Here is a 113,437-nt window from a genome sequence, read left to right as displayed (position 1 = left end):
ACCGGCGAATCGCTGGACGACAAGCTCGGCACGGCGATCTCGGCCGACGGCGTCGGCTCGATGCTGTCCACCGCGGTCGGCGGCCCGCCCAACACCACGTACTCCGAGAACATCGGCGTGATGGCGGCGACCCGCGTCTACTCCACGGCCGCCTACTGGGCCGCCGCCGGCTTCGCCCTGCTCTTCGGCGTCTGCCCGAAGTTCGGCGCGGTCGTCGCGGCGATCCCGGGCGGGGTGCTCGGCGGCATCACCGTCATCCTGTACGGCATGATCGGCCTGCTCGGCGCCCAGATCTGGCTCAACGCCCGGGTGGATCTGCGCAATCCGCTGAATCTGGTCCCGGCCGCTGCGGGCATCATCATCGGCGTCGGCAACGTCACCATGAAGTTCACGGACACCTTCTCGCTGAGCGGCATCGCCCTCGGCACGATCGTCGTCATCACCGGCTACCACGCCCTGCGGGCCTTCGCCCCGGCCCATCTGAAGACGCAGTCGCCGCTGCTGGACGAGGGCACCTCGGCCTACGACGAGGGCAAGCCGTAGCGCCCTGCGGCGGGGCGAGGTCGTAGTGCGTCCTACGGGGAGGCCAGCTCGTACGCGTACGACGCCGTGAACGTCCCCGGCCTGCCCTTGCAGCCGTCCGATTCCCCGGGCAGCTTCACCCACAGGTAGGCGTCGATCCGGGCCTCGCCGGTGCCGAGGGTCGGGGTCCGGCCGAGCTTGCGGCCGGACGGATCGCACCACTCCCCGTCGGCCGGGGCGCCGTTGCCGTTGCGGCTGGTGTCGATGACGGCGCCCAGGCTCGCCGGGCCGCCGAGGGCGTCCAGGACCCGCCGGTCGTAGGCGACCTCGTCGGCCGTGGTGTGGAAGTTGGAGACGTTGCTGAAGATCCCGTCGGAGGACTCGGGCGAGGCGGCACCGGCCTGCCGTAGCCATGCCGCCTGCCTGCCGGGCGCGTTCCAGCCCGAGTGTCCCGCGTCGAAGTAGACGCGTGCCCGGGGGTTGGCGGCCTTCAGGACACGGCCGGCCCGGGCCAGTGAGGCGAAGCGGTCCGCGCGGTCGCCGGCGGAGAGGCACTCGGTCTGGGCGACCGAGTCCGGCTCCAGGACGACGATGACCTCGCCGGAGCCCAGCCCTGCCGCGAACCGGTCGATCCAGTCGTCGTACGCGTCCAGGTCGGGCGCCCCGCCCTGGGAGTGGCCTCCGCAGTCCCGGCCCGGTATCGCGTACGGCACGACGACGGGCACCCGGCCCTGCACCGCGCCGCCGGACGTCACCGCGGCGACCCGGGCGGTGAGCGTGTCCGGGGAGTAGTCGGCGAACCAGACGGCGGCCGGCCGCTCGGCTATCCGGGAGGCTATGACCGCGTGGCGCGGATCGCCGTCGTGGGCCCGGATCCAGTCGAGCACCTGGGAGTCGGGGTGGCGGTAGAGCCGACCGGTCACGGCACCGGCCGCCTTCTGCTTCTTGGTTTCCGTCCTCGGGGATGAGGGCGCGGGGGCGGCGCTCTTCGTCGAGGACGGTGCGGGCGAGGCGGAGCCGGAGACCGACGGGGACGCGGACGGCACCGCGGGCAGGGGCGCGAAGCGGGGCGAGGCGGAGACCTCGGGAGTCCGGGCCTCGTCCGAGGACCGCCGGTCGTCGACCGCGGAGAGCGCCCCGGCGACCACGCCGGCCGCGACCACGACGGAGGCCGCCACGACCATGGCGCCGCGCCGGGCGGCGCGCCTGCGCTCGGCCCTGCGGGCGGCCAGGCGCTGGGCACGTAAGCCTGACACGGTGCTGCTCCCCCTCCCCCTGCGGCGGGCGGCGTTCCCCCGTTTCGGGGAAGCGCCGGGCCAGCCGGTACTCCCGCCAGCCTAGAGCTGGGACTCTGCCCGCATGCCGCAATGCGAACAAGTCCCCTCAGCCGTGGACACTCCGGTCGACGGAGTCATCTCCCGGATGCGCGCCCTCGATGCGGCCCTGCACCCCCGGGACGGGGTGGCGGTCTTCAACCGCGTCTACCTCGCCGTGACGGAGGCGGTGGACCGGTGCATCGACACGGGGCGGTTCGCGGACCCGCATGCCGCGATCACGCTGGACGTACGGTTCGCGGAGCGGTACCTGGAGGCCGTCGAGGCGGCGGCCGGAGACCGGCGTCCGCCCGCCTGCTGGCGGCCGTTGTTCCAGTTCCGCCGCCATCCCGGGGTACGGCCCTTGCAGTTCGCCCTCGCGGGCATCAACGCGCACATCGGGCACGATCTCGCGCTGGCCGTCGTGGACACCTGCCGTACGCTCGACTGCGCACCCGCCGAGCTGGAGGACGAGTTCGACACGGTGGGCGATCTCCTCGTCTCGCTGGAGGAGCGCATCCGCGAAGATCTGATGCCGGGCCCCGATCTCCTCCAGATCGCGGACCCGCTGACCCATCTGCTCGGCTCCTGGAGCCTGGACCGCGCCCGGGACGCCACCTGGACGGCGGCCCGGGCCCTGTGGGCACTGCGCGGACTCCCCGACGTGGCCCAGGAGTTCACCGAGCACCTGGACGCGGCGGCGGGCCTCGCGGGACGCATGCTGCTCACGCCCCTGCCCGAGTACCCCTAGTCCTCCGGCAGTTCGACGGGCGCGATCTCGTCATAGACGTCGCCGGGCCCCGGGTTGGTCGGGTCGGTCGTGCCGCCGAAGTGGTGCATGACGCCCCAGACCGCGTTGAGGGCGGTCTGGACGGCTCCCTCGGCCCAGCCGGCCGTCCAGGAGATGTCGTCGCCGGCGAGGAAGATGCCGCGCTTGTCCTCGGGCAGCTCCTCCTGCATGAAGTGCGTGAACAGGCGCCGCTGGTAGCGGTAGTGGCCGGGCAGGTTGGCCTTGAACGCGCCCATGAAGTAGGGCTCGTTCTCCCAGGAGACGGTCACCGGGTTGCCGATGATGTGCTTGCGGATGTCGACCTTGGGATAGATCTCGCCCAGCGACTTCAGCATGACCTCCATCCGCTCGTTCGCGGACAGCGGCAGCCACTTCAGGCTGTCGTCGCACCAGGTGTAGGAGAGGCAGATGACGGCGGGCTTGTCCGGGCCGTCGTCGAGCAGGTAGGTGCCGCGCGTCATACGGTCGGTGAGCGTCATCGACATGACGTCCCGGCCGGTCTCCTCGTCCTTGTCCAGCCAGAAGGGCCGGTCCACGGGCACGAAGAGCTTGGAGCTCTCCATGTAGTGGGTCCGCTCGATGGCCGTCCAGTGGTCGATCGGGAAGAGCGAGTCGTCGCAGTCGATCTTCGACAGCAGCATCCAGGACTGGGCGGTGAAGATCGCCGTCCGGTAGGTGCGGATGTCGCCGCGCGCGTCGGTCACCGTGATGCGGTTGCCGGCCGTGCGGTGCAGCCGGGTCACCGCCGGGCGGGGCTCGCCGCCCTCGTGCAGGCTCGCGAGCGAGGTCCCCTGCGCCCAGTGGACGATCTTCGCGGGCTCGCGGTCCCAGAGGCGCAGCGGCAGCTGCTGGGAGCCGCCGACGATGCCGCGGTGGTGGTCGTCGGCCTCGGTGTAGACGACGCGCAGGATCTCCAGGATGGAGTTGGGGAAGTCGGTGTCCCAGCCGCCCGTGCCGAAGCCGACCTGGCCGAAGATCTCGCGGTGCCGGAAGGACTTGAAGGCCTCGGAGTCGCAGAGGAAGCCGTAGAAGGTCTGGTTGTCGAGCTTCTCGACGAGGCGCGACCAGATCTCACGGATGCGCGGGACGTCCCGCTCGCGCAGGGCCCGGTTCATGTCGGAGAAGTCGGCGCCCTCCTCCAGGCACCGGTTCCACGCCTCGGCGACGTCCCGGTAGACCTGGGGCAGGTCGGCGACCGTCTCGGCGTAGTGCGACTCGCCCTTGAGGTCGACGACGGTCGACGGGGTCGCCTCCGCGAGGGGGTTGGGGAAGGACTGGGTCTGCAGGCCGACCAGGTCGATGTAGTGCTGGAGCGCCGTGGACGACGGCGGGAAGCGCATCGCGCCCATCTCGGCGGTGAGGGAGTCGTCGCACCCTTCGAAGCCCACCGTCCGCAGCCGGCCGCCGATCTGGTCCGCCTCGTACACGACCGGCTTGAGGCCCATCTTCATCAGCTCGTACGCGGCGACGATGCCGGACAGACCGCCGCCGATGACCGCGACCTCCGTGCCGTGCTCGGTCGCGGGTATCTGCCCGAGACCCGCCGGGTGGGCGAGGAAGTCGTCGTAGGCGTACGGGAAGTCCGGGCCGAACATGGTGATCGGCTGCGCTTGCGCGTCTGCGTGCTCGACGGCGTTGGGCACGGTGGACGTCATGGGGTACGGACTCCTTGCAGAAGAGACAGGCAGGTGTGGGGGGATCAGGCGAGCGACCCGTAGAGGCCCGGGCGCCGGTCCAGCAGATACGGGTTGGCCTCGCGGGACGCGGCGAGGAAGGCCGGGTCGGCGTCGGCGAGGACCAGTTCCTCGCCCCGTCCGGCCCGGGTGCGGGCGACCCCGTCGGGCCCGGCGAGCGTGGACAGCCCCACGAACTCGAACTCGCCTTCCCGGCCGACCCGGTTGACGTACGCGACGTACATCTGGTTCTCGAAGGCACGCACCGGGATCACCGACTCGGCGACGAACTGGAACGGGTGCATCTGCGCCGTGGGGACGACAAGCAGGTCGGTGCCGGCGAGGGCGTGGGCGCGGACGTTCTCCGGGAACTCCACGTCGTAGCAGATCAGGATGCCGACGCGCAGACCGTCGATCTCCGCCTGGACGACGGGCTGGTCCCCCGGGGTGAAGTGGTCGCGCTCGAAGCAGCCGAAGAGGTGGGTCTTGCGGTGGTTGGCGAGACGGGTGCCGTCGGCGGAGATCAGCTGGGCCGAGTTGAACACGGCGTCGCCCGCGCGCTCGGGGTAGCCGTAGGCGATCGCGAGGCCGTGGGCGGTCGCGATCTCGGCGACGGCGTCCGCGCAGTCCCCGTCGGCGGGCTCGGCGAGGCGGCCGATGTCGTCGCCGATCGCGTACCCCGTCAGGAACATCTCCGACGTGACGAGCAGCCCGGCGCCCGCGGCGGCGGCCCGGCCCGCGGCCTCGTCGAGGACCTTGAGGTTCTCGACGGTGGAGCCGGGGCTGCCGGAGCTCTGGAGCAGGGCGGTGCGCATGCGTGTTCCTCACCGGGACGCGGGGGGATTTCGGGGGCCTGATAGACGGTACGGTCGGCGGGCTCGGGCGGACAAGGAGCAGCCGTTGCGCGCCGATGAGCTGATCATTGCGTCCCTCCGGGGGCCGACGGCGATTCGTTGCACGCCCCGCGGTCGTACGTCCTGTCATCCCCTGGGCGCAGGCCCGTGCGGTACTCCCCGCCGGGCGGCGGAGGCGGGGTGACGTCCCCGGAGCGATGTGGCGCGGGCACCGTGCCGGGACAGTGGTGTGCGTTCCAGCGACCAGCACCTCTGCGGAAAGGACCGCCATGAACCGCCGTACGAAGACCGCCGTGTTCGGCGCCGCGCTGCTGCTCACCGCCACCGCCGCGGCGGCCTCCGCCGCCGCGTCCTCCGACTCCGGGTCCTCACGCACGGGGGCCTCCCACTCCGGGGCCTCCGGCTTACCGGCGCAGGCCCGTGAGGCCGCCGCGCTCACCGGCGAGGCGAAGCTGCACCGCTCGGCCGGGGACGACATCACCTTCTCCTTCGACGCGCATCTGGCCGCGAAGGACAAGGCCGACCCGATGAAGGCCACCGGCACCTTCGAGTGGAGCCACTATCTGAACGGCGAGGGCGCCCGGGCTAAGGCGAAGGTGGACTGCCTGCTCACCGGCGGCAAGGTGGCCGTCGTCTCCGGTGTCATCACCTCCTCCGACCTGCCCGGTGCGAAGGGCAAGCGGGTCGGGATCACCGTGCACGACCTCGGTCACCGCGACCGGCTCGGCTACAGCTGGGCCTCGACGGGCACCCCGGTCGAGACGAAGGGCCTGCCCAAGTGCGTGGGCTCGGCGCCCTTCGAGAAGGTCAAGAAGGGGACCGGCGACTTCTCGGTCACCCCCTGGCAGCCCGACCTCTAGCGGCCAGGAGCAGCGCGGTCACCAGGTACGGCACGGCGAACCACACGAAGGCCGTGCCGTGGCCGGTGGCCGTGCCGAGGGCCCCGTAGCCGACGTACACGGCGACGGTGGTCAGCTCCGTACCCAGCCCGGCGACGGAGGTGAGGGTGGCCCGGCCGGAGTCGTCGATGCGCTGCTGGAGCCGGGCGTCGGCCAGCACGCTCGCCGCCTGGAAGCCGCCGAAGGCGAGCGCCACGAGGGCGATTCCGGCCACGGTGCCGGCACCGGCACCCACGGCCAGGGCGAGTGCCGCGCCCGCGAGCAGCGCCGCGAGGCCCTTCGTACCGAGGCGTTCGCCCGCCCCGGCCAGCAGTCCTCCGGCGGTGGCGCCCGCCCAGATCAGCAGGAGCAGGTAGGGCACCAGCGCGTCGGGGACACCGGTGTCCCGGACCAGCAGCGGCGTGTACTCGTCGAGGGCGCCCCACACGGCGGTGACGGCCGGGACCAGCAGGATCGCTCCGCGTACGGACCGGTCGGCGCGGGCCTCGGCGAGCCCGGCCCGCAGGGTCGCGGTCCAGCCGTCCCCTCCGGCCGTCGGGGTCCGGTGTTCGGGGAGCCGGGTCGCGGTCGCCGCTGCCAGCAGACAGACCAGCACACTGGCGGCGCCGACGGCGGTGTGGCCGCCCCAGGCGAACACGGGTCCGGCCAGTCCCGTCGCCGCCATCACGGCCAGCAGGCCGGCCGCACGGGCCCGGCCCATGACACGGGCGTAGCGGCCGGCCGCGCCGAGCCGCTCCAGTTCGTCGTAGACCAGCGCCTCGCAGGCACCGGAGGCGAGGGCTCCGCCCGTGCCCCACAGCACGAAGCCCAGCGCGAAGGCGCCGTACGACGGGAAGAGGGTCCACAGCGCGAAGCCGGCGGCCGTGAGCAGCGGGCCGATCCACAGCAATCGGCGACGCGACACGGCGTCGGCCCAGGCGCCGGAGGGCACCTCCAGCAGCACGCCGGTGATCGACCACAGGACGAACAGGGAGGAGATCTGCCACACCGACAGCCCGGTGTCGCGGAAGAGAAGCGCGTACACCGGGTAGAGCAGGACGAACTCTTCGAGGAACGCGTAGCCGTACAGCGTCCGGGTCAGCCGACGGACACCGGACGTACGGCGCTCACGGCGCCCAGGGCGCTCCTCGGAGGAAGCGGATGGAGATCAATGTCGCCAGGCCATGACACCGATGGTAGGCCGGTCGGGCCGATCACGCCGCCGGATTACGTGGGCGATCCCGACGAGAAGCGCCGCAGCAGCGGCGACAGCACGAGCACGGACTTGGTCCGCTCGACGAACGGCTCCCCGGCGATGCGCTCCAGGACCCGTTCGAAGTGCCGCATGTCGGAGGCGAAGACCTGGGCGATCGCGTCCGCGTCCCCGGTGACGGTGGACGCGGCCACGACCTCCTGATAGCGCTCCAGGCCCCGCTGAATGGTTTCCGGGGAGGTGTTGCCCCGGCAGTAGATCTCGACGAACCCCTCGGTCTCCCAGCCGAGGGCACCCGGGTCCACCCGGACGGTGAAGCCGGTGATGGCTCCGGTGGCGCGCAGCCGGTCCACGCGCCGTTTCACGGCGGGAGCGGACAGACCGACGATCTGGCCGATGTCGGCGTAGGAGCGGCGGGCGTCCTCGGCCAGGGCGTGCACGATGCGTTCGTCGAGATCGTTCAGCACAGTGGGTTGATCACTTTTCGGATGGTGCGAGTCGGGAACGGCGATAGCCGTACCCGAAGTAGAACACGAGCCCGACGGCCATCCAGACACCGAAGACCACCCAGGTCACGGCCGAGAGGCTGCCCATCATCCAGATGCAGAAGCCGAAGCCCAGCGCCGGCATGACCGGGGAGAGCGGCACCCGGAAGGTGCGGGGCATGTCCGGGCGGGTCCGGCGCAGGACGACGACGGCCACATTGACGAGCGCGAAGGCGAACAGGGTGCCGATGCTGGTGGCGTCGGCGAGTTGCCCGAGCGGGATCGCGGCGGCGAGAACACCGCAGAACAGCGACACGATCAGGGTGTTGGCGCGGGGGGTCTTGGTCTTCGGGTGGACCTTGGAGAAGACCTTGGGCACCAGCCCGTCGCGGGACATGGCGAAGAGGATGCGGGTCTGGCCGTAGAGCACGGTCAGGACCACGCTCGCGATGGCGATGACCGCGCAGAAGGCCAGCAGCGTGCCCCAGAAGGTCTGCCCGGTGACCTCGCGCATGATCTGGGCGAGGGCGGCCTCGGAGTCGGTGAAGTTCTTCCAGGGCTTGGCGCCGACCGCGACGGCGGCGACGAGGACGTACAGCGCCGTGACGATGACCAGCGACAGCATGATCGCGCGGGGCAGGTCGCGCTGGGCGTTCTTCGCCTCCTCGCCGGCGGTGGAGGCGGCGTCGAAGCCGATGTAGGAGAAGAACAGCGTGGCCCCGGCGGCGCTGACGCCCGCCATGCCGAGCGGCATGAAGTTCTCGTAGTTGCCGGAGCGGAAGCCCTGGACGCCGATGGCGCAGAACATCACCAGCGCGGCGATCTTCACGATGACCATGACGGTGTTGGCGCGGGCGGACTCCTTGGCGCCGCCCAGCAGGAACGCCATCGCGAGCAGGACGACGATCAGCGCGGGCAGGTTGAACACACCGCCGTCGCCGGGCGGCGCGGACAGGGCGGCCGGGATGGTAACGCCTATGGTCCCGTCGAGCAGTTCGTTGAGGTACTCGCCCCAGCCGACCGCGACGGCGGCGACGGACACGCCGTACTCCAGGACCAGGCACCAGCCGCAGACCCAGGCGATCAGCTCGCCCATCGTTGCGTACGCATACGAGTACGAGGATCCGGCGACCGGGATGGTGCCGGCGAGCTCGGCGTACGACAGGGCCGAGAACAGGGCGGTGAGGCCGGCGATGACGAAGGACAGCGTGACGGCCGGGCCCGCCTTGGGCACGGCCTCGCCCAGGACGACGAAGATGCCGGTGCCGAGGGTGGCACCGATGCTGATCATGGTGAGCTGCCACAGGCCGAGGGAGCGCCGCAGCGACCCTCCCTCACCCTGGCCACCCTCGGCGACCAGGCTTTCCACCGGCTTGCGACGCATGAGGCGCGCACCGACGCCCCGGGCGGGCGGGGCGGTCTGACTACTGCTGTGCGGGGGTGCGCCTTGGTCGAGCACGCGCTGGCTCCTTCATCGCTGCCGGTCAGGGCGGCAGGGGCCGGCGGCACCTCTGGAGCAGAGACCCACCGAGCGGGGTCCCTGCCACGCCACGTACGAGGCGACAGCCTACGAGGATCGGCGTTGCTGGTGAAATGCAGCAACCTTGCGCACCCTCGCAAGATCGTTGCGTTCCTGGGGGCTCGGTGGATGTTCGTTGCGGGACGGCTTTCGACCGTTGCGCGACGAGCCGTCAGAGGGCCCTGACGCGCAATGTGCGGGGGTCGGCCCGGTCATGCCCACGCCTACGAGAACGGCCCCCGGATCTCCCGCAGGGCGGGACACCGGGGGCCGTACGAAGGGGCGTTGGCGGGTCAGCTCCAGCTGGCGTGCAGGGGCTTGCCCTCGGCGTAGCCGGCGGCGCTCTGGATGCCGACGATGGCCTTCTCGGCGAACTCCTCAAGGGAGCCGGCACCGGCGTAGGTGCAGGAGGAGCGGACGCCCGCGATGACCGAGTCGATCAGGTCCTCGACGCCCGGGCGGTCCGGGTCGAGGAACATGCGGGAGGTGGAGATGCCCTCCTCGAAGAGCGCCTTGCGGGCGCGGTCGTAGGCCGACTCCTCCGAGGTGCGGTTGCGCACGGCACGCGCGGACGCCATGCCGAAGGACTCCTTGTACGCCCGCCCCTGCGCGTCGTGCTGGAGGTCGCCCGGGGACTCGTAGGTGCCCGCGAACCAGGAGCCGACCATCACGTTGGACGCGCCGGCCGCGAGCGCCATCGCCACGTCGCGCGGGTGGCGGACGCCGCCGTCGGCCCACACGTGCTTGCCGTACTTCCTCGCCTCGGCGGCGCACTCCAGGACGGCGGAGAACTGCGGCCGGCCGACGCCGGTCATCATGCGGGTGGTGCACATGGCGCCGGGTCCGACACCGACCTTGACGATGTCCGCGCCGGCCTCGATCAGGTCGCGCACGCCCGCGGCGGCCACGACGTTGCCGGCGGCGATCGGGACCCGCGGGTCGAGGTCGCGGACCAGCTTCAGGGCGCTGATCATCGACTCCTGGTGGCCGTGCGCGGTGTCGATGACGAGCGCGTCGACGCCCGCGTCCAGCAGCTGCTGGGCCTTGCCCGCGACATCGCCGTTGATGCCGACGGCGGCGGCGATGCGCAGCCGCCCGTGCGCGTCGGTGGCCGGCTTGTAGAGCGTGGCGCGCAGGGCGCCCTTGCGGGTGAGGATGCCGGCGAGCGTGCCGTCCTTGTTCACCGCGGGGGCGTAGCGGCGGTTGGCGTGGTCGAGGGTGTTGAACGCCTGGCCCGGGTCCATGTCCGCGTCGATGAGCAGCAGGTCCCGGGACATGACCTCGGTGAGCTGCGTGAAGCGGTCCACGCCGGACAGGTCGGAGTCGGTGACCACGCCGACCGGCTTGTGGTTCTCGTCGACGACGACCCCGGCGTTGTGCGCGCGCTTGGGCAGCAGCGCCAGCGCGTCCGCGACGGTCTGGTGCGGGGCCAGGATGATCGGGGTGTCCAGGACCAGATGACGGCTCTTGACCCAGGAGACGACGTCGGTGACCACGTCGATCGGAATGTCCTGCGGTATGACGACGAGGCCGCCGCGGCGGGCCACGGTCTCGGCCATGCGGCGGCCGGCGATGGCGGTCATGTTGGCGACGACGAGCGGGATGGTGGTGCCCGTGCCGTCCGGGGAACTGAGGTCGACGCCCTGCCGGGAGCCGACCGCGGAGCGGCTCGGCACCATGAAGACGTCGTCGTACGTCAGGTCGTACCCGGGCTGGATGTCATTGAGGAAACGCACGTGCTGCACATCCCAGTCGTTCAGAGGTGACCCCCGAACCGGACGGTCCGGGGGAAAGAGCACGTACTTCATTCTCCCACGACGACCGCCCGGGCGTCCCTGAGCAGATCATCCAGGCTGGTCAGGGGGCCTCTCGGAGGATGCTCCAAGCCCGAGCGTGACGAAGAGGCCCGGGCCCCGGTCGGTCGCCTCGGCGAAGATCTCCTCGGCGACCTGCCACTCCTCCGGCCGCGTCTCGGCGTACGTCCGCCAGCCCCGTACGACGACCAGCAGCCCCCGCTCCTCGGACCCCTCGGGCCAGAGGGCGGGGTCGGCCAGGCAGTCGGCGAGGGCGTCCCAGTTGCGGCCGAACCAGTCGGGCAGGGCCAGGTCACGGGCGCAGCGGTCCATGAGGCCCGCCTTGTCCGTGACCCCGTCGAGGTCCAGGACGACCACGATCCGGCCCGCCGGGTCGTCCGGCATCTGCTGCGGCTCCCTCGCCATCCGTCAGGCTCCGTCCGGGTCGGACCTGTTGAGCGCGGACTTCGGCGCCGGGCCCGCCGTCATCAGATAGTCCGCCGCCGACGTGTCCGTGACCAGGCTGGTGACCAGCCCGGACCGCAGCACCGCGTCGATCGCGGGCCCCTTGCGCTGCCCGCCCGCGATGGCGACGACCTCGGGGACGCGGCGGAGCTGGTGCGTCTTGACGGTGATGCACCGCTCGCCCAGGTCCCGGCCGACCCGGCGGCCCTCGGCGTCGAAGAGGTGCGCGGACATCTCGGCGGCGACACCGAGGGAGGCGTAGTGCGCGCGCTCCTCGTCACTGAGCATGTCGTGCACCGTGGAGATGCCCGGCTCCCAGGAGCCGATCGAGACACAGGCGACGGTGACCTTGTCGAAGTGCTCGAAGGCCCGGGCGATACCCGTCTGGTTGCGCAGGGCCGTGGCCGTGGCCGCGTCGGGCAGCAGCATCGGCGCGTAGATGGGGTGGGCGTCACCCCCGGACACCTGGGCGGCGCGGCGTACGGCCTCGACCGAGCCGCGCTCGGCGGTCCCGGCGTCGTACACGCCCGTCAGCTGCACCACCGTGCACGGCGGCAGCCGGTCGAGCGCCGCCGCCATGTGGATCGTGGAACGGCCCCAGGCCAGTCCCAGCACATCACCTTCGTTGACCAGTTCGCCGAGCAGGTCGGCGGCCACTTCTCCCAGGTTCTCGGGGTCGGGTGTCTCCTCGGCCTCGGCCGGGGACTCGACCACGACAGCGTGCCTGAGGCCGTAGCGGGCGCGGAGCGCGTCCGAGCGCTCCGCGTCCAGCTCGGCCGGCACACGGATCTCGATACGCACGAGATCCCGTTCGAGGGCGGTCTCCAGGACCCGGGCCACCTTGAAGCGGCTGACGCCGAACTCCTCGGCGATCTGGATCTTGGACTTGCCCTCGAGGTAGAAGCGGCGGGCCATGGCCGCCGCCTGCACCAGCTCAGCGGGTCCCATCCGCATGGCTGACCGGCCCGCCGACATACCCGACACGGCGATCTCCTCACTGCTGTTCACACTCTGGATTCGCCGTTCATCCTTGCAGATCCGGCGCACTTGATCAGCCCTGATCGAAGCCGTTCACCTTGCTGTGGCTCAGTGGTCGCAGGCCCAGGATGCCTTGGCCGTCGCCGCCTCCGCCTGCGTGCGTAGTGCACGTACCGCCTGGGCCGGGTCTTTTGCCCCGTAGACCGCCGATCCGGCCACGAAGACATCGGCTCCGGCGTCGGCGCAGCGCTCGATGGTGGACGCCGAAACTCCGCCGTCGACCTGGAGCCAGAGCTCCAGTCCATGCTTGCTGATCAACTCGCGGGTGCGGCGAATCTTCGGAAGCATGATGTCGAGAAAGGCCTGTCCCCCGAAGCCCGGTTCCACCGTCATGATCAGCAGCATGTCGAGCTCGGGGAGCAGGTCCTCGTACGGCTCGATGGGGGTCGCGGGCTTCAGCGCCATGGAGGCGCGGGCGCCCTTGGCCCTGATCTCCCGGGCCAGCCGGACCGGAGCGGCGGCCGCCTCGACATGGAAGGTGACGGAACCGGCCCCCGCTTCCACGTACTGGGGCGCCCACCGATCGGGGGCCTCGATCATCAGATGGCAGTCCAGCGGAGTGTCCGTCGCACGGGCGAGCGACTCTACGACCGGCACCCCGAGCGTGAGGTTCGGGACGAAATGGTTGTCCATGACGTCGACGTGGAGCCAGTCGGCTCCCTCCACCGCCTTGGCCTCGTCCGAGAGGCGAGCGAAGTCGGCGGACAGGATGCTGGGGTTGATCTGCGCGGCCATGGCCCAAGCCTATGCGCTGCGCTGGGCTTGGGCGGTGGGGGTCTCGAAAGGGCGGCTGATCCGTTCGGCTGCGGGTGGTATGGGGTCGCTCGCGCAGTTCCCCGCGCCCCTTACGGGGCGCATTCGCCGAGGGAGACTCCATGACCGGTAAGCAGGGCATCGGGCATCTCGTCTGCGGGCGGCGGGCCAAGTGGCTGGTGCTGGTGTTGTGGCTGGTCGTGCTGTTCGTCGCCGCGCCCTTCGCCATGAAGCTCACCGACGCCCAGGACAACGACGCGGCGTCCTGGCTGCCGGGGTCGGCGGAGTCGACGCAGGTGCTGGAGATCTCCGAGGACTTCCGGCCGGAGCAGATCCCGGCGGTCGTGATCTACGCTCGGGACGGCGGGCTGACGGCCCAGGACCGGGCGCAGATCGCCGAGGACGTGCGGCAGCTCAAGGAGCTGCGGGACCACGGCATCCGGGGCGCTGAGACCCGCGGGCCGGTCTACGACCGGCAGGTCGACCCCCGGGCCGCGCAGGTTCTCGTGCCGATCACGATGGACGAGCAGGGCTGGGAGCGGATCTCGCCCGCCGTCGACTCCATCCGGGAGGACGTCGGCGAGGGCGGCGGCGGTATGGCCGTGCACATCACCGGCCCGGGCGGCACGTCCGCGGACTTCGCCGAGGCCTTCGAGGGCATCGACTCGACGCTGCTGTTCTCGGCGATGGTCGTCGTCATCGTCATGCTGCTCATCACCTACCGCAGCCTGACCCTGCTGATCGTCCCGCTGGTGGCGGTGGTCTGCGCGCTGTTCACCTCCCAGGCGCTGATCTATCTGCTGGCCGAGCACGCGGGCCTGACGGTCAACGGCCAGAGCGCCGGCATCCTCACCGTGCTCGTCTTCGGCGCGGGGACGGACTATGCCCTGTTGCTGGTCGCCCGCTACCGGGAGGAGTTGCGCCGGCACGAGGACCGGCACGAGGCGATGGCCCTGGCGCTGCACCGGGCCGGCCCCGCGGTGCTCGCCTCCGGCGCGACGGTCGTCCTGAGCATGCTGGTGCTGCTGGCCGCCGAGATGAACTCCACGAGCGGCCTGGGCCCGGTCGCCGCGATCGGTGTCGCCGTCGCCCTGCTGGCGATGATGAGCCTGTTCCCGGCCCTGCTGGTGATCTGCGGCCGGTGGATCTTCTGGCCGGCGATCCCGCACTACGGCAGCTCCGACCCGACCGAGCGCGGCATCTGGGCGCGCACGGGCCGCCGGATCGCCGGCCGCCCGCGGATCACCTGGGCCGCGACGGCTGCGGCCCTGGCGATCTGCTCACTGGGCCTGATCCAGCTGCGCGCGGAGGGCATCAGCAACGCGGACGCGTTCACCGGGAAACCGGACTCGATCACCGGCCAGGAGGTGTCGGCGCGCTACTTCCCGGCGGGCAGCGGCGATCCCCTGGTCATCGTGAGCAACCGGGCGCAGGCCGAGCAGGTGGGCCGCACGGTCGCGGAGACGCAAGGCGTGGTCCCGACGTCGCTGGGCCTGCCGCCGGGCACGAAACCGATCTACGAGGGCAAGGTCCTCTTCGAGGCGACCATGACCGCCCCGGCGGACAGCGAGGCCGCCAAGCAGACGGTGGAGCGGGTCCGGGACGCCGTGCACGCGGTGCCGGGCGCCGACGCCCAGGTGGGCGGCGGTACGGCGGCCCTGCTCGACATGGACGAGGCGACCACGCACGACAACATACTGATCATCCCGCTGGTGCTGCTGGTCGTCCTGCTGATCCTCTGTGTCCTGCTGCGTGCCCTGATCGCCCCGCTGTTGCTGATCGGCACGGTGATCCTGTCGTTCGCGGCGGCCCTGGGCATCAGTGCGCTCGCGTTCCGCCACATCTTCGACTACGCGGGCGAGGCGACCGACTTCCCCTTGTTCGTCTTCGTCTTCCTGGTCGCCCTGGGCATCGACTACAACATCTTCCTCACCACCCGTATCCGCGAGGAGGCGGCCCGCCAGGGCACCAGACAGGGCGTGGTCACGGGCCTCGCCGCGACCGGCGCGGTCATCACCTCCGCGGGCCTGGTGCTGGCCGGCACGTTCGCCGCCCTCGGCACCCTCCCGATGGTCGCCTTCGCCGAGATCGGCTTCGCGGTCGCCCTCGGCGTCCTCATCGACACGTTCATCGTGCGCTCGGTCCTGGTGACGTCCCTGTTCCTGGACATGGGACCGAAGGTGTGGTGGCCGCACCGGCTGTCCCGGGAGGACGGCGGTGCGGGGCACCAGGAGAGCGACCGGGCGGGGGTCAGCCGGTCCGACGAATGAGGGCCAGGTACATGGCGTCGGTCCCGTGCAGATGCGGCCAGAGCTGGACGTCGGGGCCGTCGCCCAGGTCCGGTACGCCGGGCAGCAGCGGCCGCGCGTCGACGAGGTCGGTGTCCGGGATCTGCTTGAGCACGTCGCTGACGACGGCCCGGGTCTCGGCGAGATGCGGCGAGCACGTCGCGTAGCCCACGACTCCGCCGACCCGCACCGACTCCAGGGCGGTGCGCAGCAGCCCGCGCTGCAGCGGAGCGAACCCCTCCAGGTCGTCGGGCCGGCGCCGCCAGCGTGCCTCGGGGCGACGCCGCAGGGCGCCGAGGCCGGTGCACGGCACATCGACCAGGACCCGGTCGAAGCTGCCGGGCCGCCATGCCGGGCGGGTCCCGTCCGCGGTGATCACCTGATACGGCCCGGGGTTGCCGGCCAGCGCTTTAGCGACGAGCCCGGCCCGGTGCGGCTGCTTCTCGGAGGCGAGCAGCGTCGCGCCCCGCTCGGCGGCGAGGGCGCCGAGCAGCGCGGCCTTGCCGCCGGGGCCCGCGCACCCGTCCAGCCACCGCCGGTCGGGCCCGTCCAACGGCGCGCCCGCGAGGGCGAGCGCGACGAGCTGGCTGCCCTCGTCCTGCACGCCCGCGCGCCCCTCCCGGACGGCCTCGATGGCACCCGGCTCGCCGCCCTCGGTCAGCCGTACGGCATACGGCGACCAGCGCCCGGGCACGGCGGCGTCCTCGTCGAGCAGTTCCTCGGCGGTGGCCCGCCCGGGCCGCGCCACCAAGGTCACCTCGGGCCGCTCGTTGTCGGCGCGCAGCAGCTCCTCTATGCCGGCGCGCCCGCCGCCGAGGGAGTCCCACAGCGCGGACACGACCCACCGCGGATGCGAGTGGACGACGGCGAGGTGGTCCTCGGGATCCTCGTCGTAGGGCGGCGCGACCCGCTCGAGCCAGCCGTCCAGATCGGCCTGCGCGATCTTCCGCAGCACCGCGTTGACGAACTTGGCCCGCCCGTCGCCGAGCACGACCCGCGCGAGTTCGACGGTGGCGGACACGGCCGCGTGGGTCGGGATCCGCGTCCCGAGCAACTGGTGCGCGCCGAGGCTCAGCACGTCCAGCACCGGCGGGTCGACGTCCCCGAGCGGCCGGTCGACGCAGTCCGCGATGACCGCGTCGTACGTCCCCTGCCACCGCAGCGTCCCGTAGACCAGCTCGGTGGCGAGGGCCGCGTCCCGTGCGTCGAACTTCTCGGGTCCCTCGTTCTCCCGCGCTTTGCGCAGCAACGGCGGCAGGACGAGGTTGGCGTAGGCGTCCCGCTCGTCCACGGCCCTCAGCGCCTCGAAGGCGAGGATGCGGACGGGGTCCTTCTTGGGCCGGCGGTAGGGCTTGCCGGACGGGCGGGGCCGACGGGGCTGTTCGCTCACGAAAAAGGTGCTCCGGGTGTGAGAAGAAGTGCGCCGCCCAGCCTACGCCGCCGGAGCAGGGGCATCAGCCCCCGAGCCGCTCCCCCTCGCTGATCCGCACGCCGCGCGCCCAGTCCGCCGCCCTCATCGGCTTCTTGCCCTGCGCCTGCACCCACAGCAGCTCGACACCGTACGAACCGGTGCCGACGTACACGTTGTTCTTCCCCGCGGCGATCTGCCCCGGGCCGAGGTCCGTCCGGTCGGGCACGGGGGCGACCTGGATGAGCTTGAGCCGCTCACCGCGGAACGTGGTCCAGGCGCCGGGGGCCGGGGTGCAGCCCCGCACCATCCGGTCGACGCGCAGCGCGGGAGCGGCCCAGTCGAGGTGCGCGTCCTCGACGTTGACCTTCGGGGCGTGGCTGATGCCGTCGGCGGGCTGCGGTACGGCCTTGAGCGTGCCGTCCTCGATCCCGTCCATGGTCGCCGCGAGCAGCCCGGCACCGGCGAAGGCGAGCCGCGTCAGCAGGTCCCCGCTGGTGTCGGTGGCCCGGATCTCCTCGGTCACCGTCCCGTACACCGGCCCCGAGTCGAGCCCTTCCTCAATCAGGAAGGTCGACGCCCCGGTGATCTCGTCCCCGGCCATGATGGAGTGCTGCACGGGCGCGGCCCCTCGCCAGGCGGGCAGCAGGGAGAAGTGCAGATTGACCCAGCCGTGGGCGGGCACGTCGAGGGCGACACGCGGCAGCAGCGCCCCGTACGCGACGACGGGGCAGCAGTCCGGCGCGATCTCCCGCAGCCGCGCGAGGAACTCGGGGTCCTTCGGCTTCGCGGGCTTCAGCACCTCGATCCCGGCCTCCTCCGCGCGCTCGGCGACGGGCGACGCGACCAGCCTGCGCCCGCGCCCGGCCGGCGCGTCGGGCCGCGTGACGACAGCGGCCACCTCGTGCCGCCCGGAGGCGAGAAGAGCGTCCAGAGCGGGAACGGCGACCTCGGGAGTACCGGCGAAGACGAGCTTCATGGGGTGATGGGGGCCTCTCGGGCGAGGATGAACGACGGGCAGCACACCAGTCTATGAGCCACCGACGGAAAGCCGCCGACGGCGCCGGGCCCCCACGGGAGAGCTCAGCCTCTTGATCGACTGTTACGGGCGGTGCGCGGGTGGGAGACCCCGCCAAAGGCCGAAGGCCAAGGCGCACGCCCCGCGCAAACAGGCGCACGCATATGCCCCTACGCCCCCACACCGTGACCCGCGGAGCGAATCCGCGTTGGTCAAGACAGAGTTGACCACAACGGGCCGTGATCACGGCCCATTCCTTTCAACGCCGGTTCGAGAGGCTTGTTCATGGCCGACCACGCAACCCACGACGCCCAGGCTCGGGCCAGCCTGCACTTGCTGGTGCGGGACATCGAGCGGGTCCGCCGGCAGGTGGACGCACTGCGCACACTCACCGCCCAGCTGGGCAACGTCTACCGCCCGCGCCGCTCCGGCCCCTCCACGGGCTTCGTCGTCTACGGACGCGCCCCCGCCCCGACGGTACGTCTCGCCCAGGAGCTGCGGGACAGTGTCGAGACCCTGGTCACCGCGGCCGTGGACTTCGACCGCTCACTCGGCTTCTCGTGGGACGCGGTGGGCTCCGCGCTCGGAGTCACCAAACAGGCGGTGCACCGCCGCTACGGCGCACGCCGTGCCGCGACCACTGCCCCGTCGGCCGCGGCCGAGCCGGAGCGCGCACCGGAGCCGACGGGCAGTCGCACGGTCGGCATGCCCACCGGCCTGCCCACGGTCCCGACGGTCCCCGCGGCGCGCTCCATGCCCACGCAGCCGACGGCGGGCAGCCCCGCTCTCCGCGACGAGGTACGGCCGACGGCGTTCCCCGGCCCGCGCAACGGCTGAACCGCCTTCTCTGCCCTGCCCTCCCGGACGCCTCCGGGAGGGCAGTCGCACATCCGGGTGACGCCCGGCCGGCCCTCCTCCGACCCCTCACCCGATGTCAGCCGATGTCAGCCGGATCGATCCGCACCCAGACGCCTGCCCCGCTCCCACTCCCCCGGGCCATCCGCGCGGCCTGCGCGGACTTGAGCGCGGCGGCCAGCGCGGCCCCCTTCCCGGGCGGCACCCGCAGCAACGCGCGCTCCCACTGCTCCCCGGGCGGCGGCGCCCCCGCCCGCCGCGGTCGCCCGGCGGCGGTGACGGGCAGCGGCACCGGCCCCAGCACCTCGGCCTCCGGCGGCAGTTCGGCCGTACGGAGAAACTCGGCCACCGCCTCCGGCAGCCCCGACACGGCCGCCATCCGCGACACCGGCGGAAATCCCAGCTCGGCCCGCTCGGAGAGTTCCCGCACCGCGTGACCGACGGGGTCCCACCGTACGAGCGCCTGGACGGGTCGCAGCGTCGGCTCGGCGACGACCACCACCGTGCCACCGGCCGACTGCGGCCGGACGAGTGCCCCGGCCGCGATCCACCGCCGCAACGCGTCCTCCCCGGCCCTGAGGTCGGGCCGCCCGAGCATCGCCCAGCCGTCGAGCAGCAGCGCTGCCGCGTACCCGCCCTCGGCGACCGGTTCGGCACCCGGTGTGCTCACCACCAGCGCGGGCGCTCCCGGCACCGTGTCGAGCACGTGTTCACGCCCCGAGGTCCGCACCGGAACCGCGGGGAAGGCGCGCCCGAGTTCCTCGGCGGTCCGCCGCGCGCCCACCACCGAGGCGCGCAGCCGGAAGGCGCCGCACTCCGGGCAGTGCCAGCCGCTCTCCTCCTGGCCGCACCAGCCGCAGCACAGGGCACCGCCGTCCCGCGTCTCCATCGGCCCGGAGCAGTGCCGGCAGCGCGCGGGCGCCCGGCAGTTGGCGCACGCCATGCGCGGCACATATCCCCGCCGGGGCACCTGCACCAGCACCGGGCCGTGCTTCAAGCCCTCCCTGACGGCCTGCCAGGCGAGGGTGGGCAGCCGGGCGGCCCGGGCGGCCTCGTCCCGGGCGAGGTCCCCGTCCCCCACGGTCCGTACGAGCGGAGCGGCCCCCCGCACCTGCTCCCGTCCGGCGACCAGCGGCCGGGCCCACCCGCTCTCGACGAGCTGTGCGGCCTCCACCGTGCAGCCCCAGCCGCCCAGCAGGAAGGCGCACTTGTCCTGGGCCGCCCGCAGCAGGAGCACCTCCCGTGCGTGGGGCTGCGGGGCGTGCTGCTCGCTGTGGCTGTCGTCGCCGTCGTCCCAGAGGGCCACGAGCCCGAGGTCCTGGACCGGGGCGAACATCGCGGCCCGCGTCCCGATCACGGCCCGGACGGAACCGCGCCGCACCGCGAGCCACTGCGCGTACCGCTTCTCGGGCCCCGCGTCGGCGGTGAGCACGGCATGCCGCCCCTCCCCGAGCAGGGCGGTCAGGGCGGCGTCGGCCCTTGCGACGGCCCGGCCGTCGGGCAGGACGACGAGCGCCCCGCGCCCGGAGGCCAGTGTCGCCGCGACGGCCCGTGCCAGCTCCTCGCTCCACTGCGGCCCCGGCAGCGCGTTCCACACGGCCCTTGGCGCGCCCCCTGACGCCAGGGACTCCACGAAGGCCGCTCCCCGCTCGTACCGCTGCCAGGAGCCCGGCTCGGGGGCCGGGGGCGGCGGCAGGGGGGCGGGAGAGGCGCGCTGCTCGGCGCGCGCGTTGCGCGGGGGTACGGCGAGTTGCAGGACGTCGGCGAGGCTGCCCGCGTACCGGTCGGCGACCGCGCGGGCGAGCCCCAGCAGTTCCTCGCTCAGCACCGGCTCGGGCGACACGACCTGGGCGAGGGCGGCCAGCGGCCCGGAGTACTCGGACTCGGCCAGTCGCTCGACGAGGAACCCGTCGATCAGCCCGCCGCCCTCGCGCCGTCCGTCCCGCACCCGGTGCCGCCCGGCCCCGAACCGCACCCGCACCCGCACGCCCGGCTGGGCCTCGGCGTCCAGCTCCTCGGGCACCGCGTAGTCGAAGTACCGGTCGAGATGGAGCACGCCCTTGTCGACGAGGACACGCGCGACGGGAAGCTCCTTGGCGAGCGCGGCTCCCCGCCAGGTCCGCGGCTTGGCCCGGGGCGTCTTGGCCTTCCGCACGCTCTCCCGGATGAGCGCGAGCTGCTCGGGCGGCGCACCCTCGACGCCGCCGTCCGCCTGTTCGTTCTCGCTGCTCACGCTTGCATTCTTACCAAACACCACTGACAACCGACGGCGCCGGAAGGGCCCCCGGGGTAGCGACGAGGCCCGGCCCCCCGAAGGGTGCCGGGCCTCGCTCGGTGCCGTGAAGGCGTCGGACCTACAGGCCCGCCGCCTTGCGCAGCGCGTCCACGCGGTCCGCCTGCTCCCAGGTGAACTCGGGAAGCTCGCGGCCGAAGTGGCCGTACGCCGCGGTCTGGGCGTAGATCGGGCGGAGCAGGTCGAGGTCGCGGATGATGGCGGCCGGACGGAGGTCGAAGACCTCGTCGATCGCCTTCTCGATCCTGTCCGTGTCGATCTTGGCCGTGCCGAAGGTCTCGACGAACAGGCCCACCGGCTCGGCCTTGCCGATCGCGTACGCCACCTGGACCTCGCAGCGGGTCGCGAGGCCCGCGGCGACGACGTTCTTGGCGACCCAGCGCATCGCGTACGCGGCGGAGCGGTCGACCTTGGACGGGTCCTTGCCGGAGAAGGCACCGCCGCCGTGGCGGGCCATGCCGCCGTAGGTGTCGATGATGATCTTGCGGCCGGTCAGGCCGGCGTCGCCCATCGGGCCGCCGATCTCGAAGCGGCCGGTGGGGTTGACCAGGAGACGGTAGTTCTCCGTGTCGATCTTGATGCCCTCGTCGAGCAGCGCCTTCAGCTCCGGCTCGACCACGAACTCCTTGATGTCCGGAGCCAGCAGCGAGTCCAGGTCGATGTCCGAGGCGTGCTGGGAGGAGACCACGACGGTGTCCAGACGGACCGCCTTGTCACCGTCGTACTCGATGGTGACCTGGGTCTTTCCGTCCGGGCGCAGGTAGGGGATGGTGCCGTTCTTGCGCACCTCGGACAGGCGCTTCGAGAGGCGGTGCGCCAGGAAGATCGGCAGCGGCATGAGCGTCGGCGTCTCGTCCGTCGCGTAGCCGAACATCAGGCCCTGGTCACCGGCGCCCTGCTTGTCGAGCTCGTCCTCGTCGCCCTCGACACGGGACTCGTACGCCGTGTCGACACCCTGGGCGATGTCCGGGGACTGCGCGCCGATGGACACCGAGACGCCGCAGGAGGCGCCGTCGAAGCCCTTCTTCGAGGAGTCGTAGCCGATTTCGAGGATCTTGTTCCGGACCAGCGTCGCGATGTCCGCGTACGTCTTGGTCGTGACCTCGCCGGCCACGTGTACCAGGCCGGTCGTGATCAGCGTCTCGACGGCGACCCGAGAGGTCGGGTCCTCGCGGAGCAACGCGTCGAGGATGGTGTCGCTGATCTGGTCAGCGATCTTGTCAGGGTGACCCTCGGTCACGGACTCCGAGGTGAACAGGCGACGGGACACAACGCTCCCTGGGGTTGCAGCGGCTGCTGTCTGATCATTGGCGAACGGCGGGGGCTGCACCTCACGCCGTCCGTGGAACAGTTTACGGGTCACGCTTCGGCCACGGCCCCCCTGTCTCGCCACTCGGGAGTGCTGTGACCTGCGGCACGGGCATTCTGCCCAATGTCGGTCGAGGTTGGCCAGAGGCGCCACGCCCCGATCGGCCGGGGTTCACACAGGCGCAGGGTGACTGAAACATCAGCCGAGGCGCCCGGCCACCAGGTCCCACACGGTTTCGGCCAGGGCTTCCTTGGGCCCGTGGGGCACCGGGGTCTCGCTGCCGTCGGCGCCGAGCACGACGGCCTCGTTCTCCTCGGAGCCGAAGGTCTTGCGCTCCCCGACCTCGTTCACCACCAGCAGATCGCAGCCCTTGCGCTTCAGTTTGGCGCGGCCGTTGGCGAGCACGTCGTCCGTCTCCGCGGCGAAGCCGACGATCACCTGTCCGGGGCGGATCCGGCCGGTGGAGATCTCCGCGAGGATGTCCGGATTCCGCGCCAGGGCGATCGGCTCCGGCTCCTGGTCGTCCTTCTTCTTGATCTTCCCGGCCGCGTAGGTGACCGGCCGGAAGTCCGCCACCGCCGCCGCCATGACCACGGCGTCGGCGTCGGCTGCGGCTCTGAGCACCTCCTCGCGCAGGTGCGCGGCGGTGCCGACGGGGACGACGTCCACCCCGGCCGGGTCCGGCAGGGTGCTGTTGGCCGCGATCAGGGTGACACGGGCGCCGCGGGCGGCCGCGGTGCGGGCGAGGGCGTAGCCCTGTTTGCCGGAGGAGCGGTTGCCCAGGAACCGCACCGGGTCCAGGGGCTCGCGGGTGCCGCCCGCGCTGACCACGACATGCCGTCCCGTGAGGTCCGGCTCGCCCACGCCCCGGGCCAGGACCCGGCGGCACACCTCGAAGATCTCACCCGGGTCGGGCAGCCGGCCCTTGCCGGTGTCGACGCCGGTGAGACGGCCCACGGCCGGCTCGATGACGACGGCACCGCGGCGGCGCAGCGTCGCCACGTTCTCCTGGGTGGCCGGGTGCTCCCACATCTCCGTGTGCATGGCGGGCGCGAAGACGACCGGACATCGGGCGGTGAGCAGGGTGTTGGTCAGCAGGTCGTCGGCGAGGCCGTGGGCGGCCTTGGCGAGCATGTCGGCGGTGGCCGGGGCGACGACGACCAGGTCGGCGTGCTGTCCGATGCGGACGTGCGGGACCTCGTGGACGTCGTCCCACACCTCGGTGGAGACCGGGTGCCCGGAGAGCGCGGACCAGGTGGCGGCGCCGACGAAGTGCAGCGCGGAGGCGGTGGGCACCACGCGCACGTCATGGCCCGACTCCGTCAGCCGCCGCAGCAGCTCACAGGCCTTGTACGCGGCGATGCCGCCGCTGACCCCCAGAACGACCTTCGGCTTGTCCACGCTTCTCCCCGGACCTCGGCAACCGGCACACCGTACGACTCCATGACACACCACAGGCCCGGCAGTCGACCTGCCGGGCCTGTGGAAAAGTCAGCGTCAAGCTGGAAATACTACTTACTGCGCCGGGCCCTCGATGGCCTCGGACGTGAGCAGCCCCGCGTTGATCTCGCGGAGGGCGATCGAGAGCGGCTTCTCGTGGACGTGGGTGTCGACGAGGGGACCGACGTACTCGAGGAGGCCCTCGCCGAGCTGCGAGTAGTACGCGTTGATCTGGCGGGCCCGCTTGGCCGCGTAGATCACGAGGCTGTACTTCGAGTCCGTGGCCTCGAGAAGCTCGTCGATCGGCGGGTTGATGATGCCCTCGGGCGCGGAGATGGAAGAGGACACGCTCTACCTTCCGATGGATGGGAAAGAATGGTCGGGGTGATCAGCGAGGATCGAGTCGATCAGCGATGGTCACACCACGTCCATCAAGGCTAGCAGCTCGCGAGCCACGTCCTCGACGGAGGTGTTGACCAGGGTGGTGTCGAACTCCGGCTCCGCGGCGAGTTCGATCTTCGCCGCCTCCAGCCGCCGCTCGATCACCTCGGGCGGTTCGGTGCCCCGCCCGGTGAGCCTGCGCACCAGCTCCTCCCAGGAGGGCGGAGCCAGGAACACCAGCTGGGCCTCGGGCATCGACTCCCGGACCAGACGGGCGCCCTGCAGGTCGATCTCGAGGAGGACCGGCTCACCGGCCTCCAGGCGCTCCTGCACGGCCGCACGCGGCGTGCCGTAGCGGTTGCCGGCGAACTCGGCCCACTCGAGCAGTTCGCCGTTGGCGATCAGCTTGTCCATCTCGTCGTCGGTGACGAAGAAGTAGTGGACACCGTGCTTCTCGCCGGGGCGGGGCTTGCGGGTCGTCGCCGACACCGAGAGCCAGACCTCGGGGTGTTCCTTGCGCATATGGGCGACGACCGTGCTCTTGCCGACCCCTGAGGGGCCGGAGAGCACGGTCAGCCGCGGACGTACGTCCGGGGGTACGGGGGTCGTCCCCCGGGGTGTTGCAGCCATGCAGCGATTATCCAGCAATCCCGGAGTGCCCGGGACTCGCTCCCCCGGAGTGCCCGGTTCAGGAACCGGTGCTGCCGAACTCGCGCTCCAGGGAGGCGATCTGGTTGGACCCGAGGCCGCGCACACGACGGCTCTCGGAGATACCGAGTCGCTCCATGATCTGCTTGGCGCGGACCTTGCCCACGCCCGGCAGGGACTCAAGGAGAGCGGAGACCTTCATCTTGCCGATGACGTCGTTCTCCTGGCCCTGCTTGATGACCTCGTGAAGGGAGGCGCCGGAGTGCTTGAGTCGATTCTTGACCTCGGCCCGCTCCCGGCGAGCCGCGGCGGCCTTTTCGAGCGCGGCTGCGCGCTGTTCAGGGGTAAGGGGCGGAAGAGCCACGCCTACGTCACCTCGGATGTCGAACTGTCGGATACGGACCGGTGAGGAACCTAGTCGCCCCACACCTGGGGAGCCACGAGCAACACGCTTGCCCGTTGACTCTCGTCGGAGACTAGCGGGCAAGTCCGCCAGAGTCAGCGAGAACAGCGGAAAAGTCCTGGTCAGCCTTCATCTGAACAGACATTTAGGACATACTGCCCCGGATTTGAGGATGTATTCAGACTCAAGCCCTCCCCCGGCCACTCGTCGGAGGACTCACAAGAAGGTCAGGAAGTCGTCAGGAGGAGGTCACAGCGTGACGGATCTCCTGAGCGAAGCGTTCCGCGGCGTCACGCAGCGCGACCGCGTCGGGACCGTGGCGTAGCACTCCCCGGCTGACGTTCGGCACGACATTGCCCACCGCCGCGCCGAAGACCCCCGGAAGATCGGCCGGCGTGGCCCCCTGGGCGCCGATGCCGGGCGCGAGGAGCGGGCCGTTGATGTCCAGGTCGTACGACGACAGGTCACCGAGGGTGGCCCCGACGACCGCGCCGAAGGACCCCAGTGGCTCCTCCCCCGCGTTCTCGGCGGACAGGTGGGCGAGCATCGTCGCTCCGATGTTCCGGCCGTCGGACCGTACGGCGTGCTGGACCTCGCCGCCCTCCGGGTTGGAGGTCAGCGCCAGCACGAACAGCCCGGCGCCGCTCTCCCGGGCCAGGGCGACGGCCGGGCTGAGCGAGCCGTAGCCGAGGTAGGGCGAGACCGTCAGTGCGTCGGAGAACAGCGGCGCGTCCTTGTGCAGGAACGACTCGGCGTACGCGGCCATGGTCGAGCCGATGTCGCCGCGCTTGGCGTCCATGACGACCAGGGCGCCCGCCGCCCGCGCCTCGGCCACCGATGTCTCCAGGACGGCCAGTCCGCGCGAGCCGAACCGCTCGAAGAACGCGCTCTGCGGCTTGAGCACCGCGACCCGGTCGGCCAGCGCCTCGACGACCGTGCGGCTGAACCGCTCCAGGCCGGCCACGTCGTCGTTCAGGCCCCACTCGGCGAGCAGGGAGGCGTGCGGGTCGATGCCGACGCAGAGCGGGCCGCGCTCGTCCATGGCCCGGCGCAGGCGCGCGCCGAAGGGTTCGAAAGAACTCATGCCGTCTTCCTCACATCGGCGCCCACCGCGTCGGCGAGCGTGGTGTACGGGCTGGTGGCCAGGCGGGCGGCGAGCCCCTTGTGGAGGGCGCGGGCGTAGAACGGCCCCTCATAGATGAAGGCGCTGTAGCCCTGGACCAGCGTGGCACCGGCCAGGATGCGCTGCCAGGCGTCCTCGGCGTTCTCGACGCCGCCCACGCCCACCAGGGTGATCCGGTCGCCCACGCGCGCGTAGAGGCGGCGCAGGACCTCCAGGGAGCGTTCCTTGAGGGGTGCCCCGGACAGGCCGCCGGTCTCCTTGACCAGGGCGGGGCCGGACGTCAGGCCGAGTCCGTCGCGCGCGATGGTGGTGTTGGTGGCGATGATGCCGTCCAGGCCCAGTTCCACGGCGAGGTCGGCGACCGCGTCGATGTCCTCGTCGGCGAGGTCCGGCGCGATCTTGACCAGGAGCGGGACACGCCGCGCGGACACCGCGCCGTCGGCGGCCTCGCGGACGGCGCTGAGCAGGGGGCGCAGCGCCTCGGTGGCCTGCAGATTGCGCAGACCGGGCGTGTTCGGGGAGGAGACGTTGACGACCAGGTAGTCGGCGTAGGGCGCCAGCCGCTCGGCGGACTTCACGTAGTCCGCGACGGCCTCCTCCTCGGGTACGACCTTGGTCTTGCCGATGTTGACGCCGACGACCGTCTTGAAGACCGGCGTACGGGAGGCCAGGCGGGCGGCGACGCGGAGCGAGCCGTCGTTGTTGAAGCCCATGCGGTTGATCAGCGCCCGGTCCTCGACCAGCCGGAACAGCCGCTGCTTGGGGTTGCCGGGCTGCGGCTCGCCGGTCACCGTGCCGATCTCGACATGGTCGAAGCCGAGCATCGCCATGCCGTCGATGCCCACGGCGTTCTTGTCGAAGCCCGCCGCGAGCCCGAAGGGGCCGTGCATGCGCAGCCCGAAGGCCTCGGTGCGCAGCTCCTTGTGGCGGGGCGCGAGGGCGGCCGCAAGGAAGGTGCGCAGCACGGGCACGCGGGCGGCCAGGCGGATCCAGCGGAAGGCGAGGTGGTGCGCCTGCTCCGGGTCCAGCCGCTTGAAGAACAGACTGAAGAAGATCTTGTACATGATGTCCTCACGAAGACGTGGCGTCCTCACGAAGAGGGGGACACCGTTTCCGGTGTCCCCCTCGGGGCTGCTAGTCGCGGGCCGCGGTCAGATGTTCCGCGTGTTCCTGGAGCGACCGGACGCTCACGTCGCCGCGGTTGAGGGCGTCGATGCCCTGGACCGCCGCCGCGAGCGCCTGGACCGTCGTCAGGCAGGGCACGGACCGTGCCACGGCCGCCGTACGGATGTCGTAGCCGTCGAGGCGGCCACCCGTGCCGTACGGGGTGTTGACGATGAGGTCGACCTCGCCGTCGTGGATGAGCTGGACGATGGTCTTCTCGCCGTTCGGGCCGGTGCCCTCGGACTGCTTGCGCACGATGGTGGCGTTGATGCCGTTGCGCTTGAGGACCTCGGCCGTGCCGGACGTGGCCATCAGCTCGAAGCCGTGGGCGACCAGCTCACGCGCCGGGAAGATCATCGAGCGCTTGTCGCGGTTGGCGACGGAGATGAAGGCGCGGCCCTTGGTGGGCAGCGGGCCGTACGCGCCCGCCTGCGACTTGGCGTACGCCGTGCCGAAGACGGAGTCGATGCCCATGACCTCGCCGGTGGAGCGCATCTCCGGGCCGAGGACGGTGTCGACGCCGCGGCCGTGGATGTCGCGGAAGCGCGACCACGGCATGACGGCCTCCTTGACGGAGATCGGCGCGTCGAGCGGGAGCTCGCCGCCGTCGCCGGTGGCCGGGAGCAGGCCCTCGGCGCGCAGCTCGGCGATGGTCGCGCCCAGCGAGATCCGGGCGGCGGCCTTGGCCAGCGGCACCGCCGTCGCCTTCGAGGTGAAGGGGACGGTCCGGGAGGCGCGCGGGTTGGCCTCCAGGACGTAGAGGATGTCGCCCGCGAGCGCGAACTGGATGTTGATCAGGCCGCGGACGCCTACGCCCTTGGCGATGCCCTCCGTGGAGGCGCGCAGGCGCTTGACGTCGAAGCCGCCGAGCGTGATCGGGGGCAGGGCGCACGCCGAGTCGCCGGAGTGGATGCCGGCCTCCTCGATGTGCTCCATGACGCCGCCGAGGTAGAGCTCCTGGCCGTCGTAGAGGGCGTCGACGTCGATCTCGATCGCGTCGTCGAGGAACCGGTCGACCAGGACCGGCCGGGACGGGCTGATCTCCGTCGACTCGGAGATGTACGCCTCCAGGCGCGTCTCGTCGTAGACGATCTCCATGCCGCGCCCGCCGAGGACGTACGACGGGCGGACCAGGACCGGGTAGCCGATCTCGTCGGCGATGGCCTTGGCCTCGGCGAAGGTGGTGGCGGTGCCGTGCTTGGGGGCCGGGAGGCCGGCCTCCTGGAGGACCCGTCCGAAGGCGCCCCGGTCCTCGGCGGCGTGGATGGCCTCCGGGGAGGTGCCGACGATCGGCACGCCGTTGTCCTTGAGCGCCTGCGACAGGCCCAGCGGGGTCTGGCCGCCGAGCTGGACGACGACGCCCGCGACGGGTCCGGCCTGCTGCTCGGCGTGGACGATCTCCAGCACGTCTTCCAGCGTCAGCGGCTCGAAGTACAGGCGGTCGGAGGTGTCGTAGTCCGTGGAGACCGTCTCCGGGTTGCAGTTGACCATCACGGTCTCGTAGCCCGCGTCGCTCAGGGCGAAGGAGGCGTGGACGCAGGAGTAGTCGAACTCGATGCCCTGGCCGATGCGGTTCGGGCCGGAGCCCAGGATGATGACGGCCGGCTTCTCGCGGGGCGCGACCTCGCTCTCCTCGTCGTAGGAGGAGTAGAAGTACGGCGTCTTGGCGGCGAACTCGGCGGCGCAGGTGTCGACCGTCTTGTAGACCGGGCGGATGCCCAGCGCGTGCCGGACCTCGCGGACGACGTCCTCGCGCAGGCCGCGGATCTCGCCGATCTGGGTGTCGGAGAAGCCGTGCCGCTTGGCCTCGGCGATGAGGTCGGCGGTCAGTTCGGGCGCCTCGGCCAGCTCGTCGGCGATCTCCTTGATCAGGAAGAGCTGGTCGACGAACCACGGGTCGATCTTCGTGTACTCGAAGATCTCCTCGGGGGTGGCGCCCGCGCGGATGGCCTGCATGACGGTGTTGATGCGGCCGTCGGTGGGCCGGACGGACTCGCGGAGCAGCTCGGCCTTGTCGCCGGGCTCGCCGACGAAGGTGAACTGGCTGCCCTTCTTCTCCAGCGAGCGCAGGGCCTTCTGGAAGGCCTCGGTGAAGTTGCGGCCGATGGCCATGGCCTCGCCGACCGACTTCATGGTGGTGGTGAGGGTGGAGTCGGCCTGCGGGAACTTCTCGAAGGCGAAGCGCGGGGCCTTCACGACCACGTAGTCGAGCGTCGGCTCGAAGGAGGCCGGGGTCTCCTGCGTGATGTCGTTCGGGATCTCGTCGAGCGTGTAGCCGACGGCGAGCTTGGCGGCGATCTTGGCGATCGGGAAGCCGGTCGCCTTGGAGGCGAGCGCCGAGGAACGCGACACGCGCGGGTTCATCTCGATGACGATCACGCGACCGTCCTCGGGGTTGACCGCGAACTGGATGTTGCAGCCGCCGGTGTCGACGCCGACCTCGCGGATGACGGCGATGCCGATGTCCCGCAGGGTCTGGTACTCGCGGTCGGTGAGGGTCATCGCCGGGGCGACCGTGATCGAGTCGCCGGTGTGGACGCCCATGGGGTCGAAGTTCTCGATGGAGCAGACGACCACGACGTTGTCGTGCTTGTCGCGCATCAGCTCCAGCTCGTACTCCTTCCAGCCGAGGATGGACTCCTCCAGGAGCACCTCGGTGGTCGGCGAGAGGGTGAGGCCCTGCCCGGCGATGCGGCGCAGCTCCTCCTCGTCGTGGGCGAAGCCGGAGCCGGCGCCGCCCATGGTGAAGGAGGGGCGGACGACGACCGGGTAGCCGCCGAGCGTGTCGACGCCCGCGAGGACGTCGTCCATGGAGTGGCAGATGACCGAGCGGGCGGACTCGCCGTGCCCGATCTTGCCGCGGACGGCCTCGACGACCTCCTTGAAGAGGTCGCGGTCCTCGCCCTTGTTGATCGCCTCGACGTTGGCGCCGATCAGCTCGACGCCGTACTTGGCGAGGGTGCCGGCCTCGTCCAGCGAGATCGCCGTGTTGAGGGCCGTCTGGCCGCCCAGGGTGGGCAGCAGGGCGTCCGGGCGCTCCTTGGCGATGATCTTCTCGACGAACTCGGGGGTGATCGGCTCGACGTACGTGGCGTCGGCGATCTCCGGGTCGGTCATGATCGTCGCCGGGTTGGAGTTCACCAGGATGACCCGGAGGCCTTCGGCCTTCAGGACGCGGCACGCCTGGGTGCCGGAGTAGTCGAACTCGGCGGCCTGGCCGATGACGATCGGGCCGGAGCCGATGACCAGGACGGACTGGATATCGGTGCGCTTAGGCACGCTGGCCCTCCATCAGGGATACGAAGCGGTCGAACAGGTAGGCGGCGTCGTGCGGGCCGGCTGCCGCTTCGGGGTGGTACTGGACGCTGAAGGCGGGGCGGTCGAGAAGCCGCAGCCCCTCCACCACGTTGTCGTTCAGGCAGACGTGCGACACCTCGGCGCGGCCGAACGGGGTCTCGGAGACCCGGTCGAGCGGTGCGTCGACGGCGAAGCCGTGGTTGTGCGCGGTGACCTCGACCTTGCCGGTCGTACGGTCCTGCACGGGCTGGTTGATGCCGCGGTGGCCGTACTTCAGCTTGAAGGTGCCGAAGCCGAGGGCGCGGCCCAGGATCTGGTTGCCGAAGCAGATGCCGAAGAGCGGGGTGCCGCGCTCCAGGACGCCCCGCATGACGGAGACGGGGTGGTCGGCGGTGGCCGGGTCGCCGGGGCCGTTGGAGAAGAACACGCCGTCCGGGTCGACCGCGTAGACGTCCTCGACGGTCGCGGTGGCGGGGAGCACGTGCACCTCTATGCCGCGCTCGGCCATGCGGTGCGGGGTCATGCCCTTGATGCCGAGGTCGACGGCGGCGACGGTGAACTTCTTCTCACCGATCGCGGGCACGACGTACGGCTCGGTGGTGGCGACCTCGGCGGAGAGGTTCGCGCCCTTCATCTGGGGGGCTTCCTGGACGCGGGCCAGCAGCGCGCCGTCCTCCCGCACCGCCTCGCCGCTGAAGATGCCGACGCGCATGGCGCCGCGCTCGCGCAGATGGCGGGTGAGGGCGCGGGTGTCGATGCCGGAGATGCCGACGACGCCCTGCTTCGCCAGCTCCTCGTCCAGCGAGCGCCGGGAGCGCCAGTTGGACGGCACGCGCGCGGGGTCGCGCACGACGTATCCGGAGACCCAGATCTTCTTGGACTCGGGGTCCTCGTCGTTCACACCGGTGTTGCCCACGTGCGGGGCGGTCATCACCACGACCTGGCGGTGGTACGAGGGGTCGGTGAGGGTCTCCTGGTAGCCGGTCATGCCGGTGGAGAACACCGCTTCGCCGAAGGTCTCCCCCACGGCCCCGTAGGCACGGCCGCGGAAGATACGGCCATCCTCCAGGACGAGTACGGCGGGAGTTTTCACGGCTCCCCTGGTGGAGGTGGTCATCGTTCGACGCCTTCCCTGGTGTTCGTTTCGATCATGGTGTTGATGGCTTCGACCCACTCGTTGTGCTCGGCCGCGTGGTCGGAGCGGAACCCGGAGTCGATCAGCCGGTCGCCGTGCTCCCAGGTCACGATCAGCAGGCCGCCCTCGGTGAGGACCTTGCCTGCGATGCCCTTGTCGAGCCGGGCCTCACGCAGCTGTGCGGCCGGGACGAAGAAGTCGCTCGCCCCGGGGCGTACGACGTCGAGGCCGGCGTCCGTGAGGGTGAGCTCGACGCGGCTGCGGGTGCCCAGGCCCCGGGCCACGATGCGGTCGAGCCACTGACCGGCCGTGGTGGAGCCGTGGTAGCGGCCGCTCAGGGCCAGCTTCTCGGCCCCCGGGTCGTCCGGGGCGACGGGCAGCTCGGGCAGGTCGCCCTGGAGGGTGCCGCGCCACTTCCAGCCCTCGCGCATCAGCCAGTAGACGAGCGCGACGAACAGGGCGAGGCCGACGACCCAGCCGATGCGGGCGGCCCAGTCGGTCACTTGCGCCGATTCCTTCTCGGCGGCCAGCAGGAGTACAGGTGTCACGTGAGCTTCCCGTCGACGAGCGTGGCCTTGCCCCGCAGCCACGTGTGCGTCACACGGCCCGGCAGCTCACGCCCCTCGTAGGGGGTGTTGCGGCTGCGCGAGGCGAAGCCCGCGGGTTCCACGAGCCCACGGTATGCCGTGTCGACCAGGGTGAGGTTGGCGGGCTCACCTGCCGAGACGGGACGTCCATGGCCCGTGGCCTGTCCGATCTGCGCGGGCTTGACGGACATCCGGTCGGCGACGCCGGCCCAGTCCAGCAGACCCGTGTCGACCATGGTCTCCTGCACCACTGACAGCGCGGTCTCCAGGCCGACCATGCCCATGGCGGCCGCGGCCCACTCGCAGTCCTTGTCCTCGTGCGGGTGCGGGGCGTGGTCGGTGGCGACGATGTCGATGGTGCCGTCGGCGAGCGCCTCGCGCAGGGCCAGCACGTCGCGCTCGGTGCGCAGCGGCGGGTTGACCTTGTAGACCGGGTTGTAGGTGCGCACCAGCTCATCCGTGAGGAGGAGGTGGTGCGGGGTGACCTCGGCGGTGACGGCGATGCCGCGGGACTTGGCCCAGCGGACGATCTCGACGGAGCCGGCGGTCGACAGGTGGCAGATGTGGACGCGGGAGCCGACGTGGTCGGCGAGCAGGACATCCCGGGCGATGATCGATTCTTCGGCCACCGCGGGCCAGCCCCCGAGCCCCAGCTCGGCGGAGACGATGCCCTCGTTCATCTCGGCGCCCTCGGTCAGCCGCGGCTCCTGCGCGTGCTGCGCGACGACACCGCCGAAGGCCTTCACGTACTCCAGGGCGCGGCGCATGATCACGGCGTCGTGGACGCACTTGCCGTCGTCGGAGAAGACGGTGACACCGGCGGCCGACTCGTGCATGGCGCCCAGCTCGGCGAGCTTCCTGCCCTCCAGGCCGACGGTGACGGCACCGATCGGCTGGACGTCGCAGTAGCCGTGCTCCTTGCCGAGCCGCCAGACCTGCTCGACGACACCGGCGGTGTCGGCGACCGGGAAGGTGTTGGCCATGGCGAACACGGTGGTGTAGCCGCCGCTCGCCGCCGCCCGCGTGCCGGTCAGGACGGTCTCGGAGTCCTCACGGCCGGGCTCGCGCAGATGGGTGTGCAGATCGACCAGGCCCGGCAGCAGCACCTTGCCCTCGGCCTCGACGACCTCGGCACCCTCGGCGCTCAGACCGGCACCCACCTGGGCGATGGTCCCGCCGTCGATCAGCACGTCCTGCGGCTCGCCGCCCAGCACCTTCGCACCACGGATAAGGATCTTGCTCATGGGTCTTACTTCTCCTCGGTACGGGACTGGGTGACGGCGGGTTCGTTGCCACCGAGCAGCAGGTACAGGACGGCCATCCGGATGGACACTCCGTTTGCGACCTGCTCGACGACGGTGCAGCGGTCGGAGTCGGCGACCTCGGCGGTGATCTCCATGCCCCGGACCATCGGGCCGGGGTGCATCACGACGGCGTGCTCGGGCATCCGCGCCATGCGGTCGCCGTCGAGGCCGTAGCGCCGGGAGTACTCGCGCTCGGTCGGGAAGAAGGCGGCGTTCATGCGCTCGCGCTGGACGCGCAGCATCATCACCGCGTCGGACTTGGGCAGGGTGCTGTCGAGGTCGTACGACACCTCGCAGGGCCAGGTCTCGATGCCGACGGGCACCAGGGTCGGCGGGGCGACGAGGGTGACCTCGGCGCCGAGGGTGTGCAGCAGGTCGACGTTGGAGCGGGCGACCCGGCTGTGCAGGATGTCGCCGACGATCGTGATGCGCCGGCCGGCGAGGTCCTGGCCGAGCCCGGCGTCCGGGCCGACCAGACGGCGGCGCATGGTGAAGGCGTCCAGCAGGGCCTGCGTGGGGTGCTGGTGGGTGCCGTCGCCGGCGTTGACGACGGCCGCGTCGATCCAGCCGGAGTTGGCCAGCCGGTAGGGGGCTCCGGAGGCGCCGTGCCGGATGACCACGGCGTCGACGCCCATGGCCTCCAGGGTCTGGGCGGTGTCCTTCAGGGACTCGCCCTTGGAGACGCTGGAGCCCTTGGCGGAGAAGTTGATGACGTCCGCGGACAGCCGCTTCTCGGCGGCCTCGAAGGAGATCCGGGTCCGGGTGGAGTCCTCGAAGAAGAGGTTGACGATCGTGCGGCCGCGCAGGGTCGGCAGCTTCTTGATCGGCCGGTCGGCGACCCGGGCCATCTCCTCGGCGGTGTCGAGGATCAGGACGGCGTCGTCGCGGGTGAGGTCGGCGGCCGAGATGAGATGACGCAGCATCTGTCAGGCTCCGTAGGGCAGTTCAGGAGAATTTCGGGCAGACGGGTGCGCGGGGGCGCACTGAGCCGGCGTACGACAGCGGCGTACGCCTGAAGGCGCTACTGGGAGGTCTGCTTGGCACCGAGCAGCACGGTGTCGCGACCGTCCTCCTCGGCGAGCTGGACCTTGACCGTCTCCCGCAACGACGTGGGGAGGTTCTTGCCGACGTAGTCGGCGCGGATGGGCAGTTCGCGGTGGCCGCGGTCGACGAGGACGGCGAGCTGCACCGCGCGCGGGCGCCCGATGTCGTTCAGCGCGTCGAGGGCGGCCCGGATGGTGCGGCCGGAGAAGAGCACGTCGTCGACGAGGACGACCAGCTTGCCGTCGATGCCGTCACCGGGGATCTCGGTGCGGGCCAGCGCACGCGGCGGGTGCATGCGCAGGTCGTCGCGGTACATGGTGATGTCGAGCGAGCCGCACGGAACCTTGCGTTCGGTGATCTGCTCGAGCTTGTCGGCGAGCCGCCGGGCGAGGAAGACGCCCCGGGTCGGAATGCCGAGGAGCACCACGTCGTCGGCGCCCTTGGCGCGCTCGACGATCTCATGGGCGATGCGGGTCAGTACCCGCGCGATGTCGGGCCCTTCGAGAACGGGCCGGGCATCGGACTGCGTGTCGTGCGTGTCCATACGAAACGGACCTCCTTCTCCGCCTCACGGGACGGACCTTAAAGGACGTCGGGATTGCGCCATACACGGTAGCAGGCCCCCTCGATCATTCCGACGGCCCCCTCGGATCACCCATTCGGCCTAACAGAGTGCTGATACCACGGAAGAGTCGGTGCGGACCATTCGGCTTGACGCGGCAGAGTAACGCTGCGTAACCTCACAGTGAGTTACCAGCCGCGCGGTCCGGCAACACAGCTGACCGCGTCGACACAGTGCCGGGGAGCTATATGTCCAGCGAATACGCCAAACAGCTCGGGGCCAAGCTCCGGGCGATCCGCACCCAGCAGGGCCTTTCCCTCCACGGTGTCGAGGAGAAGTCCCAGGGACGCTGGAAGGCGGTCGTGGTCGGGTCGTACGAGCGCGGCGACCGCGCCGTGACCGTGCAGCGCCTCGCCGAGCTGGCGGACTTCTACGGCGTTCCCGTGCAGGAGCTGCTCCCGGGCACCACCCCGGGCGGCGCCGCCGAGCCGCCGCCGAAGCTGGTCCTGGACCTGGAGCGGCTGGCCACGGTGCCGGCCGAGAAGGCGGGCCCCCTGCAGCGCTACGCGGCCACGATCCAGTCGCAGCGCGGCGACTACAACGGCAAGGTGCTCTCGATCCGCCAGGACGACCTGCGCACACTCGCCGTCATCTACGACCAGTCGCCCTCGGTCCTCACCGAGCAGCTGATCAGCTGGGGTGTCCTGGACGCGGACGCGCGCCGCGCGGTCGCCTCCCACGAGGAGGTCTGAGCCCCTCAGCCCGAGCCCTCAGGGGCCAGCGCAGAAACGTGCCGCCGGGGTGGCCGGAACCAGATGGTTCCGGCCACCCCGGCGGCGTTCTGGGGCCTGACGGCCCCCGTCGCGGGAGGAATGCCGGAGGGCCCGCAGCAAGCTTGCTGCGGGCCCTCCGGCATTCCGTCTGTCTCAGTCCTCGTCGCGGCGGAGCGAGGGCTTGAGGTCCTTCAGCCGACCGAGCAGGCCGTTCACGAACGAGGGCGACTCGTCCGTGGAGAACTCCTTGGCCAGCTGCACCATCTCGTCCAGGACGACGGCGTCCGGGGTCTCGTCGACCCAGATCAGCTCGTAGGCGCCGAGCCGCAGGATATTGCGGTCGACGACCGGCATCCGGTCGAGTGTCCAGCCGACCGAGTACTGGGCGATCAGCTCGTCGATGCGCTTCGCGCGCTGCGCGTAGCCCTCGACCAGCTCCATCGTGTACTCGCTCACCGGCGGCTGCCGGGTGTCGGCCCGGGAGAGCCGGACCCAGTCGGCGAGGACCGTCAGGACCTCGGCGCCGCGCTGGTCGCCCTCGAAGAGGATCTGGAAGGCGCGCTTGCGGGCCGTGTTGCGGGCAGCCACGGTTAGCTGTTCACCCGGCCGAGGTAGTCGCTGGTGCGGGTGTCGACCTTGATCTTCTCACCGGTGGTGATGAAGAGGGGCACCTGGATCTGGTGGCCGGTCTCCAGCGTGGCGGGCTTGGTGCCGCCCGTGGAGCGGTCGCCCTGGACGCCCGGCTCGGTCTCCTGGATGACGAGCTCGACGGCGGCGGGCAGCTCGACGAAGAGCACCTCGCCCTCGTGCTGCGCGACGGTGGCGGTGAAGCCCTCGATCAGGAAGTTGGCGGCGTCGCCGACGGCCTTGCGGTCGACGTGCAGCTGGTCGTAGGTCTCCATGTCCATGAAGACGAAGTAATCGCCGTCCATGTAGGAGAACTGCATGTCCCGCTTGTCGACGGTGGCCGTTTCGACCTTGACGCCGGCGTTGAAGGTCTTGTCGACGACCTTGCCGGAGAGCACGTTCTTGAGCTTGGTGCGCACGAAGGCCGGGCCCTTGCCGGGCTTGACGTGCTGGAACTCGACGACGGACCAGAGCTGGCCGCCTTCGAGCTTGAGCACCATGCCGTTCTTGAGGTCGTTCGTGGAAGCCACGGTTGCGGAATCTCCTGGACTGACGTACGACCCCGGGGCACGCACCTGCCTGGCTACAGGGCGAGCAGCTCCTTGGTCGTGATGGTGAGTAGCTCGGGTCCGCCGTCCGCCTCGGGGCGGACGACGAGCGTGTCATCGATCCGGACACCGCCCCGGCCCGGGAGGTGGACCCCCGGTTCGACGGTGACCGGCACGCAAGCGTCCAGTTTACCCATGGCCGCGGGACTCAATTGAGGGTCCTCGTCGATTTCGAGCCCGACCCCGTGTCCGGTGAGGGCCGTGAGGCCCTCCGTGTACCCCGCGGAGTCCAGCACCTGGCGTGCGGCCCGGTCGACGTCCCGGCAGGCGACGCCGGGTACCAGGCTCTCACGTCCGGCGCGCTGGGCGGCGAAGACCAGGTCGTACAGCTCGATCTGCCAGTCTGCGGGAGCCGTGCCGATGACGAACGTACGGCCGATCTCACAGCGGTAGCCGCGATACGTCGCGCCGAGGCAGACGGAGAGGAAGTCCCCTTCCTCCACGCGGCGGTCGGTGGGCCGGTGGCCGGGGCGGCCCGCGTTGGGCCCGGTGGCGACGGAGGTCGGGAAGGCCGGTCCGTCGGCCCCGTGGTCCACGAGGCGTCGTTCGAGCTCCAGGGCGAGATGGCGCTCGGTCCGGCCGACGAGGATGGACTCCAGCAGCTCGCCCAGGGCCTGGTCGGCGATCTCGGCGCCGATGCGCAGGCAGGAGATCTCCTCCTCGTCCTTGACCACCCTGAGCTGCTCCACGGCGGAGCCGAGGCCCGCCAGGCGCAGCCGGGGGGCGACCGAGCCGAGGGCGCGGTGCCGGGCCACGGTGAGGTGGTGCTCCTCCACGGCGAGGGAGTCGGCTCCCTGGCCCGCGGCGATGTCGGCGGCCGCGACGGCCGGGTCGCCGCCGCCGGATCCGGGCAGGTTCTGGACGCGCAGGGCCTCGTCGGGGCGCTCCTGCGCGGTGCGGCCTTCGATCGGGCCGGCACACACCAGGAGGTCCTCGGTCTTGCCGAGCAGCAGAACGGCGCCCTGCGGGGCGGGGCCCGCGAGATAGCGCACGTTGGCGGGGCGGGAGACCAGCGCCGCCGCGCTGCCGCCCGCGTTGCAGTATTCCCTCAGACGCGTCCGGCGGGCCGCGTACACCTCTGACATGACCCGAGCGTAAGAGCTCTGCCGGTTTGGCGCCGGTTGAGGGCGTCTGAGTGGGCGGTGCCCGATCTGTCCGGGTGGGCAGGGTGCCGTTCGGGGAGCGGGTATGCCGCACTCGTTGTGTGCCGTCCGCGGGTGTGTGGGGGCTTGTCGCGCAGTTCCCCGCGCCCCTATGGGGCGCTCACCACTGGGGTGGACTCGCGATGGAGCGGGACAGCACGTCGTTCAGGACCTGGGCCGTCTGCGGGATGTCGAGCTGGGAGTTGTCGATGATCGGCAGGCCCGAGCCGTACCAGCCGGCCATGCGGCCGTGGATGCGGGCGACCTCGTCGTCGCTGAGGCGGCGGTTGCCGGAGCGCTCGGCGTTGCGCTCCAGGACGATCTCCAGGCCCGGCAGGAGGACGACCGGCAGCAGGCCCGGCCCGACGTGCCGCTTCCAGCCGCCGAGGCCGACGACGGGCCGGTCGGGGAAGACGGCGTCGTCGAGGATGCAGGAGATGCCGTTGGCCAGGAAGTTCCGCGCGGCGAAGCCGCAGGTGCGGCGGGCTAGGCGGTACTGCGCCTCCGAGTTGTCGTTCCACCCGGACTGGGGGTCGGCGAAGCCCGAGCGGACCCATTCGCGTACGTCGTCGAGGCTGATGTGGGCCGTGGGGATCCGGCGGTGGTCCGCCCAGTACTTGGCGACGCTGGTCTTCCCGGCGCCCGCGGGGCCGATGAGCAGCACCGCGAGCGTGGTGCCCGCCAGGTCGGGACCCGTCGCGGCGGGCGGCGCGCTGGGCATGGCGACCGGACCGCCCGGCGGCAGCGGCACATGACCGGTGGTGTCCGGCGGGGCGGAGGCCTGATGCGGGGGCGCGGCCGGCCCGGGCGGTGGCGCGGGGTATCCCGGGGCCGGGGGCGGCGGGGGCACGGGGGCGGAGCCCTGGTGCGCACCCGGGTGGTGTGCGGCCGGCGACCAGCCGGCGGCCGGTCCCTGCCCCGGCTGGTGGGGCGGCGGCAGCGGAGAACCCACTGCGTGCTGCATCCGGTGCCACTCCGTCTCGTACAGGCGATGGGCGCTGACTGCGGGGGCGGAACCCGCTGCTACCGAACGGTACCGCCACCGGCGATCGTTGTGTGAACGGCCGGGGGCGGCCCGAAGTGCCCGGCGCCGTAAGGCTGTTTCGGGCAGAAGGAGCGCGGGAGGACTTACTGCCCCACTTCGCCGTACGCGGCGAGCAGCACAGCCGGGTCGGGTCCCTCCAGGACGGTGGGCTTGGCCAGACCGTCGAGAACGATGAAGCGCAGCAGGTCGCCGCGGGACTTCTTGTCGACCTTCATGGTCTCCAGCAGCTTGGGCCACTGGTCGTGGCGGTAGTACAGCGGCAGGCCGACGGCTTCGAGGACGGTGCGGTGGCGGTCGGCCGTGGCGTCGTCCAGCCGGCCTGCCAGGCGGCCGAGTTCGGCGGCGAAGTGCATCCCGACGGACACGGCGGCGCCGTGGCGCCACTTGTAGCGCTCGTTCTTCTCGATGGCGTGGCCGAGCGTGTGGCCGTAGTTGAGGATCTCGCGCAGGCCCGACTCCTTCAGGTCGGACGACACCACGTCGGCCTTGACCCGGATGGAGCGCTCGATGAGCTCGGCGGTGTGCGGGCCGGCCGGGGTGCGGGCGGCCTCGGGGTCGGACTCGATGAGGTCGAGGATCACCGGGTCGGCGATGAAGCCGGCCTTGATGACCTCGGCGAGCCCGGAGACGTAGTCGTTGACCGGCAGGGAGTCCAGCGCGGCCAGGTCGCAGAGCACACCGGCAGGCGGGTGGAAGGCGCCCACCAGGTTCTTGCCCTCGGCGGTGTTGATGCCGGTCTTGCCGCCGACGGCCGCGTCGACCATGGCCAGCACGGTCGTCGGGATCGCGATCCAGCGCACCCCGCGCAGCCAGGTGGCGGCCACGAATCCGGCCAGGTCGGTGGTCGCGCCGCCGCCGACGCCGACGATGACGTCCGTGCGCGTGAACCCGGACTGGCCCAGCGCCTTCCAGCAGTAGGCGGCGACCTCGGCGGTCTTGGCCTCTTCTGCGTTGGGCACCTGGATGGCGACCACGTCGTAGCCCTGCTCGGCCAGGTCGGCGCGCAGCGCGTCACTCGTCTCGGCCAGGGCCTCGGGGTGGACGATCGCGACCCGCTTGGCCCGGCCGCCGATCAACCCGGCCAGCTCGCCCAGGAGTTGCCGGCCCACCAGGACCTCGTAGGGCTCGGTGCCCGCCGTGCCGCCGATCTGGATCCGCGTCTCTGCCTCGCTCATGCTTCCTTCAACTCCAGTGCGTCCAGGGCGACTTCGGTGACCTCTTCGGGGGTGCGGCCATCGGTGGCGACAACGGCCGTGGCGACCTCCTCGTACAGGTGCCGGCGGGCCTCCATCAGCTCGCGCCACTGCTTGCGCGGGTTGAGGGCGAGCAGCGGCCGGGCCGCGTTGAGGCCGGTGCGCTTGACCGCTTCCTCGACGTCCATCGACAGGTACACCACCCGGTGCCCGGCGAGCAGCTCGCGGGTGTCCTGGTCGAGGACGGCGCCGCCGCCCAGGGCCAGCACGCCGTCGTGCCCGGCGAGCGCCTCGCGCACGGCCTGCTTCTCGATGGCGCGGAAGGCGGCCTCGCCCTCCTCCACGAAGATCTCGGCGATCGTCCGGCCCTGCGCGGCGACGATGTCGTCGTCGGTGTCCCGGTATCCGGTCCCGAGCCGCTCGGCCAGCAGCTGCCCGACCGTGGACTTGCCGACGCCCATCGGGCCGACCAGCACGATCAGCGGGGTCACCGGATGGCCAGGTTGTCGAGGTAGGACCGTACGTTGCGGCCGGTCTCGGCCACGCTGTCGCCGCCGAACTTCTCGGCCACCGCGTCCGCGAGGACGAGGGCGACCATCGCCTCGGCGACGATGCCGGCCGCCGGCACGGCGCACACGTCGGAGCGCTGGTGGTGGGCGGCGGTCGCCTCACCGGTGACGACGTCCACCGTCTTGAGCGCCCGCGGGACGGTCGCGATCGGCTTCATGGCCGCGCGCACCCGCAGCACCTCGCCGGTGGTCAGTCCGCCCTCGGTGCCGCCGGAGCGGCCGGAGGTGCGCCGGATGCCCTCGTCGGTGGTCACGATCTCGTCGTGGGCCTTGGAGCCGGGCACCCGCGCCAGGTCGAAGCCGTCGCCGACCTCCACGCCCTTGATGGCCTGGATGCCCATGAGGGCGGCGGCCAGCCGGGCGTCGAGACGCCGGTCCCAGTGCACATGCGAGCCGAGGCCGACCGGTACGTCGTAGGCCAGCACCTCGACCACACCGCCGAGGGTGTCGCCGTCCTTGTGGGCCTGGTCGATCTCGGCGACCATCGCCTTCGACGCGTCGGCGTCCAGACAGCGCACCGGGTCCGCGTCCAGCTTCTCCACGTCCGCCGGGGTCGGGTACACGCCGTACGGCGCCTTCGCGGCCGCCAGCTCCACCACATGGGAGACGATCTCGATGCCGGCCGTCTCCTTGAGGTACGACCGGGCCACCGCGCCGAGGGCCACCCGGGCCGCGGTCTCACGCGCCGAGGCGCGCTCCAGGATCGGCCGGGCCTCGTCGAAGCCGTACTTCTGCATGCCGGCGAGGTCGGCGTGGCCGGGCCGCGGGCGGGTCAGCGGGGCGTTGCGGGCGAGGCCGTCGAGGATCTCGGGGTCGACCGGGTCGGCCGCCATGACCTGTTCCCACTTCGGCCACTCGGTGTTGCCCACCATGATCGCGACCGGGGAGCCGAGGGTGAGGCCGTGCCGGACGCCGCCGAGGAAGGTGATCTCGTCGCGCTCGAACTTCATCCGGGCGCCGCGTCCATAGCCCAGGCGCCGCCTCGCGAGATGGTCCGCCACCATGTCCGTGGTGATCGGCACGCCGGCGGGCAGACCCTCCAGCGTCGCGACGAGTGCGGGACCGTGGGACTCCCCAGCGGTCAGCCAGCGCAACCTGCTCAACGGTGCTCCTCAGTGCTCGCGCCCGTACTGCCCTGCGTACGCACGTCCTCGCGTACGGCGACGGCCTGACCGGGTGCGCGGCCCCGGTCCGCCACCTACGATCCTCCCACGTCCGGAGCGCGGACCCGGCCGCCGGTCCATCAGGCGGACGAGGCCGGGCCGCCGGTCCGCCCCTGCGGCGCGTAGGAACCGAGGAAGTCCGCGCCGCTCGGCTGCCGCGCGGGCTGCGCCTGCTGCGGCGCATAGGCGCCCAGGTGGTCGGCTCCACTGCCCTGCTGCGGCGCCCGCTGAGGTGCGTACTCCCCGAGGTGGTCCGCCCCGCTCCCCTGCCCGTACTGGGCCGCCGCGTGGACGGGCTGCCCGCTGCGCAGGGTCCGCCGGTAGGCGATCTTGCGCTTGATCTTGACCGCCCAGGACGCGAGGACCGCGAGCACGATCAGGGCGATCACCGTGATCTGCACCCAGTCGGGCAGGAATCCCAGCAGCGACTCGAATATCTGGGACTTCACGGACGCCTGAGGCATGCCGGTGGTCATGGTTCGTATCCCCTCCCCTGTTCCGCCCCCTGCGGAACCGAGAGCGGATCCTAGCGGGCCGCGAGAGCGCGTTCGCCCGCTTTTCGCATGGCGTCCAGGGGCGCCGGGGCCAGCCCCGTCATCTGCTCGACCTGCAGCACGGCCTGGTGGACGAGCAGGTCGAGGCCGCTGACGACGGCGCCGCCGTACGCCGACCAGCGGGCGGCGAGGTCCGTCGGCCAGGGGTCGTAGAGGACGTCGAAGAGGGCCGCGGGCCGCTCCGGCACGGACCGGGCGAGGGCGTCGGTGACACCGGCCGGCGTGGTGCTGATCACCAGCGGGGCGCGCAGGGCCTGCGCGGCGTCCGCCCAGTCGGCGATGCGCACCGGGACCTCCAGCCGCTCGGCCCACTGCCGCATCTCGGCGGCCCGGGCCTCGCTGCGGACGTACACGGCGATCTCGCCGGGACAGATCCGCGCCAGGGCGGCCAGCGCGGACGAGGCGGTGGCCCCCGCGCCGAGGACCGCGGCGGCCTCGACCTTGTCGATGCCGTGCTCGCGCAGGGCCGCGACCATGCCGGGGATGTCGGTGTTGTCGCCGGTGCGGCGGCCGTCCGGGGCGCAGACCACGGTGTTCACCGCGTCGACCGAGGCCGCGGTCTCGCTGATCCCGTCGAGCAGCGGGATCACGGCCCGCTTCAGCGGCATGGTCAGCGACAGCCCCGCCCACTCGGCACCGAGCGTCTCGAAGAACCCGGGCAGGGCGGCCTCGTCGACCTCGAACCTGTCGTACGTCCAGCCGCTCAGCCCCAACTCCCGGTAGGCCGTGCGGTGCAGGACCGGGGAGAGCGAGTGGGCGATCGGGGAGCCGAGTACGGCGGCCCGGCGTGGTGCGGCCATCAGGGTGTTCCTCAGTTGTTCCGCGAGGCGTTGAACTTGTCGACCAGCTTCTGGTGCTCGGCGTTGGTCTTGGTGAACTCACTGGTCTTGCCGTCCAGCGAGATGAAGTAGTACCAGCCGTCCTTGGTCGGGTTGAGCGCGCCCTTGATCGCGTCCTCGCCGGGGTTGTCGATCGGCCCGGGCGTCAGTCCCTTGTGGAAGTACGTGTTGTACGGGTTGTCGTAGGACCGCAGCTCGCTCAGGCTCAGGTCGATCTTGCTCTGGTTCTTGATGTAGTTGTACGTGGAGTCGAACTCCAGCAAGCCGTTGGTCTGCGGGTTTCCGGGCTTCATCCGGTTGTAGACGACCTCGGCCATCTTGCGGAAGTCGGCGTGGCTGGTGCCCTCGGCCTGCACCATGCTCGCGACCGTGATGAGCTGCCAGGGGTCCTCGAGTCCGAGGCTCGCGGCCTTCTTCTCCACTCCCAGCTTCTCGTACGTCTCGCTGGCCCGCGCGACCATCTGCTTCAGCACGCCTTCGGGCTTCTGCCCCTTGGCGATGCCGTAGCTGGAGGGGTAGAGGAACCCTTCCAGCGGGTCCTTGACGTTGGGGTGGTTCAGTGCCCAGGCGGGCAGGCCGAGCTTCTTGTAGTCCTTCTTGGCGACCGCGGCGGTGGTGCCCGCCTTGACCTCCAGCCGCTTGTCGATGAGCCGGTAGATGTCGGCGTTGCGCTTGCCCTCGGCGATGATCAGGTTGTCGCGGCTCTCCGGACTGAGCATCAGTTCGACCGCGCTGTCGGCCGACATTTGCTTCTGCAGCGTGTACACGCCGTCCTGGAGCTTCTGGCCGTCGGGGTTGTTCTGCTGCGCCGTGACGAACGCGTCGACGCTCTTGACGACGCCGGCGTCCTTCAGCGCCTGCCCGATCTCGTAGCCGCCCGCTCCCCGGGGGATCTCGACCGTGACCTGCTGCCCGCTGCCGTCGCCCGCGAAGTCCGGGGCGTCGCCGAAACGATCCTGGTAGAACTGGTAGCCGAACCAGCCGACGCCCGCCACGCCTCCGCCGAGGACGAGGGCGACCACCAGGCAGGCCATGCCGTTGCGGCGCTTCTTGGGTTTGCCGCCGCGACCCCGCTGCTCGTCGCGCCGTCGCCGGTCCCCCGGCTCGTCGCCGTCGTCATCGTCGTCGCCGCCCGCGAAGAAGGCGTGCTCGCCCTGGTCGGGGCCGGGGTCCCAGTCGGTCTCCGGCGGCGGCGGCTCGGCCCGGCGCCGGCCGGGGGGCTCCGGCGGCGGATACGCGTCGGGCGTGCCGTAGTAGTCGGACTGGCCCCCGCCGTAGGCGCCGGGTTGCTGCTGCCCGTACGGGCCGGCGGGGTCGCCGGGGTACGGCATCTGCTGGTGACCGCCGGTGGCCCAGCCGCCGTTGTCGTACGGCTGCTGGTGGTACCCCTGGTCCTGCGGGTGACCGTGGTCCCCCTGGCCGGGGTACTGCTGATGCCCGTGGGTCTGGGCCGCGTACTGCTGGCCGTACTGGTACTGCTGCTGCGCCTGACCGTACCCGGCCTGCTCACCGGTGCCCCAGTCGCCGTACTGCGGCTGCTGCGGCTGCTCTGGATAGTGCTGCGGCTGGCCGCCGTAGGGGGACTGCTGACCCGGGTGGGCCTGCTGTCCTCCCCATCCGCCGTCCCCGTACAACGGGTCCTCCGGATGCCACGGTTCGGAGCCTTGGCCCCGGCCATACTCAGTCATCGATCCCCTAGAGCCGCGAGGCGGCGGTAGCTCGGCGTCCGGCCGGGCTCCCGTCCGCCTCTCTCTGGTGCGTCAGCTGTTCGAACACCGGCGCATCGCGCGGAACGTTACCGTATCGCGATCAGATGACCACTTCGACGCCTTCGCCGGGTGCTTTACCTGACACCCGTTCGGATTCAAGCGCCTGCTGGAGGATGACCACCGCGGCTGCCTGGTCGATCACGGAACGGCCCTTCTTGGACTTCACGCCGGAAGCGCGCAGTCCCTGACTGGCCGTCACCGTGGTCATACGTTCGTCGAGGAGTCTGACCGGAACCGGGGCGATCATGCGGGCCAGTTCCTGGACGAAGGCACGGACCTTGACCGCGGCCGGGCCCTCGCCCCCCTTGAGGGAGCGCGGGAGCCCGACGACGACCTCGAGCGGCTCGTACTCCTCGACGAGTTGCTTCAACCGCCGCTGAGCTGCGGGGATGTCACGCCCCGGGACCGTCTCCACGGGGGTGGCGAGGATCCCGTCGGGGTCGCACGAGGCGACCCCGATCCGGGCGTCCCCGACGTCGATCGCGAGTCGACGTCCTCTGCGCATGTGCTCTGACCCGTCTCTTACTTGGCCGTCTCGGCGACCAGGCGCTCCACGGCGTCCACGGCGTCGCCGACGGCGGCCGGGTTCTGGCCACCGCCCTGGGCGACGTCCGGCTTGCCGCCACCGCCGCCGCCGAGCGTCTTGGCGGCCGTACGGACGAGGTCACCGGCCTTGAGGCCGCGCTCGCGGGCGGCCTCGTTGGTGGCGATGACCGTGAGCGGCTTGCCGTTCGCGACCGTGAAGAGGGCGACGACGGCCGCCCGACCGCCCTGGATGCGTCCGCGCACGTCGAGGACGAGCTTACGCAGGTCGTCGGCGGTGGTGCCGTCCGGCACCTGACCGGTCACGACCGCAATGCCGCGGACGTCCTTGGCGGACTCGGCGAGACCGGCGGCGGCCTGGAGGACCTTCTCCGCGCGGAACTTCTCGATCTCCTTCTCGGCGTCCTTCAGCTTGCCGAGCATGGCGGAGACCTTCTCCGGGAGCTCCTCCGGGCGGCCCTTGATCAGCTCCTGGAGCTGGGCGACGACCGTGTGCTCACGGGCGAGGAAGTTGTAGGCGTCGACACCGACCAGGGCCTCGATACGGCGAACACCCGAACCGATCGACGATTCGCCGAGCAGCTTCACCAGACCCAGTTGGGCGGTGTTGTGCACATGCGTGCCACCGCACAGCTCCTTGGAGAAGTCGCCGATGGTCACGACGCGCACGCGCTCGCCGTACTTCTCGCCGAACTCGGCGATGGCACCGGCCTTCTTGGCCTCGTCGATGCCCATGACCTCGGCCTGCACATCGAGGTCGCGGGAGAGGACCTCGTTGATCCGCTGCTCGACGTCGGTCATCACGGCCGTGGGAACGGCGGACGGCGAGCCGAAGTCGAAGCGGAAGCGGCCGGGCTGGTTCTCGGAACCGGCCTGGGCGGCCGTCGGGCCGAGGGCGTCGCGCAGCGCCTGGTGGGTGAGGTGCGTGGCCGAGTGGGCGCGGGCGATGGCCGTGCGGCGACGGGAGTCGATCGAGGCGTGGGCCGTGGCGCCGACGGTGACCTCGCCGACCTGGACGACGCCCTTGTGGACGTACACGCCAGGGACCGGCTTCTGGCAGTCGCGGATCTCGATGACGGCACCGGTGTCGACCTTGATCCGGCCGGTGTCGCCGATCTGGCCGCCGCCCTCGGCGTAGAACGGGGTGCGGTCGAGGACGATCTCGACCTCGTCGCCCTCGGTGGCGGCCGGGGAGGAGGCGCCGTCGACGAGGATGCCGACGATCCTCGACTCGCCCTCGGTGGCGGTGTAGCCGATGAAGTCGGTGGCACCGGCCCGGTCGGCGATCTCACGGTAGGCGCCGGTGCCGGCGTGGCCGGTCTTCTTGGCCTGGGCGTCGGCCTTGGCGCGCTCCCGCTGCTCCTTCATCAGGCGGCGGAAGCCGTCCTCGTCCACGGAGAGGCCCTGCTCGGCGGCCATCTCCAGGGTGAGGTCGATCGGGAAGCCCCAGGTGTCGTGGAGCAGAAAGGCCTTGTCGCCGGGCAGGACGGTGCCGCCGGAGGCCTTGGTGTCGGTGACGGCCGTGTCGAGGATGTTGGTGCCGGCCTTCAGCGTCTTGAGGAAGGCGTTCTCCTCGGCGAGGGCGACCTTCTCGATGCGCTCGCGGTCGGTGATGAGCTCGGGGTACTGCTGGCCCATCATGCCGATCACGGTGTCGATCAGGTCCTTGACGACCGGACCGGTGGCACCGAGCAGGCGCATGTTGCGGATGGCGCGGCGCATGATGCGGCGCAGCACATAGCCGCGGCCCTCGTTGCCCGGGGTGACGCCGTCGCCGATGAGCATCACCGAGGTGCGCATGTGGTCGGTGACCACGCGCAGGGAGACATCCGATTCATGGGCGTCGCCGTAGCGGACGCCGGTCAGCTCGGTGGCCTTCTCGATGACCGCCATCGAGGTGTCGATCTCGTACATGTTCTGCACACCCTGCAGAATCATGGCGAGGCGCTCGAGACCGAGGCCGGTGTCGATGTTCTTGCTCGGCAGCTCGCCGAGGATCTCGAAGTTGTCCTTGCCGATGCCCTCGCCGCGCTCGTACTGCATGAAGACGAGGTTCCAGATCTCCACGTACCGCTCGTCGTTGACGGCGGGGCCGCCCTCGACGCCGAACTCGGGGCCGCGGTCGTAGTTGATCTCGGAACAGGGACCGCACGGGCCGGGCACGCCCATGGACCAGTAGTTGTCCTTCATGCCGAGGCGCTGGATGCGCTCCTTCGGCACGCCGACGACGTCGTGCCAGATGCGCTCGGCCTCGTCGTCGTCCTTGTAGACGGTGATCCACAGGCGCTCGGGGTCGAGGCCGTAACCGCCCTTGTCCTGGGAGCCGGTGAGCAGCTCCCAGGCGTGCTTGATGGCGCCTTCCTTGAAGTAGTCGCCGAAGGAGAAGTTGCCGCACATCTGGAAGAACGTGCCGTGCCGGGTGGTCTTGCCGACCTCTTCGATGTCCGGCGTACGCACACACTTCTGCACGCTCGTGGCGCGGTCGAAGGGCGGCTTGACCTCACCCAGGAAGTAGGGCTTGAAGGGCACCATGCCGGCCGGGACGAGGAGCAGAGTCGGGTCGTCCGCGATGAGCGACGCCGAAGGGACGACGGTGTGACCGCGCTCCTCGAAGAAGCTCAACCAGCGGCGGCGAATCTCAGCCGACTCCATCAGTGGTCCTCATTCCGGTTGTACGAGTACGTCGTCCTGTCGCTGTCGACGGACTTCGGGTTTTTGCTGTTCTCAATGGCGGTGTACCGCCGAGGCGCGGGCAGTTCGGGGTCGCTGTTGATGCCGAGGACATCCCCCAGCTCTTCCTCCCGCTGGGCCATGTTGTCCCGGACGTCGAGCGCGAAGTCGACCGCGCGGTCCTTGAGCCGGTGGCCGGCCTCGATCGCCTTGGTGCCCGCGGCTTTGGCGAGGCTCTCGGGCGTGAGCTGCTTCAGCTTGCGGTTCACCTTGGTGGTGGCCCACACGCCGGCGGCGACGCCCGTGGTGAACCAGAAGGTACGGCGGAACATCGCTTGCTCTCAGTCCCTCTTCCCTCGGGCGCCGCGTCGCGAGACCGTGCGGCCCACGATCACGGTACGCCTGGACGCCTTGGCGGGCACGTCCTCCTTGCGGCCGCCGAGGGCCCGGCGCACGCCGTAGCCGAAGGCGGCGACCTTGACCAGGGGACCGCCGAAAGTCGAGGCGACGGTGGTCGACAGCGCGGAGGCGTTCGACGTCACCTCCTGGACGTCGGAGGCGATCGAGTCGACCCGGTCGATCTGGGTCTGCGCGGAGCGCACCGCCGAGGAGGCGTCGGCCAGCAGCGGGACGGCCTGGTCGGTCACGTCCGCCACGAGCTTGGTGGTCGCCTTGAGCGTCTGGGCCAGCCTCGCCAGCGCGACGGCGAGGAAGGAGACCAGGATCGCCCAGAAGACGGCCACCAGGATTCCGGCCACCTCTCCACCGGACACTGTCTGCACCCGCTCCCTGAAACGTGCCTGAACATCTGCCTGAATACGAGAAAGTCGTGCCACGAGCCTATCGCGCCGGGGGTGCGGCTCCGTACCGGATTGCCGCCCGGCGACGGCGGATTCGCGAAAGCCCGCCGCCTCGCCCGCCCGGAAGGGACGGGGAGACGGCGGGCTGTCGTACCGCGTGCCTGCCGAGGATCAGCGGGCGTAGTACTCGACGACGAGCTGCTCGTCGCAGATCACCGGGATCTCCTTGCGGTTCGGCTCGCGGTCCAGGCGGAACGCCAGGGCCTTGAGGTTCACCTGGAGGTAGCGCGGGGTCTCGCCGTCGGGGGCGAAGCCACCCTCACGGGCGATCGTGAAGAGGGTCTTCTCCTTGGAGCGCTCGCGCACCTGCACGACGTCGTCCGGACGGACACGGAAGGAGGGCTTGTCGACCTTCTTGCCGTTGACCGCGATGTGGCCGTGGACGACCATCTGGCGGGCCTGGTAGATCGTGCGGGCGATGCCCGAACGCAGCACCAGCGCGTCGAGACGGCGCTCGAGCTCGATGATCAGGGCCTCACCGGTCTTGCCCTGGACCTTGGAGGCGCGGTCGTAGGCGCGGACGAGCTGGCGCTCGGACACGTCGTACTGGGCGCGCAGACGCTGCTTCTCGAGCAGACGGACCTTGTAGTCCGAGTTCTGCTTGCGGCCGCGGCCGTGCTCACCCGGGGGGTAGGGACGGGCCTCGAAGTACTTGACGGCCTTCGGGGTCAGCGCGATGCCGAGGGCACGCGACTTCTTGACCTTGGGGCGGGACTGGTTCGCCACTGTGTGTCTCTTTCCTGGTTTTCCGGCTTGTCAGGGTTCTGGGAGGTCGCATCCGCAGCCGGGAAACCCGCCTCGCCCGCGAGGACGTGGTGGGCAGCCGCTCCCTGGTCTGGGCACATACGTGCAGCACGCGAGTGGCCCACCGGCCGGTCCCGTCCGGGGACGGGTGGTGGTGGGCTGCCCGCGACACCGTTCGACGGTGCGCGACGCTCCTGGGGCCGATCCCGGAGGATCGGCTCCGGCCGACTGTCCCGTTCTGACTGCACGGGACGCGGCACTCCGGCTGAGTTTACAGGGTGCTCAGGACCGCTTTCGACCGAGGTTCTTCCGGGTCCATTCGACCGCGTCCGCGTAGCGGGCCTCCGCGCCGTGCCGGGTCGGTGTGTAGTACTCGCGGTCCTTGAGGGCGTCCGGGGCGTACTGCTGAGCGGCGATGCCCTCGGTCAGGTCGTGCGGGTAGACGTAGCCCTGGCCGTGGCCGATCTTGGTCGCGCCCTTGTAGTGGCTGTCGCGCAGGTGCGCGGGTACGGACCCGGCGAGCCCCTTGCGTACGTCCTCCAGGGCGGTGCCTATCGCGGTGGTCGCGGCGTTGGACTTGGGCGCCAGGGCGAGGGCGATCGTGGCGTGGCTGAGGGTGAGGGCGGCCTCGGGGAAGCCGATCATGGCGACGGCCTGGGCGGCGGCGACCGCGATCTGCAGGGCGTTCGGATCGGCCAGGCCGATGTCCTCGCTGGCGGAGATCATCAGGCGGCGGGCGATGAAACGGGGGTCTTCGCCGGCCTCGATCATCCGGGCCAGATAGTGCAGGGCGGCATCCACGTCGGAGCCGCGGATGGACTTGATCAGGGCGCTGGCCACGTCGTAGTGCTGGTCGCCGTCGCGGTCGTACTTCACGGCGGCCCGGTCGACCGTCTCCTCCAGGGTGGTCAGGCCGATCTCCGTCTCGCCCTTGTCGAGGGCGGCTCCGGCGGCCGCCTCCAGGGCGGTGAGGGCGCGGCGGGCGTCGCCGCCGGCGATGCGCAGGAGGTGGCTCTCGGTCTCCTCGGGGAGGGCGACGGCGTCCTTGAGGCCGCGCTCGTCGGTGAGGGCGCGGCGGAGCAGGCCCTTGATGTCGTCGTCCGTGAGCGGTTCGAGGGTGAGCAGCAGGGAGCGGGACAGCAGGGGCGAGATCACCGAGAAGTACGGGTTCTCCGTCGTCGCCGCGATCAGCGTGACCCAGCGGTTCTCGACGGCGGGGAGCAGGGAGTCCTGCTGGGCCTTGCTGAAGCGGTGGATCTCGTCGAGGAAGAGGACGGTCTCCTTGCCGTAGCCGCCGGAGGCGCGGCGGGCGCCGTCGATGACCGCGCGGACCTCCTTGACGCCCGCGGTGATCGCCGACAGTTCGACGAAGCGGGCGTCGGTGGCCTTGGAGACCACGTACGCCAGGGTGGTCTTGCCGGTGCCGGGCGGGCCCCAGAGGATGACGGAGGAGGCGCCGGCGGGGCCTGAGGCCTCGCCGACGAGTCTGCGCAGGGGCGAGCCCGGCTTCAGCAGATGCTGCTGCCCCACGACCTCGTCGAGGGTGCGCGGGCGCATCCGCACCGCCAGGGGGCTGCTGGACGGCTCCTTCTCCTGGCGTTCTTCTGCTGCGGCGGTGAACAGGTCGGGCTCCACGTCAGAAACCCTAAATCACCGCACTGACAATCCCGCCGGGCCCTGCGGCACCGGGCTCAGCTGGTCCAGAAGTCCCACCAGCGGGTCAGGATCAGCATGCCGATGATGCCGATGTGCAGCACGGGCAGGACCCAGGTGAACTCGCCGAAGAAGCTCCTCAGCCAGCTCGGGGCCGGGAGGAAGCCCTTGCGGATGTTGAAGGACGTCACGTACCAGAACATGATGATCGTCGCGACCCAGGCCAGGCAGCACCACAGGCACAGCGCGTTGATCCGGTACAGGGACTGGAACATCAGCCAGGCGCAGAAGACGACGCCGAACAGGCAGCCGGCGTTGAAGGTGAGCCAGTACCAGCGGGGGAAGCGGGCGCGGGCGAGCAGGGCCATGCCGACGCCGATGACGATGCCGTAGGTGACGAGGCCGAGCATCGGGTTCGGGAAGCCGAAGACGGCGGCCTGCTTGCTCTCCATGACGCTGCCGCAGGAGACGACGGGGTTGAGGCTGCAGCCGGGCGTGAACGTCTTGCCCTCGACCTTGGCCTCGAGGAGCTTGAACTTGTCGATCGTGATGACCCAGGCGGCGAGCAGTCCGGCCGCGCCGGTGATCACCAGCAGCAGGGCGAGGGCCCGGCTGCCGCCCTCGGTGCGGGGCGCGGTCTCGGCGCGCTCCGTCTCGGGCTCCATGGAGACGTCCTTGACTGTCGTCTTGCTCATCACGCCGATTCCGTCGCTTGAGGCCTGACCAACTTCGGGCACGGCCATTGTGCCGCACACGGGGGTCTGTCCACCGTTCAGTGGACATAAGGATGTCCGCACGGTCGGCCCTGAGCGCTCGGTTCCGGCCGATGATCGGCGCATGACAGCACACGGGTACGACCTCGCCGTGGACGTGCGGGGGCTGCGCAAGCGCTACGGGGACGTGACCGCCGTCGACGGTGTCGACCTCGGCATCCGGCGCGGCGAGGTGTTCGGCCTGCTGGGACCCAACGGCGCGGGCAAGAGCACCACGGTGGAGATCCTCCAGGGCAATCGGGACCGGGACGCGGGCGAGGTGTCCGTGCTCGGGTCGGACCCGGCGACCGCCACGCGCGCGTGGCGCTCACGTGTCGGAATCGTCTGGCAGGACGAATCCGCGCCCGCCGAGTTGACGGTCCGGGAGACCGTACGGCACTTCGCCCGCTACTACCCCCGGCCGCGCGACCCCGAGGAGGTCATCGGCCTGGTCGGTCTGGAGGCGAAGGCGAACAGCCGGATCAAGGCGCTGTCGGGCGGTCAGCGCCGTCGCCTGGACGTGGCGCTCGGCGTGATCGGCGGCCCGGACCTGCTGCTCCTGGACGAGCCGACGACCGGGTTCGACCCGGCGGCCAGGCGGCGGTTCTGGTCGCTGATCCGTGCCCTGGCCGACGAGGGCACGACGATCGTGCTGACCACGCACTATCTGGAGGAGGCGGAGGCCCTCGCGCACCGGCTGGCCGTCGTCGCCAAGGGCCGGATCGTCGCCGAGGGCGAGCCCGGGGCGCTGCGGGAGCGGTTCGGCACCGAGGCCGTCGTCGAGTGGACGGAGCCGGACGGCAGTCCGCGCAGCGTGCGCACCGAGACGCCGACCCGCACGGTCGCCGGGCTCCTGCACCGCTTCGACGGCGAGATCCCGGGGCTGACGGTCAGCCGGCCCACGCTGGAGGACGTCTACCTCCGGCTCACCGGACAGGAGGACGGGGCATGACCACGACCGTCGTACGGGAGCGCGGGGAGGTCGGCGCGGAGCGGCTGCCCGGTGCGTGGGGGCTCGGGCTGCGGCGGGGCGCGCTGGAGATCAAACAGTTCTTCCGGCAGCGCGACCAGGTGGTGTTCACCTTCGCCTTCCCGGTCGTCTTCCTGTTCCTGTTCGCATCGATCTTCAAGGACGACGTGGAGGGGGCGGGTATCACCGCCTCGCAGCTGTACGTCCCGGCGATGATGGCCGCCGGCATCATGTCGACGAGTTTCCAGGCGCTCGGCATCTCGATCGCCGTCGAGCGGCAGGACAAGGTGCTGCGCCGGCTGCGCGGTACGCCGATGCCGCCGACGGCGTATTTCCTGGGCAAGATCTGGCTGGTTCTTTTCACGGGTCTGCTGGAGACGGTGATCCTGCTCGCGATCGGCACGGCCTTCTACGACGTGGACCTGCCCTCGGGCGCGGGCCGCTGGTTCGATCTGGTGTGGATCTTCGTGCTGGGGATCACGGCGTGCGCCCTGCTCGGCATCGCGATCAGTTCGGTGCCGAAGTCCGCGAACAGTGCCAGTTCCGTGGTCGTCCTGCCGTTCCTGGTGCTGCAGTTCATCTCCGGGGTGTACATCGCCATCGGCACCATCCCGGACTGGATGCTGACGGTCGGTGCGCTGTTCCCGCTGAAGTGGATGTGCCAGGGGCTGCGCGGGGTGTTCCTGCCGGAGTCGGCGCAGGTGCTGGAGCAGGCGGGGAGCTGGGAGCTCGGGCGCGTGGCTCTGGTGCTCGCCGCGTGGTGCGTCGGAGGATTGGCGCTGTGCCTGCTGACGTTCCGCTGGAAGGACCGGCGCGAGGGATGAGCGATGCGGCGGACGCCGGCAGCGCCTACCACTGGGAGCGCTCGTTCCGGATCTGGGACACGTACTTCGCGCTCATCTGGCTGGCCACCGTGGCCTATGCGCTGGCCGCGGAGCATCCCGGCTGGCCGGTCCGTGCGATCGCGCCCGCGCTGCTCGTCCCGCTGGTCCCGCTGTACGTGGTGGTCGGGCGGCGTCTGATCCAGGGCGATCCGCCCGACCAGCGGCGGACGGTCGGCTATCTGGCTGCGGCGCTGGCGTTGTTCCTGCCGTCGGCGGTGCTCGCCGGTGAGACGCGGCTGCTGGCGTTCGCGCTGATCCCGCAGTGCTTCATGACGCTGCGGCTGCGATCGGCACTGATGGCCGTGGCCGTGATCAACCTGGTGCCCGTGGCGGGCTGGGCGCTGCTGTGGCGTCCCGACACCCGGGACGTGGTCTTCAATGTGCTGTTCTGCGTGGTCACGCTGGTGTTCTCGGTGGCGCTCGGCATCTGGACCATCCGGATCATCGAACAGAGCCAGGAGCGGGCCGAGTTGATCGCGGAGCTGGACGCGAGCCGGCACGAGATCGGCCGGCTGTCGGAGGCCCATGGGGCACTGGCCGAGCGGGAGCGGCTGGCCCGGGAGATCCACGACACGCTCGCGCAGGGCTTCACCAGTCTGGTGATGCTGGTCCAGGCGGTCGAGGCGGAGCTGGATCACGACCTGCCCGAGGCGCGGCGGCATCTGCGGCTGATGGACGAGACGGCCCGGCAGAACCTCGCCGAGGCCCGGGCCCTGGTCGCCGGGGGCGCTCCCGCCGACCTCGACGGCGCGTCCCTGCCGGATGCGCTGCGGCGCCTCGCCACGCGGCATGACGCGAGGCTGGAGGTGACCGGGCCGGTGCGGATGCTGCCCGCCGGGCCCGAGGTGGTCGCCCTGCGCGCCTGCCAGGAGGCGCTGGCCAATGCCCGTAAGCACGCGGGGAGTTCGGTGACGGTCGGGGTGTCGCTGGCGTACGGGGACGACTCGCTGATGGTGTCCGTACGGGACGACGGCTGCGGTTTCGATCCGGCGGCGGTCCGTGGCGGATACGGTCTCGCGGGGCTGCGGGCCCGGGCCGTCGAGGTGGGCGGCACCGCGGAGGTGCGCAGTGCCCCGGGTGACGGCACGGCCGTGACCGTCCGGCTGCCGGTCGTGAGGAGAGAGCTGCCGTGATCCGGATCATCCTGGCCGACGACCATCCCGTCGTACGGGAGGGGCTGCGGGCGATGCTCAGTGCCGAGTCGGACCTGGAGGTCGTCGCCGACGCGTCCAGTGGTCCGCAGGCGGAGGCGCTGGCGGCGGAGTTGCGGCCCGACATCGTGCTGATGGATCTGCGGATGCCGGGTGGCGGCGGTGTGGACTCCATCGTGCGGATGACGCGGGCCGGGCTGCCGTGCCGGGTGGTCGTGCTGACGACGTACGAGACGGACCGGGACATCCTGCGAGCCGTGGAGGCCGGGGCCGCGGGCTATCTGCTGAAGGACCTGCCGCGTGCCGAACTCGCCGAGGCCGTACGGGCGGCGGCACGCGGCGAGACGGTCCTCGCGCCGTCCGTCGCCGCCCGGCTGGTGGACCAGTTGCGGACCAAGCCGGAGCGGCCGCGGCTGTCGGAGCGCGAGGTGGCGGTGCTGCGGCTGGTCGCGGAGGGCTGCACGAACGCGGAGATCGGGCGCCGGTTGTTCATCGGGGAGTCGACGGTGAAGACGTATCTGCTGCGGATCTTCGGCAAGCTGGGGGTGGACGACCGGACTGCGGCCGTCACCAGCGCGATGCGGTTCGGGCTGCTGGAGCAGTGAGGAAGGCGCCGGATGGCTCCGGCGCCTTCGCGCTCACGTCAGCCCAGCCGGGCCTCCAGCTCGGCCACGATCTCGTTCACTCCCACTGCCGTCTGCTCGCCCGACTCCATGTCCTTGAGCTGGACGACGCCCTCGGCGAGGTCCCTCTCCCCCGCCACGACCGTGTAGCGGGCGCCGCTGCGGTTGGCGTTCTTCATGGCGCCCTTGAGGCCCTTGGAGCCGTAGGAGAAGTCGGCCGCGATGCCGTTCTTGCGGAGTTCCGTGACCTTGGCGAACAGGACGCGGCGGGCCTCCTCGCCGAGCGGGACGGCGAACACGCTGGTGGTGGCGGGGAGTTCGAGTTCGACGCCCTCCGCCTCCAGGGCGAGGACCGTGCGGTCGACGCCGAGGGCCCAGCCGACGGACGGCAGGGCGGGGCCGCCGATCATCTCGGAGAGACCGTCGTAGCGGCCGCCGCCGCCCACCGCGGACTGGGAGCCGAGGCCGTCGTGGACGAACTCGAAGGTGGTGCGGGTGTAGTAGTCGAGGCCGCGGACCAGCTTCACGTCGTCCTCGAAGGCGACGCCCGCCGCCGTGATCAGCTCGCGGACCTCCTCGTGGTACGCCTTGCACGCGTCACAGAGGTAGTCGCGAAGGAGCGGGGCGTCGCCCAGCTGCTTCTGGACCGTCTCACGCTTGTCGTCGAGGACGCGCAGCGGGTTGATCTCCGCCCGGCGCAGGGTGTCCTCGTCCAGGTCGAGGCCGCGCAGGAAGTCCTGCAGTGCCGTGCGGTACACCGGGCGGCACTCCTGGTCGCCCAGGCTGTTGAGCAGGATCCGGAAGTTGCTCAGGCCCAGCGAGCGGTACGCCTGGTCGGCCAGGATGATCAGCTCGGCGTCCAGCGCCGGGTCCTCCGCGCCGATCGCCTCGGCGCCGACCTGCGAGAAGTGGCGGTAGCGGCCCTTCTGGGGACGCTCGTAGCGGTAGTACGAACCGGAGTACCAGAGCTTGACCGGGAGGTTGCCGGCCTTGTGCAGGTTGGCCTCCAGCGCGGCGCGCAGGACGGACGCCGTGCCTTCGGGGCGCAGGGCCAGCCTGTCGCCGCCCTTGGTCTCGAAGGCGTACATCTCCTTCGTCACGATGTCCGTCGACTCGCCGACACCGCGTGCGAAGAGCTCGACGTTCTCGAAGCCCGGCGTCTCGATGTAGCCGTAGCCGGAGTCCCGCAGCGGAGCGGCGATCGCCTCACGGACCGCCAGGTACTTCGCGGAGTCCGGCGGGATCAGGTCGTACGTGCCCTTGGGGGCCTTGAAGGTGCTCACGGAAGGTCTCGTCACATTCCTCGTCGGGGAGCGGGCTGAGCTCCCTGGCCGGCCGCCACCTGCCGCAGATACGGGTTGGTGGCGCGCTCCTGGCCGATGGTCGTCTGGGGGCCGTGGCCGGACAGCACCACGGTCGAGTCGTCGAGCGGCAGGCACACGCGGCCCAGCGAGTCGAGCATCTCGGCCATGTCACCGCCGGGCAGGTCGGTGCGTCCGATGGAGCCGGCGAACAGCAGGTCGCCCGAGAACAGGATCGGCGGGATGTCCGCCGCCTCGGGCATGCCGAAGGTCACCGACCCCTTGGTATGGCCGGGCGCGTGCGCGACGGACAGCTCCAGGCCCGCCAGCTCCAGCTTCGCCCCGTCGGCCAGCTCCTTGACGTCGTCCGGCTCCCCCACGGTCAGTTCACCCAGGAGCGGCATCCCGATGGAACGGCCGATCCCCTTCTCGGGGTCGTTCATCATGTACCGGTCGTCGGGGTGGATCCAGGCGGGCACGTCGTGCGCGCCGCACACCGGGACGACCGAGGCGACATGGTCGATGTGGCCGTGGGTGAGGACGACGGCGACGGGCTTGAGCCGATGCTTTCTGATCGCTTCCTCGACGCCGTCGGCGGCCTGATGGCCGGGGTCGATGATCACGCACTCCTCACCGGCGGCGGGGGCGACGAGGTAGCAGTTCGTCCCCCAGGCCCCGGCGGGGAACCCGGCAATGAGCACGATCGTCCTTCGTTGTGTCGATACGGGAGGCTGCGGCTGGTGACAGAGCCTACCGGCGCTGCCGATTCCTCAGCGAACCCATATACGGTACGGGGCACACGCAGGCGCTCGGCACACAGGACGCACGCGTACCGGTCGACGCATCAGACTCATGAGGAGAGAACCCGGTGGTCAGCCAGGAACAGCGGCGGCGTCAGCTCGCCCGGGAGAAGTTCTTGCGGCAGCAGCAGCGACGCACGGACGCTCGACGCAAGGCCCGTATCCGCAACTCCGTGATCGCCTCGGTCCTCGGCGTGGTCGTGGTGCTCTCCGTGACGGTCTTCCTGACCAAGCCGTTCGAGGACAACGGCAAGACGGAGAACGCGAACGCGGACGTCACACCGAGTGCGACGCCCAGCAAGGCCCCGGATCCGTGCGAGAAGCCCGCCGCGGGCAAGGTCGAGTCGCAGACCTGGAAGAAGGAACCCGCGATGTCGATCGACGAGTCGGCGAAGTACACGATGAAGCTGGACACGACGTGCGGTGAGATAGACGTCGCGCTGAAGGCGTCGGCGGCGCCGCACACCGTCAACTCGTTCAACTACCTTCTCGGCAAGGGGTACTTGGACCACAGCAAGTGCCACCGGCTCACCAACCAGGGCATCTACGTCCTGCAGTGCGGTGACCCGCAGGGCACCGGCATGGGCGGACCGGGCTACACGATCCCGGACGAGAACCTCAAGGACAAGAGCCTCAAGGGCGGGGTGTACCCGGCGGGCACGGTCGCGATGGCGAACCAGTACAACGCCCAGACGAAGCAGGGACGGGACAGCGGCGGCAGCCAGTTCTTCCTCGTCTACCAGGACAGTCAGCTGCCGCCCGACTACACACCGTTCGGTACGGTGTCCGAGGCGGGCATGAAGGTCCTGACGAAGATCGCCAAGGCCGGAGCCGAGGCTCCCGACCCTCAGACGGGCAATACGGCGCCCAATGCGACGGTCGTGATCAACAAGGCCACGATCACCGAATCCTGACCCCCAACTGCGAAATTTCGGTCGCGCGGGATGCGGACACGCCCCCCGCCGGTCGCCTATGTTGGCCGTGACGAAACTGTGGACGATGCCCGGGGGTGCTGAGGCCCCTCGCAGGCATCATGTGGAGGAGGCGCTGTGAGCAGCGACCCGTGGGGCCGCGTCGACGAGACGGGGACCGTGTACGTGCGTACGGCCGACGGCGAGCAGGTTGTCGGCTCTTGGCAGGCAGGCACTCCTGAAGAGGCGCTGGCCTATTTCGAGCGCAAGTACGAGGGCCTGGTTGTCGAGATCGGCCTCCTCGAGAAGCGAGTGAAGACCACCGACCTGTCCGCGAAGGACGCCCAGGTCGCCATCGACCACATCCGGGAGCAGGTTGACGCGCACCACGTGGTGGGCGACCTGGACGCCCTGCGGGTCCGGCTGGACAAGCTCGTGGAACAGGTGGAGGCGCGCCGCGAGGAGCGCAAGGCGCAGCGGGCCAAGCAGTCCGACGAGGCGCGCAAGTCCAAGGAGGCGCTGGTCGCCGAGGCCGAGGAGCTGTCGCAGTCCGACCAGTGGCGGGCGGCCGGTGAGCGGCTGCGGGCCCTGGTGGACACCTGGAAGGGCCTGCCGCGCCTGGACCGCAAGTCCGACGACGAGCTGTGGCACCGGTTCTCGCACGCGCGGTCGGCGTTCTCCAAGCGCCGCAAGCAGCACTTCGCGCAGCTCGACGCCCAGCGCGAGGAGGCCCGGCGGACCAAGGAACGGCTGGTCTCCGAGGCCGAGGCGCTGTCGAACTCGACGGACTGGGGCGTGACGGCGGCCCGCTACCGCGAGCTGATGGCGGAGTGGAAGGCCGCGGGCCGTGCGCAGCGCGAGCACGAGGACGATCTGTGGAACCGCTTCCGCGGCGCCCAGGACGTGTTCTTCGCGGCCCGCAGCTCGGTCTTCGCCGAGCGGGACGCCGAGCAGGCGGAGAACCTGAAGCTCAAGGAGGAGCTGGCCGAGGAGGCCGAGAAGCTCCTGCCGGTCACGGATCTGAAGGCGGCCCGGGCCGCGTTCCGTTCCGTGAACGAGCGCTGGGAGGCCATCGGCCATGTGCCGCGCGACGCGCGGCCCAAGGTCGAGGGCCGGATGCACGCCGTCGAGCGGGCCCTCCAGGAGTCCGAGGAGGCCGAGTGGCGCCGGACGAACCCGGAGGCACGCGCGCGTGCCGAGGGTCTGACCGGCCAGCTCCAGGCCGCCGTGGACAAGCTGCGGGGCCAGATCGAGCAGGCCCGTGCGCAGGGCAACAACGCCAGGGCCGACAAGCTCGAGCGTGAGCTCGAGGGCCGCCAGGCGCTGCTGGACCAGGCGCAGAAGGGTCTGCAGGAGTTCGGAGGCTGATCAGCACAGCGAAAGGGGGCTCCCGTACATGACCGTACGGGAGCCCCCTTTCGCGTGGTCTCTCTGTGCGACCGCCGGCTACGACCTGCTGCGCGCCGACGTCACCCGGTACACGTCGTAGACGCCCTCCACGCCCCGGACCGCCTTCAGCACATGGCCCAGATGCTTCGGGTCGCCCATCTCGAAGGTGAAGCGGGAGGTGGCGACGCGGTCGCGGGAGGTCTGGACGGCCGCGGAGAGGATGTTGACGTGCTGGTCGGACAGCACACGGGTGACGTCCGAGAGCAGCCGGGAGCGGTCCAGGGCCTCGACCTGGATGGCGACCAGGAAGACCGAGGACTGGGTGGGCGCCCACTCGACCTCGAGGATGCGCTCGGGCTCGCGGGACAGCGACTCCACGTTCACGCAGTCGTTGCGGTGAACCGATACGCCACTTCCGCGGGTGACGAAGCCGATGATGGGGTCTCCGGGGACGGGCGTGCAGCAGCGGGCCAGCTTGACCCACACGTCGTCGACGCCCTTGACGACGACGCCCGGGTCGGCGCTGGAGCGGCGTTTGCGGCTGCGTCCGCGGGCCGGCGGGACCGACTCGTCGATCTCCTCGGTGGCGGCCTCCTCGCCGCCGAGCGCCTGGACGAGCTTCTGCACGATGTTCTGCGCGGAGACATGGCCCTCGCCGATCGCCGCGTACAGGGCGGAGATGTCCGCGTAGCGCATCTCGTGCGCGAGGGTCACCAGGGAGTCGCCGGTCAGGATGCGCTGGATCGGCAGGTTCTGCTTGCGCATCGCGCGGACGATGGCGTCCTTGCCCTGCTCGATCGCCTCGTCGCGGCGCTCCTTGGAGAACCAGGCCCGGATCTTGTTGCGGGCCCGCGGTGACTTGACGAAGCCGAGCCAGTCGCGGGAGGGTCCGGCGCCGGCCGCCTTGGAGGTGAAGACCTCGACCAGGTCGCCGTTGTCGAGGGTGGATTCCAGCGGCACCAGGCGGCCGTTCACGCGGGCGCCGATGGTGCGGTGGCCGACCTCGGTGTGGACCGCGTACGCGAAGTCCACCGGGGTGGCGCTGGCCGGGAGCGCTATGACGTCGCCCTTGGGGGTGAAGACGAAGACCTCGTTGCGGGAGAGGTCGAAGCGCAGGGACTCCAGGAACTCGCCCGGGTCCTCGGTCTCCTTCTGCCAGTCCAGGAGCTGCCGCAGCCACGCCATGTCGTTGAGGTGATCGTCCTTGCTCTTGCCGGACGACTTGGGGGCGTCGGTGCGGACCTTCGAGGCGCCGGCGACGGCCTCCTGCTTGTACTTCCAGTGCGCGGCGATGCCGTACTCGGCGCGGCGGTGCATGTCGAAGGTGCGGATCTGCAGCTCGACGGGCTTGCCGCCGGGGCCGATCACCGTCGTGTGCAGCGACTGGTACATGTTGAACTTGGGCATCGCGATGTAGTCCTTGAACCGGCCGGGGACCGGGTTCCATCGCGCGTGCACCGTGCCGAGGGCCGCGTAGCAGTCGCGGACGGTGTCCACGAGGACGCGGATGCCCACCAGGTCGTAGATCTCCGCGAAGTCACGGCCGCGGACGATCATCTTCTGGTAGACGCTGTAGTAGTGCTTGGGCCGTCCGGTGACGGTCGCCTTGATCCGAGCCGACCGCAGGTCCTGCTGGACCTCGTCGGTGACGATGGCCAGGTACTCGTCACGCTTCGGTGCCCGCTCGGCCACCAGCCGTACGATCTCGTCGTACATCTTGGGGTAGAGGATCGCGAAGGCGAGGTCCTCCAGCTCCCACTTGATGGTGTTCATGCCCAGGCGATGGGCGAGCGGCGCGTAGATCTCCAGGGTCTCGCGCGCCTTCTTCTCCTGCTTCTCGCGCTTGAGGTAGCGCATGGTGCGCATGTTGTGCAGGCGGTCGGCGAGCTTGATGACCAGGACGCGGGGGTCCTTGGCCATGGCGACGACCATCTTGCGCACGGTCTCGGCCTGGGCCGCCTCGCCGAACTTGACCTTGTCCAGCTTGGTGACGCCGTCGACGAGCAGGGTGACGACGTCGCCGAAGTCACGGCGCAGGTCGTCCAGGCCGTACTCGGTGTCCTCGACCGTGTCGTGCAGCAGGCCGGCCATCAGCGTGGCCGGATCCATGCCCAGCTCGGCGAGGATGGTCGTCACGGCGAGGGGGTGCGTGATGTACGGGTCGCCGCTCTTGCGCTTCTGGCCGCGGTGCCAGCGCTCGGCGACCTGGTAGGCCTTCTCGATCTGGCGGAGCGTCGCCGTCTCGATCTTCGGGTCGTTGCCGCGCACTATGCGCAGCAACGGCTCCAGCACCGGGTTGTACGGGTTGGCGCGCTGGACGCCGAGCCGGGCGAGGCGGGCCCGGACCCGGTTGGAGGAGCCGGTGCGGGCGGGCTGGCCGCCTGCCTGGCGCACCGCGGGCGGAGCGGGCTTGGGGCGCGACTGCTCGGCCGGCTTGTCGACGGCCGCCGACTGGACGTGCTCGACCGGCCCGCGGGTGTCGTTCTTCGCGTGCGGCGCGTTCGGCGCGGGCTTGGCCGCTGCCGAGGCGGACTCGGGCTTGGCGGCGGTCAGGTGCTGGGCCTCGTCTGACAAAGAGGGCTCCTCGTGCGCTTTCCGGGTCCCCCGGTCAGGCTCCGGAGACCCCATGGTAGCCATCCTGTGCCCCAGGATCGCCTTCAGGCCAATGTGAGGACCGTCTACCCCGGGAACGCCGAAGGCGGGCACCGGATTCCTCCGGGCCCGCCTCCGCGGTGTCGTGCCGGTGTCCACCGGGCAGCGGTGGGCTGCTCAGACCGTGAGCAGCGCCTCCAGCGGGGCCCCGCTCAGCGCCGGCTCCAGACGGGTCCGGCCGCCGAGGAAGCCGAGCTCCATGAGGACGGCGAGACCGGCGACCTCCGCTCCGGCCCGGCGGATGAGCTGGACCGAGGCCTCGGCGGTGCCGCCGGTGGCCAGGACGTCGTCGACGATCAGGACGCGGTCGCCGGTGACCAGGTCCTCGGCGTGCACCTCGATCTCGGCCGATCCGTACTCCAGGTCGTAGGCCTGGCCGAGGGTGGCTCCGGGGAGCTTGCCCGCCTTGCGTACGGGGATGAAGCCGAGGCCGGCGCGGACGGCGACCGGGGCGCCGAGGATGAAGCCACGGGCCTCGAGACCGACGATCTTGGTGGCGCCGGCATTCTCGGCGATCTCGGCGAGCGCGTCGGTGAGCGCGGTGAACGCCGCCGGGTCCGCCAGGAGCGGGGTGATGTCCTTGAACATCACGCCCGGCTCCGGGTAGTCGGCCACGTCCCTGATACGGCTGAGCAGCAGTTCCTTGATGTCGGTCATCGGCGCTTCCCCGAGGGGCGGCCCCGGCCGCGGTTGCGGGACGCCGGCTGGTTGCGCGGGCCCACGACGGCCGGAGCGACGTCCTCGGGCTCGTCGGCGTAGACCTCCTCGTCGGTCTCCGTCTCAGGCGTCTCGCCCTTGGCGGCACGCTTGGCCAGGACGCGCTTCTTCAGGGCCTTCATCTGCGGCTCGCGCTCCTTGAGGTCGGCGACGAGCGGCGTGGCGATGAAGATCGAGGAGTACGCACCGGCGGCGAGGCCGACGAACAGCGACAGCGAGATGTCGTTGAGCATGCCGGCGCCGAGGACACCGCCACCGATGAACAGCAGGCCCGCGACCGGCAGCAGCGCGACCACCGTGGTGTTGATCGAGCGGACCAGGGTGCTGTTGATCGAGCGGTTGGCGACGTCGCTGTAGGTCCAGCGGGTCTGTTTGGTGATGTCCTTGGTCTGTTCCTTGAGGCTGTCGAAGACCACGACCGTGTCGTACAGCGAATAACCGAGGATCGTGAGCAGACCGATCACCGTGCCGGGCGTGACCTCGAAGCCGACGAGGGCGTAGATGCCGACGGTGATGGTGATGTCGTGGATCAGGGCGACGAAGGCGGCGATGGCCATGCGCCACTCGAAGGCGATCGCCAGATAGATCACGACGAGGATCAGGAAGATGCCGAGGCCCTGCCAGGCCTTGTTCGCGATCTGCTCACCCCAGCTGGGGCCGACCAGTTCGGCGTTGATCTGCTCGCCGTCGACCTTGAGGTCCTCGGCGAGACTGTTCTTGATCTTGTCGGCTTCGCCGGTGTCGATTCCGGAAACCTGGATGCGCAGGCTGCCGTCGCCGAGCTCCTGGACGATGGCGTCGTGGCCGGAGCCCTGCTCCGCGTACTCCTCGGCCTGGGACACCGAGGCGCTGGTGTTCTTCGGGGTGGTGAAGACGGCGCCGCCCTGGAACTCGATGCCCATGTTCAGGCCGCGCACCGCCAGGCCCACGATGGCCAGGATGGTGATGAGGATCGAGACGCCGTACCAGATCTTGCGGTTCTTGACGAAGTCGTAGCCGACCTCGCCGCGGTGGAGTCGGGCGCCGAGGTTGCCGAGTTTCGACATCTCAGGCCTCCTTCGGGTCGGCAGGGGCGGCGGGACGCCGGGTACGGCGCAGCGGCGGCTGGGCGCCCAGGCTCTTCGGGTCGAGGCCGGACCACTTGTGGCCGTTCGCGAAGAACGGGCGCCGGGCCATCAGCGTCAGCAGCGGCTTGGTGAAGAGGAACACGACGACCACATCGAGCAGGGTGGTCAAACCGAGCGTGAACGCGAAGCCCCGGACCTTGCCGACGGTGACGATGAAGAGCACGGCGGCGGCGAGGAACGACACGAAGTCGGAGACCAGGATGGTGCGCCGGGCGCGCGGCCAGGCCCGCTCGACGGCGGGGCGCAGGGAGCGGCCCTCCCGGATCTCATCGCGGACGCGTTCGAAGTACACGATGAACGAGTCCGCTGTGATGCCGATGGCGACGATGGCACCGCACACGGCCGGCAGGTTCAGCGCGAAGCCGATGGCCGGGCCGAGCAGGGCCATGATCGTGTAGGTCAGGGCGGCCGAGACCAGCAGCGAGAGGATCGCGATGAACGACAGGCCGCGGTAGTAGGCCAGCAGGTAGATGACGACCAGCGCCAGGCCGATCGCACCGGCGATGAGTCCGGCCTTCAGCTGGTCACCGCCGAGCGCGGCGGTGACGGTCGAGACGCTGTCCTCCTTGAAGGTCAGCGGCAGCGCGCCGTAGCTCAGCATGTTGGAGAGGTCCTCGGCGGACTGCTGGTTGAAGTTGCCGGAGATCTCCGCGTTGCCGCCGGTCAGGGCCTGGCGGACGTACGGGTCGGAGACGACGTCGCCGTCCAGGACGATCGCGAACTGGTTCTGCGGGGACTGGTTCTGCGCCAGCTTGCCGGTGATGTCGGCGAACTTCTTGGCACCCGCGTCCGTGAAGTCCATCGTGACCGTCCAGCCGGCACCGGTCTGGGTGTTCAGGACGGCCTGGGCCTTGTCGACGTCGGTGCCGTCGACCGCGGCGGGGCCGAGGATGTACTTCTGCCACTGGCCCTGCGCGTTCTGGCCGCAGGCCAGCGTCATCTCGGAGGCCTTGACACCGTCGCCCACGGTGGAGCGGGTCTTCCTGTCGGTGCAGTCGAGCTTGGCGTACTTCGCCTGCAGTGCTGCGGCGTCGGCCTCACCGGCGCCACCGCTCGCCGACGGGGAGGGGCTGGCCTTGGCCTTGTCGTCCGAGGCGCTCGCCGACGGTGTGGCGTCGGCCTTCAGCGCGTCGGTGACCGCGCGGCCCTGCGTGGTGGGCGTGGCCGACGGGGAGGCGGAGTTCTTGTCGGTGGCCTCGGGCTTGTCGCTGGCCTTGCCGGACGGCTTGTCCGTGGGGCTTCCGGTGCCGCTGGGCGAAGGGCTGGCCGTCTTGCCGCCGCCGGAGACCTCGGTCGTGAGGACCGGGCGGAAGTAGAGCTTGGCGGTGGTGCCGACCTGCTTGCGGGCCTGCTCGGAGTTCGTGCCCTTGGGGATGTTGACGATGATGTTCTTGTTGCCCTGGGTCTGCACCTCGGCCTCGGAGACACCCAGACCATTGACCCGGCGCTCCATGATGGAGACGGCGGTGTCCATGTTGGTCTTGTTGATCGCCGCCTCGTTGCCGGCCTCTGGAACCGCCTGGAGCGTGATGCTCGTACCGCCGGCCAGGTCGATGCCGAGACGCGGTTTCGTGTGCCCCGAGGCGAACATCCCACCGGTGAGCGCCACGAGGGCGATCAGGATCAGGACCAGCGAGCGCCCCGGCTTGCCATGGGCGCTCGCGCTCCGGCCCTTTTTAGGTGTGGCCACCTTCTCGTACTCCCTCTCGGGCCACCTCGCTCCGGATCGGCGGACGGGCGGCCATGACATGGTGTCGGGACTCCGTGCGAGCTGGGCGTGTCCCGGGGAGCGCGGGCAGGGCCCGCGCACCCCGGGAAACGACTACTTCGCCTCGGAGCCGCCGTCGGTCTTCTTCGGCTCTGCGTCCGTCTTGGCCTCCGCGTCCGTCTTCGCCTCGGAGGCCGGGGCGTCGTCGCCGGCCGGCTCGTCGGCCGTGTCCTTCTTGCCGAGGTCGACGGCCTTGTCGTCAGCGCCGGTGTCGGCGGCGGAGTCGTCGGTCTCGGTGAGGGAGGAGGCGTCGTCCGGGACGATGTCGGCGTCGGACTTCAGGTCGTGCTCGACGCCGTGGACGATGCGGTTGTACTCGTCGTCGGTGAGGACGGCACCGATGGCGTTCTTGGCGAACAGGAGCTCGACACCCGGACCGGCGTCGACGAGGACGGTGTCCTCGTGCACCTCCTTGACCGTGGCGTACACGCCCCCGATGGTGCGGACACCGCTGCCGGGCTGCATTTGGTTCCGCATGTCCACGGCCTGCTGCTGCTTCTTCTTGGCCGACCGGGTCATGAGGAACATGGCCCCGATGAGCACAATGAACGGGAGGAGGGTCAGGAGACTCACGGGTCGGTACTTCCTTCACACGACCGCGCTGTGAGCGGCCAGATGGTTGGGGGTATGTACGCCGCCGACAAAGGCGGCATCGGCGGAGTCTAAGCGAGTCCGCGCGCATGGAACAACGCTCAGCATGGCACCGGGGTTCCTGCCGCGGCCACTGGCCTCGCCGTCCCGGAACGGTGACGGCTCCGTCACGCCCCGAACAGGTCCTGTTGTCCGCTTCCGCCGGTTTGGGAGCGGGGCGGGGTGAGGCCGAGATGCGCCCAGGCGGCGGGGGTGGCGACCCTGCCGCGCGGGGTGCGGGCCAGCAGGCCCTCCCTTACCAGGAAGGGCTCGGCGACCTCTTCCACCGTCTCACGCTCCTCCCCCACCGCGACAGCGAGCGTGGACAGTCCGACGGGGCCGCCGCCGAACAGCTTGAGCAGGGCTTCCAGGACTCCGCGGTCGAGGCGGTCGAGGCCGCGCTCGTCCACCTCGTAGACGGCGAGGGCGGCTGCCGCGATGTCCTTGGTGATCAGTCCGTCGGCCTTGACCTGGGCGTAGTCCCGGACGCGGCGCAGCAGGCGGTTGGCGATGCGGGGGGTGCCGCGGGAGCGGCCGGCGATCTCGGCGGCGCCCTCCGGCTCGACCTCGACGTCCAGGAGGCTCGCCGAGCGGTGGATGACCCGCTCCAGTTCGGCCGGTTCGTAGAACTCCATGTGGGCGGTGAAGCCGAAGCGGTCGCGCAGCGGGGGTGGCAGCAGGCCCGCGCGGGTGGTGGCGCCGACCAGGGTGAAGGGGGGCAGCTCCAGGGGGATGGCGGTGGCTCCCGGGCCCTTGCCGACGATGACGTCGACTCGGAAGTCCTCCATCGCCATGTACAGCATCTCCTCGGCGGGGCGGGACATGCGGTGGATCTCGTCGAGGAAGAGGACCTCGCCCTCCTGGAGGGAGGAGAGGATCGCCGCGAGGTCGCCGGCGTGCTGGATGGCGGGGCCCGAGGTGATGCGGATGGGGGCTTCCATCTCGGCCGCGATGATCATCGACAGGGTGGTCTTGCCGAGGCCGGGGGCGCCGGAGAGCAGCACATGGTCGGCGGTGGCGCCACGCGCGCGGGCGGCGCGCAGGACGAGGTCGAGCTGTTCTCGGACCTTCTCCTGGCCGATGAACTCGCCCAGGTCCTTCGGGCGCAGCGCGGCCTCGACGGCCTGGTCCTCACGGTCGGCGGACGCGCCGACGAGCCGGTCGGCGGCGGTGCCGGTCGTGTCGGTCGTGTCGTCCCAGTTCATGGTGTGCCTCGGTGTGTGGGGTTCAGCGGGCGCGGTTCAGGGTCTGGAGGGCGGCCTTCAGCAGCTGGCCGACCTGCGGAGCGCCCTCGGCGGCCTCGGCCTGCGGAGCGACGGCGGTCACGGCCTCGTCGGCCTCCCGGGTCGCGTAGCCGAGGCCGATCAGGGCCGCGTGCAGCTGGTCACGCCAGCCGGTGCTGACGGGCATGCCCACGGCCGGGGCGCCGAGCGGCTCGCCTAGCCGGTCCTTCAGCTCAAGGAGCAGCTTCTGGGCGCCCTTCTTGCCGATGCCGGGGACGGCGGTGAGCGTCTTCTCGTCGGCGGTGGCGACCGCCCGGCGCAGGGCGTCCGGGGTGTGCACGGCCAGCATCGCCTGGGCGAGTCTCGGTCCCACGCCGCTCGCCGTCTGCAGGAGCTCGAAGGTCTGCCGTTCGTCGTCGTCCGCGAAGCCGTAGAGGGTGAGGGAGTCCTCCCGTACGACGAGGGAGGTGTGCAGTTTGGCCGCCTGGCCGATGCGGAGCGTGGACAGCGTGTTCGGCGTGCACTGCACGGCCATGCCGACGCCGCCGACCTCGACGACCGCGGCGTCGGGGGCGAGCGCGGCGACCGTGCCACTGACGAAGGCGATCATGTCGTACGGCCTTTCGATGCTTTGGCTGTGTGCAGGGCGACGGCCTGCTGGAGTCGGTTCTGCGCGGGGGCGCGCCAGATGTGGCAGATGGCGAGGGCGAGGGCGTCGGCCGCGTCGGCCGGTTTGGGCGGCGCGCTGAGCCGGAGCAGGCGGGTCACCATGGCGCCCACCTGGGCCTTGTCGGCGCGGCCGCTGCCGGTGACGGCGGCCTTGACCTCGCTCGGGGTGTGCAGCGCCACGGGGATCCCGCGTCGCGAGGCGCACAGGATGGCGACGGCGCTGGCCTGGGCGGTGCCCATCACCGTACTGACGTTGTGCTGGCTGAAGACACGCTCCACGGCGACGAATTCCGGCCGGTGTTCGTCCAGCCACTGTTCGATGCCCTGTTCGACGGCGACGAGGCGGTGGCCGAGGTCGGCGTCCGCCGGTGTCCGGACGACGCCGACGCCGATCATCGTGAGCGGCCGTCCGGCGACGCCCTCGACGACGCCGACACCGCACCGGGTCAGTCCCGGGTCCACCCCCAGCACGCGCACGCGCGCCCTCCCCTCTTTGCGGCTGAACCGCCGCCGCTCTCGCGGACCTGGCTGAGCACCGTCGGGGTTCCTCAATTGATGGTTACGGTCCGTGGACGGTGATCTTTGACTGCCGCCAGGCTATCCGCTGGCACTGACAACAGCGGCGGGCCGGTGGGACGTGTCCCACCGGCCCGCCGAGACTCGCGGCCCGCGGCAGCGTTACGCGTCGACCTTCTCCATGATCTCGTCGCTGACGTCGAAGTTGGCGAAGACGTTCTGCACGTCGTCGCTGTCCTCGAGCGCGTCGATCAGCTTGAAGATCTTCTTGGCGCCTTCCTCGTCCAGCTCGACCTGGACGGACGGCACGAAGCTGGAGTCGGCGGAGTCGTAGTCGATGCCGGCTTCCTGGAGGGCGGTGCGGACCGCGACCAGGTCGGTGGCCTCGCTGATGACCTCGAAGGACTCGCCGAGGTCGTTGACCTCTTCGGCGCCCGCGTCCAGGACGGCGCCGAGGACGTCGTCCTCGCCCAGCTCGCCCTTGGGGACGATGACGACGCCCTTGCGGCTGAACATGTACGACACCGATCCCGGGTCCGCCATGGAGCCGCCGTTGCGGGTCATGGCGACGCGGACGTCGGAGGCCGCGCGGTTGCGGTTGTCGGTGAGGCACTCGATGAGCACCGCGACGCCGTTCGGTCCGTAGCCCTCGTACATGATCGTCTCGTAGTCGGCGCCACCCGCCTCGAGACCGCCACCGCGCTTGATCGCGGAGTCGATGTTCTTGTTCGGAACCGACTGCTTCTTGGCCTTCTGGACGGCGTCGTAGAGCGTCGGGTTTCCTTCGAGGTCGACGCCGCCCATGCGCGCCGCGACCTCGATGTTCTTGATCAGCTTCGCGAAGAGCTTGCCGCGCTTGGCGTCGATCACGGCCTTCTTGTGCTTAGTCGTGGCCCATTTAGAGTGGCCGGACATCTGCCTGTCTCCTTCGCGTAACCCATCTCAGCAACGAACGCAGGAATCCTACAAGGACTCGGCTGTACGGTTCGCGCGCACCATGTCCACGAACAGGCCGTGCACACGGTGGTCGCCGGTCAGTTCCGGGTGGAACGACGTGGCCAGAGCGGTGCCCTGACGCACCGCGACGATATGGCCGTCGTGCTCGGCGAGCACCTCGGCCTCGGCACCGACGGACTCGACCCACGGGGCGCGGATGAAGACGCCCTCCACGGGCGCACCCTCGACGCCCTGGACGTCGACGGACGCCTCGAAGGACTCGTTCTGCCGGCCGAAGGCGTTGCGGCGGACGATCATGTCGATGCCGCCGATGGTCTCCTGGCCCGAACGCGGGTCGAGGATCTTGTCGGCGAGCATGATCATGCCGGCGCAGGTGCCGTAGACGGGCAGACCGTCCCGCACGCGCGCGCGGAGCGGTTCCATCAGGCCGAACAGGACGGCCAGCTTGGAGATGGTGGTGGACTCGCCGCCGGGGATGACGAGGCCGTCCACCTCGGCGAGCTCTTCGGGGCGCCGCACCGGCCTGGCCACGGCATCGGCCGCGGCCAGGGCGACGAGGTGCTCCCGTACGTCGCCCTGGAGGGCCAGGACGCCTATGACGGGGGTGTCGCTCATGGGTTCCTGTGCCTTACCAGCCGCGGTTGGCGTAGCGCTCGGTCTCGGGGAGGGTGTCGCAGTTGATGCCGACCATGGCCTCGCCGAGGTTGCGGGAGGCGTCAGCGACGATCTTCGGGTCGTCGTAGAAGGTGGTGGCCTTCACGATGGCGGCGGCGCGCTTGGCCGGGTCGCCGGACTTGAAGATGCCGGAGCCGACGAAGACGCCCTCGGCGCCGAGCTGGCGCATCAGGGCCGCGTCGGCCGGGGTGGCGACGCCGCCGGCGGAGAACAGCACGACCGGGAGCTTGCCCAGTTCGGAGACCTCCTTGACCAGCTCGTACGGGGCGCGCAGGTCCTTGGCGGCGGCGTACAGCTCGTTGTTGTCGTAGCCGCGCAGGCGGGCGATCTCGTTCTTGATCTGGCGCAGGTGGCGGACGGCCTCGACGACGTTGCCGGTGCCGGCCTCGCCCTTGGAGCGGATCATCGCGGCGCCTTCGGCGATGCGGCGCAGGGCCTCGCCCAGGTTGGTGGCGCCACAGACGAAGGGGGTGGTGAAGGCGAACTTGTCGCTGTGGTTGACCTCGTCGGCCGGGGTGAGGACCTCGGACTCGTCGATGTAGTCGACGCCGAGGGACTGCAGCACCTGGGCCTCGACGAAGTGGCCGATGCGGGACTTGGCCATGACCGGGATGGAGACGGCCTCGATGATGCCCTCGATCATGTCCGGGTCGGACATGCGGGCCACACCGCCGTCCTTGCGGATGTCGGCCGGGACCCGCTCCAGGGCCATGACGGCGACGGCGCCCGCGTCCTCGGCGATCTTCGCCTGCTCCGGCGTGACGACGTCCATGATGACGCCGCCCTTGAGCTGCTCGGCCATGCCGCGCTTCACACGGGCGGTGCCGGTCTCGGGAGCCTGGTTTTCGGAGATGGACACGGGTGACCTCGCTGCTGGGAAAGAGGGGTTTTGTGCAGCACCGAGGAAACGTGAGGGGACCAGGCCACAGCAAGGGCCAATGAGAAGCCGGTGGATCGTTTTGGCTCCGGGGCGGCGGGATGTCCCGTTGTCAGGAGCCCGAGCGGTCCGCCAGCACGGCCGGTGGTTCGTCGTCCATCTCGAAGGCCATCGGGAACGGCGCGTGGCCGGCCAGCCGGAACCAGCGGACCTTGCGGTGGCGGCGCAGGGCGCGAGCGGCGCGTACGGCGTCGTTGTGGAAGCGCCGGGCCATGGGGACGCGTCGTACCGCCTGTACGAGCTCGGTGGCGGCCTCCTCTCCCCCGGGCGCCTCCCGCACCGCCTCCAGTTGCTGTGCCTCCGCGAAGACGGCCCGCAACGCCTGGCTCAGTTCGCTCTCGGCGACCTCCCGCTGTTCCTCCTCCGCCTGGCGGGCGGCGTGCGCGGCCTCGTAGAGCACGATCGAGGCGGCCGGATCGAGGACACCCGACGTGGCCAGTTCCTGCGCCACCGAGGCGCGGCGCAGCAACTGCGCGTCCAGGGCGGCCCGGGCGGCGTCGATCCGGGCGTGGAGACGGTCGAGCCGGCCGGCGGTCCAGCTCAGGTACAGCCCGATCGCGACCAGGGCGACGGCGATCCAGATGAGAGTGGTGGTCACGGGCGGCAAGGCTAGCGGCCCGAGGGGCCTGCCGGTTCACCCCGCCCTGCCCGGCACCCTGATCACCGCCCCAACTCGAGGGCGGTCAGCGACTCCGGTCGGTCGACACCGGCGGGATGGACATGAGCGTCTTGAAGTGGCCCTTGGGATGGCCCTCGCCGATGAGTTGCCGCTCGGCCTCGACCCAGGCATGGGCGGCGAACGGGTGGGTGCGGACTCCGGTGCACCAGGTGGGCCACACGCCGCGCGCCCGGCAGAGCAGGGCGGTGGCGATGGAGCGTTGCAGGCATCCCTGCCCGGCACAGCGCAGGCTGACCGACACGACCTCTTCGCGCGCCCGCAGGGCCTGGGCGGCCGTCGCGGGTGCCGCGCCACGGCGGGCGAATTCCAGAACGGTGCGCAGTCGGGAGGGTTTGGCCCGGGCCAGCAGACGGGCCACGCCCACGATCAGCAGGGGAAGCACGCGGCGGTGCGGGGGCAGCCGGCGTCGTCCGGCCAGCGCGACGGACATGCTCAAGAGATCACCAGTTTCGAGCCGAGCAGTCGCTCGATCACGGCGGTGACGTCGCGTTCGGCCTGCTGTGGTTCGATGCCGTACCGGTCCGCGAGGTCGGCGGCGATGGCGGCGGGTTCGCGCCCGTCGAGCAGCCGGTGGAGCACATGGGCACCCGTGTTGTTCAACTGCCAGTACCGGCCGGTGCGTTCGTTGAGCAGGACCGTGCCGTCGTCGGTGTCGGTGGTGCTCACATCAGGATGCAGACGCACGGGCTTCGAACCTCCAGGCAGGGGCGGGGCGGGTGGCGGCGCGCAGCCAGGTCTCGCAACCGATCAGGGGTTCCAGCGCGATCCTCGCGGAATTGTCCGGCTGGGGCGCGAGCAGCCGGGTGCGCAGTTCGCCGGGGTCGATCAGTCCGTGGGCGGCCAGGGCCGAGTCCTCGAACATGTCCAGAATCGCGGGCAGATTGCGGCGCAGCCCGCTGTTGGCTTCGTCGCTGAACTCGCCCTTGGTGGAACGGCCCAGCACGGCTTCCGGCACGATGCCGCGCATGGCTTCGGCCAGCAGCGGCTTGTACCGCCAGGGGCCGGCGTGTTCGTGCGCCCGGACCGCCAGGACCGCTTCCACCACACGGTCGTCGAAGAACGGCGAGTCGAGTTGCACGCCGTCGTCGGCGAACACGCGGGCCAGCAACCGGTACCACGGGGCACTGGCGCGCATGGCGAGCAGCGACTGGTGCTGGGCCAGGTCGTCGGAGAGCGGCTGTACGCGGGTCGCTGTGTCGCGCAGGGCCTCCCGGGCCGCGTCGGTCGCCGTGCCGGTGGCCCACGTCGGTGCGCGCAGCGTCCACAGGCCCCACCCGAGAGCGGGCCGGCGTCTCGGCGGGGGCGGGGCGGTGAGCAGGTCGGCCTGGGTCCGCCACCAGGCTGCCTCGTCACCGGGGCGGGACAGCGCGGCCAGGGTGGGCAGTACGGGCCAGCGTTTCAGCGCACCGTATCCGCGGACATGCCGCAGGGCGGTCAGCGGACGGCGTCGGAGCAGGGCATGAAGGTAGCCGGGAAACGGAGTGAACAGTTCGTCTCCGCCGTGTCCGGCGAGGTGTCTGCGCGATCCGCTCGCGGCCAGGAGCCGTGCGGTGTGGCGGGTGCGGGCAAGGGTGCGGACGAAGGGATAGGGCTCCTCGGTGTCCACCGCTTCTCCGGCGTCGGTGAACAGGGCCGGGAGTTCGCCGGGGGGAACCACGAGGTGCTCGGCCCGGTCGAGGGAGGCGATGGCGTGGGCGGCGAAGGCGGCGTCGTCGTTGCCCGCCTCGGCCTCACCCCATCGGAAGGTCACCAGGTCGGGCGCGTGCCGGGCGGCGAGGAAGCACAGGGACGTCGAGTCCATGCCGCCGGACAGATCCGTGCTCAACCGGCCTCGGTCGGGGCCACGGTCGCGGAGGGCCGAGGTCAGGGCCTCTCGGACGGCTTCGGCACCCGTCGCCAGCGACAGCTCTGGAGCCGGTGGCTGCCACCACCGTGTCTCGTGCACGCGGTCGCGCTCCCACACCAGAGCGTGGTCCGGCGCCAGCGGCGAGATCCCGGACCACAGTGGCCGGTCACCGAGGGGCGGTGGCAGGAATCCCCCGGTGGCCACGCGGAGGGCCAAGGCCTGTTCGTCGATTCCGGCACCGGTCATCGCGGCGAGCACATCGGCCCGGTCCGCTGCCACCTCGACCCCGTGCACCCGGGTGCGGAACACCCGGCGCAGTCCGGTGGCGCTGCCCTGGAAGCGCACCTCGCCACCGGCCGAGACCACCAGGTGGCAGGAGCCGGGCAGGCTCGTCGCCAGCGCGTCCGCGTCGGACACCGTCCGTATGCGGGCGGCCAGGGAGGAGAGCCGGGTGGCGGAGACCGGGCATACCCCGACCGCCGCCACCCGCACCGGGCCCGCTGTGACCACCGTGATCTCACCGGGTGACCACCGGCCCACCAGCCATGGGCGCCCCGAGTGGTGTGAGAACTCCTCGGGCGACGCCCACGGGGCGGCCGCGCGCGCATCGGCCGCGGCTGCCGTGTCCGGCAGGACCACGAACCCGGTGCTGCTCATCTGCTCACGTCCCCCGATTACCTACGAAGGCGACGATCAGAAGTCGCCGGAGTAGTGACCGAAGATGTCGTTGCCCCAGCCGATGAAGCCCAGGGTGTCCTCGTTGAACTCCCCGACCTCGGTCAGCATCGGCGGCGCGTAAGGCTCGGTGGTCGAGAGCTCGATCTGCTCGTCCATGGCGTCCTCCTCCGTTACGAAGGGCAGCAGGTCAGCTACCCACTGCACCGTATATTCGAGTCGCCGCCATGATCCATCCGTTTTTCACTCAAGTCACAGGAGCCACTTCGCACACGTGAGCGAGACGGAAAGATCGCCAGTGATCTGTGTGTTCGATCACGCGCGACGCCGAAGGACGCCCGCCTGGGCCGCCCTTCGGCGTGGCCTGAAATGAACCCGTCAGCCCGGCCTCAGTCCCGGGCGAACCCCAGCCTGGCCCGCAGCCCCGTCACCCGGTCGTCCTCGGCCACCGCCGCCGCGCCCGCCGTCACCGTCTCGTAGACGGAGAGGATGTCCGCGCCGACGGTGGACCAGTCGAAGCGCCGTACATGGGCGCTGCCCCGCTCGCGCAGCTCCGCGAGCCGCTCCGGGTCGTCCAGCAGCCGGACGGCCGCGTCGGCGAGGGCGTCGGCGTCCTCGTTCGGGAAGAGTTCGCCGGCCTCGCCCCGGTCCAGGACCTGGGCGAAGGCGTCCAGGTCGGAGGCGAGGACGGGGGCGCCGGCGGACATGGCCTCGACGAGGATGATGCCGAAGCTCTCGCCGCCGGTGTTGGGCGCGATGTACAGGTCGACGCTGCGCAGGAAGCGGGCCTTGTCCTCGTCGCTGACCATGCCGAGGAACTCGACGCGGGAGCGCAGCTCGGCCGGGAGGGTCGCCACCGCCTCCTCCTCGTCGCCGCGCCCGGCGACCAGCAGCCGGGTCCCCGGACGGGCGGCGAGGATCTTCGGCAGGGCCTTCATGAGCACCGGCAGTCCCTTGCGGGGCTCGTCGATGCGCCCGATGAAGCCGATCGTGTCGCCCTGCCACTCGGCCTTGGGCTCGGCCTCGGCGAAGAAGTCGACGTCCACGCCGTTCGGGATCACCACCGCGTCCCCGCCGAGGTGCTCCACCAGCGTGCGCCGGGCGTACTCGCTCACCGCGATCCGGGCGCTGATCTTCTCCAGGGCGGCCTGGAGGATCGAGTAGGCGGCGATCATGGCCCGGGAGCGTGGGTTGGACGTGTGGAACGTGGCGACGATCGGGCCCTGCGCCGCCCAGCAGGTCAGCAGGCCCAGCGAGGGCGAGGTCGGCTCGTGGATGTGGATCACGTCGAACGCGCCGTCGTGCAGCCACCGGCGCACCCGGGCCGCCGAGAGGAAGCCGAAGTTCAGCCGGGCCACCGAGCCGTTGTACGGCACCGGCACCGCGCGCCCGGCCGAGACGACGTACGGCGGCAGCGGGGTGTCGTCGTCCGCCGGGGCGAGGACGGACACCTCGTGGCCGAGGCGGATGAAGTATTCGGCCAGGTCGCGGATATGGAACTGGACGCCGCCCGGTACGTCCCAGGAGTACGGGCAGACGATGCCGATCCTCACGTGGATCCCTTCGCTGGATCGAGGTCCGCGAGCCACAGGCGCTGCAGCATGTGCCAGTCCTCCGGATGGTCGGCGATCCCCGAGGCGAAGGCGTCGGCCAGCGCCTGTGTCATCACGGACGTCTTCTCGGCGCGGGTGCCTGACTCGGGCACCTCCACCGGTGGGTGGAGGCGGCCCCGCATGACGGGCGAGTCGTCGTACCAGAGGGTGACGGGGAGCAGCAGGGCGCCTGTCTGCTGGGCGAGCAGGGCGGGTCCGGCCGGCATCCGGGCGGTGTCGCCGAAGAAGTCGACCTCGACACCGGAGGCGGACAGGTCGCGGTCGGCGACCAGACAGACCAGGCCGCCGTCGCGCAGCCGCCGGGCCAGGGTGCCGAAGGCGGTGCCGCCGCTGTGCGGCAGGACCTCCATGCCGAGGCTCTCTCGGTAGGCGACGAACCGGTCGTACAGCGTCTCCGGCTTCAGGCGCTCGGCCACCGTCGTGAACGGTATGCCCAGCTCGGTGGTGACCCAGGCACCGGCGAGGTCCCAGTTGCCCAGGTGCGGCAGGGCGAGTACGACGCCGTTGCCCGCGGCCATGCCCTCGGTGAGGTAGTGGATGTCCTTGGCGTCGAAACCGCCCTTGATCCGCTCCTCGCTCCAGGCGGGAAGCCGGAAGGACTCCATCCAGTAGCGCAGGTAGGAGCGCATGCCCGCGCGGGAGAGCTCCGCCAGCCGCTCGGGGCCGGCGTCGGGCAGCACGCGCGCGTAGTTGCTCTCCAGGCGTTGCACGCCCTTGCCGCGCTGCTTCCAGGCGAGATCGGCGATGGTGTTCCCGAGCCGTACGGCGACGGGCTCGGGGAGCTTCCTGACGGTGCTCCAGCCGAGGCCGTACAGCGTGTCCGTCAGCCGGTCCTGTGCGCTCACGTGGCCGCCTCGCTCCCGTGAGAGGCGTTGTGCTGCTTGCCCTCATTGTCCTGCGCGGCGGCCTCGGCCTCGGCGGACTCCCGGCGGACCGTGACGACCCGCTGGATCAGCGTGACGAGGCTGCCCACGGCGACGATCCACAGGGCGACGGGCAGCAGGTACTGGATGCCGGGCACACCGAACCCGTGCAGGCCCGCGAGCCCGGCCGCGACCAGCGAGATCACCAGCCGCTCGGCCCGCTCGACGAGCCCGTTGACGGCGACCGGCAGACCGATCGACTCGCCGCGGGCCTTGGTGTACGACACCACCTGGCCGCTGGCCAGGCAGAAGATCGAGACGGCGCACAGGACGAGATCGTCGCCGCCCCCGGCGTACCAGAGGATGAAGCCGGCGAAGATCGCGCCGTCGGCGACCCGGTCGAGCGTGGAGTCCAGGAAGGCGCCCCAGCGGCTGGAGCGGCCGAGCTGGCGGGCCATGTTGCCGTCGACGAGGTCGGAGAACACGAAGAGTGTGATCACGATCGTGCCCCAGAAGAACTCGCCCATGGGGTAGAAGACCAGCGCGCCCGCGACCACACCGGCGGTGCCGATGAGCGTGACGGCGTCGGGGCTGACGCCCAGCCGGATGAGAAACGCGGCGAACGGTGTGAGGACACGCGTGAAGAATGCACGCGCGTACTTGTTCAGCATGGCCTTCCCGAGGGTCGGTGTCGCCGCATGGCCCCTGCTGGCCACCGGCTGGCCCATCGTAGCCACGCGCGCGCGTGGCCGAGGGGCGGGCACCCGGACCCCTGCGGTGGATCCGGCGCGGCGCTGGTGGGCGGCGCGATCGCGTCCTTCGTATGGACGCACCGTGACGGGAGTGGAAAGCTCGAATAACCGCGGGCGTCGCCGGAGCCGCCATGCACGCGGATTCCGCGTGTCCGCGCCCACAGTGACCTCACCGTGCACGGGAGGCAGGATCATGGGCGACAAAGGACAGACACACCCTGGGGCCGCCGGCAGGGCGCTAGCGGCCGACCACCCTCAGTCCGTACGGAATGTGGTGCTGGTCGGCCACTCCGGATCGGGCAAGACCACGTTGGTGGAAGCCCTCGCGCTCACAGCGGGGGCGGTGAACCGGGCGGGCCGTGTGGAGGACGGCGGCACCGTCTCCGACTACGACGAGATCGAGCACCGGCAGCAGCGCTCGGTACAGCTCTCCCTGGTGCCCGTCGAATGGGACGGCATCAAGGTCAATGTTCTCGACACCCCCGGATACGCCGACTTCGTCGGTGAGCTCAGGGCCGGTCTGCGAGCGGCGGACGCGGCCCTCTTCGTCGTCTCGGCCTCGGACGGCGTGGACGGCTCGACCCGCATGGTCTGGGAGGAGTGCGCGGCCGTGGGCATGCCCCGGGCCATCGTCGTCACGCACCTGGAGGCGGCGCGCGCCGACTTCGAGGAGATGACGCGGATCTGCGCCGAGGCCTTCGGCGCGGACGACCCCGACGCTGTCCTGCCGCTATACCTGCCCCTGCACGGCCCGCAGGCACCGGACGGGCACGCGCCCGTGACCGGTCTGATCGGGCTGCTGTCGCAGAAGCTGTTCGACTACTCGACCGGCGAGCGCAAGGAGTCGGAGCCGGGCGAGGACGAGCTGCCGCTGATCGAGGAGGCCCGCAACCGGCTGATCGAGGGGATCATCTCGGAGAGCGAGGACGAGACCCTCATGGACCGCTATCTCGGCGGGGAGCAGATCGACGTCGGGACGCTGATCGAGGACCTGGAGCGGGCCGTCGCGCGCGGGGTCTTCTTCCCCGTCCTGGCCGCCGCCCCCGCGTCCGACGGCGGCCGGCAGGGGCTCGGCACGGTGGAGGTGCTGGAGCTGATCACGCGGGGTTTCCCGACGCCGCTGGAGCACGAGACGGTGCGGGTGACCACGATCGACGGCAAGCCGCGCGAGCTCAGGCCCTGCGACCCGGACGCGCCGCTGGTCGCGGAGGTCGTGAAGACCTCCTCCGACCCCTACGTCGGCCGGCTGTCGCTGATCCGCCTGTTCTCCGGCACCCTCAGGGCCGACCAGACGGTCCACGTCTCCGGGCACGGACTGTCCGACCGGGGCCACGAGGACCACGACGTCGACGAGCGGATCGGCGCCCTGTCCACCCCCTTCGGCAAGCAGCAGCGGCCGGTGTCGCACGTCATCGCGGGCGACCTGGCCTGTGTGGCCAAGCTGAGCCGCGCCGAGACCGGGGACACCCTGTCCGCCAAGGACGATCCGCTGCTCATGGAGCCGTGGCAGATGCCCGACCCGCTGCTGCCGCTGGCCATCCAGGCGCACAGCAAGCCGGACGAGGACAAGCTCTCCCAGGGCCTGGCCCGGCTGGTGGCCGAGGATCCGACGATGCGGCTCGAACAGAACCAGGACACCCACCAGGTGGTCCTGTGGTGCCTGGGCGAGGCGCACGCCGACGTCGCCCTGGAACGGCTGCGCAGCCGCTACGGCGTCCAGGTCGACGTCGTGCCGCACAAGGTGTCCCTGCGCGAGACCTTCGCGGACAGGTCGGGCGGACGCGGCCGGCACGTCAAGCAGTCCGGCGGGCACGGTCAGTTCGCCATCTGCGAGATCGAGGTCGAACCGCTGCCGGGCGGCTCCGGCATCGAGTTCGTCGACAAGGTCGTCGGCGGGGCGGTGCCGCGGCAGTTCATCCCGTCGGTGGAGAAGGGCGTACGGTCCCAGGCCGCCAAGGGAGTCGCCGCCGGGCATCCGCTCATCGACGTACGGGTGACCCTCCTGGACGGCAAGGCGCACTCGGTGGACTCCTCCGACGCGGCGTTCCAGACGGCCGGCGCGCTCGCGCTGCGGGAGGCGGCGTCCGAGGCACGGATCCATCTGCTGGAGCCGGTGGCCGAGGTGTCGGTGCTGGTCGGCGACGACTTCGTGGGTGCCGTGATGAGCGACCTGTCGGGGCGGCGCGGCCGGGTGCTCGGCACCGAGCAGACGCCCGGCGGGCGCACGGTGATCCGGGCCGAGGTGCCCGAGATCGAGATCGGCCGGTACTCGGTCGACCTGCGGTCGCTGTCGCACGGGACGGCGCGGTTCAGCCGCCGTTACGCGCGGCACGAACCGATGCCTCCACAGGTCGCGGAACGGGTGCGTGAAGAGGCGCGCAAGGCCTCGTAGTTCGCGCCCGGCGCCTCCAAGTGGCCCTCGTGAGGGCTTCCCTCCGCACCGGCGGGCGGCTTGACGGCCGCCCGCCGACGGATGTCGGCGCGTGCGGATACGCTGATGACCTGATCAACAGGTGTGCGGAGCGCGGAAGTCGGGAAGGCCGCAGATGCGGATGCGGCAGCGATGGGGGCGGCAGTGACAGACGGATTCGACTTCAGCCCGGGGGCCCAGGTGCCTCTGGCGGGTTCGGCTGGGCAGACGGCGGCGACCTACGCACTGGCCGCGGCGGCGTACCGGGACGACGAGGTCACCAAGATCCTGAACGCCGACAACGAGTGGCACCAGTCGAAGGTGAAACCACCGCGTCCCTGGGCGAAGATCTTCCGTCCCAGGTTCGGCGAGGCCTTCTCCCGCGCCGTCATCGACCGGATGCTGGGCGCCGGGCGCGCCCCCGTCATCCAGTCCTTCGGCATCGAACCCCAGGTCGTCGTGGAGCACTGCCTGGCGGCCCACCGCATCCGCCGCGACCGCGACAACTGGCTCTCGGCGATCACGGTCATCTGCGGGGTGCTCTTCCTGCCGGGCTTCCTCGTGTGGCTGCTGGTGTTCACGCTGCGCACCACCATGGCCAAGCGCGAGGACAAGCGCGCCGGTGCCCTCGCCACGACCCTGCTGGTCGCGGTGGGCGCGCTCGCCGTGCTGTTCCTGATCAAGATGCCCTTCACGGGATTCTGGGCCTGGTACGCGCGCGCGGCGATCATCATGCCGGTCGTCGGCTGGTTCTGGGCCAAGCAGATCTGCGAGCGGACCGCCCGTGACCTGCGGGAGCGCTGGTCGAGCCTGCTGTCGGGCGGCGGCGTGGGCGCCAAGATCCCCGAGGCCGTTCCGGGCAACCCGGGCGACGCGGCCGAGCAGGTCCGCAAGGAGCTGGCCCGTCTCGGCGCCGAGCAGCGGTCCAACTCGGTCTTCTACGCCGGCCCCAAGGGCATACTCGGCATGGGCACGCGCTGGGGCAGCTGGCAGCTGGCCGAGGAGCTGGTCTCCGCCGACCCGGACAAGGAGTTCCACCCCTTCCGCAGCTGGGACGTCATCGTGGCGATCCAGGGCGGCCTGGGCATGCTGGAGCGCACGTCCATCAACACCGGCGGCTTCCCCAAGCCGTCCATCACGCACTGGATCGTCACCCCGATCGGCGAGAAGGCGACGGATGTGTCCCGGCCGAGCGGCACGGACGTCGACGCGTACACGGTCCGGACGCACGCCATACAGGACATCTGCAACAAGCAGCAGTTCGGCAGCGGCGACCGGCACTACCTCGGTGTGCAGTGGACCCTCTGGGACGGCCATCTGGTGATCACGATGCTGATCACGGTGACCGTGCTGCACGACACCCTGCGCATCGAGGTCACCGGGCACGCGCTGGGGCCGGTCAACCCCCTGTTCAACGAGAAGCCCGCGGCCAAGGAGAAGGCGGTGCAGAAGGCTCTCCGCTTCTGGGAGACCCGCACCGTGAAGCTCCCCCTGATCGACGCCGACGAGGTGGTACGGCTGGCCGCGCGCGCCCCGCTGACCTGGTACCCGCCGCTGCTGAACTGGCTCGGCGGCAGTCTGACGCTCCCGGAGCCGTTCGGTCTGCGGCACTCGTGGGCCGACCAGCCGTGGCGGCACCGCTTCATGGCCGACGACGCGTTGCGTGCGGCTACGCCTGTGCTGCGTACGGTGCATGCGGCGGCGCTGAAGGTGCTGCGGGAGAACGGGGTGGATGTGGAGAAGTTCGGGTCCAGGTCGGCGGCGCTGAGCGGGGCCGTGCAGGAGGCTTCGCCGAAGAAGGCGGATGTCTACGATGCCTAGTTGTTAGGTCGCCCTGCGCTGCGGCTGAGGCGGGGTGGGTGCGCAACCCGGCGCTGCGGGGTGCCGCCTGCGCCCACCCGTGCCGCCCTGGGGGCACCGCCCAGGCCCTTGAGGCACTGGGGGAGGCACGACTGCCCGCAGGCTAAGCCGACGGCCAGGCCTCCGCCAGCATCTTCCGGGTGTCCGCCAAGAGCTGCGGCAGCACCCGCGTATGTCCCACCACCGGCATGAAGTTCGTGTCCCCGCCCCAGCGGGGCACGATGTGCTGGTGGAGGTGGGCCGCGATGCCCGCGCCCGCCACCGTGCCCTGGTTCATGCCGATGTTGAAGCCGTGCGCGCCGGAAGCGGTGCGCAGGGCGGTCATCGCCTGCTTGGTCAGCTCGCCGAGTTCGGCGGTCTCCCCCGCCGTGAGGTCCGTGTAGTCGGCGACGTGCCGGTAGGGCACGGTCATCAGGTGGCCGCCGTTGTACGGATAGAGGTTGAGCACCGCGTAGACCTGCTCGCCGCGCCGGACGACCAGCCCGTCCTCGTCGGATTTGGCCGGGATCGAGCAGAAGGGGCAGCCGTCGCCGGCACCCGGGCCGGTCGGCTTGTTCTCGCCCTGGATGTAGGCCATCCGATGGGGCGTCCACAGACGCTGGAACGCGTCCTGCGTCCCCACTCCCAGCTGCTGCTCCGGCTCACTCGTCATGCAGTGCAGCATATGGCGTCGAGCTGGGGTGACGGCAAAGGCCCCCGGGATCTCCCCGGGGGCCCATGTGCCGTGTGATCAGACCTGCGCCCGCTCCTCGACGACCTTCTGGATCTTGGCGATCGCCTCGTCGAAGGGGATGCCGTTCTCCTGCGAGCCGTCGCGGTAGCGGAAGGACACGGACTCGTGGGACATGTCCTCGTCGCCCGCGATGACCATGAAGGGCACCTTCTGCTTCTGGGCGTTGCGGATCTTCTTCTGCATGCGGTCGGAGGAGGAGTCCACCTCGACGCGCAGACCCTTCCGCTTGGCCGCCGCCGCGAACTTCTCCAGGTACTCGACGTGCGCGTCGCCGATCGGGATGCCGACCGCCTGGACCGGGGCCAGCCACGCCGGGAAGGCGCCCGCGTAGTGCTCGAGGAGCACCGCGAAGAAGCGCTCGATCGAGCCGAACAGCGCGCGGTGGATCATGACGGGGCGCTGCTTGGCGCCGTCCGCGCCGGTGTACTCCAGGTCGAAGCGCTCCGGCAGGTTGAAGTCGAGCTGGATGGTCGACATCTGCCAGGTGCGGCCGATGGCGTCCTTGGTCTGGACGGAGATCTTCGGGCCGTAGAAGGCGGCGCCGCCCGGGTCGGGCACGAGGGGCAGCCCCTGCTTCTCGGCGACCTGGCGCAGCGTCTCGGTCGCCTCCTCCCAGGCCTCGTCCGAGCCGACGAACTTCTCCGGGTCCTTGGTGGAGAGCTCCAGGTAGAAGTCGGTCAGGCCGTAGTCGCGCAGCAGGCCGAGGACGAAGGTGAGCGTCTTGTCGAGCTCCTCCGACATCTGCTCACGGGTGCAGTAGATGTGCGCGTCGTCCTGGGTGAAGCCGCGGGCCCGGGTGAGGCCGTGCACGACGCCCGACTTCTCGTAGCGGTACACGGTCCCGAACTCGAAGAGGCGCAGCGGCAGTTCACGGTAGGACCGGCCGCGCGCGTCGAAGATCAGGTTGTGCATCGGGCAGTTCATGGGCTTGAGGTAGTAGTCCACGCCCTCGTCGAGCTGCATGGGCGGGTACATGCCGTCGGCGTACCAGTCCAGGTGGCCCGAGGTCTCGAAGAGCTTCCCCTTGGTGGCGTGCGGGGTGTAGACGAACTCGTAGCCCTCTTCCTCGTGGCGGCGGCGCGAGTAGTCCTCCATGACCCGGCGGATGATGCCGCCCTTGGGGTGGAAGACGGCGAGGCCGGAGCCGATCTGCTCCGGGACGGAGAACAGGTCCAGCTCGCTGCCGAGCTTGCGGTGGTCGCGCTTCTCGGCCTCGGCGAGGAACTCCAGGTACTGCTTCAGCTCGTCCTTGGTGGGCCAGGCGGTGCCGTAGATGCGCTGGAGCATGGGGTTCTTCTCGCTGCCGCGCCAGTAGGCGGCCGCGTTGCGCATCAGCTTGAACGCCGGGATGTTCCGGGTGGAGGGCAGGTGGGGACCGCGGCAGAGGTCCTTCCAGCACAGCTCGCCGGTCTTGGCGTCCAGGTTGTCGTAGATCGTCAGCTCGCCGGCGCCGACCTCGACGTCCGCGCCGTCGTCGGAGGAGGCGGAGCCCTTGAGGCCGATCAGCTCAAGCTTGTACGGCTCGCCGGCCAGCTCCTCGCGGGCGGCCTCGTCGGTGACCGCGCGGCGGGCGAACTTCTGCCCGCGCTTCTGGATCTCCTGCATCTTCTTCTCGATGGCCTTGAGATCCTCGGGCGTGAACGGCTTCTCGACGTCGAAGTCGTAGTAGAAGCCGTCCTTGACGGGCGGGCCGATGCCGAGCTTGGCGTCGGGGAAGAGCTCCTGCACGGCCTGCGCCATGACGTGCGCGGTGGAGTGGCGCAGGATGTTCAGGCCGTCCTCGGAGGAGATCTCGACGCCCTCGACCTCGTCGCCCTCGGACAGGGCGTACGACAGGTCCCGGAGCTCGCCGGCCACGCGCGCGGCGATGATCGAGCGCTCGCCGGCGAAGAGCTCGGCGGCCGTAGTGCCCGTCGTCACCACGCGTTCTTCCCGCTCGGAATCGCGCTGGATGATCACACGGACGTCTGACACCGGTCTTCTCCTGACTGAAGGTGGGGCTGCGGCGCCGTACGGGAGCGCGCACGAGTATGGATCGTACCGACCCCGGGCCGCCGACCGCGAAATCAGTCCTCGCGGTCCCCCTCGTCTCCTCCGCAGGCCTCCTCGAAGAAGGCCGCCATCCCGGCGTTCTCCTGCAGCGCCTTCATCAGCCGGTCCCGTTCGGCGTCGTCGACCTGCACGGGTACGACGCCGTGGGCGCCGGTGAGGCGCCGGAAGCCGCCCCGGCTCTCCAGCCGGCCCTGCACCCGTACCGGCAGTCCGACGAGGTGGGCGTGCCCGGCGATCCGGTAGCCCTCCTCGTCAAGAGTGATCCGGACGTTCGGTATCTCGGCGCCGGCCAGGACCCGCAGCCGTACGGTGCCCTCGCCGCGCGGCCCCGACCTGCGCAGCCGCACCACCGCTCCGGTGATCCGCACCGGCACGGCGGGTTCCTCGCGCAGATAGCGGGCGCCCGCCTCGCGCAGGACCGGCAGGTCGCCGGGCGAGAACTCGACGGGCTCGGTGGAGGACGCGCACCCCTCGGGCACCCCGGCCGCCGGGGCCCAGGCGACGGCGATCCGGGCGCCCTCCGTGCCCCGGACCAGGGCGACGAGCGCCTCGGTGAGCTCATGGCTCACCCCTGCCTCGACCGCGGCGTCGAAGGCGTCCATGCCGCCCGTGGCGCGCTGGTAGTCGATGGCCTCCCGGGCGGCGTACAGCGCCTGGTGAAGGCGTACGGCCACGGGGCGGCCGTCGGCGACGGGCACGAAGGCGGTGAGCCGGCCGTCGGCGGCGGAGCCGACGAGGACGTTCTCCAGGGACGCGGCGGCGGAGCGGCGATGGCGGGCGCCGTGATAGCCGGCCCGCGCGCGTGCGGCGAGGGCCGCCGCGAGCAGCATCCGGCGGGCCGCGGTGCGCAGCCCGTCCTCGACGATCCAGGACGCCGCTCCGGCGGGCCCGGCGGGGACGTCGTGCCACCAGCGGATCTCGTCGCTGGGCACGGCGAGGGAGACGAGGACCTCACGGGCGGAGGGCGAGCCGCTGCGGGACAGGGCGAGCAGGGCCTCGCCGAGCAGGTCGTCGCTGTCGGGGAAGGCGCGGGTCTCCGGCACCAGCAGGCTCGTGCCGCCGGCGCCGGGGCCGGGCGGGGTCCAGCGGCCGTAGCGTCCGGGGGCGCCGCCGCGCCGCAGCCAGCCGTGCCGGCGCAGCAGGGCGCTCAGCACGGCCGGGTCGACGTCGCGGGGCTCGGGCGGCGGGCCGCTCCAGGAGTCGACGGGGTGGGGCCGCACGGCCCTCAGTGGCTCCTCGGTCGGGCGGTGCGTCACGGTTTCCCTCCCGTCCCGACCCGCGTCATGATCTCGCACAGGGCCCGGTCGTCGAAGATGCGTGCGGTCGGTATGCGCACGGTGGTGCGGCTGCGGCCGGTGATGGGCTGGCCGGCGAGGTTGGTCCAGTAGCAGCAGTGCCTGAGGTCGAGCCGGTCGTGTCCGGCGCGCAGCCAGTCGTCCTGGGAGCGCGGCACCAGCATCACGACGAGGATCTTGTGCACCGACACGGGTGTGCGGGCGAGTTTCGCCAGGTGGGCGTTGTCGAGCGTGAAGGAGAAGGTGCGGCCGGGCGGGTTGGGCGGCACCTGGTAGGTGGCCTTGAGCTGCACCTTGATGGTGACCTCGTCGTCGACCGTGTGCCCGGGGGCGCTGTGGCTGACGTGCCAGTCGATGCCGTTGTCGGGAAAGGGCTGGGACAGCGAGCAGCCGGCGGCCGCCGCGACGGCGTGCAGATAGCCGACCTGCAGTGTCTCCATGCAGGCGGTGGTGGCGAGGGTGCCGCGGGAGGGAGCCGTGCGCTCGGGCAGCAGCCCGCCCCGTTCGGGCTGCGCAATGGCCATGGCCAACAGCCTTCCAGAACAGATGAGTCCCCGTGCGGGCCGCTGAACTGCGACGACCCGTACTCCTGTTGTCTCCTTCCGGCGTAGTACGCAAACAGCCCGGGTATCACCGAATCGGGCAGCGGACGGTGCGTCAACTGCCGAAGGTGAACGAGGGGTTGTGTGGCTATGACGACGTGCTGGTACGAGGGGGCGCTGGCCGCCTTCGACACGGAGACGACGGGCGTGGACGTCGAGACCGACCGGATCGTGTCGGCGGCCGTCGTCGTCCAGGACGCCCCGGGCGTCCGGCCGCGGGTCAGCCGCTGGCTGGTGAACCCGGGTGTGCCGGTGCCCGCCGAGGCGACGGCGGTGCACGGGCTGACGGAGGAACACCTGCAGCGCAACGGCCGGTGGCCGGCGCCGGTGATGTACGAGATAGCGGAGGTGCTGGCCGAGCAGGCGCATGCCGGCCGTCCGGTCGTGGTGATGAACGCGCCGTTCGATCTGACCCTGCTGGACCGGGAGTTGCGCCGCCACCGTGCCTCGGCGCTGGACCGCTGGTTCGAGCCGGCGCCGCTGCTCGTGCTCGACCCGAGGGTCCTGGACAAGCACCTGGACCGCTATCGCAAGGGCCGTCGCACGCTGACCGATCTGTGCGCGCACTACGGCGTCACGCTGGAGGGCGCGCACGACGCGGCGGCCGACGCCGTGGCGGCGCTGGAGGTCACGCGGGCGGTGGGCCGCCGGTTCGCGTCCCGGCTGGAGCGGCTCGCTCCCGGCGAACTGCACACCCTTCAGGCGGTGTGGCACGCGGCGCAGGCCCGGGGCCTCCAGGCGTGGTTCGCGCGCAGCGGTGTCGAGGAGTCGGTCGACCCGGCCTGGCCCCTGCGTCCGGACCTGCCTGCGGCAGCCTGAGCATCTGGCCCGGGGCGTCCGGGCATGAAAAAACCGGTCCGTCTGAGACGGACCGGCTGTTTCCGGTGGGCGATACTGGGTTCGAACCAGTGACCTCTTCGGTGTGAACGAAGCGCTCTCCCACTGAGCTAATCGCCCGGGAACGCACTGAACAATACAGGCCCCGGCACGTTTCCTTCAAACCGCTTCGAGGTGCCTGGCCAGTCCGCGCCGCCCGGACCGCATCATCAGCGTGTGGTTGGCGCGGAAGACGGGCCGTCCCGGTACGGCGAGTCTCCGCAGCAGCGGCTTGGTCACGCTCACGACCTGGTCGTACCGCGCGAGACTGCCCGGCCCGAGCGGCGTGACCGTCCAGCGTGCCCAGCCCTCGATGTCCCCGGACAGGGCGGTCTCCAGCACACCGGCCTCGGGGTCGCGCCGCACCTCCCGTGCCGTGAAGGTCATGTCGTACGGCAGGACGGAGCGGATCCGGATCGTGCCGGTGGTCTCGTCGAGCCGGGTCACCTGCCGGACCTGGCGCCACCAGCGGGGGTAGCCCTCGGCCCGTTCCAGCGCCTCGTACACGGTGGCGGGCGGCGCGGCCAGGGGCCACAGGCTGCGGAAGCGGTAGTGGTTCCAGTCCATGCCCGCAGTGTGCCCACTCCTGGTGGGGGGCTTGGCTGAGTACGCGGCTGAGTATCCGCACTCATGCCGTACGAGGTGACGCGGACCACACTGCCAGGCATGACACACCTTCCGCCCCCGGCCGAGGAGTTGCGGCTCCTCGACGCCGAACTGCGGCAACTGGACGCCCGCAGGGCCCAGTTGCTGACCCGTCGCGCCTGGCTGGTCTCCACCCTGCGACGGGCCCAGCAGCCGTTGCCGGTGGCCTGGTCGCCCACGGCACCGCCCCGCCCGGAGACCGCCGCGCCCAGCGTGCAGAACGTCCTCCTGGTTCTCGGCGGTGTGCTGCTCACGCTCGCGGCTGCGGTGTTCACGCTGGTCAGCTGGGGTCATATGGGCATCACCGGGCGGGCGCTGGTGCTCGGCGCGGTCACGCTGGCCGCACTCGCCGGGCCCGTGCTCCTGCTGAAGCGGGGGCTGCGGTCGACGGCCGAGTCCGTGGCGGGGCTCGGGCTCGCCCTGACCGTCCTGGACGCGTACGCGCTGCACGAGGCCGCCCTCACCGGGACGGACGGGACCGGGTACGCGGCGGCCGCGGCAGCGGTGCTCGCGGTGATCTGGTCGGCGTACGGCCTGCTTCCGGCGACGGCCGCCCTGCGGCTGCCCCTGCCCTCCGCCCTGGCCGCGGCCCAGTTCCCGCTGTTGCTGTGGGCCCTGGCCGCCGACGCGGGCCCGTATCTGATCACGGCCGCGCTGCTGGTGACGGCCGGGCTCGACACGGTGGCGGCGCTGCGGGTGGCGACCGGTTCCGTGCGGATCGCCGCTGTCGTGGGTGCGTACGGCATGGGCGGCTGGGGCGTCCTGGCCGCCGGCTGGCTGTCGCTGACGGCGGACGGTCCGGGCGCCGCTGCCCGAGCCGGGGGGCTTCTCCTGCTCGCGGCGGTCATCGCGCTGGGCGCGTCCTGGCGGGGCCCGGGCACGCGGCACTCCCTCGGTCTCGCGATCGCCTCGGGGCTGCTCACCGTGGGCGCGTTCGGTGGGGTGGCTCGCTCCGGACTGCCGTCGGAGTGGGCGGTTCCGGCCCATCTGGCCTTCGGCGTCGCCCTGTTGGCGGCGATGACGACCGGGCGGCTGCCCGAGGCGATACGGCACGGGTTCGCCTGGGCCTCGGGTGTCGTACAGGCGCTGGCGCTGCTGTGGACGCTGCCCGTCGTCACCGTGGTGCTGCTGGGACCGGCCGGCTGGGTCGGCCGGGTGTGGAGCGGCGCTCCCTCGGACGCCCGTACCGCGGTGGCCGTCGAGGCGCCCTGGCCTCCGGACTCGGTGACGGCTCCCGTCGTGCTGGTGGCCGTCGCGGCCGTTCTCGCCCTGGCGATCCGCGCGGAGCCGTGGTGTGCGCGGGCCCGGCTCGGCGCGCTGGGCCTGCTCTGGGCGACGGTCCTGATGCTTCCGGCGGTGCTCGGGATTCCGTACGTCGCGGGGATGGCGGTCCTCGGGGTCATGACGGCGGCCGCGCTGTATGTGCGCAAGGAGGCGGTGCCTGCCGCGCAACTCACCGCCCTCGTCCTCGCCCTGGTCACCTCCGTCAGCCTCGCCCTGACCGCTCTCGCCTCCCAGACCGCGACCCTCGTGGTGCTGTCCGTGCTGGTGGGGCTGTTCGCCGCGGCCTCATGGCAGGCGAGCGTCGCCCCCGTCACGGCTCCGGCCGCCCTCGGGTACGCCGCCGCCCTGGCCTCGGCGACCGGTGCCGCCATGGACTGGCCGCCGGCCCCCACCGCCCTGCTGGTCCTGGCCGTCCCCGTGGCCGCCGCGCTGCTCGCGGCGCGTCTCGGTGAGCACCGGGCGACCGTGCCGGTCGAGTGCGTGGGAGCTGCCACCGGCCTGCTCGCCGTGGGCCTCGCCGTCACCGATCCGCCGCTGCTCGCCCTGGTGCTGGCCCTGTGCGGAGTGATCGCCGCGGGCACGGCGATGCGTCCGGGGCGCCGTCCCGTCGGCTACGCGGCCACGGCCCTGTTCGTGCTGGCCGCCTGGGTACGCCTGGCCGCCTGGGACATCGGCACACCCGAGGCCTACACGCTCCCGGTGACCGTGCCCGCGCTGCTCGTCGGCGCCCTGCGCCGGCGCCGCGATCCGGGGGCGTCCTCCTGGACGGCGTACGGCCCCGGACTCGCCGCCACCCTCCTGCCGAGCCTCGTCGCGGCCTGGGCCGACCCGCACTGGACGCGACCGCTGCTGCTGGGCACGGCGGCCCTGCTGGTCACCCTGCTGGGAGCGCGGCATCACCTCCAGGCGCCGCTGGTGCTCGGCGGCTCGGTGCTGGCCCTGGTCACACTGCACGAACTCGCCCCGTACGTCGTGCAGGTGACGGGCGCGCTCCCCCGCTGGGCGCCTCCCGCCCTCGCCGGACTCCTGCTGCTCGCACTCGGGGCGACGTACGAGCAGCGGATCAGGGACGTCCGGCGAGTGCGAGACGTCCTCGGGAGGATGAACTAGCCGTCTCCCACGGACCGGCTACGGCATCTTGTCGCCCACCAGCGCCAGGTTCTGGATGGCCGCCAGGCCGTACAGCGCCGTGGCGTTGGTGGACACCCAGGCCGCCTCGCTGCCGGGGACGAGGCCGGTCGGGCCCTCGATCTTCTTCGTGGACCAGTCCGTGGACTCCTTGTAGTCCCAGGTGTCGGCGCTGTTGTAGAACTGCCGCCACGCCCGGGCGGCCAGCTTGTCGTCGCCCGCCAGGACGGCCGCGTAGGCGTCCTGGCGGGAGTGGCCCTGGAAGAGCAGCAGGGAACCGAAGTCGGAGCCGTAGCGGGCCCTCTGCTCGGCCTTGGTGGCGTTGAAGTAGCGGCAGTAGTCGAGCCACGCCTCCTTGAACTTCGGCATGTCGACCTGGTCGATCAGCTCGGCGCACAGCTCGACCAGGCCGAACATGGCCGACAGATGCGAGACGCTGACCTTGGCGTCCTTGGCGACGGCGAACTTGCCGGTGTCCAGGTCGTACAGCGCGTTGCCCTGGACGAAGCCGTTGGGCTGGGCGGCGATGGTCTCCATCGTGGACAGAACGCGCGCCTTGGCCTTCTCCCACTTGGGGCCGCGCCGCTCCCACTCCGTGAGCCAGGCGGAGACCAGACCGCTCCAGTCGGTCCCGAAGCCGATGGACAGGGCGTTGCGGTCGGGGGTGTAGGGCTCGGTGCGGATCTTGCGGATGGGGTCGAGGACGAGGAAGGTCTCGTCGGAGTCGACGTTGGCGTGCATGAGGTCGCCGACGCGTTCGTCCGCCGTGAGGAAGTAGTAGTAGCGGCGATAGGTGGTGTTGGCGATGCGCTGCTGCTTGGCGCTGTCGGCGTAGTGCTGGACACCGTGCCGGGTGCCGAGGCCCGCCCACTTGCCGAGGTGGTAGACGTCGACCTCGCCGGTGTGCCGGGTCATGGCCTCGGCGAAGCGGAAGATGTCCGCCCGCCCGGAGCGCATGTACGCGAACCAGAGCCACAGGTCGGGCGAGAGCTCGGAGTTGTCCCAGGCGTAGCCGCCGACGTCGTAGCACCACTGGTGGCGGCTCGGGTCGTAGCTGTGCATGATGTCGCCGTAGTCCCAGAAGCCGTACCAGCGGCGCTGCTCCACCTGGTCCTTGTAGTAGGTGAAGAGGAAGTCGAGGTGGTCCTCGATCTTCGCCTTGGCACTGGTGGAGCGGTCCGGTGCGGAGAACAGCTTGCCGAAGACGCCGGCCTTGACGAGCTGCTGGGGCGGGGCGGCGAGCTGCGGCGGAGTGCGTACGGCCGCCACCTGCCGGGCCGTCGCCTCGGCGCTCGGCGTGGAGTCGTGGGCCCAGAAGAGGAGTTCGCTGGTGCGGGCGATGCCGTAGGGGGTGCCGAACTCGGGTTCGTAGTCCTCGTAGGTGATGTTGAGGCCTTCGAGCTGTTCGGGGTAGGTGTCCTGGCCCATGCCGTCGTGGTAGAAGCGCAGGTCCATGGGCTGTGCCTCGGGTGACCAGAGCCAGAGGGTGACCTCGGCCGTGTCGGTCTGGGCGTCGCGGATGTCGAGCTGGGCGGGGAACTTCTCCCAGAAGTCCCGCAGCCCGAAGGCGAACCCGCCGCTCGCACCACCCACGTATCCGAAGCCGCTGGCGCGCCGCCCGCCGCCCGCGCCGATCCAGCCGTGGCCCTTCTTCGTCCGCTTGCGGAGCGTGAATCCGTCGGCGGAGAGCTGGGAGAGGGTGTAGTCGCCCCACTCGGGGATGTACTGGAGGCGGGTGGTGACCCGCTGGTCCCAGGTGGCCGGGTCGGGCAGCTTCTTGCCTTCGAACTGGGCCGTACGCACCGCCGCCCCGGGGTCGCGGCGCAGTCCGGTGATGCCCTTCACGGCCTCGCGGAGCAGGCCGGTGCCGTCGCCGCCGATGCGGATGTGCCGGTCGTATGCCTGGTCCCGCATCGGCACCTGGAAGCGGACGCCGAGTCCGCGGATGAAGTCGCCGCTCGCCTTCGCGGGCTCCTGGGTGCCGTCGAAGGTGAGGGTGTGGACCATGCGGAAGGAGTCGGCGCCCGCGTAGAAGTAGAGCCGGATCGAGAAGGGCAGCCAGCTGCGGCCGCCCTTGCGGTGCTTGCCGTCGATGCGGACGACCGCGCGGACCGGGCCCGCCTGCTCGACCTCGACCTTGGAGATGGCGCCGTCGAAGCGCTCGGTCTTGACCGCGCCCTGGTCCTCGTCCTCGATCTCGGGCTGGCGGATGAGCACGAGCCGGCCGTTCTTCGCGATCTCCGTCGAGCCGCGGGTGACCGACTTGACGATGGTGGACCCGGACTTGCCGATCCTCGCGGTGATGACGCCGGTCGATATGTCGATGGTGCCGCCGCTCTTGTCGACGGTGACCTTCTTCTCGGGGGCGGCGGGGGTGCCGGCGGCGAGGGTGAGCTTGCCGCCGCCCGAACCGACCGCGTGCGCGGTCCACTTGAGGGAGCCGTCGGGCCAGTAGGCGATCGGCCAGGACTGCACGGGAACGGCCTTGCCGTCCGCGTCCGTGAGCGCGAAGGTCTGGTCCTTCTCGTAGGCGCCCTTGGGCCAGGGGACGCCGACGGTGGAGCCGGGGGCCGCGCCGAGTCCGCCGTCCTCCAGCCAGTCGAGGGTCACCGGGTCGGCGTCGGCGGGCTCGGGGCCGGGGGCGGCCTGCGCGTTCTGCGCCCCCAGCGCCCAGCTGAACTGGGCGGCGGCTCCGGCGACCGCGGCCGCCTTGAGGAGGGACCTGCGGGGGATGGGAGACATAGAGATGCTGCCTTTCCTTGTCCGTGCGGGAAGGTCCGTGCGGGAAGGTCCGTGCGGGAAGCGATTCCGCGTGGCTGATCCGGTCAGGGGCATGACACTGAGAGGTACGGCGCCCGGGGCGCCTGCCTGGAGTGAGGGCACCGCCGGTCAGCGGTGCCGGTAGCGCTCCTCCACGGCGACGGCCGCCGCCGCGACGGCCCCGAGAACGGGGACCGCCAGCGGCGCGACGAACCAGCCGGACAGGGCCACCACGGCCAGCCCGGCGATGATCAGGAAGGACCCGGCGGGGTCGAGAAAGGTCCGGCGCCAGGCAGCCGCGAGCAGCGTCCGCCACCGTTCCCCCGGCTCCCAGAGCGCCGCCGCGCGCAGCCCCGCCACGACGAAGGCGATCAGCGCGACGACCCCGACCGCCCCGACGAGCGGCCCGCCGGGAATCCCCGCCCGTGCCGCCTGGACGTCCACCCAGACCGCGGCCACCGCCGCCCACCCGGCGAGGCCGGCGAGCCACCCGCCGCGCAGAGCCGTACGGAAGTCGGCGACGAACTCCCGCCACCCACCGCCCTCGTGCGCGGTACGGCGCCGCAGATGCCGCGCACCCGCGGCGAACGCGGCCGGATACGTCACGACCCCCAACGAGGCCACCGCGATCCACACCCCGGTCAGCAGACACTCGGCGAAGATCGCGAACCGCCCGGCGAGCACCGACTCGCCCCGCGCCTTCACCCGGGTCCCGGCCATGCCCACCTCAGCCCTTCAGACCCGACGTGGCCATGCCGTCGATCAGATACCGCTGGAAGGCCAGGAAGAAGGCGAGGACCGGCAGCAGCGCGACGAGCGACATGGCGATCATGCCGCCGTAGTTCGCGAGCCCTTCCTGGTCGACGAACATCTTCAGGCCGAGCGAGACGGTGTACTTGTCGGGCTCGTTGAGGTAGATCAGCGGGCCCATGAAGTCGTTCCAGGCGTTGATGAACGTGAAGATCGCGCTGGTGATCAGGGCCGGGCGGCACAGCGGCAGCATGATCGACCAATAGATCCGCAGGTGCCCGCAGCCGTCGAGCCGGGCCGCCTCGTCGAGTTCCTTGGGCAGGTTGCGCATGAACTGCACCATCAGGAAGACGAAGAACGCCTCGGTGGCCAGATACTTCCCGAGCAGCAGCGGGGTGTAGGTGTTGATCATCTCCATGTTGCGGAACAGCACGTACTGCGGGATCAGCAGCACGTGGTACGGCAACAGCAGGGTGCCGATCATCAGCGCGAACAGCAGATTGCGGCCCGCGAACCTGATCCTCGCGAAGGCGTACGCCGTCAGCGAGCAGGACACCAGGATCCCGATCACCGAACCGCCCGCGAGGAACAGCGAGTTGAAGAAGAACGTGGAGATCGGGATGTCGGCGATGCCGTCGGCGAGGCTGGTGTAGTTGGCGAGGACCGGATCGCCCGGGAAGAGATCCAGGCTGCCGACGACGTCCTCGCTCTTCTTGAACGAACCGCCGACGACCCAGATCACCGGGTAGAGGATCACCGCGAGGATCACCAGGGACCCGATGTGCCAGGCGACGGAACCCGGCAGTTTGTGCCGGAGGCCACCCGCTCGCGGGGTGAGATCGGTGGATGGTGCGCTCATGAGGCGCCCTCCTCATAGTGCACCCAGCGCTTCTGGGACCAGAACAGCACTGCCGTCACCAGGGCGACCGCGACGAGCAGCATCCAGGCCATGGCGGACGCCAGACCCATCCGGCTGTTCTCGAAGCCCTGGACGTACAGATAGCAGGTGTAGACCATCGAGCCGTCGGCCGGACCGCAGGCGTTGCCTCCGGCGCCGCCGCCGACGATGTACGCCGAGCTGAAGATCTGGAACGAGTGGATCGTCTCCAGCAGGACGTTGAAGAAGAGCACCGGGGAGATCATCGGCAGCGTGATGTTCCAGAACCGGCGCAGCTTGCCCGCCCCGTCCACCTCGGCGGCCTCGTACAGCTCGCGCGGGACCTGCTTGAGGCCGGCCAGGAAGATGACCATGGGAGCGCCGAACTGCCAGACGGTGAGCGCCACCAGGCTGTAGATGATCATGTCGGGATCGCCGGTCCAGCCACCGACGTCGATCCCGAAGCTCTTCTGGATCCGGTCCACGATGGCGTCGTCGGAGAAGATCGCCTTCCACACGATCGCGATGGAGACGCTCGCCCCGATCAGCGACGGCGCGTAGAAGGCGGCCCGGTAGAAGGCCTGGCCGCGCCGGCTCTGGGCGAGGAGCAGCGCCACCCCGAGGGCGGCGATCAGCTTCAGCGGCGTTCCCACGACGACGTACCACAACGTCACCTGCACCGAGTGGCGCCAGCGCGGATCGCCGAACATCTCGGAGAAGTTCTCGAGACCGATCCACCGGGGCGCGTCGAACAGGTTGTAGTCGGTGAACGCGAAGTAGAGCGAGGCGACCATCGGACCCGCGGTGAGGAGCAGAAAGCCCGCGATCCACGGGGACATGAAGAGATAGCCGGCCAGGTTCTCCCGGCGCCGCCGCCGCTTGAGGGCGGCGGGGCGCTCGGGCTTCACCGGACCGTGCCGCGGCTCGGAGTCCTTGTCCTCGGACAGACCCTCCATCGCAGGGGCGTGTGTCACGGTGGTTCCCATCAGGTGCCGAGAGCCGTCTTCGACTCGGTGAAGAACTGCTTGACGGCCTCGTCCACCGACCTCTTGCCCAGGGCGAGTTCCTCGGCGATGCGCAGGAACGCGGACTCACAGATGTCCGCGCCGTTCGGGTGCGGGGTGATGGGCTCCAGCACACCGGCCTTGACGAGGGACTCCTCGTAGGCGGCGATCGCCTTGTTGACCTCGTCGGTCGGCTGGTACGCGTCGTACTGGGCCTGCGTCGCGGGCACACCGCGGTCGTAGCCCATGATCTTGGCGACCTCGGGGTCGTGCACCATGAAGTCGATGAACTGGGCGACCTCCTTGGGGTGCTGGGTGCGCTTGGAGGCGCTCAGCATGAGCGAGCCGAGGTACTGGCCGGTCTTCTTGCCGTCCGTGGTCGGGATGGGGGCCAGGCCGTACTCGCTCTTGCCCTCGGCGGTGTAGCGGACGGTGAAGTTGTCCCAGGTGAACTCGCCACCGGCGAGCTCGGCTGCGACCGCCGACTTGGGCTTGATCTGGGCGACCTTCTTGGCGTCGGTGTAGACGCCGTCCTTCACGCCCTTCTCGGCCTTCGTCCACCAGTCCGTCAGATCCGACTCGGTGAAGCCGAGGCCGTCCGCGGTGAAGAAGGCCTTGCCGTTCTGACGCAGATACAGGTCGTAGAGGTACATGACGCCGTACATGCCGCTGTCTCCGGAGCGGCCCGTCTTGTCGCGGATCTTCCTCATCGCCGCGTCGAAGTCGTCCCAGGTCCACCCCTGCTCGGGCTTGATGCCCGCCCGGGTGTAGACGGGCTTGTCGATGACCAGCGCCATCGAGTTCGAACCGACCGGAACACCGAGAAGCTTGCCGTCGATCTCGCCGAACTTATCCAGACCGGCCCGGAATCCCTCCATCCGGAGGTTGCCCGCCTCGGCCTGCTCGCTGAGATCGAGCAGCACGTTCTTCGCGTCGTATTTACGGAGGAAGCCGATGGCATTCTGGAAGACGTCCGGCGGATTTCCGCCGGAGGCCTGGGTGTTGAACTTCTTCCAGAAGTCGAGATAGGGCTGGAAGTCCGTTTTCACCTTGATCTTCGGGTACTTCTTCTCGAAGAGCGCGATGGTCTTGTTGATTCTCTGGGCGCGGTCCTCCGCTCCCCACCACGCATAACGAATCGTCACCGTCCCGTCGGCGGAGGCCCCTCCGTCACCACCGCAGCCGGTCGTCGCGGCCAGCCCCATCGTGACCGCCGTGGCCCCGGCCGCCTTCAGGACCGTACGTCTCTCAACATTCCTGCCGTTCACCACGGTTGGACCTCCCCGCACGTCGTCCCGCTCGCATGAATCGTTTCAAGTAAGCGCTTGCTGGCACAAGGTACGGAGAGGGTGAGGGTGCGTCAATGATTCGGACAGGAATTTCTTACCGAGGGAGGTGGGTGCGGAACGGGGCGAGGTGGTGAGGCCGGTGAGCCGGCAGGACGACGCCGCTGGTGAGGTACGTACGGCCGAGGGAGCGAACACCCACGGCCCCACCGCCGGAATTTCGGGCACGTCCGAAAGACGACGGTGGGGTGGAGGGGCGGGTGGGGGCTGGATTCAGCCATGCGATGGCCACCGTAGGGCGGGGACCCCTGCCCCTGCGAGCCGCCAGGCACTCGACGTGACCACTGAGGCCGGGCGGGTCCGCAGCCCGGCGGAACGGGGCACCGCCTGCGCCCACCCGTGCCGCCCCTAGCGGCACGCATGCCCGCAGCGGTGGCCTGCGGCGGCTTGGGCGGGGGCGGCGCCCGCTGCCGGGGCGGAGGGCTGAAGCCCCCGGCTGGCGCGGAGCACCAAGGCACCGGCTGCGGTGGAGCGTCAAGGCCCTTGGCTGACGCGGATACCGAAGCCCGCGGCTGGGGCGGAGGGCTGGAGGTCCCGGCTGAAGCGGCCGGCCGGAGCCCGCGGACCGTCCGGAGGGCCGAAGCCCGCAGCTGAGGCAGAGGGCTAAAGCCCGCGGCTGGGGGCGGAGAGGCGAAGCCGCCGACTGGGCGGAGGGGACGAAACCCCCTGCCAGGGCGGATGGCGGGAGCCACGGCGTGCCCGCAGGCGCCGGATCACGGAAGGGGACGTGTCGGGGGGTGTCCGCCCGCAGCGGTTGGCGCGTCAACGGACAGTCAGTCGGCGTCCGACCCCATCGCGCCGTTCCGAGGACGGACACCCCCCGGCGCGGCCCCGACCCACCACCCGGCGAGATGGCGCTACGCGCACCCGAACGACGACGGCCCACCTGCGCAATCGCAGGTGGGCCGTCAATCCGGGTGGGCGATACTGGGTTCGAACCAGTGACCTCTTCGGTGTGAACGAAGCGCTCTCCCACTGAGCTAATCGCCCGGACGCAGGAAGAACATTACCCCATGTCAGGGGGTGCCTGTGACCAGCACAAGCCCGCCACCGACACCCCCACGCGACTCACTGGTCCTTGATCTTCCACGGCATCACTATGCCGAACTTCCACACATAGATACCGACCAGTACGGCCACGATCACCAGCCCGATGCTCGTCAGGATGATGTTCCGCCGCCGCACCTTGGGGTCCAGGGCCCGCTGCGCCGCCTCGGTGACCTTCCGCTTGGTCCAGCGGAGCACCAGCTGCGCCCAGACGAACTCGGTCGCCCAGATCGCCATGCCGCCGAAAATCACGACCCATCCCGGCCCGGGAAGGGGCAGCATGATGATGCCGGCCACGACGACAGCGAGCCCGATGATGAAGACACCGACCTGCCAGCTCACATGCAGCAGCCGGCGCGCTTTGATGAATTCCGGCGCCCGCGAGCCAAGCCCCCGCTCTTGCTCGCTGCGCACCTCGTCCGAGCCCGTCTCGTCCGATGCCACGGCCACCTCGCCCGGCTCGTTACTCCCCGTATTCATACGGCCAAACACTACCCGAGCGAAACCAGTCACCGGAATGGACGCACGACGCGAACGATCTTAGGGCCGGAAGAGTTACGTAAAGGCACGCAAAACACTCAGAGGGGTTTACAACGGCACCGTAGGTGGCATGTCGATTTCGCCGACGTGCGAATCCCCGAGCGCACACTGAGCGAAAGGCCCTGGCGCTTATGAACACCACGGTCAGCTGCGAGCTGCACCTGCGCCTCGTTGTGTCGAGCGAGTCCTCCCTGCCTGTCCCCGCAGGCCTGCGGTACGACACGGCCGACCCCTACGCCGTGCACGCCACCTTCCACACCGGAGCCGAGGAGACCGTCGAGTGGGTGTTCGCCCGCGACCTCCTCGCCGAGGGACTTCACCGCCCTACCGGCACCGGCGACGTCCGCGTCTGGCCGTCGCGCAGTCACGGCCAGGGCGTCGTGTGCATCGCCCTGAGCTCACCGGAGGGCGAGGCCCTTCTCGAGGCCCCGGCACGGGCCCTGGAGTCCTTCCTGAAGCGGACCGACGCCGCCGTGCCGCCCGGCACGGAGCACCGGCACTTCGACCTCGATCAGGAGCTCTCGCACATCCTGGCGGAAAGCTAGGGCGAGGCCCTCACAAGGCCGCCCGGCGCCGTCGACTCGGGGAGACGGCTCGGGCTCGGACAACCGCATACGGGATACACCGGCGCCGACACCGCGGATCACGCGGAGTCGGCGCCGGTTCGTGCGCGTCGACGGGGAGACCCGGGAGGTGACGGCAACGCTCGTCGTCACTGTCGGTAGCCGGGAACCATGACAGGCCCGACGGCGTTCTATTCGAAGCCATGTGCGGGCATGAGGGCCGTCCCGTGGAGGCGAAGCCATTACCATCGGCCAGCATCGGCGGGCACCTGCCCGACCCCCAGGCCAGGGAGCGAATCGTGCTGATCACCCACGACACCCGGTGCGCCCTCGACACCGTGGTCGATCTGGTGAACACCGCACCGGAGGACGACACGGCAGCGGACGGGCTGTCGGACGTGGCGACACTCACGGACTTCGTGGGCAACCACGAGATCAGCGACGTCGGGGCGCTCTCGGAGTTCGACCTCTCCGCGGTGCGCAAGATCCGCGGGCGGTTCGCCGCCGTCTTCGCCGCCCCCGACGCACGCGCCGCCGCCGGGGTGATCAACGAGCTGGTCGCGGCCGCAGGCACCACCCCCCGGCTCACGGACCACGACGGCTACGACTGGCATGTGCACTACTTCGCACCGGGTGCCTCCGTCGCCGACCACCTGGCGGCCGACTGCGGGATGGCGCTGGCGTTCTTCGTGGTCGCCGGGGAGCAGGAGCGGCTGCGGCGGTGCGAGGCGCCCGACTGCCGCCGTGCCTTCGTCGATCTCTCCCGCAACCGCTCCCGCCGGTATTGCGACAGCCGCACCTGCGGCAACCGCCTGCACGTGGCCGCGTACCGGGCGCGCCGCCGGGAGGCCGCGGGCTGATGTCGATGCCGACGCGGCCCCGGCGGGTGGCGCCGGGTACCGCGGTTACGGCTCAGTGCATCAGCAGATCGTGCAACGACGCCATGAGCAGCAGACACCCGATCACCGCAAGGAAGATCATCAGCGGTGGCTGGGAAAGGGCGAAGAGACAACCACGGGGCTCGTCCTGGGGCGGCGCGGGGTCGCTCTGTCTCGTCGTGTCCAGCATCTCGCGGCGATGATGGCGCAGCCGCGCCACCAGGCGCGATCCGCGCCCTCGTTCCGTCCGGGGGTGCGCCGATAGCGTGAGGTCCGGTTCAGGTTGTGATCACTTCCGCGCGTCCTCAGACCCACTGTGACGATTCAGTCCGGCACGCGGCCGGCCGTCATATGCCGTGCTTCTTGAGGATGGCCTCGATGTCGCTGAAGTCGTCCTCTCCCCGGGACGCCGCCGCGGGCCGGGAGGAGGCGGGGCGGGAGCCCTGCCCGCCCTGTCCCAGGGAGGGCGCCGAGGCCGCCGGTGCCACCGCCTCGGGCTGCGCCGACGCCCGGGCCGCCTTGCGCTCCTTGCGGGTGCCGCCGCGACGGCGCTCCACCACGCGGGTGGTGGCGAACAGCACCCACGCGAGGCCCAGCACCCCGAAGCCCGCCCAGGCGGTCGGGCTGAACGCGGTGTCGGCCAGCCACTCGACGACGCCTGTCATCACCAGGCCGATCGGCACCAGCGAGTACGCCGCGATACGGGCCGCCGCGAGGAAACGCTTGCGGTACGCCGTGATGGCCGCAATGCCCAGGCCTGCCGCGGACACGGCGGAGCAGACGGTCTCGGCAATCATCCGGTCCTCCAGGCGTGGCGCGGTCGGGCAGGGGCACTTCGTCCCTTCCATCCTGCACCCGCCGCACCCTGACGGGCCATGCCTCGCCCCTACATCAGGGAGATCTCCGGGTCGCCTCCTCCGCAGGTGCAGGGGCGGGTGGACGTGCTGGAAGACTGTCGGCATGAGCGACTCCTCCCCTGCCCCGTCCACCGCCCCCGTCCTCGAGATCTGGTGCGACCTCCAGTGCCCGGACTGCCGCACCGCGCTGGACGACCTCCGATCGCTGCGCGCCCGCTACGGCGACCGCCTCGAGCTGCGGCTGCGGCACTTCCCCCTGGAGAAGAACAAGCACGCCTTCGCCGCCGCCCAGGCAGCCGAGGAGGCGTGGGAGCAGGGTCAGGGATGGCCGTACGCCGAGGCGCTGCTGGGACGGGTGGAGGAGCTGTCCCGTAAGGGAGAACCCTTCCTGGTCGAGGTGGCCCGCGAACTGGGCCTGGACGCCGAGGAGTTCGACACCGCGCTGATCGACGGCCGGCACATCCTGATCGTGGACGCCGACCAGGCCGAGGGCAAGGCGATCGGCGTGAGCGGCACCCCGACCTACGTCATCGACGGCGAGCGGCTCGACGGCGGCAAGAGCCAGGAGGGGCTGCGCGAGCGGATCGAGGAGATCGCGGACCGGCTGCTGGCCGGACAGGAGCAGGGCTGACCCGGCCCCTGCCGGGCCCCCGCTACAGCGGCTTGTACATGGCGTACTGCTGATTCTCGTAGCCGAGGGAGGCGTAGAGCCGTTCGGCCGGGGTGTTGCCCGCGAAGACGTTGAGGCCGACGGTCCGTCTGCCCTCGGCGATCGTCTGGGCCTCGGCCAGCAGCATGAGGGTGCGGCCGTGGCCGTTCCCCCGGTGGGCGGCGTGCGTCTCGACGTCGTAGACGAAGGCGCTGTCCTGGCGCACCCCGAGCCACAGCGTGCCCACCGCCGCCCCTTGGTGTTCCACGACGCTGACGAGCATGCCGTCGGTGGCGAGGCCGTCGGGCAGCAGGGTGGCGTGGTCCCGCTCCGACTTGGCCCGAGCTTCGGCCTCGGGCACGCCCCGTTCGGTCCAGCTCCGCGCGTAGTCCTCCTTGCTCTTCTCCAGCCAGGGGCCGAACTCCGCCTCGGTCATGGGCCGGCCCCGGCTGCCCGCGGGCAGTTCCGGCGGGGTGTCGCCGAGCGGCTTCTCCATCAGGCGGTTGCGCACGACGTAGCCGAGCGCGGTGGCGAGCCGGAGCGCCGGCTCGGCGGCGGCGGGCACCATCGCCTCGATGCGCCGGCACCCCCAGCCGCGCGCCACCTCCTCGGCGGCGAGCGCGGCCACCGTGCCCCGGCCGCGTCTGCGGTCCGGTTCCTCGATGCGCACCTTCATGATGCGGGCCACCGCGTTGCCGAAGACGGGATGCGTGCCGAGATGTATCGCCCCTACGGGACGGCTGTTCACACACACCTGGAAGCGGCGTGAGCGCGTCCCGTCGGCGTTCTGCTGAAGCGGCTCGGTCGGCCGCAGGGTCGTGGTCATCAGGGGTGTTCTACCCGCAACCGGGCCCCGGTTCAGCCGAATAATCGGGGGCTGTCAGGGATCGAGGTCGTGCCCGGAGCGCTCGTCGAAGATCCGCATGGCCTTGGCGGTCACCGGACCCGGCGCGCCCGGCAGCTCACGGTCGTGGACGCGGTGCACGGCCTGCACGTCCCGCAGCGTGGACGTCAGGAAGACCTCGTCGGCCCGCTCCAGCACGTCCAGCGGCAGATCGGTCTCCCGGGCGCCGGTCCACGCGATCGCCAACGCGCGCGTGATGCCCGCGAGACAGCCCGAGGCGAGCGGCGGGGTGTGGATCTCGCCGTCGAGGACGACGAAGACGTTGGAGCCGGTGCCCTCGCAGAGCTGTCCCGCCGTGTTGCCGAACAGGGCCTCCGACGCGCCCTGTTCGCGGGCGCGGGCGAGGGCCACGACGTTCTCGGCGTACGAGGTGGTCTTCAGGCCGGTGAGCGCGCCGCGCTCGTTGCGGGTCCAGGGGACCGTGATCACGGCGGTGGAGTCGGGGCGGCGGCTGGTCGCGCCGAGGGCGACGACGAGCGTCGGGCCGTGCTCGCCGCGGTCGGAGCCGAGCGGGCCGTGGCCGCCGGTGTAGGTGATCCGGAGGCGGCCGAGCGGCGCGGGGTTGGCCTCGATGACGGCCGCGCAGGCGCGGCGCACCTCGTCGTGGTCCGGGTCGGGCAGCCCGAGGCCGCGCGCCGACCGGGTCAGCCGGTCGAGGTGCCGGGTGAGCGCGAACGGCCTGCCGTCCACGGTCTTCACCGTCTCGAAGATGCCGTCGCCCACGGTCAGCCCGTGATCGAAGACGGAGACGCGGGCGGACTCGCTGTCCTGCAGCCCGCCGTCGAGCCAGATCTTCACGTCAGGTCCTCTCCACTCACCTCATGCCCTCCCGACGCTATCGCGAGCAGCCGTGACGCCTTCAGCTCGGTCTCCCGCCACTCCCCCTCGGGGTCCGATCCCCAAGTGATCCCCGCGCCGGTGCCGAAACGCAGCACACCGTCGCCCCGGTCGATCCAGAACGTACGGATCCCGACGGCCAGCTCCCCCACCCGCCGGTCGGCGTCGACCCAGCCGATCCCGCCGCAGTACGGCCCCCTGGGCGCCGTCTCCAGCGCGTCGATGATCCGCAGGGCGCTCGACTTGGGCGCGCCGGTGACCGAACCGGGCGGAAAGGCGGCGCCGAGCAGTTCGGCCCAGCCGGCCCCGGTCGCCAGTTCACCGCGGACGGTCGACACGAGATGGACCAGCCCCGGGTGCTTCTCGACGGCACACAGATCGGGCACCGTCACACTGCCCGTGGCGCAGACCCGCCCGATGTCGTTGCGGACCAGGTCCACGATCATCACGTTCTCGGCGTAGTCCTTCTCCAGCAGGTCCGCCTCGGTGCGGCCGGTGCCCTTGATGGGCCCGGACTCGACGACCCGTCCGTCGCGCCGCAGGAACAGTTCGGGCGACGCGGTGGCGATCTCCACACCGTGCCCGGGCAAGCGAATCGTTCCTGCGTACGGCGCCGGGTTGCCGCGGGCCAGCAGCGCGGTGAGGGCGTCCACGTCCGCGCCGGGGGCGATGGGCGCGGACAGCACCCGGCACAGATTCGCCTGGTAGACCTCGCCGGCCGCGATGTACTCGCGGATCCGCCGTACGGCCGCCGTGTACGCGGCGTGGTCGAGCGAGGACGTCCAGTCGTCCGCCGTCGGCGCACGCCACGCGCCGGACACGGGGGCGGGCACGGGCTGCTTCCGCACGTCCCTGAAGCGGGCGCAGGTCAGACGGCCCTCGAAGTCGGCGCAGACGGCCCAGAAGCCGCTGGATTCCAGGGCCTCGGGATCGTCGGTGACGTCGAGGAGCCCGGTGGCGACGCGGTCGCCGAAGCGGGCCAGAGGAGGGAGGTCGGACACGCAGTCGAGTCTATGGCGGTGTCCTGGGGGTGACCGGAGGATGTCCCTTCCGGGGCTCCGCGACATCCCTGAGCAGGGGAAGCGCAGCACGCTGCACAAACGCGTTTTTGTGCTGGCCCCGGAATCCGCTAGAGTTCAACACGTCGCCGGGCCGCGAGAGCGGGCCGGAAACGACAAGCGGACGTAGCTCAGTTGGTAGAGCGCAACCTTGCCAAGGTTGAGGTCGCCAGTTCGAACCTGGTCGTCCGCTCGCAGGAACAGGGGGCTCCCGGCCCCCTACACTCCTGGTGGAGTGGCCGAGAGGCGAGGCAACGGCCTGCAAAGCCGTCTACACGGGTTCAAATCCCGTCTCCACCTCCAAGGACGATTAGCTCAGCGGGAGAGCGCTTCCCTGACACGGAAGAGGTCACTGGTTCAATCCCAGTATCGTCCACTGGATCTGCTTCAAGATCCGAACCCGCGCGATTAGCTCAGCGGGAGAGCGCTTCCCTGACACGGAAGAGGTCACTGGTTCAATCCCAGTATCGCGCACGCAGTGCCCATGATCCGCTCCACGGAGTGGCCATGGCCCCGAGGACGATTAGCTCAGCGGGAGAGCGCTTCCCTGACACGGAAGAGGTCACTGGTTCAATCCCAGTATCGTCCACACCACACAGGAGCCCCCGGCCGTTCGCGGCCGGGGGCTCCTGTCGTGTCACGTCACGACGAGAACAGCATGTGCCCGAAGCCCTTGTTGCGGTGGTGACCGTGGTGGCCGTGGCCGCCGTGATGACCGTGGCCGCCGTGCGGGGCGCCCCAGGCGGGAGCCGGAGGGGCGGGGTAGGCCTGCGGGGCGGGCGGGGGCGGCGGCGCGCCCTGGGACCACTGGGACTCCAGACGGGTCAGCGACTCCAGCTCGCCGTAGTCGAGAAAGATCCCTCGGCAGCCGCTGCACTGCTCTATCTGGACACCGTTGCGGTTGTACGTGTGCATGGGCGCACGGCACTTCGGACACTGCATGGTGGTTCAACTCCTCGCCGGTCGGTCCTGCTTCGTCTCTCACCAGGACAGACTCTGTCCCGCTGTGGTCGGTTGCACCCTACTTCGCGTGCTCCTGCGCCAACTGCGGCGGGAGGGCGGCCATTCGCTCACAGGCGTCCACGACCCATTGCTCGACCTCGTCCAGGTCGCGGCCGACGGTGGCCGCCTTGGCGACGGCCCGGGCGGCGGTCTGCACGGTGAGGGCGCGGGCGGGGACGTCGAGGGCGGGCCACGGGTCGCCGTCGGCGGGTACGGCCGGACCGCCGGCCTCCCGGTAGGCGGCGAGGAACCGGGTCCACTCCTCGGGCAGGAGGAGGCCGCAGGCGTACCAGGCGGCGGGGCGGGCGAGGTCCCAGGCCGGGACGCCGACACCGAGGTCGTCGACGTCTATCAGCAGCCAGGGGCCTTCGGGGGCGGGGTGACGTAGGAGCTGGCCGAGATGGAGGTCGCCGTGGCAGAGGGTGCGGGTGTGCGGCATCGGGGCCTCTCCGCGGGCCCAGGCCGGGAGGGTGTCCCAGGCACGGAGAACGGAGGCGGCGGCGGGATGCGGGGCGGCGTTGCGGAGCTTGTCGATGGCCCGGGCCGCCTTGGCGGGGCCTCGCATGACGGGGAGGGCGTCGGGGGCGGGGGTGCGGTGCAGCCGGGCGAGGAGGGTGGCGGCCGCTTCCCAGGGCGCGGCGTCCGGGTCGTCCGGGTCCACGGGGGTGCCGTACGGCCAGCACGTCACGAGTCTGCCGTGCAGGTCGGACGGGGTGGGAGTGAGCGGCGCCAGGAGGATCTCGGGGTTGCGGGTGGCCACCGTGAGGCGGCTCGTCAGTTCGGTCAGGTCGGAATCCGGAGGGTGGGCCTTCGCGACGATGCCGGCGTGGCGGACGACCGTCGCGTCGGGGCGGTCGGCGAGGGTGGCCGCGCCGCAGGGGCAGGTCGATGAGCGGGCGTGGGCGGTTGCTCGGGCCTTGGCGGTGAGGTCGGCCAGGAGGGGGGCGGGGGTCACGGGGTGAGGGTACGTGGGGCACAGGCCCGGGCCGTAGGAAACGGTCGGGCCCAGGTGCACCGCGTTGGCCCTGAGGCCGGGTGGGTCCGCAGCCCGGCGTAGCGGGGTGCCGCTGCGCCCACCCGTGCCGCCCTTAGCGGCACGATTGCCCGCAGCTGGGGCGGCTGAGGCAGCTGGGGCCGCGCGCAAAGCAATGCCGGCGCAGCTCCCCAGCTGCGCCGGCATTTTTTGCCGTCCGCCGTACCCCCGTCCCCACGGGGTTTCATGGGTTGATGTCCCCGCCCGGACCGCTCTTCCGGGCCTGGGGTCGCCGCTCAGCGCCCCAGCATCTCTCCCACGGACGACGCCTGTGTGGCCACTGTCTCCCACCCGTCGAAGACGAGGAGGAGCAGGACCGCCAGGGGAAGGGCCATCAATGTCGCCACCAGGGGGTGGCGGCGGCCCGTATTGCGCTCACGTGTGCGGACCAGCGTCCGCGGTGCCGTGTGGGCCATGGTCCCTCTCCTGACCGTTCAGTTGTCGTTGGCAGCGGCGGGCGTCTGACCTCGGGGGACGAGTGCTACACCCGCCGCTTGACCTCAAATCTAGGCGTCCGGGCCTCCCCGGGCGTCATGCCCTCGTACCGATTGCCGGGCCTCCCGGAGGATGAGCCGCTACCTGCGATGTACTCCCCTGGGTGGAGACGGAGAGCCAGGCCTCAGGGTCTTCCCCGAAGGGATGCCCGACTCACCCCGCTTTGTCCGAGCTTTGCTCCCTCGGAACAGGCTGTTCCACCAGCGCCAGCACCCGGTTCGCCATGAAGCGGGCCGTCCGCACGACTGCCCCACTACGGGTGACTTCGCTCACTTCTACGACACCTCGGCGTACCGCCGTCTCCACCCTGCGGCCCGCCCTGCTCGCCACGACCTCATACGTGCGCGTCGTGTCACCGGCGTCCACGACTATCTCCACACGGTCACCCTTCACGGGTCCAATCCCCCTTCCGTGGCAGGCGGTTGGGGTCGACCCTCGCGCGAACACGGCCTGTCCGCACGCCCCCTGACCACGCTTCAAGTCTCCCACCCACCACTGACAATCCATCGGCCCGAGAGGGCGCGGCCTCTGCGCGTGGGCGGCCGTGGAAACGTAAGCTGTGGCTCGTCACAGGACCGGGCAGCGGGGATGAACATGGCGATGATGCGCCTGAGGCGCGAGGACCCGCGCGTCGTCGGCTCGTTCAGGCTTCACAGACGGCTCGGCGCGGGCGGGATGGGCGTGGTCTACCTGGGCTCCGACAAGAAGGGGCAACGGGTCGCGCTCAAGGTCATCCGCCCCGACCTGGCGGAGGATCAGGAGTTCCGCTCGCGCTTCGCGCGTGAGGTCTCGGCGGCGCGGCGGATCCGCGGCGGCTGCACGGCCCGGCTCGTGGCCGCGGACCTGGAGGCGGACCGGCCCTGGTTCGCCACGCAGTACGTGCCCGGCCCCTCCCTGCACGACAAGATCGCCGCCGAGGGACCGCTCGGCGCCGCCGATGTCGCTGCCGTCGGGGCGGCTCTGTCCGAGGGCCTGGTCGCCGTGCACGAGGCCGGGGTCGTGCACCGGGATCTGAAGCCGTCCAACATCCTGCTGTCCCCGAAGGGGCCGCGGATCATCGACTTCGGCATCGCCTGGGCCACCGGTGCGTCGACGCTCACCCACGTCGGCACCGCGGTCGGCTCGCCGGGCTTCCTCGCGCCGGAGCAGGTGCGCGGGGCGGCCGTCACCCCGGCCACGGACGTGTTCTCGCTGGGTGCCACGCTCGCGTACTCCTCGATGGGCGACTCACCGTTCGGGCACGGCAGTTCCGAGGTGATGCTGTACCGCGTCGTGCACGAGGAGGCGCAGCTCCACGGCGTGCCCGACGCGCTGGCTCCGCTCGTCCGGGCGTGTCTGGCGAAGGACCCCGAGGAGCGGCCGAGCACGCTCCAACTGTCGCTGCGGCTCAAGGAGATCGCGGCCCGGGAGGCGCAGGACCTCGCCGGGGTACGGCCGCCCGCGCCGCGCGGCGCCGAGACCGAGCGGCCCGTCGACACCTACCCCGAGCGGGGCCGGCGTCCGCAGGGACAGCAGGGATCGGGCCCGGCCGGCGCGCAGCGGGGCCGGGGCACTCCCCCGCCGCGAGGGTCCTCCACGTCCCGGGACGGGGTTCCGTCCGCCGACGGCACGGCTTCGCAGAGCGGAGCCGGTGGCCGGGGCGGGGGCCGGCCTGCCGGCAACGGGAGCGGGAACCGGTCGGCGGGTGGCGCGAACCGCGGCAGGACTCCGGCGCGCGGACGCGGCGCGTCGGGGCGGTCCGGGGCGCGGCCGACCCCCACCGGGCGCAACGGCACGCGGTCGGGCAGCGGCAGCCGCCCCGCTCCGCACAGCGGTACCGGGCGTCCGTCCAGGACGGGGACCGGGCTGCGGCCCGCCAATCCGCGGTTGCTGCGGCAGCGGCTGTTCGTGTTCGTCGTGGTCACGCTGCTGGTGGCGATCGGCATCGCCCTGGTGCAGGGCTGTCAGGGCCCGGCGCGGGGACTCGGCGGCGACGGAGGCGGCGTACGGGAGCAGCAGGTCCACCGGTCGCAGCCGCTGGGCGATGTGCCCGCGCGGCCGGACGGTGCGACTCGGACCTGACCGGCCGCTTCTAGGCGTGCGGTCGGCCGGTGGCCACGGCGTAGAAGGCCACGGCCGCAGCCGCGCCCACGTTGAGGGAGTCGACGCCGTGGGACATGGGGATGCGGACCCATTCGTCGGCGGCGACCAGGGCCTGGGTGGACAGGCCGTCGCCCTCGGCGCCGAGCATCAGGGCCACGCGGTCCATGGTGTGCGGGGCGGCCTCGTCGAGAGGCCGGGCCTTCTCGTCGGGGGTGAGGGCGAGCAGGGTGAAGCCGGCCTCGCGGACCGACTCCAGGCCCTTGGGCCAGGTGTCCAGTCGGGCGTACGGGACGGAGAAGACCGCGCCCATGGAGACCTTCACGCTGCGGCGGTAGAGGGGGTCGGCGCAGTCCGGGGAGAGCAGGACCGCGTCCATGCCGAGGGCGGCGGCCGAGCGGAAGATCGCGCCGATGTTGGTGTGGTCGTTGACCGACTCCATGATCACGACGCGGCGGGCGGTCCTCAGGAGGTCGGCCGCCGTGGGCAGGGGCTTGCGCTGCATGGAGGCGAGCGCGCCACGGTGCACGTGGTAGCCGGTGACCTGCTCGGCCAGCTCCGGGCTGACCGCGTAGACCGGGGCCGGGAGCTCGTCGATGACGTCGCGCATGACGTCGACCCACTTGGCCGAGAGCAGCATGGACCGCATCTCGTAGCCCGCTTCCTTGGCCCTTCTGATGACCTTCTCGCCCTCCGCGATGAACAGGCCCTCGGCGGGTTCGCGCTTGCGGCGCAGCTCCACGTCGGTCAGGCCGGTGTAGTCGGTAAGGCGCGGGTCGTCGGGGTCCTCGACGGTGATGAGATCGGCCACAGGGTGATACTGCCTTGTCCTGGGTGCGGTGCCAACGGCTCGGTACGGGTTGCGTTACCCGGGGTTACTCACGGGGCGCGGGGTTCTCGGCGCCGACCTTCACGACCTCGCCGATGACGATGACCGCCGGGGGCTTCACATCCTCGGCCCGTACCCTCTCCGCGACGGTCGCTAGGGTCGCGTCGACCCGGCGCTGGGCGGCCGTGGTGCCCTCCTGGACGAGGGCGACGGGGGTGTCGGCCGGCTTGCCGTGTGCGACGAGCGTCTCGGCGATCTTTCCGATCTTGTCGACGCCCATGAGGATCACCAGCGTGCCGGTGAGCCTGGCCAGGGACGGCCAGTCGACCAGGGAGCGCTCGTCGTCGGGTGCGACATGGCCGCTGACCACGGTGAACTCATGGGCGACGCCGCGGTGGGTGACCGGGATGCCGGCCGCGCTCGGGACCGAGATCGAGCTGGAGATGCCGGGGACGACCGTGCACGGGATGCCGACCTCGGCGAGGGCCTGGAGCTCCTCCATGCCGCGGCCGAAGACGTAGGGGTCGCCGCCCTTCAGGCGGACGACCGACTTGCCCTGCTTCGCGTGCTCGATCAGCGCGCTGTTGATGGCCTCCTGGGCCATGAAGCGACCGTAGGGGATCTTCGCCGCGTCGATCACCTCGACGTGGGGCGGGAGTTCGGCGAGGAGGTCGCGCGGGCCGAGGCGGTCCGCGATGACGACGTCCGCCTCGGCGAGCAGTCGGCGGCCGCGGACCGTGATCAGGTCCGGGTCGCCGGGTCCGCCGCCGACCAGGGCGACTCCGGGGGTGCGGGTGCGGTGGTGCGGGGCGACGAGCGTACCGTCGCGCAGGCCCTCCACGACCGCGTCGCGGATGGCGGCGGTGTGGCGGGGGTCGCGGCCCTTGGCGTCCGTGGTGAGGACGGCGACCGTGACTCCCTCGCTGTGGCCGGTGGCCGGGGTCCAGGCCGTCGCCTCGTCGGCGTCGTCGGAGCGGACGCACCAGACACGGCGGCTCTCGGCTTCGGCGGAGGCCCGGGTGTTCGCTTCCGTGTCACCGGTGGCGATCAGCGCGTACCAGGCGTTCTCCAGGTCGCCGTCCTCGTAGCGGCGCCGCTGCCAGGTGATCTCGCCGGCGTCCGCCATGGCTTCGACGGAGGGGGTGGCGCTGGGGGACACGAGGAGGATGTCCGCACCTGCCGCGATCAGTGCCGGGAGGCGGCGCTGGGCGACCTGGCCGCCGCCGAGAACGACCACGCGGCGGCCGGTGAGGCGGAGGCCTACGGGGTAGGCGGGGTGTTCGGCCATGGGGGTGCGGCTCCTGTTGACGGCGGTGCGGTAGCCCTGACGTGCGAATTTTAATGGGCAGGAGTCGGGACGGCTCCGGTGGTCCAGTGGCTGGGCACCGGAGCCGTCCCTCGGCACCTACTTCTCGGTGACGCCCGCCGAGTCGAACGTCGCCACCTCGTGCATCGCCCGGGCCGTGCTCTGCACCAGCGGCAGGGCCAGGAGGGCGCCCGTGCCCTCGCCGAGGCGGAGGTCGAGGTCGACCAGGGGGCGCAGGCCCAGCTTGTTGAGGGCCGCGACATGGCCCGGCTCGGCGCTGCGGTGACCGGCGATGCAGGCGGCCAGGACCTCGGGGGCGATGGCGCGGGCCACCAGGGCGGCGGCGCCGGC

The 113,437-nt window shown here is 71.0% G+C and carries 107 protein-coding genes and 7 tRNA genes (2 of these 114 only partly in view); 25 read left to right on the top strand and 89 right to left on the bottom strand.

Annotation, left to right across the window (positions count from 1 at the left end):
- Positions 1-543 carry the 3' end of a uracil-xanthine permease family protein gene (locus NNW99_RS32210; protein ID WP_215122663.1) on the top strand. 837 nt of this gene lie to the left of the window's left edge, so the window shows 543 of its 1,380 coding nt (coding positions 838-1,380); its start codon lies beyond the left edge, outside the window; its stop codon occupies positions 541-543.
- Between the two features lie 32 nt (positions 544-575).
- On the opposite strand, the gene NNW99_RS32205 is transcribed toward NNW99_RS32210, so the two are convergent.
- Complete coding sequence (locus tag NNW99_RS32205) at positions 576-1,706, bottom strand: glycoside hydrolase family 6 protein (protein ID WP_215124530.1); 1,131 nt, start codon at positions 1,704-1,706, stop codon at positions 576-578.
- A 175-nt stretch (positions 1,707-1,881) separates the two neighbouring features.
- On the opposite strand from NNW99_RS32205, the gene NNW99_RS32200 reads away from it, so the two are divergent.
- The gene (locus NNW99_RS32200) at positions 1,882-2,586 is read left to right on the top strand and encodes a DUF5995 family protein (RefSeq protein WP_215122662.1); all 705 of its coding nucleotides are present in this window, start codon (positions 1,882-1,884) and stop codon (positions 2,584-2,586) included.
- Here NNW99_RS32200 and NNW99_RS32195 read toward each other — a convergent pair.
- Both NNW99_RS32195 and NNW99_RS32190 read right to left on the bottom strand, forming a co-directional pair.
- Positions 2,583-4,280: an NAD(P)/FAD-dependent oxidoreductase gene (locus tag NNW99_RS32195; RefSeq protein WP_215122661.1), complete on the bottom strand. Its 1,698-nt coding sequence runs from the start codon at positions 4,278-4,280 to the stop codon at positions 2,583-2,585. The genes NNW99_RS32200 and NNW99_RS32195 overlap by 4 nt on opposite strands.
- 44 nt (positions 4,281-4,324) lie before the next feature.
- Positions 4,325-5,113 carry a carbon-nitrogen hydrolase family protein gene (locus NNW99_RS32190; protein WP_215122660.1) on the bottom strand — a complete coding sequence of 263 codons (789 nt, stop codon included), beginning with the start codon at positions 5,111-5,113 and terminating at the stop codon, positions 4,325-4,327.
- A gap of 308 nt (positions 5,114-5,421) precedes the next feature.
- On the opposite strand from NNW99_RS32190, the gene NNW99_RS32185 reads away from it, so the two are divergent.
- A complete protein-coding gene (locus NNW99_RS32185; RefSeq protein ID WP_215122659.1) occupies positions 5,422-6,012 on the top strand; it encodes a Repetin in 591 nt (196 codons plus the stop codon).
- On the opposite strand, the gene NNW99_RS32180 is transcribed toward NNW99_RS32185, so the two are convergent.
- The 7 genes from NNW99_RS32180 to rpe form a co-directional block, all read right to left on the bottom strand.
- Positions 5,987-7,132 carry an MFS transporter gene (locus tag NNW99_RS32180; protein WP_215124529.1) on the bottom strand — a complete coding sequence of 382 codons (1,146 nt, stop codon included), beginning with the start codon at positions 7,130-7,132 and terminating at the stop codon, positions 5,987-5,989. The genes NNW99_RS32185 and NNW99_RS32180 overlap by 26 nt on opposite strands.
- A 125-nt stretch (positions 7,133-7,257) precedes the next feature.
- Positions 7,258-7,710, bottom strand: coding sequence for an Lrp/AsnC family transcriptional regulator (locus tag NNW99_RS32175; protein ID WP_003988931.1), 453 nt, complete (start codon positions 7,708-7,710; stop codon positions 7,258-7,260).
- A gap of 10 nt (positions 7,711-7,720) precedes the next feature.
- A complete protein-coding gene (locus NNW99_RS32170; protein ID WP_215122658.1) occupies positions 7,721-9,187 on the bottom strand; it encodes an amino acid permease in 1,467 nt (488 codons plus the stop codon).
- A 353-nt stretch (positions 9,188-9,540) separates the two neighbouring features.
- Positions 9,541-10,983: a GuaB1 family IMP dehydrogenase-related protein gene (locus tag NNW99_RS32165; protein ID WP_215122657.1), complete on the bottom strand. Its 1,443-nt coding sequence runs from the start codon at positions 10,981-10,983 to the stop codon at positions 9,541-9,543.
- A 108-nt stretch (positions 10,984-11,091) separates the two neighbouring features.
- Positions 11,092-11,445 carry a barstar family protein gene (locus NNW99_RS32160; RefSeq protein ID WP_184597157.1) on the bottom strand — a complete coding sequence of 118 codons (354 nt, stop codon included), beginning with the start codon at positions 11,443-11,445 and terminating at the stop codon, positions 11,092-11,094.
- 24 nt (positions 11,446-11,469) lie between these two features.
- On the bottom strand, positions 11,470-12,513 hold the full coding sequence (locus NNW99_RS32155; protein WP_215122656.1) for a sugar-binding transcriptional regulator: 1,044 nt from the start codon (positions 12,511-12,513) through the stop codon (positions 11,470-11,472).
- Between the two features lie 78 nt (positions 12,514-12,591).
- Positions 12,592-13,278 carry a ribulose-phosphate 3-epimerase gene (gene rpe / locus NNW99_RS32150; protein WP_215122655.1) on the bottom strand — a complete coding sequence of 229 codons (687 nt, stop codon included), beginning with the start codon at positions 13,276-13,278 and terminating at the stop codon, positions 12,592-12,594.
- A 140-nt stretch (positions 13,279-13,418) separates the two neighbouring features.
- On the opposite strand from rpe, the gene NNW99_RS32145 reads away from it, so the two are divergent.
- Positions 13,419-15,566, top strand: coding sequence for an MMPL family transporter (locus tag NNW99_RS32145; protein WP_215122654.1), 2,148 nt, complete (start codon positions 13,419-13,421; stop codon positions 15,564-15,566).
- Here NNW99_RS32145 and NNW99_RS32140 read toward each other — a convergent pair.
- Both NNW99_RS32140 and fmt read right to left on the bottom strand, forming a co-directional pair.
- Positions 15,547-16,974 carry an RsmB/NOP family class I SAM-dependent RNA methyltransferase gene (locus NNW99_RS32140; RefSeq protein WP_215122653.1) on the bottom strand — a complete coding sequence of 476 codons (1,428 nt, stop codon included), beginning with the start codon at positions 16,972-16,974 and terminating at the stop codon, positions 15,547-15,549. The genes NNW99_RS32145 and NNW99_RS32140 overlap by 20 nt on opposite strands.
- A 64-nt stretch (positions 16,975-17,038) precedes the next feature.
- Entirely contained in the window at positions 17,039-17,971 is a 933-nt protein-coding gene (gene fmt, locus NNW99_RS32135) for a methionyl-tRNA formyltransferase (protein WP_215122652.1), read from the bottom strand.
- 324 nt (positions 17,972-18,295) lie between these two features.
- On the opposite strand from fmt, the gene NNW99_RS32130 reads away from it, so the two are divergent.
- On the top strand, positions 18,296-18,847 hold the full coding sequence (locus NNW99_RS32130; RefSeq protein ID WP_215122651.1) for a hypothetical protein: 552 nt from the start codon (positions 18,296-18,298) through the stop codon (positions 18,845-18,847).
- A 97-nt stretch (positions 18,848-18,944) separates the two neighbouring features.
- Here the strand turns inward: NNW99_RS32130 and NNW99_RS32125 are convergent, their stop codons facing one another.
- The 14 genes from NNW99_RS32125 to pyrR form a co-directional block, all read right to left on the bottom strand.
- The gene (locus NNW99_RS32125) at positions 18,945-21,098 is read right to left on the bottom strand and encodes a primosomal protein N' (RefSeq protein ID WP_215122650.1); all 2,154 of its coding nucleotides are present in this window, start codon (positions 21,096-21,098) and stop codon (positions 18,945-18,947) included.
- Between the two features lie 121 nt (positions 21,099-21,219).
- On the bottom strand, positions 21,220-22,428 hold the full coding sequence (metK, locus tag NNW99_RS32120) for a methionine adenosyltransferase (protein ID WP_215122649.1): 1,209 nt from the start codon (positions 22,426-22,428) through the stop codon (positions 21,220-21,222).
- A gap of 237 nt (positions 22,429-22,665) precedes the next feature.
- Positions 22,666-23,868, bottom strand: coding sequence for a bifunctional phosphopantothenoylcysteine decarboxylase/phosphopantothenate--cysteine ligase CoaBC (gene coaBC, locus NNW99_RS32115; RefSeq protein ID WP_215122648.1), 1,203 nt, complete (start codon positions 23,866-23,868; stop codon positions 22,666-22,668).
- A 114-nt stretch (positions 23,869-23,982) separates the two neighbouring features.
- A complete protein-coding gene (gene rpoZ, locus NNW99_RS32110; RefSeq protein WP_003977348.1) occupies positions 23,983-24,255 on the bottom strand; it encodes a DNA-directed RNA polymerase subunit omega in 273 nt (90 codons plus the stop codon).
- A gap of 69 nt (positions 24,256-24,324) precedes the next feature.
- On the bottom strand, positions 24,325-24,918 hold the full coding sequence (gene gmk / locus NNW99_RS32105; protein ID WP_184597168.1) for a guanylate kinase: 594 nt from the start codon (positions 24,916-24,918) through the stop codon (positions 24,325-24,327).
- A gap of 58 nt (positions 24,919-24,976) precedes the next feature.
- Positions 24,977-25,300: an integration host factor gene (locus NNW99_RS32100; protein ID WP_003977346.1), complete on the bottom strand. Its 324-nt coding sequence runs from the start codon at positions 25,298-25,300 to the stop codon at positions 24,977-24,979.
- Between the two features lie 277 nt (positions 25,301-25,577).
- Positions 25,578-26,423, bottom strand: coding sequence for an orotidine-5'-phosphate decarboxylase (gene pyrF / locus NNW99_RS32095; RefSeq protein ID WP_215122647.1), 846 nt, complete (start codon positions 26,421-26,423; stop codon positions 25,578-25,580).
- Positions 26,420-27,526 carry a quinone-dependent dihydroorotate dehydrogenase gene (locus tag NNW99_RS32090; protein ID WP_215122646.1) on the bottom strand — a complete coding sequence of 369 codons (1,107 nt, stop codon included), beginning with the start codon at positions 27,524-27,526 and terminating at the stop codon, positions 26,420-26,422. Before NNW99_RS32090 ends, pyrF begins: the two co-directional genes overlap by 4 nt.
- A gap of 70 nt (positions 27,527-27,596) precedes the next feature.
- Positions 27,597-30,905, bottom strand: a complete 3,309-nt coding sequence (gene carB / locus NNW99_RS32085) for a carbamoyl-phosphate synthase large subunit (protein WP_215122645.1) — start codon at positions 30,903-30,905, stop codon at positions 27,597-27,599.
- Positions 30,898-32,040 (bottom strand): glutamine-hydrolyzing carbamoyl-phosphate synthase small subunit, encoded by a 1,143-nt coding sequence (carA, locus tag NNW99_RS32080; protein ID WP_215122644.1) that lies wholly within the window; start codon positions 32,038-32,040, stop codon positions 30,898-30,900. The genes carB and carA overlap by 8 nt, the downstream gene beginning before the upstream one ends.
- Positions 32,037-32,606 carry a hypothetical protein gene (locus tag NNW99_RS32075; RefSeq protein ID WP_215122643.1) on the bottom strand — a complete coding sequence of 190 codons (570 nt, stop codon included), beginning with the start codon at positions 32,604-32,606 and terminating at the stop codon, positions 32,037-32,039. The genes carA and NNW99_RS32075 overlap by 4 nt, the downstream gene beginning before the upstream one ends.
- A complete protein-coding gene (locus NNW99_RS32070) occupies positions 32,603-33,889 on the bottom strand; it encodes a dihydroorotase (protein WP_215122642.1) in 1,287 nt (428 codons plus the stop codon). The genes NNW99_RS32075 and NNW99_RS32070 overlap by 4 nt, the downstream gene beginning before the upstream one ends.
- A gap of 5 nt (positions 33,890-33,894) precedes the next feature.
- Entirely contained in the window at positions 33,895-34,872 is a 978-nt protein-coding gene (locus NNW99_RS32065; protein WP_215122641.1) for an aspartate carbamoyltransferase catalytic subunit, read from the bottom strand.
- Between the two features lie 98 nt (positions 34,873-34,970).
- Positions 34,971-35,537, bottom strand: coding sequence for a bifunctional pyr operon transcriptional regulator/uracil phosphoribosyltransferase PyrR (gene pyrR, locus NNW99_RS32060; RefSeq protein ID WP_184597184.1), 567 nt, complete (start codon positions 35,535-35,537; stop codon positions 34,971-34,973).
- A gap of 266 nt (positions 35,538-35,803) precedes the next feature.
- Here pyrR and bldD point away from each other — a divergent pair, with 266 nt between their 5' ends.
- Complete coding sequence (gene bldD / locus NNW99_RS32055; RefSeq protein WP_190206437.1) at positions 35,804-36,307, top strand: transcriptional regulator BldD; 504 nt, start codon at positions 35,804-35,806, stop codon at positions 36,305-36,307.
- Positions 36,308-36,481: 174 nt separating this feature from the next.
- On the opposite strand, the gene nusB is transcribed toward bldD, so the two are convergent.
- The 17 genes from nusB to NNW99_RS31970 form a co-directional block, all read right to left on the bottom strand.
- On the bottom strand, positions 36,482-36,916 hold the full coding sequence (gene nusB, locus NNW99_RS32050; protein WP_184597187.1) for a transcription antitermination factor NusB: 435 nt from the start codon (positions 36,914-36,916) through the stop codon (positions 36,482-36,484).
- Positions 36,917-36,918: 2 nt separating this feature from the next.
- A complete protein-coding gene (efp, locus tag NNW99_RS32045; protein ID WP_215122640.1) occupies positions 36,919-37,485 on the bottom strand; it encodes an elongation factor P in 567 nt (188 codons plus the stop codon).
- 53 nt (positions 37,486-37,538) lie between these two features.
- Positions 37,539-38,648: an aminopeptidase P family protein gene (locus tag NNW99_RS32040; protein ID WP_215122639.1), complete on the bottom strand. Its 1,110-nt coding sequence runs from the start codon at positions 38,646-38,648 to the stop codon at positions 37,539-37,541.
- Between the two features lie 178 nt (positions 38,649-38,826).
- Positions 38,827-39,669: a Pro-rich N-terminal domain-containing protein gene (locus NNW99_RS32035; RefSeq protein ID WP_215122638.1), complete on the bottom strand. Its 843-nt coding sequence runs from the start codon at positions 39,667-39,669 to the stop codon at positions 38,827-38,829.
- 164 nt (positions 39,670-39,833) lie between these two features.
- On the bottom strand, positions 39,834-40,925 hold the full coding sequence (aroB, locus tag NNW99_RS32030; protein ID WP_215122637.1) for a 3-dehydroquinate synthase: 1,092 nt from the start codon (positions 40,923-40,925) through the stop codon (positions 39,834-39,836).
- Entirely contained in the window at positions 40,922-41,404 is a 483-nt protein-coding gene (locus tag NNW99_RS32025; RefSeq protein ID WP_251058149.1) for a shikimate kinase, read from the bottom strand. Before NNW99_RS32025 ends, aroB begins: the two co-directional genes overlap by 4 nt.
- Before the next feature lie 26 nt (positions 41,405-41,430).
- Positions 41,431-42,615, bottom strand: a complete 1,185-nt coding sequence (gene aroC, locus NNW99_RS32020; RefSeq protein ID WP_215122635.1) for a chorismate synthase — start codon at positions 42,613-42,615, stop codon at positions 41,431-41,433.
- 140 nt (positions 42,616-42,755) lie between these two features.
- Positions 42,756-43,151, bottom strand: a complete 396-nt coding sequence (locus NNW99_RS32015) for a hypothetical protein (RefSeq protein WP_215122634.1) — start codon at positions 43,149-43,151, stop codon at positions 42,756-42,758.
- A gap of 50 nt (positions 43,152-43,201) precedes the next feature.
- Positions 43,202-44,029, bottom strand: a complete 828-nt coding sequence (locus NNW99_RS32010) for a shikimate dehydrogenase (protein ID WP_215122633.1) — start codon at positions 44,027-44,029, stop codon at positions 43,202-43,204.
- A gap of 11 nt (positions 44,030-44,040) precedes the next feature.
- The gene (gene mltG / locus NNW99_RS32005) at positions 44,041-45,756 is read right to left on the bottom strand and encodes an endolytic transglycosylase MltG (RefSeq protein ID WP_215122632.1); all 1,716 of its coding nucleotides are present in this window, start codon (positions 45,754-45,756) and stop codon (positions 44,041-44,043) included.
- Positions 45,757-45,877: 121 nt separating this feature from the next.
- Complete coding sequence (gene ruvX, locus NNW99_RS32000) at positions 45,878-46,342, bottom strand: Holliday junction resolvase RuvX (RefSeq protein ID WP_215122631.1); 465 nt, start codon at positions 46,340-46,342, stop codon at positions 45,878-45,880.
- A 17-nt stretch (positions 46,343-46,359) separates the two neighbouring features.
- Positions 46,360-49,032: an alanine--tRNA ligase gene (alaS, locus tag NNW99_RS31995; RefSeq protein ID WP_215122630.1), complete on the bottom strand. Its 2,673-nt coding sequence runs from the start codon at positions 49,030-49,032 to the stop codon at positions 46,360-46,362.
- Complete coding sequence (locus NNW99_RS31990; protein WP_215122629.1) at positions 49,032-49,382, bottom strand: hypothetical protein; 351 nt, start codon at positions 49,380-49,382, stop codon at positions 49,032-49,034. Before NNW99_RS31990 ends, alaS begins: the two co-directional genes overlap by 1 nt.
- Positions 49,383-49,391: 9 nt before the next feature.
- Positions 49,392-49,832, bottom strand: a complete 441-nt coding sequence (locus NNW99_RS31985) for a DUF948 domain-containing protein (protein WP_215122628.1) — start codon at positions 49,830-49,832, stop codon at positions 49,392-49,394.
- Between the two features lie 189 nt (positions 49,833-50,021).
- Positions 50,022-50,636 carry a 30S ribosomal protein S4 gene (rpsD, locus tag NNW99_RS31980; RefSeq protein WP_053668303.1) on the bottom strand — a complete coding sequence of 205 codons (615 nt, stop codon included), beginning with the start codon at positions 50,634-50,636 and terminating at the stop codon, positions 50,022-50,024.
- Positions 50,637-50,936: 300 nt separating this feature from the next.
- A complete protein-coding gene (locus tag NNW99_RS31975) occupies positions 50,937-52,289 on the bottom strand; it encodes a replication-associated recombination protein A (RefSeq protein ID WP_215122627.1) in 1,353 nt (450 codons plus the stop codon).
- Between the two features lie 56 nt (positions 52,290-52,345).
- Entirely contained in the window at positions 52,346-53,002 is a 657-nt protein-coding gene (locus tag NNW99_RS31970) for a vitamin K epoxide reductase family protein (RefSeq protein WP_215122626.1), read from the bottom strand.
- Between the two features lie 142 nt (positions 53,003-53,144).
- Here NNW99_RS31970 and NNW99_RS31965 point away from each other — a divergent pair, with 142 nt between their 5' ends.
- From NNW99_RS31965 to NNW99_RS31950, 4 genes are read left to right on the top strand one after another with little or no spacing between them, the layout of a single operon-like run.
- Positions 53,145-54,011, top strand: coding sequence for an ABC transporter ATP-binding protein (locus NNW99_RS31965; protein WP_215122625.1), 867 nt, complete (start codon positions 53,145-53,147; stop codon positions 54,009-54,011).
- Positions 54,008-54,853: an ABC transporter permease gene (locus tag NNW99_RS31960; protein ID WP_215122624.1), complete on the top strand. Its 846-nt coding sequence runs from the start codon at positions 54,008-54,010 to the stop codon at positions 54,851-54,853. The genes NNW99_RS31965 and NNW99_RS31960 overlap by 4 nt, the downstream gene beginning before the upstream one ends.
- Positions 54,850-56,046, top strand: a complete 1,197-nt coding sequence (locus tag NNW99_RS31955; RefSeq protein ID WP_215122623.1) for a sensor histidine kinase — start codon at positions 54,850-54,852, stop codon at positions 56,044-56,046. Before NNW99_RS31960 ends, NNW99_RS31955 begins: the two co-directional genes overlap by 4 nt.
- The gene (locus NNW99_RS31950) at positions 56,043-56,669 is read left to right on the top strand and encodes a response regulator transcription factor (protein ID WP_215122622.1); all 627 of its coding nucleotides are present in this window, start codon (positions 56,043-56,045) and stop codon (positions 56,667-56,669) included. Before NNW99_RS31955 ends, NNW99_RS31950 begins: the two co-directional genes overlap by 4 nt.
- 38 nt (positions 56,670-56,707) lie before the next feature.
- Here the strand turns inward: NNW99_RS31950 and hisS are convergent, their stop codons facing one another.
- Together hisS and NNW99_RS31940 are read right to left on the bottom strand one after the other, a co-directional pair.
- Complete coding sequence (gene hisS / locus NNW99_RS31945; protein ID WP_215122621.1) at positions 56,708-57,970, bottom strand: histidine--tRNA ligase; 1,263 nt, start codon at positions 57,968-57,970, stop codon at positions 56,708-56,710.
- A gap of 11 nt (positions 57,971-57,981) precedes the next feature.
- Complete coding sequence (locus NNW99_RS31940; protein WP_215122620.1) at positions 57,982-58,689, bottom strand: MBL fold metallo-hydrolase; 708 nt, start codon at positions 58,687-58,689, stop codon at positions 57,982-57,984.
- 167 nt (positions 58,690-58,856) lie between these two features.
- Between NNW99_RS31940 and NNW99_RS31935 the strand changes: the two genes are divergently transcribed.
- Complete coding sequence (locus tag NNW99_RS31935) at positions 58,857-59,702, top strand: peptidylprolyl isomerase (RefSeq protein ID WP_215122619.1); 846 nt, start codon at positions 58,857-58,859, stop codon at positions 59,700-59,702.
- 135 nt (positions 59,703-59,837) lie between these two features.
- A complete protein-coding gene (locus NNW99_RS31930) occupies positions 59,838-61,067 on the top strand; it encodes a DUF349 domain-containing protein (protein ID WP_215122618.1) in 1,230 nt (409 codons plus the stop codon).
- 78 nt (positions 61,068-61,145) lie between these two features.
- Here the strand turns inward: NNW99_RS31930 and relA are convergent, their stop codons facing one another.
- The 19 genes from relA to pgsA form a co-directional block, all read right to left on the bottom strand.
- A complete protein-coding gene (gene relA / locus NNW99_RS31925; RefSeq protein WP_215122617.1) occupies positions 61,146-63,662 on the bottom strand; it encodes a GTP pyrophosphokinase in 2,517 nt (838 codons plus the stop codon).
- Positions 63,663-63,857: 195 nt separating this feature from the next.
- Entirely contained in the window at positions 63,858-64,397 is a 540-nt protein-coding gene (locus NNW99_RS31920) for an adenine phosphoribosyltransferase (RefSeq protein WP_215122616.1), read from the bottom strand.
- Positions 64,394-65,503 carry a protein translocase subunit SecF gene (gene secF / locus NNW99_RS31915; RefSeq protein WP_215122615.1) on the bottom strand — a complete coding sequence of 370 codons (1,110 nt, stop codon included), beginning with the start codon at positions 65,501-65,503 and terminating at the stop codon, positions 64,394-64,396. Before secF ends, NNW99_RS31920 begins: the two co-directional genes overlap by 4 nt.
- A gap of 1 nt (position 65,504) precedes the next feature.
- Positions 65,505-67,274 (bottom strand): protein translocase subunit SecD, encoded by a 1,770-nt coding sequence (gene secD / locus NNW99_RS31910; protein ID WP_215122614.1) that lies wholly within the window; start codon positions 67,272-67,274, stop codon positions 65,505-65,507.
- A gap of 132 nt (positions 67,275-67,406) precedes the next feature.
- Positions 67,407-67,925 carry a preprotein translocase subunit YajC gene (gene yajC / locus NNW99_RS31905; RefSeq protein ID WP_215122613.1) on the bottom strand — a complete coding sequence of 173 codons (519 nt, stop codon included), beginning with the start codon at positions 67,923-67,925 and terminating at the stop codon, positions 67,407-67,409.
- A 185-nt stretch (positions 67,926-68,110) separates the two neighbouring features.
- Positions 68,111-69,187 carry a Holliday junction branch migration DNA helicase RuvB gene (ruvB, locus tag NNW99_RS31900; protein WP_215122612.1) on the bottom strand — a complete coding sequence of 359 codons (1,077 nt, stop codon included), beginning with the start codon at positions 69,185-69,187 and terminating at the stop codon, positions 68,111-68,113.
- 22 nt (positions 69,188-69,209) lie between these two features.
- On the bottom strand, positions 69,210-69,815 hold the full coding sequence (gene ruvA / locus NNW99_RS31895; RefSeq protein WP_215122611.1) for a Holliday junction branch migration protein RuvA: 606 nt from the start codon (positions 69,813-69,815) through the stop codon (positions 69,210-69,212).
- Positions 69,812-70,351, bottom strand: a complete 540-nt coding sequence (gene ruvC / locus NNW99_RS31890) for a crossover junction endodeoxyribonuclease RuvC (RefSeq protein ID WP_215122610.1) — start codon at positions 70,349-70,351, stop codon at positions 69,812-69,814. Before ruvC ends, ruvA begins: the two co-directional genes overlap by 4 nt.
- Positions 70,352-70,552: 201 nt before the next feature.
- Positions 70,553-71,305 carry a YebC/PmpR family DNA-binding transcriptional regulator gene (locus NNW99_RS31885; RefSeq protein WP_215122609.1) on the bottom strand — a complete coding sequence of 251 codons (753 nt, stop codon included), beginning with the start codon at positions 71,303-71,305 and terminating at the stop codon, positions 70,553-70,555.
- 48 nt (positions 71,306-71,353) lie between these two features.
- On the bottom strand, positions 71,354-71,962 hold the full coding sequence (gene pdxT / locus NNW99_RS31880; RefSeq protein WP_215122608.1) for a pyridoxal 5'-phosphate synthase glutaminase subunit PdxT: 609 nt from the start codon (positions 71,960-71,962) through the stop codon (positions 71,354-71,356).
- A gap of 13 nt (positions 71,963-71,975) precedes the next feature.
- Positions 71,976-72,881: a pyridoxal 5'-phosphate synthase lyase subunit PdxS gene (gene pdxS, locus NNW99_RS31875; RefSeq protein WP_215122607.1), complete on the bottom strand. Its 906-nt coding sequence runs from the start codon at positions 72,879-72,881 to the stop codon at positions 71,976-71,978.
- Between the two features lie 130 nt (positions 72,882-73,011).
- Complete coding sequence (locus NNW99_RS31870) at positions 73,012-73,557, bottom strand: hypothetical protein (RefSeq protein WP_189726466.1); 546 nt, start codon at positions 73,555-73,557, stop codon at positions 73,012-73,014.
- A gap of 85 nt (positions 73,558-73,642) precedes the next feature.
- Entirely contained in the window at positions 73,643-74,074 is a 432-nt protein-coding gene (locus NNW99_RS31865) for a lasso peptide biosynthesis B2 protein (RefSeq protein ID WP_370869172.1), read from the bottom strand.
- Positions 74,071-74,304, bottom strand: a complete 234-nt coding sequence (locus NNW99_RS31860; protein ID WP_251057987.1) for a lasso peptide biosynthesis PqqD family chaperone — start codon at positions 74,302-74,304, stop codon at positions 74,071-74,073. Before NNW99_RS31860 ends, NNW99_RS31865 begins: the two co-directional genes overlap by 4 nt.
- A 1-nt stretch (position 74,305) precedes the next feature.
- Complete coding sequence (locus NNW99_RS31855) at positions 74,306-76,141, bottom strand: lasso peptide isopeptide bond-forming cyclase (protein ID WP_215122604.1); 1,836 nt, start codon at positions 76,139-76,141, stop codon at positions 74,306-74,308.
- Positions 76,142-76,177: 36 nt separating this feature from the next.
- Positions 76,178-76,318: a lasso RiPP family leader peptide-containing protein gene (locus tag NNW99_RS31850; protein ID WP_215122603.1), complete on the bottom strand. Its 141-nt coding sequence runs from the start codon at positions 76,316-76,318 to the stop codon at positions 76,178-76,180.
- Positions 76,319-76,548: 230 nt separating this feature from the next.
- Positions 76,549-77,712 (bottom strand): glycosyltransferase family 4 protein, encoded by a 1,164-nt coding sequence (locus tag NNW99_RS31845; RefSeq protein WP_215122602.1) that lies wholly within the window; start codon positions 77,710-77,712, stop codon positions 76,549-76,551.
- The gene (locus tag NNW99_RS31840; RefSeq protein ID WP_215122601.1) at positions 77,709-78,617 is read right to left on the bottom strand and encodes a phosphatidylinositol mannoside acyltransferase; all 909 of its coding nucleotides are present in this window, start codon (positions 78,615-78,617) and stop codon (positions 77,709-77,711) included. The genes NNW99_RS31845 and NNW99_RS31840 overlap by 4 nt, the downstream gene beginning before the upstream one ends.
- A complete protein-coding gene (gene pgsA / locus NNW99_RS31835) occupies positions 78,614-79,363 on the bottom strand; it encodes a phosphatidylinositol phosphate synthase (protein WP_215122600.1) in 750 nt (249 codons plus the stop codon). Before pgsA ends, NNW99_RS31840 begins: the two co-directional genes overlap by 4 nt.
- 217 nt (positions 79,364-79,580) lie before the next feature.
- Here pgsA and NNW99_RS31830 point away from each other — a divergent pair, with 217 nt between their 5' ends.
- Positions 79,581-81,779, top strand: coding sequence for an elongation factor G-like protein EF-G2 (locus NNW99_RS31830; protein ID WP_215122599.1), 2,199 nt, complete (start codon positions 79,581-79,583; stop codon positions 81,777-81,779).
- Between the two features lie 171 nt (positions 81,780-81,950).
- Positions 81,951-83,618, top strand: a complete 1,668-nt coding sequence (locus NNW99_RS31825) for a hypothetical protein (RefSeq protein WP_215122598.1) — start codon at positions 81,951-81,953, stop codon at positions 83,616-83,618.
- Positions 83,619-83,760: 142 nt separating this feature from the next.
- On the opposite strand, the gene NNW99_RS31820 is transcribed toward NNW99_RS31825, so the two are convergent.
- The 4 genes from NNW99_RS31820 to NNW99_RS31805 all read right to left on the bottom strand — a co-directional run bounded on the left by NNW99_RS31820 (position 83,761) and on the right by NNW99_RS31805 (position 88,261).
- On the bottom strand, positions 83,761-84,321 hold the full coding sequence (locus tag NNW99_RS31820) for an HIT domain-containing protein (protein WP_215122597.1): 561 nt from the start codon (positions 84,319-84,321) through the stop codon (positions 83,761-83,763).
- 66 nt (positions 84,322-84,387) lie between these two features.
- The gene (thrS, locus tag NNW99_RS31815) at positions 84,388-86,364 is read right to left on the bottom strand and encodes a threonine--tRNA ligase (RefSeq protein ID WP_215122596.1); all 1,977 of its coding nucleotides are present in this window, start codon (positions 86,362-86,364) and stop codon (positions 84,388-84,390) included.
- Between the two features lie 92 nt (positions 86,365-86,456).
- A complete protein-coding gene (locus NNW99_RS31810) occupies positions 86,457-87,698 on the bottom strand; it encodes a hypothetical protein (protein WP_215122595.1) in 1,242 nt (413 codons plus the stop codon).
- The gene (locus tag NNW99_RS31805; RefSeq protein WP_184597254.1) at positions 87,695-88,261 is read right to left on the bottom strand and encodes a DUF4365 domain-containing protein; all 567 of its coding nucleotides are present in this window, start codon (positions 88,259-88,261) and stop codon (positions 87,695-87,697) included. The genes NNW99_RS31810 and NNW99_RS31805 overlap by 4 nt, the downstream gene beginning before the upstream one ends.
- A gap of 168 nt (positions 88,262-88,429) precedes the next feature.
- Here NNW99_RS31805 and NNW99_RS31800 point away from each other — a divergent pair, with 168 nt between their 5' ends.
- Entirely contained in the window at positions 88,430-89,158 is a 729-nt protein-coding gene (locus NNW99_RS31800) for a 3'-5' exonuclease (protein WP_215122594.1), read from the top strand.
- 66 nt (positions 89,159-89,224) lie between these two features.
- Here NNW99_RS31800 and NNW99_RS31795 read toward each other — a convergent pair.
- Together NNW99_RS31795 and NNW99_RS31790 are read right to left on the bottom strand one after the other, a co-directional pair.
- Positions 89,225-89,296 (bottom strand) — tRNA-Val (locus NNW99_RS31795).
- Between the two features lie 39 nt (positions 89,297-89,335).
- The gene (locus NNW99_RS31790) at positions 89,336-89,782 is read right to left on the bottom strand and encodes an SRPBCC family protein (protein WP_215122593.1); all 447 of its coding nucleotides are present in this window, start codon (positions 89,780-89,782) and stop codon (positions 89,336-89,338) included.
- 63 nt (positions 89,783-89,845) lie between these two features.
- Here NNW99_RS31790 and NNW99_RS31785 point away from each other — a divergent pair, with 63 nt between their 5' ends.
- Positions 89,846-92,254, top strand: a complete 2,409-nt coding sequence (locus tag NNW99_RS31785) for an SCO7613 C-terminal domain-containing membrane protein (RefSeq protein ID WP_215122592.1) — start codon at positions 89,846-89,848, stop codon at positions 92,252-92,254.
- 18 nt (positions 92,255-92,272) lie between these two features.
- Here NNW99_RS31785 and NNW99_RS31780 read toward each other — a convergent pair whose 3' ends face one another.
- From NNW99_RS31780 to NNW99_RS31750, 7 genes are all read right to left on the bottom strand, one after another.
- Positions 92,273-95,014 carry a Tat pathway signal sequence domain protein gene (locus NNW99_RS31780; RefSeq protein ID WP_215122591.1) on the bottom strand — a complete coding sequence of 914 codons (2,742 nt, stop codon included), beginning with the start codon at positions 95,012-95,014 and terminating at the stop codon, positions 92,273-92,275.
- 147 nt (positions 95,015-95,161) lie between these two features.
- A complete protein-coding gene (locus NNW99_RS31775; protein ID WP_215122590.1) occupies positions 95,162-95,752 on the bottom strand; it encodes a hypothetical protein in 591 nt (196 codons plus the stop codon).
- 7 nt (positions 95,753-95,759) lie between these two features.
- Positions 95,760-96,641 (bottom strand): carbohydrate ABC transporter permease, encoded by an 882-nt coding sequence (locus NNW99_RS31770; RefSeq protein ID WP_215122589.1) that lies wholly within the window; start codon positions 96,639-96,641, stop codon positions 95,760-95,762.
- Complete coding sequence (locus NNW99_RS31765; RefSeq protein ID WP_215122588.1) at positions 96,638-97,645, bottom strand: carbohydrate ABC transporter permease; 1,008 nt, start codon at positions 97,643-97,645, stop codon at positions 96,638-96,640. The genes NNW99_RS31770 and NNW99_RS31765 overlap by 4 nt, the downstream gene beginning before the upstream one ends.
- On the bottom strand, positions 97,645-98,934 hold the full coding sequence (locus NNW99_RS31760; protein ID WP_215122587.1) for an ABC transporter substrate-binding protein: 1,290 nt from the start codon (positions 98,932-98,934) through the stop codon (positions 97,645-97,647). Before NNW99_RS31760 ends, NNW99_RS31765 begins: the two co-directional genes overlap by 1 nt.
- 993 nt (positions 98,935-99,927) lie before the next feature.
- A tRNA-Val gene (locus NNW99_RS31755) sits at positions 99,928-99,999 on the bottom strand.
- Positions 100,000-100,077: 78 nt separating this feature from the next.
- Complete coding sequence (locus NNW99_RS31750) at positions 100,078-100,536, bottom strand: TIGR02611 family protein (protein WP_215122586.1); 459 nt, start codon at positions 100,534-100,536, stop codon at positions 100,078-100,080.
- A gap of 191 nt (positions 100,537-100,727) precedes the next feature.
- On the opposite strand from NNW99_RS31750, the gene NNW99_RS31745 reads away from it, so the two are divergent.
- Together NNW99_RS31745 and NNW99_RS31740 are read left to right on the top strand one after the other, a co-directional pair.
- Positions 100,728-101,141, top strand: a complete 414-nt coding sequence (locus NNW99_RS31745) for an SsgA family sporulation/cell division regulator (RefSeq protein ID WP_004002642.1) — start codon at positions 100,728-100,730, stop codon at positions 101,139-101,141.
- Positions 101,142-101,458: 317 nt separating this feature from the next.
- On the top strand, positions 101,459-102,019 hold the full coding sequence (locus NNW99_RS31740; protein WP_215122585.1) for a CGNR zinc finger domain-containing protein: 561 nt from the start codon (positions 101,459-101,461) through the stop codon (positions 102,017-102,019).
- A gap of 52 nt (positions 102,020-102,071) precedes the next feature.
- On the opposite strand, the gene NNW99_RS31735 is transcribed toward NNW99_RS31740, so the two are convergent.
- Both NNW99_RS31735 and NNW99_RS31730 read right to left on the bottom strand, forming a co-directional pair.
- The gene (locus tag NNW99_RS31735) at positions 102,072-102,257 is read right to left on the bottom strand and encodes a hypothetical protein (protein ID WP_215124631.1); all 186 of its coding nucleotides are present in this window, start codon (positions 102,255-102,257) and stop codon (positions 102,072-102,074) included.
- 127 nt (positions 102,258-102,384) lie between these two features.
- On the bottom strand, positions 102,385-102,834 hold the full coding sequence (locus NNW99_RS31730; RefSeq protein ID WP_215122584.1) for a hypothetical protein: 450 nt from the start codon (positions 102,832-102,834) through the stop codon (positions 102,385-102,387).
- Between the two features lie 163 nt (positions 102,835-102,997).
- Here NNW99_RS31730 and NNW99_RS31725 point away from each other — a divergent pair, with 163 nt between their 5' ends.
- Complete coding sequence (locus tag NNW99_RS31725) at positions 102,998-103,525, top strand: DsbA family protein (protein WP_215122583.1); 528 nt, start codon at positions 102,998-103,000, stop codon at positions 103,523-103,525.
- Positions 103,526-103,547: 22 nt separating this feature from the next.
- Here NNW99_RS31725 and NNW99_RS31720 read toward each other — a convergent pair whose 3' ends face one another.
- Genes NNW99_RS31720 through NNW99_RS31710 form a run of 3 tightly spaced genes read right to left on the bottom strand, consistent with a single transcriptional unit; the run spans position 103,548 to position 106,285 of the window.
- The gene (locus NNW99_RS31720) at positions 103,548-104,369 is read right to left on the bottom strand and encodes an N-acetyltransferase (protein WP_215122582.1); all 822 of its coding nucleotides are present in this window, start codon (positions 104,367-104,369) and stop codon (positions 103,548-103,550) included.
- A gap of 54 nt (positions 104,370-104,423) precedes the next feature.
- Positions 104,424-105,245 carry an aminotransferase class IV gene (locus tag NNW99_RS31715; RefSeq protein ID WP_215122581.1) on the bottom strand — a complete coding sequence of 274 codons (822 nt, stop codon included), beginning with the start codon at positions 105,243-105,245 and terminating at the stop codon, positions 104,424-104,426.
- Positions 105,242-106,285: a chorismate-binding protein gene (locus tag NNW99_RS31710; RefSeq protein WP_215122580.1), complete on the bottom strand. Its 1,044-nt coding sequence runs from the start codon at positions 106,283-106,285 to the stop codon at positions 105,242-105,244. Before NNW99_RS31710 ends, NNW99_RS31715 begins: the two co-directional genes overlap by 4 nt.
- Positions 106,286-106,462: 177 nt before the next feature.
- Between NNW99_RS31710 and NNW99_RS31705 the strand changes: the two genes are divergently transcribed.
- From NNW99_RS31705 to NNW99_RS31685, 5 genes are all read left to right on the top strand, one after another.
- Positions 106,463-106,535, top strand: a tRNA-Gly gene (locus tag NNW99_RS31705).
- A gap of 36 nt (positions 106,536-106,571) precedes the next feature.
- Positions 106,572-106,645: transfer RNA gene (locus NNW99_RS31700), tRNA-Cys, on the top strand.
- A gap of 1 nt (position 106,646) precedes the next feature.
- Positions 106,647-106,718: transfer RNA gene (locus NNW99_RS31695), tRNA-Val, on the top strand.
- Between the two features lie 26 nt (positions 106,719-106,744).
- A tRNA-Val gene (locus NNW99_RS31690) sits at positions 106,745-106,816 on the top strand.
- A 43-nt stretch (positions 106,817-106,859) separates the two neighbouring features.
- A tRNA-Val gene (locus tag NNW99_RS31685) sits at positions 106,860-106,931 on the top strand.
- 53 nt (positions 106,932-106,984) lie between these two features.
- Here the strand turns inward: NNW99_RS31685 and NNW99_RS31680 are convergent.
- From NNW99_RS31680 to NNW99_RS31665, 4 genes are all read right to left on the bottom strand, one after another.
- Positions 106,985-107,284 (bottom strand): zf-TFIIB domain-containing protein, encoded by a 300-nt coding sequence (locus tag NNW99_RS31680; protein ID WP_193480248.1) that lies wholly within the window; start codon positions 107,282-107,284, stop codon positions 106,985-106,987.
- Positions 107,285-107,363: 79 nt separating this feature from the next.
- The gene (locus NNW99_RS31675; protein WP_215122579.1) at positions 107,364-108,299 is read right to left on the bottom strand and encodes a phosphotransferase family protein; all 936 of its coding nucleotides are present in this window, start codon (positions 108,297-108,299) and stop codon (positions 107,364-107,366) included.
- 314 nt (positions 108,300-108,613) lie between these two features.
- Entirely contained in the window at positions 108,614-108,793 is a 180-nt protein-coding gene (locus NNW99_RS31670; RefSeq protein WP_215122578.1) for a hypothetical protein, read from the bottom strand.
- A 232-nt stretch (positions 108,794-109,025) separates the two neighbouring features.
- Entirely contained in the window at positions 109,026-109,265 is a 240-nt protein-coding gene (locus NNW99_RS31665) for a hypothetical protein (RefSeq protein WP_251057985.1), read from the bottom strand.
- Positions 109,266-109,460: 195 nt separating this feature from the next.
- Here NNW99_RS31665 and NNW99_RS31660 point away from each other — a divergent pair, with 195 nt between their 5' ends.
- Positions 109,461-110,933 carry a protein kinase gene (locus tag NNW99_RS31660; RefSeq protein WP_215122577.1) on the top strand — a complete coding sequence of 491 codons (1,473 nt, stop codon included), beginning with the start codon at positions 109,461-109,463 and terminating at the stop codon, positions 110,931-110,933.
- A gap of 10 nt (positions 110,934-110,943) precedes the next feature.
- Here the strand turns inward: NNW99_RS31660 and NNW99_RS31655 are convergent, their stop codons facing one another.
- From NNW99_RS31655 to cobT, 3 genes are all read right to left on the bottom strand, one after another.
- On the bottom strand, positions 110,944-111,762 hold the full coding sequence (locus NNW99_RS31655; protein ID WP_215122576.1) for an RNA methyltransferase: 819 nt from the start codon (positions 111,760-111,762) through the stop codon (positions 110,944-110,946).
- Positions 111,763-111,826: 64 nt separating this feature from the next.
- Positions 111,827-113,068: a uroporphyrinogen-III C-methyltransferase gene (cobA, locus tag NNW99_RS31650; protein WP_215122575.1), complete on the bottom strand. Its 1,242-nt coding sequence runs from the start codon at positions 113,066-113,068 to the stop codon at positions 111,827-111,829.
- 117 nt (positions 113,069-113,185) lie between these two features.
- Positions 113,186-113,437, bottom strand: partial view of a nicotinate-nucleotide--dimethylbenzimidazole phosphoribosyltransferase gene (gene cobT, locus NNW99_RS31645; protein ID WP_215122574.1) — the end only. Its footprint extends 3,333 nt past the window's final position; the window shows 252 of its 3,585 coding nt (coding positions 3,334-3,585); its start codon lies beyond the right edge, outside the window; the stop codon is at positions 113,186-113,188.

This window comes from Streptomyces sp. CRCS-T-1 (genome assembly GCF_024442335.1).
Taxonomy (GTDB): domain Bacteria; phylum Actinomycetota; class Actinomycetes; order Streptomycetales; family Streptomycetaceae; genus Streptomyces; species Streptomyces koelreuteriae.
This window is presented reverse-complemented; position numbering and strand designations above follow the sequence as displayed.

What these genes read in the sequence shown, in the direction of transcription:
- NNW99_RS32025 (WP_251058149.1), bottom strand. Translation starts at nt 41,404, where the DNA reads ATGGGCGTCGGCAAGTCCACGGTCGGGCAGCTGCTGGCCGAGCGGCTC.
- NNW99_RS32160 (WP_184597157.1), bottom strand. Translation starts at nt 11,445, where the DNA reads ATGCCGGACGACCCGGCGGGCCGGATCGTGGTCGTCCTGGACCTCGAC.
- NNW99_RS31990 (WP_215122629.1), bottom strand. Translation starts at nt 49,382, where the DNA reads ATGTTCCGCCGTACCTTCTGGTTCACCACGGGCGTCGCCGCCGGCGTG.
- gmk (WP_184597168.1), bottom strand. Translation starts at nt 24,918, where the DNA reads ATGGCTGCAACACCCCGGGGGACGACCCCCGTACCCCCGGACGTACGT.
- ruvX (WP_215122631.1), bottom strand. Translation starts at nt 46,342, where the DNA reads ATGCGCAGAGGACGTCGACTCGCGATCGACGTCGGGGACGCCCGGATC.
- NNW99_RS31750 (WP_215122586.1), bottom strand. Translation starts at nt 100,536, where the DNA reads ATGAATACGGGGAGTAACGAGCCGGGCGAGGTGGCCGTGGCATCGGAC.
- NNW99_RS31770 (WP_215122589.1), bottom strand. Translation starts at nt 96,641, where the DNA reads ATGAGCGCACCATCCACCGATCTCACCCCGCGAGCGGGTGGCCTCCGG.
- NNW99_RS31955 (WP_215122623.1), top strand. Translation starts at nt 54,850, where the DNA reads ATGAGCGATGCGGCGGACGCCGGCAGCGCCTACCACTGGGAGCGCTCG.
- NNW99_RS31820 (WP_215122597.1), bottom strand. Translation starts at nt 84,321, where the DNA reads ATGCTGCACTGCATGACGAGTGAGCCGGAGCAGCAGCTGGGAGTGGGG.
- NNW99_RS31850 (WP_215122603.1), bottom strand. Translation starts at nt 76,318, where the DNA reads ATGGACGAGCAGATCGAGCTCTCGACCACCGAGCCTTACGCGCCGCCG.
- NNW99_RS31800 (WP_215122594.1), top strand. Translation starts at nt 88,430, where the DNA reads ATGACGACGTGCTGGTACGAGGGGGCGCTGGCCGCCTTCGACACGGAG.
- cobA (WP_215122575.1), bottom strand. Translation starts at nt 113,068, where the DNA reads ATGGCCGAACACCCCGCCTACCCCGTAGGCCTCCGCCTCACCGGCCGC.
- NNW99_RS31825 (WP_215122598.1), top strand. Translation starts at nt 81,951, where the DNA reads ATGGGGGCGGCAGTGACAGACGGATTCGACTTCAGCCCGGGGGCCCAG.
- fmt (WP_215122652.1), bottom strand. Translation starts at nt 17,971, where the DNA reads ATGAAGCTCGTCTTCGCCGGTACTCCCGAGGTCGCCGTTCCCGCTCTG.
- NNW99_RS31785 (WP_215122592.1), top strand. Translation starts at nt 89,846, where the DNA reads ATGCCGTACGAGGTGACGCGGACCACACTGCCAGGCATGACACACCTT.
- NNW99_RS32015 (WP_215122634.1), bottom strand. Translation starts at nt 43,151, where the DNA reads ATGACCACCGGCATGCCTCAGGCGTCCGTGAAGTCCCAGATATTCGAG.
- NNW99_RS32205 (WP_215124530.1), bottom strand. Translation starts at nt 1,706, where the DNA reads ATGGTCGTGGCGGCCTCCGTCGTGGTCGCGGCCGGCGTGGTCGCCGGG.
- NNW99_RS32145 (WP_215122654.1), top strand. Translation starts at nt 13,419, where the DNA reads ATGACCGGTAAGCAGGGCATCGGGCATCTCGTCTGCGGGCGGCGGGCC.
- NNW99_RS31720 (WP_215122582.1), bottom strand. Translation starts at nt 104,369, where the DNA reads ATGACCACGACCCTGCGGCCGACCGAGCCGCTTCAGCAGAACGCCGAC.
- bldD (WP_190206437.1), top strand. Translation starts at nt 35,804, where the DNA reads ATGTCCAGCGAATACGCCAAACAGCTCGGGGCCAAGCTCCGGGCGATC.
- NNW99_RS31725 (WP_215122583.1), top strand. Translation starts at nt 102,998, where the DNA reads ATGAGCGACTCCTCCCCTGCCCCGTCCACCGCCCCCGTCCTCGAGATC.
- secF (WP_215122615.1), bottom strand. Translation starts at nt 65,503, where the DNA reads ATGTCGAAACTCGGCAACCTCGGCGCCCGACTCCACCGCGGCGAGGTC.
- NNW99_RS32195 (WP_215122661.1), bottom strand. Translation starts at nt 4,280, where the DNA reads ATGACGTCCACCGTGCCCAACGCCGTCGAGCACGCAGACGCGCAAGCG.
- NNW99_RS32035 (WP_215122638.1), bottom strand. Translation starts at nt 39,669, where the DNA reads ATGCAGCACGCAGTGGGTTCTCCGCTGCCGCCGCCCCACCAGCCGGGG.
- NNW99_RS31965 (WP_215122625.1), top strand. Translation starts at nt 53,145, where the DNA reads ATGACAGCACACGGGTACGACCTCGCCGTGGACGTGCGGGGGCTGCGC.
- mltG (WP_215122632.1), bottom strand. Translation starts at nt 45,756, where the DNA reads ATGACTGAGTATGGCCGGGGCCAAGGCTCCGAACCGTGGCATCCGGAG.
- NNW99_RS31830 (WP_215122599.1), top strand. Translation starts at nt 79,581, where the DNA reads ATGGGCGACAAAGGACAGACACACCCTGGGGCCGCCGGCAGGGCGCTA.
- NNW99_RS31790 (WP_215122593.1), bottom strand. Translation starts at nt 89,782, where the DNA reads ATGGACTGGAACCACTACCGCTTCCGCAGCCTGTGGCCCCTGGCCGCG.
- pdxT (WP_215122608.1), bottom strand. Translation starts at nt 71,962, where the DNA reads ATGAGCGACACCCCCGTCATAGGCGTCCTGGCCCTCCAGGGCGACGTA.
- NNW99_RS31920 (WP_215122616.1), bottom strand. Translation starts at nt 64,397, where the DNA reads ATGACCGACATCAAGGAACTGCTGCTCAGCCGTATCAGGGACGTGGCC.
- NNW99_RS31970 (WP_215122626.1), bottom strand. Translation starts at nt 53,002, where the DNA reads ATGAGCAAGACGACAGTCAAGGACGTCTCCATGGAGCCCGAGACGGAG.
- NNW99_RS31855 (WP_215122604.1), bottom strand. Translation starts at nt 76,141, where the DNA reads ATGAGCAGCACCGGGTTCGTGGTCCTGCCGGACACGGCAGCCGCGGCC.
- NNW99_RS32130 (WP_215122651.1), top strand. Translation starts at nt 18,296, where the DNA reads ATGGCCGACCACGCAACCCACGACGCCCAGGCTCGGGCCAGCCTGCAC.
- rpe (WP_215122655.1), bottom strand. Translation starts at nt 13,278, where the DNA reads ATGGCCGCGCAGATCAACCCCAGCATCCTGTCCGCCGACTTCGCTCGC.
- NNW99_RS32040 (WP_215122639.1), bottom strand. Translation starts at nt 38,648, where the DNA reads ATGTCAGAGGTGTACGCGGCCCGCCGGACGCGTCTGAGGGAATACTGC.
- aroB (WP_215122637.1), bottom strand. Translation starts at nt 40,925, where the DNA reads ATGAGCGAGGCAGAGACGCGGATCCAGATCGGCGGCACGGCGGGCACC.
- NNW99_RS31660 (WP_215122577.1), top strand. Translation starts at nt 109,461, where the DNA reads ATGAACATGGCGATGATGCGCCTGAGGCGCGAGGACCCGCGCGTCGTC.
- NNW99_RS31680 (WP_193480248.1), bottom strand. Translation starts at nt 107,284, where the DNA reads ATGCAGTGTCCGAAGTGCCGTGCGCCCATGCACACGTACAACCGCAAC.
- NNW99_RS32190 (WP_215122660.1), bottom strand. Translation starts at nt 5,113, where the DNA reads ATGCGCACCGCCCTGCTCCAGAGCTCCGGCAGCCCCGGCTCCACCGTC.
- NNW99_RS31805 (WP_184597254.1), bottom strand. Translation starts at nt 88,261, where the DNA reads ATGGCCATTGCGCAGCCCGAACGGGGCGGGCTGCTGCCCGAGCGCACG.
- NNW99_RS31745 (WP_004002642.1), top strand. Translation starts at nt 100,728, where the DNA reads ATGAACACCACGGTCAGCTGCGAGCTGCACCTGCGCCTCGTTGTGTCG.
- NNW99_RS31730 (WP_215122584.1), bottom strand. Translation starts at nt 102,834, where the DNA reads ATGATTGCCGAGACCGTCTGCTCCGCCGTGTCCGCGGCAGGCCTGGGC.
- pyrF (WP_215122647.1), bottom strand. Translation starts at nt 26,423, where the DNA reads ATGAGTTCTTTCGAACCCTTCGGCGCGCGCCTGCGCCGGGCCATGGAC.
- NNW99_RS32185 (WP_215122659.1), top strand. Translation starts at nt 5,422, where the DNA reads ATGAACCGCCGTACGAAGACCGCCGTGTTCGGCGCCGCGCTGCTGCTC.
- NNW99_RS32200 (WP_215122662.1), top strand. Translation starts at nt 1,882, where the DNA reads ATGCCGCAATGCGAACAAGTCCCCTCAGCCGTGGACACTCCGGTCGAC.
- carA (WP_215122644.1), bottom strand. Translation starts at nt 32,040, where the DNA reads ATGACCACCTCCACCAGGGGAGCCGTGAAAACTCCCGCCGTACTCGTC.
- NNW99_RS32010 (WP_215122633.1), bottom strand. Translation starts at nt 44,029, where the DNA reads ATGGCCGCACCACGCCGGGCCGCCGTACTCGGCTCCCCGATCGCCCAC.
- NNW99_RS32065 (WP_215122641.1), bottom strand. Translation starts at nt 34,872, where the DNA reads ATGCTGCGTCATCTCATCTCGGCCGCCGACCTCACCCGCGACGACGCC.
- NNW99_RS31780 (WP_215122591.1), bottom strand. Translation starts at nt 95,014, where the DNA reads ATGTCTCCCATCCCCCGCAGGTCCCTCCTCAAGGCGGCCGCGGTCGCC.
- ruvB (WP_215122612.1), bottom strand. Translation starts at nt 69,187, where the DNA reads ATGAACTGGGACGACACGACCGACACGACCGGCACCGCCGCCGACCGG.
- NNW99_RS31670 (WP_215122578.1), bottom strand. Translation starts at nt 108,793, where the DNA reads ATGGCCCACACGGCACCGCGGACGCTGGTCCGCACACGTGAGCGCAAT.
- NNW99_RS31775 (WP_215122590.1), bottom strand. Translation starts at nt 95,752, where the DNA reads ATGGCCGGGACCCGGGTGAAGGCGCGGGGCGAGTCGGTGCTCGCCGGG.
- NNW99_RS31885 (WP_215122609.1), bottom strand. Translation starts at nt 71,305, where the DNA reads ATGTCCGGCCACTCTAAATGGGCCACGACTAAGCACAAGAAGGCCGTG.
- NNW99_RS32070 (WP_215122642.1), bottom strand. Translation starts at nt 33,889, where the DNA reads ATGAGCAAGATCCTTATCCGTGGTGCGAAGGTGCTGGGCGGCGAGCCG.
- NNW99_RS31960 (WP_215122624.1), top strand. Translation starts at nt 54,008, where the DNA reads ATGACCACGACCGTCGTACGGGAGCGCGGGGAGGTCGGCGCGGAGCGG.
- NNW99_RS31765 (WP_215122588.1), bottom strand. Translation starts at nt 97,645, where the DNA reads ATGGGAACCACCGTGACACACGCCCCTGCGATGGAGGGTCTGTCCGAG.
- NNW99_RS32090 (WP_215122646.1), bottom strand. Translation starts at nt 27,526, where the DNA reads ATGTACAAGATCTTCTTCAGTCTGTTCTTCAAGCGGCTGGACCCGGAG.
- pyrR (WP_184597184.1), bottom strand. Translation starts at nt 35,537, where the DNA reads ATGGACACGCACGACACGCAGTCCGATGCCCGGCCCGTTCTCGAAGGG.
- ruvA (WP_215122611.1), bottom strand. Translation starts at nt 69,815, where the DNA reads ATGATCGCCTTCGTCAGTGGCACGGTCGCCGCGCTCGCCCCCGACGCC.
- pgsA (WP_215122600.1), bottom strand. Translation starts at nt 79,363, where the DNA reads ATGGGCCAGCCGGTGGCCAGCAGGGGCCATGCGGCGACACCGACCCTC.
- alaS (WP_215122630.1), bottom strand. Translation starts at nt 49,032, where the DNA reads ATGGAGTCGGCTGAGATTCGCCGCCGCTGGTTGAGCTTCTTCGAGGAG.